The 112068-nt window shown below is 69.8% G+C and carries 113 protein-coding genes and 4 tRNA genes (1 of these 117 only partly in view); 45 read left to right on the top strand and 72 right to left on the bottom strand.

Translation table 11 applies throughout. The annotated features are described in order from the left end of the window. Positions 1 to 1713, top strand: partial view of an NHL domain-containing thioredoxin family protein gene (locus ACQP2F_RS00585; RefSeq protein ID WP_433299721.1) — the 3' portion only. It extends 75 nt beyond the left edge of the window; the window shows 1713 of its 1788 coding nt (coding positions 76-1788); the start codon falls outside the window, past its left edge; it ends in the stop codon at positions 1711 to 1713. Here the strand turns inward: ACQP2F_RS00585 and ACQP2F_RS00580 are convergent. Genes ACQP2F_RS00580 through ACQP2F_RS00570 form a run of 3 tightly spaced genes read right to left on the bottom strand, consistent with a single transcriptional unit; the run spans position 1655 to position 3889 of the window. Next, the gene (locus ACQP2F_RS00580) at positions 1655 to 2458 is read right to left on the bottom strand and encodes a LamB/YcsF family protein (protein WP_433307944.1); all 804 of its coding nucleotides are present in this window, start codon (positions 2456 to 2458) and stop codon (positions 1655 to 1657) included. The genes ACQP2F_RS00585 and ACQP2F_RS00580 overlap by 59 nt on opposite strands. Beyond that, positions 2454 to 3287, bottom strand: a complete 834-nt coding sequence (locus tag ACQP2F_RS00575) for a biotin-dependent carboxyltransferase family protein (protein ID WP_433299719.1) — start codon at positions 3285 to 3287, stop codon at positions 2454 to 2456. Before ACQP2F_RS00575 ends, ACQP2F_RS00580 begins: the two co-directional genes overlap by 5 nt. Further along, complete coding sequence (locus tag ACQP2F_RS00570) at positions 3284 to 3889, bottom strand: 5-oxoprolinase subunit B family protein (protein ID WP_433299717.1); 606 nt, start codon at positions 3887 to 3889, stop codon at positions 3284 to 3286. Before ACQP2F_RS00570 ends, ACQP2F_RS00575 begins: the two co-directional genes overlap by 4 nt. 79 nt (positions 3890 to 3968) lie before the next feature. Here ACQP2F_RS00570 and trhA point away from each other — a divergent pair, with 79 nt between their 5' ends. Then, positions 3969 to 4646, top strand: a complete 678-nt coding sequence (gene trhA, locus ACQP2F_RS00565) for a PAQR family membrane homeostasis protein TrhA (protein WP_433299715.1) — start codon at positions 3969 to 3971, stop codon at positions 4644 to 4646. Here trhA and ACQP2F_RS00560 read toward each other — a convergent pair. Next, positions 4637 to 5002 (bottom strand): winged helix-turn-helix transcriptional regulator, encoded by a 366-nt coding sequence (locus ACQP2F_RS00560; protein ID WP_433299713.1) that lies wholly within the window; start codon positions 5000 to 5002, stop codon positions 4637 to 4639. The genes trhA and ACQP2F_RS00560 overlap by 10 nt on opposite strands. A gap of 104 nt (positions 5003 to 5106) precedes the next feature. On the opposite strand from ACQP2F_RS00560, the gene ACQP2F_RS00555 reads away from it, so the two are divergent. Continuing rightward, complete coding sequence (locus tag ACQP2F_RS00555; protein ID WP_433299711.1) at positions 5107 to 5943, top strand: SDR family oxidoreductase; 837 nt, start codon at positions 5107 to 5109, stop codon at positions 5941 to 5943. Between the two features lie 168 nt (positions 5944 to 6111). Here the strand turns inward: ACQP2F_RS00555 and ACQP2F_RS00550 are convergent, their stop codons facing one another. Next, positions 6112 to 6390 carry a DUF6458 family protein gene (locus tag ACQP2F_RS00550; RefSeq protein WP_433299709.1) on the bottom strand — a complete coding sequence of 93 codons (279 nt, stop codon included), beginning with the start codon at positions 6388 to 6390 and terminating at the stop codon, positions 6112 to 6114. An 89-nt stretch (positions 6391 to 6479) separates the two neighbouring features. Between ACQP2F_RS00550 and ACQP2F_RS00545 the strand changes: the two genes are divergently transcribed. Beyond that, the gene (locus tag ACQP2F_RS00545) at positions 6480 to 6998 is read left to right on the top strand and encodes a SixA phosphatase family protein (RefSeq protein ID WP_433299707.1); all 519 of its coding nucleotides are present in this window, start codon (positions 6480 to 6482) and stop codon (positions 6996 to 6998) included. Between the two features lie 58 nt (positions 6999 to 7056). Here the strand turns inward: ACQP2F_RS00545 and ACQP2F_RS00540 are convergent, their stop codons facing one another. Next, positions 7057 to 8913 (bottom strand): acyl-CoA dehydrogenase, encoded by a 1857-nt coding sequence (locus ACQP2F_RS00540; protein ID WP_433299705.1) that lies wholly within the window; start codon positions 8911 to 8913, stop codon positions 7057 to 7059. A 475-nt stretch (positions 8914 to 9388) separates the two neighbouring features. Next, the gene (locus ACQP2F_RS00535) at positions 9389 to 10516 is read right to left on the bottom strand and encodes a PP2C family protein-serine/threonine phosphatase (protein ID WP_433299703.1); all 1128 of its coding nucleotides are present in this window, start codon (positions 10514 to 10516) and stop codon (positions 9389 to 9391) included. Between the two features lie 112 nt (positions 10517 to 10628). On the opposite strand from ACQP2F_RS00535, the gene ACQP2F_RS00530 reads away from it, so the two are divergent. Continuing rightward, positions 10629 to 11171 (top strand): phosphoribosyltransferase family protein, encoded by a 543-nt coding sequence (locus tag ACQP2F_RS00530; RefSeq protein WP_433299701.1) that lies wholly within the window; start codon positions 10629 to 10631, stop codon positions 11169 to 11171. Here the strand turns inward: ACQP2F_RS00530 and ACQP2F_RS00525 are convergent. Then, positions 11160 to 11435 carry a YciI family protein gene (locus ACQP2F_RS00525; protein WP_433307941.1) on the bottom strand — a complete coding sequence of 92 codons (276 nt, stop codon included), beginning with the start codon at positions 11433 to 11435 and terminating at the stop codon, positions 11160 to 11162. The genes ACQP2F_RS00530 and ACQP2F_RS00525 overlap by 12 nt on opposite strands. Before the next feature lie 33 nt (positions 11436 to 11468). Between ACQP2F_RS00525 and ACQP2F_RS00520 the strand changes: the two genes are divergently transcribed. Together ACQP2F_RS00520 and ACQP2F_RS00515 are read left to right on the top strand one after the other, a co-directional pair. Continuing rightward, positions 11469 to 12332, top strand: coding sequence for an LLM class F420-dependent oxidoreductase (locus ACQP2F_RS00520; protein ID WP_433299699.1), 864 nt, complete (start codon positions 11469 to 11471; stop codon positions 12330 to 12332). Between the two features lie 109 nt (positions 12333 to 12441). Beyond that, positions 12442 to 12927 (top strand): YcxB family protein, encoded by a 486-nt coding sequence (locus ACQP2F_RS00515; protein WP_433299697.1) that lies wholly within the window; start codon positions 12442 to 12444, stop codon positions 12925 to 12927. Positions 12928 to 12937: 10 nt separating this feature from the next. Here the strand turns inward: ACQP2F_RS00515 and ACQP2F_RS00510 are convergent, their stop codons facing one another. Then, positions 12938 to 13591, bottom strand: coding sequence for a class I SAM-dependent DNA methyltransferase (locus ACQP2F_RS00510; protein WP_433299696.1), 654 nt, complete (start codon positions 13589 to 13591; stop codon positions 12938 to 12940). A gap of 67 nt (positions 13592 to 13658) precedes the next feature. After that, positions 13659 to 14237 (bottom strand): dCTP deaminase, encoded by a 579-nt coding sequence (gene dcd, locus ACQP2F_RS00505; protein WP_433299694.1) that lies wholly within the window; start codon positions 14235 to 14237, stop codon positions 13659 to 13661. 75 nt (positions 14238 to 14312) lie between these two features. On the opposite strand from dcd, the gene ACQP2F_RS00500 reads away from it, so the two are divergent. Both ACQP2F_RS00500 and ACQP2F_RS00495 read left to right on the top strand, forming a co-directional pair. Continuing rightward, complete coding sequence (locus ACQP2F_RS00500) at positions 14313 to 14813, top strand: pyridoxamine 5'-phosphate oxidase family protein (RefSeq protein ID WP_433299692.1); 501 nt, start codon at positions 14313 to 14315, stop codon at positions 14811 to 14813. 51 nt (positions 14814 to 14864) lie between these two features. Continuing rightward, positions 14865 to 14938: transfer RNA gene (locus ACQP2F_RS00495), tRNA-Gly, on the top strand. A 90-nt stretch (positions 14939 to 15028) separates the two neighbouring features. Here the strand turns inward: ACQP2F_RS00495 and ACQP2F_RS00490 are convergent. The 13 genes from ACQP2F_RS00490 to ACQP2F_RS00430 form a co-directional block, all read right to left on the bottom strand. After that, positions 15029 to 16216: a tyrosine-type recombinase/integrase gene (locus ACQP2F_RS00490; RefSeq protein ID WP_433299690.1), complete on the bottom strand. Its 1188-nt coding sequence runs from the start codon at positions 16214 to 16216 to the stop codon at positions 15029 to 15031. A gap of 2 nt (positions 16217 to 16218) precedes the next feature. Further along, on the bottom strand, positions 16219 to 16476 hold the full coding sequence (locus ACQP2F_RS00485) for a helix-turn-helix domain-containing protein (RefSeq protein WP_433299688.1): 258 nt from the start codon (positions 16474 to 16476) through the stop codon (positions 16219 to 16221). Positions 16477 to 16720: 244 nt separating this feature from the next. Beyond that, positions 16721 to 17830, bottom strand: coding sequence for an AAA family ATPase (locus ACQP2F_RS00480; protein WP_433299686.1), 1110 nt, complete (start codon positions 17828 to 17830; stop codon positions 16721 to 16723). Then, complete coding sequence (locus ACQP2F_RS00475; protein WP_433307938.1) at positions 17830 to 18954, bottom strand: bifunctional DNA primase/polymerase; 1125 nt, start codon at positions 18952 to 18954, stop codon at positions 17830 to 17832. The genes ACQP2F_RS00480 and ACQP2F_RS00475 overlap by 1 nt, the downstream gene beginning before the upstream one ends. Beyond that, positions 18951 to 19313 carry an RRQRL motif-containing zinc-binding protein gene (locus ACQP2F_RS00470; RefSeq protein WP_433299684.1) on the bottom strand — a complete coding sequence of 121 codons (363 nt, stop codon included), beginning with the start codon at positions 19311 to 19313 and terminating at the stop codon, positions 18951 to 18953. Before ACQP2F_RS00470 ends, ACQP2F_RS00475 begins: the two co-directional genes overlap by 4 nt. After that, entirely contained in the window at positions 19313 to 19696 is a 384-nt protein-coding gene (locus tag ACQP2F_RS00465; RefSeq protein ID WP_433299682.1) for a hypothetical protein, read from the bottom strand. Before ACQP2F_RS00465 ends, ACQP2F_RS00470 begins: the two co-directional genes overlap by 1 nt. 8 nt (positions 19697 to 19704) lie before the next feature. After that, on the bottom strand, positions 19705 to 19953 hold the full coding sequence (locus ACQP2F_RS00460; protein ID WP_433299680.1) for a hypothetical protein: 249 nt from the start codon (positions 19951 to 19953) through the stop codon (positions 19705 to 19707). 143 nt (positions 19954 to 20096) lie between these two features. Next, complete coding sequence (locus ACQP2F_RS00455; RefSeq protein ID WP_433299678.1) at positions 20097 to 22313, bottom strand: cell division protein FtsK; 2217 nt, start codon at positions 22311 to 22313, stop codon at positions 20097 to 20099. Next, the gene (locus ACQP2F_RS00450; protein ID WP_433299676.1) at positions 22310 to 22462 is read right to left on the bottom strand and encodes a hypothetical protein; all 153 of its coding nucleotides are present in this window, start codon (positions 22460 to 22462) and stop codon (positions 22310 to 22312) included. Before ACQP2F_RS00450 ends, ACQP2F_RS00455 begins: the two co-directional genes overlap by 4 nt. Positions 22463 to 22845: 383 nt before the next feature. Then, positions 22846 to 23031 (bottom strand): hypothetical protein, encoded by a 186-nt coding sequence (locus tag ACQP2F_RS00445; RefSeq protein ID WP_433299674.1) that lies wholly within the window; start codon positions 23029 to 23031, stop codon positions 22846 to 22848. After that, entirely contained in the window at positions 23031 to 23501 is a 471-nt protein-coding gene (locus ACQP2F_RS00440; RefSeq protein ID WP_433299672.1) for a hypothetical protein, read from the bottom strand. Before ACQP2F_RS00440 ends, ACQP2F_RS00445 begins: the two co-directional genes overlap by 1 nt. A 13-nt stretch (positions 23502 to 23514) precedes the next feature. Further along, entirely contained in the window at positions 23515 to 24261 is a 747-nt protein-coding gene (locus tag ACQP2F_RS00435; protein ID WP_433299670.1) for a DUF2637 domain-containing protein, read from the bottom strand. Beyond that, complete coding sequence (locus ACQP2F_RS00430; RefSeq protein ID WP_433299668.1) at positions 24261 to 24506, bottom strand: DUF6284 family protein; 246 nt, start codon at positions 24504 to 24506, stop codon at positions 24261 to 24263. The genes ACQP2F_RS00435 and ACQP2F_RS00430 overlap by 1 nt, the downstream gene beginning before the upstream one ends. 141 nt (positions 24507 to 24647) lie before the next feature. Between ACQP2F_RS00430 and ACQP2F_RS00425 the strand changes: the two genes are divergently transcribed. Together ACQP2F_RS00425 and ACQP2F_RS00420 are read left to right on the top strand one after the other, a co-directional pair. Next, entirely contained in the window at positions 24648 to 25412 is a 765-nt protein-coding gene (locus ACQP2F_RS00425; protein WP_433299666.1) for a GntR family transcriptional regulator, read from the top strand. A gap of 140 nt (positions 25413 to 25552) precedes the next feature. After that, on the top strand, positions 25553 to 26353 hold the full coding sequence (locus tag ACQP2F_RS00420) for a GNAT family N-acetyltransferase (protein WP_433307935.1): 801 nt from the start codon (positions 25553 to 25555) through the stop codon (positions 26351 to 26353). Positions 26354 to 26481: 128 nt separating this feature from the next. Here ACQP2F_RS00420 and ACQP2F_RS00415 read toward each other — a convergent pair whose 3' ends face one another. After that, positions 26482 to 27606 carry a YaaC family protein gene (locus ACQP2F_RS00415; protein WP_433299664.1) on the bottom strand — a complete coding sequence of 375 codons (1125 nt, stop codon included), beginning with the start codon at positions 27604 to 27606 and terminating at the stop codon, positions 26482 to 26484. 346 nt (positions 27607 to 27952) lie between these two features. Here ACQP2F_RS00415 and ACQP2F_RS00410 point away from each other — a divergent pair, with 346 nt between their 5' ends. Further along, complete coding sequence (locus ACQP2F_RS00410; RefSeq protein ID WP_433299662.1) at positions 27953 to 28216, top strand: hypothetical protein; 264 nt, start codon at positions 27953 to 27955, stop codon at positions 28214 to 28216. Positions 28217 to 28437: 221 nt separating this feature from the next. Here the strand turns inward: ACQP2F_RS00410 and ACQP2F_RS00405 are convergent, their stop codons facing one another. From ACQP2F_RS00405 to ACQP2F_RS00395, 3 genes are all read right to left on the bottom strand, one after another. Beyond that, positions 28438 to 28656 (bottom strand): hypothetical protein, encoded by a 219-nt coding sequence (locus tag ACQP2F_RS00405; protein ID WP_433299660.1) that lies wholly within the window; start codon positions 28654 to 28656, stop codon positions 28438 to 28440. A 509-nt stretch (positions 28657 to 29165) separates the two neighbouring features. Then, positions 29166 to 30227 (bottom strand): MrcB family domain-containing protein, encoded by a 1062-nt coding sequence (locus tag ACQP2F_RS00400; protein ID WP_433299658.1) that lies wholly within the window; start codon positions 30225 to 30227, stop codon positions 29166 to 29168. Positions 30228 to 30801: 574 nt separating this feature from the next. Continuing rightward, positions 30802 to 30993, bottom strand: a complete 192-nt coding sequence (locus ACQP2F_RS00395) for a hypothetical protein (RefSeq protein WP_433299656.1) — start codon at positions 30991 to 30993, stop codon at positions 30802 to 30804. A 54-nt stretch (positions 30994 to 31047) separates the two neighbouring features. Here ACQP2F_RS00395 and ACQP2F_RS00390 point away from each other — a divergent pair, with 54 nt between their 5' ends. Next, positions 31048 to 31914, top strand: coding sequence for a hypothetical protein (locus ACQP2F_RS00390; RefSeq protein ID WP_433299654.1), 867 nt, complete (start codon positions 31048 to 31050; stop codon positions 31912 to 31914). A 34-nt stretch (positions 31915 to 31948) separates the two neighbouring features. Here the strand turns inward: ACQP2F_RS00390 and ACQP2F_RS00385 are convergent, their stop codons facing one another. The 3 genes from ACQP2F_RS00385 to ACQP2F_RS00375 all read right to left on the bottom strand — a co-directional run bounded on the left by ACQP2F_RS00385 (position 31949) and on the right by ACQP2F_RS00375 (position 33878). After that, complete coding sequence (locus tag ACQP2F_RS00385; protein ID WP_433299652.1) at positions 31949 to 32506, bottom strand: PIN domain-containing protein; 558 nt, start codon at positions 32504 to 32506, stop codon at positions 31949 to 31951. A gap of 4 nt (positions 32507 to 32510) precedes the next feature. Further along, the gene (locus tag ACQP2F_RS00380; RefSeq protein WP_433299650.1) at positions 32511 to 32969 is read right to left on the bottom strand and encodes an excisionase family DNA-binding protein; all 459 of its coding nucleotides are present in this window, start codon (positions 32967 to 32969) and stop codon (positions 32511 to 32513) included. A gap of 84 nt (positions 32970 to 33053) precedes the next feature. Continuing rightward, the gene (locus ACQP2F_RS00375) at positions 33054 to 33878 is read right to left on the bottom strand and encodes a LamG-like jellyroll fold domain-containing protein (RefSeq protein WP_433299648.1); all 825 of its coding nucleotides are present in this window, start codon (positions 33876 to 33878) and stop codon (positions 33054 to 33056) included. 211 nt (positions 33879 to 34089) lie between these two features. On the opposite strand from ACQP2F_RS00375, the gene ACQP2F_RS00370 reads away from it, so the two are divergent. From ACQP2F_RS00370 to ACQP2F_RS00325, 10 genes are all read left to right on the top strand, one after another. Further along, positions 34090 to 34791, top strand: a complete 702-nt coding sequence (locus ACQP2F_RS00370; RefSeq protein WP_433299646.1) for a 4-carboxy-4-hydroxy-2-oxoadipate aldolase/oxaloacetate decarboxylase — start codon at positions 34090 to 34092, stop codon at positions 34789 to 34791. Further along, positions 34784 to 35851 (top strand): 4-oxalomesaconate tautomerase, encoded by a 1068-nt coding sequence (locus ACQP2F_RS00365; RefSeq protein WP_433299644.1) that lies wholly within the window; start codon positions 34784 to 34786, stop codon positions 35849 to 35851. The genes ACQP2F_RS00370 and ACQP2F_RS00365 overlap by 8 nt, the downstream gene beginning before the upstream one ends. 9 nt (positions 35852 to 35860) lie before the next feature. Beyond that, the gene (locus ACQP2F_RS00360) at positions 35861 to 36823 is read left to right on the top strand and encodes a VOC family protein (protein ID WP_433299642.1); all 963 of its coding nucleotides are present in this window, start codon (positions 35861 to 35863) and stop codon (positions 36821 to 36823) included. After that, entirely contained in the window at positions 36820 to 37821 is a 1002-nt protein-coding gene (locus tag ACQP2F_RS00355) for an amidohydrolase family protein (RefSeq protein WP_433299640.1), read from the top strand. Before ACQP2F_RS00360 ends, ACQP2F_RS00355 begins: the two co-directional genes overlap by 4 nt. Beyond that, entirely contained in the window at positions 37808 to 38458 is a 651-nt protein-coding gene (locus ACQP2F_RS00350; protein WP_433299638.1) for a GntR family transcriptional regulator, read from the top strand. The genes ACQP2F_RS00355 and ACQP2F_RS00350 overlap by 14 nt, the downstream gene beginning before the upstream one ends. Beyond that, positions 38455 to 39225 carry a DUF1932 domain-containing protein gene (locus ACQP2F_RS00345; RefSeq protein WP_433299636.1) on the top strand — a complete coding sequence of 257 codons (771 nt, stop codon included), beginning with the start codon at positions 38455 to 38457 and terminating at the stop codon, positions 39223 to 39225. Before ACQP2F_RS00350 ends, ACQP2F_RS00345 begins: the two co-directional genes overlap by 4 nt. 214 nt (positions 39226 to 39439) lie before the next feature. Further along, positions 39440 to 40402: an ABC transporter substrate-binding protein gene (locus ACQP2F_RS00340; RefSeq protein WP_433299634.1), complete on the top strand. Its 963-nt coding sequence runs from the start codon at positions 39440 to 39442 to the stop codon at positions 40400 to 40402. Then, positions 40399 to 41205, top strand: coding sequence for an ABC transporter permease (locus ACQP2F_RS00335; protein WP_433299632.1), 807 nt, complete (start codon positions 40399 to 40401; stop codon positions 41203 to 41205). The genes ACQP2F_RS00340 and ACQP2F_RS00335 overlap by 4 nt, the downstream gene beginning before the upstream one ends. Then, entirely contained in the window at positions 41202 to 41981 is a 780-nt protein-coding gene (locus ACQP2F_RS00330; RefSeq protein ID WP_433299630.1) for an ABC transporter permease, read from the top strand. Before ACQP2F_RS00335 ends, ACQP2F_RS00330 begins: the two co-directional genes overlap by 4 nt. Positions 41982 to 41992: 11 nt before the next feature. Continuing rightward, complete coding sequence (locus ACQP2F_RS00325; protein WP_433299628.1) at positions 41993 to 42790, top strand: ABC transporter ATP-binding protein; 798 nt, start codon at positions 41993 to 41995, stop codon at positions 42788 to 42790. 408 nt (positions 42791 to 43198) lie between these two features. Here ACQP2F_RS00325 and ACQP2F_RS00320 read toward each other — a convergent pair whose 3' ends face one another. The 3 genes from ACQP2F_RS00320 to ACQP2F_RS00310 all read right to left on the bottom strand — a co-directional run bounded on the left by ACQP2F_RS00320 (position 43199) and on the right by ACQP2F_RS00310 (position 46972). Further along, positions 43199 to 44497, bottom strand: coding sequence for a hypothetical protein (locus ACQP2F_RS00320; protein WP_433299626.1), 1299 nt, complete (start codon positions 44495 to 44497; stop codon positions 43199 to 43201). Positions 44498 to 44604: 107 nt separating this feature from the next. Then, positions 44605 to 45642 (bottom strand): hemolysin family protein, encoded by a 1038-nt coding sequence (locus tag ACQP2F_RS00315; protein WP_433299624.1) that lies wholly within the window; start codon positions 45640 to 45642, stop codon positions 44605 to 44607. Continuing rightward, positions 45635 to 46972, bottom strand: coding sequence for a hemolysin family protein (locus ACQP2F_RS00310; protein ID WP_433307932.1), 1338 nt, complete (start codon positions 46970 to 46972; stop codon positions 45635 to 45637). Before ACQP2F_RS00310 ends, ACQP2F_RS00315 begins: the two co-directional genes overlap by 8 nt. 107 nt (positions 46973 to 47079) lie before the next feature. On the opposite strand from ACQP2F_RS00310, the gene ACQP2F_RS00305 reads away from it, so the two are divergent. After that, entirely contained in the window at positions 47080 to 47745 is a 666-nt protein-coding gene (locus tag ACQP2F_RS00305) for a GOLPH3/VPS74 family protein (protein ID WP_433299622.1), read from the top strand. Here the strand turns inward: ACQP2F_RS00305 and ACQP2F_RS00300 are convergent. After that, positions 47742 to 49871, bottom strand: a complete 2130-nt coding sequence (locus ACQP2F_RS00300) for a (Fe-S)-binding protein (protein WP_433299620.1) — start codon at positions 49869 to 49871, stop codon at positions 47742 to 47744. The genes ACQP2F_RS00305 and ACQP2F_RS00300 overlap by 4 nt on opposite strands. Positions 49872 to 50056: 185 nt before the next feature. Next, positions 50057 to 50320: a cell division protein CrgA gene (locus ACQP2F_RS00295; RefSeq protein WP_378975669.1), complete on the bottom strand. Its 264-nt coding sequence runs from the start codon at positions 50318 to 50320 to the stop codon at positions 50057 to 50059. Positions 50321 to 50502: 182 nt separating this feature from the next. On the opposite strand from ACQP2F_RS00295, the gene ACQP2F_RS00290 reads away from it, so the two are divergent. Further along, positions 50503 to 51312 (top strand): DUF881 domain-containing protein, encoded by an 810-nt coding sequence (locus tag ACQP2F_RS00290; RefSeq protein ID WP_433299618.1) that lies wholly within the window; start codon positions 50503 to 50505, stop codon positions 51310 to 51312. Between the two features lie 558 nt (positions 51313 to 51870). Here ACQP2F_RS00290 and ACQP2F_RS00285 read toward each other — a convergent pair. After that, positions 51871 to 52152: a hypothetical protein gene (locus ACQP2F_RS00285; RefSeq protein WP_433299616.1), complete on the bottom strand. Its 282-nt coding sequence runs from the start codon at positions 52150 to 52152 to the stop codon at positions 51871 to 51873. Positions 52153 to 52673: 521 nt separating this feature from the next. Between ACQP2F_RS00285 and ACQP2F_RS00280 the strand changes: the two genes are divergently transcribed. Genes ACQP2F_RS00280 through ACQP2F_RS00270 form a run of 3 tightly spaced genes read left to right on the top strand, consistent with a single transcriptional unit; the run spans position 52674 to position 55491 of the window. After that, the gene (locus tag ACQP2F_RS00280) at positions 52674 to 54503 is read left to right on the top strand and encodes a class E sortase (RefSeq protein ID WP_433299614.1); all 1830 of its coding nucleotides are present in this window, start codon (positions 52674 to 52676) and stop codon (positions 54501 to 54503) included. Between the two features lie 3 nt (positions 54504 to 54506). Continuing rightward, complete coding sequence (locus tag ACQP2F_RS00275; protein ID WP_433299612.1) at positions 54507 to 54839, top strand: hypothetical protein; 333 nt, start codon at positions 54507 to 54509, stop codon at positions 54837 to 54839. Position 54840: 1 nt separating this feature from the next. Continuing rightward, a complete protein-coding gene (locus tag ACQP2F_RS00270; RefSeq protein WP_433299610.1) occupies positions 54841 to 55491 on the top strand; it encodes an aminodeoxychorismate/anthranilate synthase component II in 651 nt (216 codons plus the stop codon). Here the strand turns inward: ACQP2F_RS00270 and pknB are convergent, their stop codons facing one another. Genes pknB through ACQP2F_RS00235 form a run of 7 tightly spaced genes read right to left on the bottom strand, consistent with a single transcriptional unit; the run spans position 55492 to position 64350 of the window. After that, on the bottom strand, positions 55492 to 57327 hold the full coding sequence (pknB, locus tag ACQP2F_RS00265) for a Stk1 family PASTA domain-containing Ser/Thr kinase (RefSeq protein WP_433299608.1): 1836 nt from the start codon (positions 57325 to 57327) through the stop codon (positions 55492 to 55494). Further along, a complete protein-coding gene (locus tag ACQP2F_RS00260) occupies positions 57324 to 58673 on the bottom strand; it encodes a serine/threonine-protein kinase (RefSeq protein WP_433299606.1) in 1350 nt (449 codons plus the stop codon). Before ACQP2F_RS00260 ends, pknB begins: the two co-directional genes overlap by 4 nt. Beyond that, the gene (locus ACQP2F_RS00255; RefSeq protein ID WP_433299604.1) at positions 58674 to 60167 is read right to left on the bottom strand and encodes a peptidoglycan D,D-transpeptidase FtsI family protein; all 1494 of its coding nucleotides are present in this window, start codon (positions 60165 to 60167) and stop codon (positions 58674 to 58676) included. After that, positions 60164 to 61672 (bottom strand): FtsW/RodA/SpoVE family cell cycle protein, encoded by a 1509-nt coding sequence (locus ACQP2F_RS00250; RefSeq protein WP_433299602.1) that lies wholly within the window; start codon positions 61670 to 61672, stop codon positions 60164 to 60166. The genes ACQP2F_RS00255 and ACQP2F_RS00250 overlap by 4 nt, the downstream gene beginning before the upstream one ends. 28 nt (positions 61673 to 61700) lie before the next feature. Beyond that, positions 61701 to 63080 (bottom strand): PP2C family protein-serine/threonine phosphatase, encoded by a 1380-nt coding sequence (locus tag ACQP2F_RS00245; RefSeq protein ID WP_433299600.1) that lies wholly within the window; start codon positions 63078 to 63080, stop codon positions 61701 to 61703. Next, positions 63077 to 63559 (bottom strand): FHA domain-containing protein FhaB/FipA, encoded by a 483-nt coding sequence (locus tag ACQP2F_RS00240; RefSeq protein WP_433299598.1) that lies wholly within the window; start codon positions 63557 to 63559, stop codon positions 63077 to 63079. Before ACQP2F_RS00240 ends, ACQP2F_RS00245 begins: the two co-directional genes overlap by 4 nt. A 5-nt stretch (positions 63560 to 63564) precedes the next feature. Next, positions 63565 to 64350: an FhaA domain-containing protein gene (locus ACQP2F_RS00235; RefSeq protein WP_433299596.1), complete on the bottom strand. Its 786-nt coding sequence runs from the start codon at positions 64348 to 64350 to the stop codon at positions 63565 to 63567. Positions 64351 to 64542: 192 nt separating this feature from the next. Between ACQP2F_RS00235 and ACQP2F_RS00230 the strand changes: the two genes are divergently transcribed. The 3 genes from ACQP2F_RS00230 (at position 64543) to ACQP2F_RS00220 (ending at position 66602) form a co-directional block, all read left to right on the top strand. After that, positions 64543 to 64625 (top strand) — tRNA-Leu (locus ACQP2F_RS00230). 545 nt (positions 64626 to 65170) lie between these two features. Then, positions 65171 to 65899, top strand: a complete 729-nt coding sequence (locus ACQP2F_RS00225) for a WecB/TagA/CpsF family glycosyltransferase (RefSeq protein ID WP_433299594.1) — start codon at positions 65171 to 65173, stop codon at positions 65897 to 65899. Positions 65900 to 66005: 106 nt separating this feature from the next. Continuing rightward, entirely contained in the window at positions 66006 to 66602 is a 597-nt protein-coding gene (locus ACQP2F_RS00220) for a hypothetical protein (protein ID WP_433299592.1), read from the top strand. 1 nt (position 66603) lies between these two features. Here ACQP2F_RS00220 and ACQP2F_RS00215 read toward each other — a convergent pair whose 3' ends face one another. From ACQP2F_RS00215 to ACQP2F_RS00205, 3 genes are all read right to left on the bottom strand, one after another. After that, the gene (locus ACQP2F_RS00215) at positions 66604 to 67053 is read right to left on the bottom strand and encodes a hypothetical protein (RefSeq protein ID WP_433299590.1); all 450 of its coding nucleotides are present in this window, start codon (positions 67051 to 67053) and stop codon (positions 66604 to 66606) included. 150 nt (positions 67054 to 67203) lie between these two features. Then, entirely contained in the window at positions 67204 to 67428 is a 225-nt protein-coding gene (locus ACQP2F_RS00210) for a DUF397 domain-containing protein (protein ID WP_433299588.1), read from the bottom strand. Next, the gene (locus tag ACQP2F_RS00205) at positions 67392 to 68273 is read right to left on the bottom strand and encodes a helix-turn-helix domain-containing protein (protein WP_433307929.1); all 882 of its coding nucleotides are present in this window, start codon (positions 68271 to 68273) and stop codon (positions 67392 to 67394) included. The genes ACQP2F_RS00210 and ACQP2F_RS00205 overlap by 37 nt, the downstream gene beginning before the upstream one ends. 400 nt (positions 68274 to 68673) lie before the next feature. Between ACQP2F_RS00205 and ACQP2F_RS00200 the strand changes: the two genes are divergently transcribed. Further along, positions 68674 to 68970: a hypothetical protein gene (locus ACQP2F_RS00200; protein ID WP_433299586.1), complete on the top strand. Its 297-nt coding sequence runs from the start codon at positions 68674 to 68676 to the stop codon at positions 68968 to 68970. A gap of 3 nt (positions 68971 to 68973) precedes the next feature. On the opposite strand, the gene ACQP2F_RS00195 is transcribed toward ACQP2F_RS00200, so the two are convergent. Further along, positions 68974 to 69852 carry a PASTA domain-containing protein gene (locus tag ACQP2F_RS00195; RefSeq protein ID WP_433299584.1) on the bottom strand — a complete coding sequence of 293 codons (879 nt, stop codon included), beginning with the start codon at positions 69850 to 69852 and terminating at the stop codon, positions 68974 to 68976. A gap of 145 nt (positions 69853 to 69997) precedes the next feature. Here ACQP2F_RS00195 and ACQP2F_RS00190 point away from each other — a divergent pair, with 145 nt between their 5' ends. Next, positions 69998 to 71512 (top strand): Hansenula MRAKII killer toxin-resistant protein 1, encoded by a 1515-nt coding sequence (locus tag ACQP2F_RS00190; RefSeq protein WP_433299582.1) that lies wholly within the window; start codon positions 69998 to 70000, stop codon positions 71510 to 71512. On the opposite strand, the gene ACQP2F_RS00185 is transcribed toward ACQP2F_RS00190, so the two are convergent. Together ACQP2F_RS00185 and ACQP2F_RS00180 are read right to left on the bottom strand one after the other, a co-directional pair. Then, positions 71513 to 72991 carry a glutamate--cysteine ligase gene (locus tag ACQP2F_RS00185; protein WP_433299580.1) on the bottom strand — a complete coding sequence of 493 codons (1479 nt, stop codon included), beginning with the start codon at positions 72989 to 72991 and terminating at the stop codon, positions 71513 to 71515. 168 nt (positions 72992 to 73159) lie between these two features. After that, positions 73160 to 73735 (bottom strand): YceI family protein, encoded by a 576-nt coding sequence (locus ACQP2F_RS00180; protein ID WP_433299578.1) that lies wholly within the window; start codon positions 73733 to 73735, stop codon positions 73160 to 73162. A gap of 104 nt (positions 73736 to 73839) precedes the next feature. On the opposite strand from ACQP2F_RS00180, the gene ACQP2F_RS00175 reads away from it, so the two are divergent. Beyond that, a complete protein-coding gene (locus ACQP2F_RS00175; RefSeq protein WP_433299576.1) occupies positions 73840 to 74331 on the top strand; it encodes a MarR family winged helix-turn-helix transcriptional regulator in 492 nt (163 codons plus the stop codon). A 241-nt stretch (positions 74332 to 74572) separates the two neighbouring features. On the opposite strand, the gene ACQP2F_RS00170 is transcribed toward ACQP2F_RS00175, so the two are convergent. From ACQP2F_RS00170 to ACQP2F_RS00125, 10 genes are all read right to left on the bottom strand, one after another. Then, complete coding sequence (locus tag ACQP2F_RS00170; protein ID WP_433299574.1) at positions 74573 to 77014, bottom strand: ATP-binding protein; 2442 nt, start codon at positions 77012 to 77014, stop codon at positions 74573 to 74575. Positions 77015 to 77104: 90 nt separating this feature from the next. Continuing rightward, a complete protein-coding gene (locus tag ACQP2F_RS00165; protein WP_433307926.1) occupies positions 77105 to 78259 on the bottom strand; it encodes an acyl-CoA dehydrogenase family protein in 1155 nt (384 codons plus the stop codon). A 17-nt stretch (positions 78260 to 78276) separates the two neighbouring features. Then, on the bottom strand, positions 78277 to 79806 hold the full coding sequence (locus ACQP2F_RS00160) for an acyl-CoA carboxylase subunit beta (RefSeq protein ID WP_433299572.1): 1530 nt from the start codon (positions 79804 to 79806) through the stop codon (positions 78277 to 78279). A 237-nt stretch (positions 79807 to 80043) separates the two neighbouring features. After that, positions 80044 to 81399 (bottom strand): chaplin family protein, encoded by a 1356-nt coding sequence (locus tag ACQP2F_RS00155; RefSeq protein ID WP_433299570.1) that lies wholly within the window; start codon positions 81397 to 81399, stop codon positions 80044 to 80046. A 286-nt stretch (positions 81400 to 81685) separates the two neighbouring features. After that, complete coding sequence (locus ACQP2F_RS00150; RefSeq protein ID WP_433299568.1) at positions 81686 to 82738, bottom strand: hypothetical protein; 1053 nt, start codon at positions 82736 to 82738, stop codon at positions 81686 to 81688. Between the two features lie 147 nt (positions 82739 to 82885). Continuing rightward, positions 82886 to 83764: a hydroxymethylglutaryl-CoA lyase gene (locus ACQP2F_RS00145; protein WP_433299566.1), complete on the bottom strand. Its 879-nt coding sequence runs from the start codon at positions 83762 to 83764 to the stop codon at positions 82886 to 82888. A 7-nt stretch (positions 83765 to 83771) separates the two neighbouring features. Then, positions 83772 to 85100 (bottom strand): acetyl-CoA carboxylase biotin carboxylase subunit, encoded by a 1329-nt coding sequence (locus ACQP2F_RS00140; RefSeq protein WP_433299564.1) that lies wholly within the window; start codon positions 85098 to 85100, stop codon positions 83772 to 83774. 41 nt (positions 85101 to 85141) lie between these two features. After that, positions 85142 to 85747 (bottom strand): TetR/AcrR family transcriptional regulator, encoded by a 606-nt coding sequence (locus tag ACQP2F_RS00135; RefSeq protein ID WP_433299562.1) that lies wholly within the window; start codon positions 85745 to 85747, stop codon positions 85142 to 85144. A 57-nt stretch (positions 85748 to 85804) separates the two neighbouring features. Next, on the bottom strand, positions 85805 to 86704 hold the full coding sequence (locus ACQP2F_RS00130; protein WP_433299560.1) for a sulfurtransferase: 900 nt from the start codon (positions 86702 to 86704) through the stop codon (positions 85805 to 85807). 25 nt (positions 86705 to 86729) lie between these two features. Beyond that, complete coding sequence (locus ACQP2F_RS00125) at positions 86730 to 87494, bottom strand: SGNH/GDSL hydrolase family protein (RefSeq protein WP_433299558.1); 765 nt, start codon at positions 87492 to 87494, stop codon at positions 86730 to 86732. Between the two features lie 137 nt (positions 87495 to 87631). Here ACQP2F_RS00125 and ACQP2F_RS00120 point away from each other — a divergent pair, with 137 nt between their 5' ends. From ACQP2F_RS00120 to ACQP2F_RS00105, 4 genes are read left to right on the top strand one after another with little or no spacing between them, the layout of a single operon-like run. Continuing rightward, complete coding sequence (locus ACQP2F_RS00120) at positions 87632 to 89365, top strand: proline--tRNA ligase (protein ID WP_433299556.1); 1734 nt, start codon at positions 87632 to 87634, stop codon at positions 89363 to 89365. 24 nt (positions 89366 to 89389) lie between these two features. Beyond that, positions 89390 to 89782: a CBS domain-containing protein gene (locus tag ACQP2F_RS00115; RefSeq protein WP_433299554.1), complete on the top strand. Its 393-nt coding sequence runs from the start codon at positions 89390 to 89392 to the stop codon at positions 89780 to 89782. Positions 89783 to 89829: 47 nt separating this feature from the next. Continuing rightward, positions 89830 to 90255, top strand: a complete 426-nt coding sequence (locus tag ACQP2F_RS00110) for a SufE family protein (protein ID WP_433307923.1) — start codon at positions 89830 to 89832, stop codon at positions 90253 to 90255. A gap of 11 nt (positions 90256 to 90266) precedes the next feature. Next, on the top strand, positions 90267 to 90911 hold the full coding sequence (locus tag ACQP2F_RS00105; protein ID WP_433299552.1) for a DsbA family oxidoreductase: 645 nt from the start codon (positions 90267 to 90269) through the stop codon (positions 90909 to 90911). Positions 90912 to 90938: 27 nt separating this feature from the next. Here ACQP2F_RS00105 and ACQP2F_RS00100 read toward each other — a convergent pair whose 3' ends face one another. After that, entirely contained in the window at positions 90939 to 91487 is a 549-nt protein-coding gene (locus tag ACQP2F_RS00100) for a YbaK/EbsC family protein (RefSeq protein ID WP_433299550.1), read from the bottom strand. A gap of 18 nt (positions 91488 to 91505) precedes the next feature. Continuing rightward, positions 91506 to 92270 (bottom strand): SDR family oxidoreductase, encoded by a 765-nt coding sequence (locus ACQP2F_RS00095; RefSeq protein ID WP_433299548.1) that lies wholly within the window; start codon positions 92268 to 92270, stop codon positions 91506 to 91508. Positions 92271 to 92363: 93 nt separating this feature from the next. On the opposite strand from ACQP2F_RS00095, the gene ACQP2F_RS00090 reads away from it, so the two are divergent. The 6 genes from ACQP2F_RS00090 (at position 92364) to ACQP2F_RS00065 (ending at position 97163) form a co-directional block, all read left to right on the top strand. Continuing rightward, positions 92364 to 92822: a hypothetical protein gene (locus tag ACQP2F_RS00090; protein ID WP_433299546.1), complete on the top strand. Its 459-nt coding sequence runs from the start codon at positions 92364 to 92366 to the stop codon at positions 92820 to 92822. 13 nt (positions 92823 to 92835) lie between these two features. Next, a complete protein-coding gene (locus ACQP2F_RS00085; protein WP_433299544.1) occupies positions 92836 to 93525 on the top strand; it encodes a DUF6461 domain-containing protein in 690 nt (229 codons plus the stop codon). A 79-nt stretch (positions 93526 to 93604) separates the two neighbouring features. After that, entirely contained in the window at positions 93605 to 94123 is a 519-nt protein-coding gene (locus tag ACQP2F_RS00080) for an excisionase family DNA-binding protein (RefSeq protein WP_433299542.1), read from the top strand. A gap of 130 nt (positions 94124 to 94253) precedes the next feature. Continuing rightward, positions 94254 to 95546: a class I SAM-dependent methyltransferase gene (locus ACQP2F_RS00075; RefSeq protein ID WP_433299540.1), complete on the top strand. Its 1293-nt coding sequence runs from the start codon at positions 94254 to 94256 to the stop codon at positions 95544 to 95546. A 119-nt stretch (positions 95547 to 95665) separates the two neighbouring features. Beyond that, complete coding sequence (locus ACQP2F_RS00070) at positions 95666 to 96061, top strand: NUDIX domain-containing protein (RefSeq protein WP_433299538.1); 396 nt, start codon at positions 95666 to 95668, stop codon at positions 96059 to 96061. Positions 96062 to 96107: 46 nt separating this feature from the next. After that, complete coding sequence (locus tag ACQP2F_RS00065) at positions 96108 to 97163, top strand: GNAT family N-acetyltransferase (RefSeq protein ID WP_433299536.1); 1056 nt, start codon at positions 96108 to 96110, stop codon at positions 97161 to 97163. Here the strand turns inward: ACQP2F_RS00065 and ACQP2F_RS00060 are convergent. The 6 genes from ACQP2F_RS00060 to gyrB all read right to left on the bottom strand — a co-directional run bounded on the left by ACQP2F_RS00060 (position 97145) and on the right by gyrB (position 103119). Then, positions 97145 to 97217, bottom strand: a tRNA-Ala gene (locus ACQP2F_RS00060). The genes ACQP2F_RS00065 and ACQP2F_RS00060 overlap by 19 nt on opposite strands. A gap of 15 nt (positions 97218 to 97232) precedes the next feature. Next, positions 97233 to 97361, bottom strand: a complete 129-nt coding sequence (locus ACQP2F_RS00055) for a DLW-39 family protein (RefSeq protein ID WP_433307920.1) — start codon at positions 97359 to 97361, stop codon at positions 97233 to 97235. A gap of 146 nt (positions 97362 to 97507) precedes the next feature. Then, positions 97508 to 97581 (bottom strand) — tRNA-Ile (locus tag ACQP2F_RS00050). A 78-nt stretch (positions 97582 to 97659) separates the two neighbouring features. Beyond that, positions 97660 to 98547 (bottom strand): DUF3566 domain-containing protein, encoded by an 888-nt coding sequence (locus tag ACQP2F_RS00045; RefSeq protein ID WP_433299534.1) that lies wholly within the window; start codon positions 98545 to 98547, stop codon positions 97660 to 97662. A gap of 3 nt (positions 98548 to 98550) precedes the next feature. Beyond that, complete coding sequence (gyrA, locus tag ACQP2F_RS00040; RefSeq protein WP_433299532.1) at positions 98551 to 101067, bottom strand: DNA gyrase subunit A; 2517 nt, start codon at positions 101065 to 101067, stop codon at positions 98551 to 98553. Positions 101068 to 101172: 105 nt separating this feature from the next. Next, complete coding sequence (gene gyrB / locus ACQP2F_RS00035) at positions 101173 to 103119, bottom strand: DNA topoisomerase (ATP-hydrolyzing) subunit B (protein WP_433299530.1); 1947 nt, start codon at positions 103117 to 103119, stop codon at positions 101173 to 101175. A 582-nt stretch (positions 103120 to 103701) separates the two neighbouring features. On the opposite strand from gyrB, the gene ACQP2F_RS00030 reads away from it, so the two are divergent. After that, the gene (locus tag ACQP2F_RS00030) at positions 103702 to 104268 is read left to right on the top strand and encodes a hypothetical protein (protein WP_433299528.1); all 567 of its coding nucleotides are present in this window, start codon (positions 103702 to 103704) and stop codon (positions 104266 to 104268) included. Positions 104269 to 104303: 35 nt separating this feature from the next. Here the strand turns inward: ACQP2F_RS00030 and ACQP2F_RS00025 are convergent, their stop codons facing one another. The 5 genes from ACQP2F_RS00025 to dnaA all read right to left on the bottom strand — a co-directional run bounded on the left by ACQP2F_RS00025 (position 104304) and on the right by dnaA (position 112068). Continuing rightward, positions 104304 to 104885 (bottom strand): DUF721 domain-containing protein, encoded by a 582-nt coding sequence (locus ACQP2F_RS00025; protein ID WP_433307919.1) that lies wholly within the window; start codon positions 104883 to 104885, stop codon positions 104304 to 104306. 178 nt (positions 104886 to 105063) lie between these two features. Beyond that, a complete protein-coding gene (gene recF, locus ACQP2F_RS00020) occupies positions 105064 to 106194 on the bottom strand; it encodes a DNA replication/repair protein RecF (protein ID WP_433299526.1) in 1131 nt (376 codons plus the stop codon). Positions 106195 to 106222: 28 nt separating this feature from the next. Then, entirely contained in the window at positions 106223 to 107095 is an 873-nt protein-coding gene (gene gnd / locus ACQP2F_RS00015) for a phosphogluconate dehydrogenase (NAD(+)-dependent, decarboxylating) (protein WP_433299524.1), read from the bottom strand. 39 nt (positions 107096 to 107134) lie between these two features. Then, positions 107135 to 108268 (bottom strand): DNA polymerase III subunit beta, encoded by a 1134-nt coding sequence (gene dnaN, locus ACQP2F_RS00010; protein ID WP_433299522.1) that lies wholly within the window; start codon positions 108266 to 108268, stop codon positions 107135 to 107137. A gap of 1949 nt (positions 108269 to 110217) precedes the next feature. Next, the gene (dnaA, locus tag ACQP2F_RS00005) at positions 110218 to 112068 is read right to left on the bottom strand and encodes a chromosomal replication initiator protein DnaA (RefSeq protein WP_433299520.1); all 1851 of its coding nucleotides are present in this window, start codon (positions 112066 to 112068) and stop codon (positions 110218 to 110220) included.

Genomic DNA, 112068 nt, shown 5'->3' with positions numbered 1-112068 from the left:
GCCGATGTGCGCGGCAAGATCGTACTGCTCGACTTCTGGACGTTCTGCTGCATCAACTGCCTGCATGTCATCGACGAGCTGCGCCCGCTCGAGGAGAAGTACGGCGACGCCCTCGTGGTGATCGGCGTGCACTCGCCCAAGTTCGAGCACGAGCGGGACCCGGTCGCGCTGGCCGCCGCCGTCGAGCGCTACGGCGTGCATCACCCGGTGGTCGACGACCGCGACATGCATCTTTGGCAGCAGTACGCGGCCAAGGCGTGGCCGACGCTGGCGGTGATCGATCCGACGGGCTATCTGGTCGCCTCGATGGCCGGCGAGGGTCACGCCGAGGGCCTTTCCCGTCTGATCGACGAGCTGATCGCCAAGCACACCGCCGACGGCACTCTCCACCGCGGCGACGGCCCGTACGTGCCACCGGCCGAGCCCCACACGCTGCTGCGCTTCCCGGGCAAGGCCGTCGAGCTGCCGAGCGGCAACCTGCTGGTCTCCGACTCCTCCCGGCACTCGATCGCCGAGCTGACCGCCGACGGCGAGACGCTGGTCCGCCGCTACGGCAGCGGTGAGCGCGGTGAGCCCTTCAACGAGCCGCAGGGCCTGCTGCTGCTCCCCGCCGCCGTCGCCGAGCGCGTCGGTTACGAGGTCTTGGTCGCCGACACCGTCAATCACCAGCTGCGCGGCCTCGATCTGACGACCGGCGATGTCACGCTCGTTGCCGGATCGGGACGCCCGTGGCGTACGGCAATCGAAGGTCCTCAGCCGGCGCTCGACGCCGACCTCTCCTCGCCGTGGGATCTCGCGTGGTTCGATGGCAAGGTCATCATCGCCATGGCCGGCATCCACGAGCTGTGGTGGTTCGACCCCACCGCCGGGACCGTCGGCGTCTATGCCGGCACCACTGTCGAGTCCCTGCGCGACGGCCCGATCCCCGACGTCTGGATGGCCCAGCCGTCCGGCCTCTCGGTCGGCGGCGACCGCCTGTGGATAGCCGACAGCGAGACCTCGGCGCTGCGCTACGTCGAGGCCGGCGTCATGCACACCGCGGTCGGCCAGGGCCTGTTCGATTTCGGTCACGTCGACGGGCCGGCCAAGGAGGCCCTCCTCCAGCACCCGCTCGGCGTGGCCGCCCTGCCCGACGGCTCGGTGCTGGTCGCCGACACCTACAACGGCGCCGTCCGTCGCTACGACCCGTCATCGGACGAGGTGTCCACAGTCGACTCGGGTCTCGCCGAGCCGAGCGACATCGTCGTCACCGGTACGGGCCACGTGATCGTGGTCGAGTCCGCCGCCCACCGGCTCACCCGCCTCGCCCCCGGGGTCGTCAAGACCGTCACCGGCGAACGCCACAAGACCGAGCGGCCACCGTCCCCGGTCGCCCCCGGTCCCCTGACGCTGGACGTGATCTTCACGCCCGCCCCCGGCCAGAAGCTGGACACCCAGTTCGGCCCGTCCACCCGCCTGGAGGTCTCCGCGTCCCCGCCCGAGCTCCTGCTCGAGGGTGCCGGCGTCACGACCGACCTGTCCCGGTCGCTGGTGGTCAACCCCGCGGTCCGTAAGGGCATCCTGCAGGTCGTGGCGCAGGCCGCGACGTGCGACGTGGACGTCGAGTTCGCCGCCTGCCACCTGACCCGTCAGGACTGGGGCGTGCCGGTCGTGGTCACGGACGACGGCCCGTCCCGCCTGCCGTTGATCCTCCGTGGGCTGGACGAGTCCTAGCGAAGGGCGCCACCACCCGGCCGGCCGCCACCAACCCCGCCCGCACGCGGGCGGCCAACTCCACGGCCCCCGGCGTATCCCCATGCACACAGATCGACCGCACCGGGCACGGCACATCCTCCCCGTCCGGCGTCGTGACCAGTCCTTCGACGGCCATCCGGACGGCCCTCTCCACGACGGCCCGCGGCTCATCGATCAACGCCCCGGGCGACGACCGCGGCACCAGCGTCCCGTCGGGCCGATAGCCGCGGTCGGCGAACCCCTCGCCGACCACGGTCAGCCCCACCGAGGCCGCCAGCCGCGCCAGCACCGAGCCCGGCTGGCACAGCACCGGCAGTTCACGGTCATAAGCAACCACCGCCTCCACCACCGCCGACGCCTGGCCTTCGTCCACCGCGGCGGTGTTGTAGAGCGCCCCGTGCGGCTTCACGTAGGCGACCCGGCCGCCGGCCACGCGGCAAAAGGCCTCCAGCGCTCCGATCTGGTACAGCACATCGTCGCGGAGCTCGGCGCGTTCGTAGTCGATCCGTCGCCGACCAAATCCGGCTAAATCGCGATAAGCGACTTGCGCGCCCACGGCCACACCGCGGGCGACGGCGGCGGCGCAGATCCGGTGCATGGTGGCGGGATCGCCGGCGTGGAAGCCGCACGCCACGTTCGCCGAGGTCACGATCTCGAGCAGGGCCTCGTCATCGCCCAGCGTCCAGCGTCCGAACCCTTCGCCGAGGTCCGCGTTCAGGTCAATCGACGACACGGAACCGCACCGTACTCCCCGGCCGGGCCTGCGCGAGCGGCGTCACGTCGTCGACCACGCCGATCACGGGATAGCCGCCGGTGGTCGGGTGGTCGGCCAGGAAGATCAGCGGCTGCCCGTCGGCCGGCACCTGCACGGCGCCGAGCACCACCCCCTCGGGCGGCAGTTCGCCGGGCTGGGTGCGGGTCAGGGCGGTGCCGGCCAGCCGGCATCCGACGCGATTGCTCAAGGGCGAGATCCCGTACGCGGTGGAAAGCAACCCGCCGATCTCGAACCAATCGTCTCGAGGCCCCAGCCGCAATCTCAGCTCCAGTTCCCCGCCGGGCGCGTGGCGCGTGTCGGTAAGCAGAGCAAAGGGTGCCGCGGAGACCTCGCCGACCGGCAGCGTCATGCCGTCGACCAGGCGCGGCGGCCCCAGCCCGGAGAGCGTGTCGGTCGAGCGACTCCCCAGCACCGGCTCGACGTCGATGCCGCCGGCCACCGCGATGTAGGAGCGCACCCCGCGCCGCGCCCGCCCGACGTCGAGCACGCCACCGGCCGGCACCTCGACGACGGCGCCGGCGACCGGCGACCGGTCGAGCCGCACCTCCGCCTCGGCCCCGGTCACCGCCACCACCGCGGGCGTCTCGAAGCGCAGCGCGCACCCCATCAGCGTCGTCTCCAGGCCGGCCGCCGCCGGATCGTTGCCCACCAGCTCATTGCCTCGGCGGAGAGAGCGAACGTCCAGCGCTCCCGACCGGGGCACGCCGAGGTGGGCGTAGCCGGGGCGGCCGAGGTCCTGGACGGTCGTCAACGGGCCGGCCCGCAGCACCGTGATCACGACGCCACCAGCCGCACGCGGGTTCCGGGGGTCAGCAACGCCGGCGGCTCTCGGCGTACGTCGAAAAGCTCTTGATCGGTGTGCCCGACCAGTCGCCACCCACCGGGCGAAGAAGTCGGATAAATCCCGGCATAGGGACCGGCGAGACCGATCGAACCGGCCGGAACCCGGGCCCGCGGCGAAGGCAGCCGGGGAACGGACCAGTCGGCGGACAGCCCCCGAAGATAGGCGAAACCCGGAGCAAAACCGCAGAACGCCACGACCAGCGACGCGGACGTGAGCCGGGCGACAACCTCGGAAACTTCGACATTCCACCGCGAAGCGACGTCGGCCAGATCGGGTCCGTCGAATGTGGCCGGGATCTCGACCAGCGGCCCCTCGATGCCACCACCCGGCGCCGGTTCCGGCAGGCGGGACAGGTACGAAGCCGCCGACGCGTCGACGCCATCGAGCAGCACCGTTCGCGCGCCGGGCACGATGTCGGCCACCCGCAGCTCACCCGCCTCGCGCCGCCGCCAGAGGTCGGCACGCCACGCCTCCACGTGTTCGGCATCGCGACATTCGATCAGCAGCGCGCTGCCACCGGCAGGCCTTAACCTCATGAACAACATCTTGCCGGACGCACCCGGGTGAGCGGCTTCACTACCGGTCAGTAACCTACGGTGCCGTAACCTGGGAGGCGTGACGACCACCGCACCGTTCCGGATGAAGCCGGCCGATCTCGGGAAACCACGCCTGCGCGGCCGCCTACACCAGTACGCATTCTTCGTCGCCCTCGTCGGCGGCGTCGTGCTCTGCTCGATCGCACTCAGCCGCCCGGGGATCGCCCCGTTCCTGAGCTGCCTGATCTACAGCACGACCGTCTGCGGCCTGTTCGGGATCAGCGCGCTCTACCACCGGCGGGTGTGGAGCGAGCGCGGCTACCAGATCATGCGCCGCATGGATCATTCAATGATCTTCATCTTCATCGCGGGCACCTACACGCCGTTCTGCGTGGAGCTGCTCTCGCCCGGCAAGGCGACGCTGATGCTGAGCCTGATCTGGGGCGGCGCGCTCGGTGGCGTGGCGCTGAAGGTGGTGTGGCCACACCTGCCGCGCTGGGCCGGCGCACCGCTGTACGTGGCACTGGGCTGGGCCGCCATCGCGATCCTGCCCGACGTGCTGCACGTCGGCGGCGTCGCCTGCCTGGTGCTGCTGGTGCTCGGCGGCGTGATCTACACGGTCGGCGCGGTCTTCTACGCGCTGCGCCGGCCGAACCCGTGGCCCAGCGTCTTCGGGCATCACGAGTTCTTCCACGCCTGCACACTGGTCGCGGCGATCTGTCACCACATCGCGGTGTATTTCGCGCTTTACGCCTGAGCGGCGTCGTACGCGGTGCGAGCGGCCTGGACGTCGTCGATGTGGGTCTCCGCCCACTTCTCCAGGCCCTCGACCAGCCCGTACAGGCTGCGGCCCAGCTCGGTCAGGGCGTAGTCGACCCGGGGCGGGACGACCGGGTACACCGTACGGGTGATGAGCCCGTCCCGCTCGAGCCCCCGCAACGTCTGCGTGAGCATCTTCGGGCTGACCCCCTGGATGCGGTTGGCGAGCTCGGTGTACCGATGCGGACCGTCGGCCAGCATCACGACGATCAGCACGCTCCACGTGTCGCCGATGCGGTCGAGAATCTGCCGGCTCGGGCAGTCCTTGGCGTATGCGCTGACTTCCACCTGCACACTATCCCTCAGGTGAGTACTGCACTTCAAGGTGCCCACTATCAATTGGGAAGTGATCGCTGACCTGCGAAGTTACGCTGTCTACAACCGTGAAGGAGACAGCAATGACCATCGTCGTCACCGGCGCGACCGGGCACCTCGGCCGCCTCGCCATCGAGTCCCTGCTGGCCAAGGGAGTGCCCGCGAGCGAGATCGTCGGCCTCGGCCGCAGCGTCGAGAAGATCGCCGATCTCGGTATCGCCACCAAGAAGGTCGACTACGACGACGTGGACGCGCTCACCGAGGCGTTCGCCGGCGCCGACAAGGTGCTGTTCATCTCCGGCAGCGAGGTCGGCAAGCGCATCCCGCAGCACACCAACGTGGTGACCGCGGCCAGCAAGGCGGGCGTCGGCCAGATCGTCTACACCAGCGCGCCCAGGGCCGACACCAGCGACATGCTGCTGGCCGGCGAGCACCTGGCCACCGAGCGCATGATCGCCGAGTCCGGCCTGCCCTACGTGTTCCTGCGCAACAGCTGGTACATCGAGAACTACAACGTCCAGCAGGCGCTCGAGCACGGCCTGTTCGGCGCCGCGGGCGACGGCAAGATCGCCGGTGCCACCCGGGCCGACTACGCCGAGGCCGCGGCGTCGGTGCTGGTCGGCGAGGGGCACGACGGCAAGGTGTACGAGCTGGGCGGCGAGCCGTTCACGCTGGCCGAGCTGGCGGCGGAGATCTCCCGGCAGTCCGGCAAGCCGGTCACCTACACCGACCTGACCCCGGAGAAGTACGTGGAGCTGCTGGTCGGCGTCGGGCTGCCGGCCCCGTTCGCGGAGGTGCTGGCCGACTCGGACCGGGCCGCGGCCGCGGGCGCGCTCGACGTGCCCCGCACCGACCTCGAGGCGCTGCTCGGCCGCCCGGTGACGCCGCTGGCGACCGCGATCAAGTCCGCGCTGGCCTGATTCCGCGCTGGCCTGATTCCGCCGCCGGTGGACAGCTCGAGGAAGTTGTCGTAGCCGGCCCGTAAGTTGGCCCCCACCCAGTGACGGGGTGGGGGCCAAGACAGCGCGACGCCGACCCGGCCGCCCAGGGGGTGGGGGCGGCGAGTCGGCGTCGCGAGCTTGTGAAACTCAGTAACCCGGCGGCGGGGGCGGCGGCGAGTCCTCGCGACGGGTCTCGCGGTATTCGGCCGCATAGCCGGGACCGGCGACCGGAGCCTGGGTCTGCCGGGTGACCACCGTGCGCCGGCGGCTGTTCCAGTACCAGAGCGTGATGATCAGGCCGACCAGGCCGGCGGCCATCAGGATCCAGCCGATGATGTTGATGTCGATGCCGCTGATGTTCGCGTTGACGGCGAACGCCAGGATCGCCCCCACCGCCAGCAGGAAGATGCTTCCGCCGATGCCCATCGCCGGGCCTCCTTGATCCTCACTGGAGTCATTGCGTCGTTCGGGCTTTTACCCACGCGGTCGATTCCTCAATCAGGCAAGCTGTTCCCATGACCGCACGGACGCTCGTACTGCTCCGGCACGCCAAGGCCGAGACACCCGGCGCCGGCCCCGATTTCGACCGCCGGCTGACCACGAGAGGCGAGACCGATGCGGATGCGGCCGGCGCCTGGCTGGCCGACGAGCGCATCCATCCCGACCTGGTGCTGTGCTCACCCGCGGCGCGCACGAGGCAGACGTGGCAGGGCGTGTCGATCGCGCTCGCCCAGGCACAGCCGGGTCAGGTGTCACCCGAGGTGCGCTACGAGAAGGGTTTGTACGCGGGGGGCCGCACCGAGGTGTTCGACCTGCTCCGGACGGTGCCCGACACGGTTCGGACGATCCTCGTGGTCGGTCACAACCCCACCATGTCCGAAGTGTCCATCATGCTCATCCCGGACGACCAGTGGGACGGTCAGGAGGTCGAGCTGCGCACCTCCGGGCTCGCCGTCCACCGTACGGACGACTCGTGGTCGCAGACCGAGCCCGGCTCGATGCGCCTGGTCGAGCGGCACACCGGCCGGGGCTGAATGGCCGAGGGCCGGCGGACACCATTGTCCGGCCGGCCCTCGTAGTCTCCGTCCAGCGTCAGAACGCGTCCTCGGCGAGATCCATCAGGTCCAGGGTCGTGTTCTCGATGATGCGGCGGTCGGCGCCCACCCGCGGAAGGACCTCGCGGGCGAAGAACCGGGCGGCCGCGACCTTGCCCTCGTAGAAGCTCTTGTCGGCACCGGAGACCTCGCCGCCGAGCGCCTTGAGCGCGACCTCGGCCTGCCGCAGCAGCAGCCAGGAGAGTACGACGTCGCCGAGGGCGAGCAGGATGCGGCGCGAGGTGAGGCCTACCTTGTAGACCTCGCGGGTGTCGCCGCCCTGGGCCGCGGTCAGCCAGCCCATCACCGTGCCGAGGATCTGCTGGAGCTCGCCGAGGGCCTTGCCCAGGGCCAGCCGCTCCTCCTTGAGGCGGCCGTTGCCGGCCTCGCTCTCGATGAAGCCCTGGATCTCGGTGGCCAGCGTGGCGAGCGACCGGCCCTGGTCCTTCACGATCTTGCGGAAGATCAGGTCGAGGCTCTGGATCGCGGTGGTGCCCTCGTACAGGGTGTCGATCTTGGCGTCCCGCACGTACTGCTCGAGCGGGTAGTCCTGCAGGAAGCCGGAGCCGCCGAACGTCTGCAGCGCCTCGGCGCCCAGCAGCTCGTACGCCCGCTCCGAGCCCACGCCCTTGACCAGCGGCAGCAGCAGGTCGTTGACCTTGCTCGCGGCCTTGGCCGCCTTCTCGTCGCCGGCCGCGGTCGCGATGGCGACCTTGTCCTGCCAGGTGGCGGTGTAGATCACCAGCGCGCGCAGGGCCTCGGCGTACGACTTCTGGAGCATCAGCGAGCGGCGTACGTCCGGGTGGTGCGTGATCGTGACGCGCGGCGCCGCCTTGTCGTTGTTCTGCACCAGGTCGGCGCCCTGCACCCGGTTCTTGGCGTACTCCAGCGCGTTGAGGTACCCCGTCGACAGGGTCGCGATCGCCTTCGTGCCGACCATCATCCGCGCGTACTCAATGATCATGAACATCTGCCGGATGCCCTCGTGCACCTCGCCCAGCAGCCAGCCCTTGGCCGGTACGCCGTGCTCGCCGAAGGTCATCTCGCAGGTGTTGGACGCCTTGATGCCCATCTTGTGCTCGACGTTGGTGGCGTAGACGCCGTTGCGCTCGCCCAGCTCGCCGGTTTCGGCGTCGAAGTGGAACTTCGGCACGATGAACAGCGACAGGCCCTTGGTGCCCGGGCCGCCCACGCCCTCGACGCCGACCGGGCGGGCCAGCACGTAGTGGATGATGTTGTCGGTCAGGTCGTGCTCGCCCGAGGTGATGAACCGCTTCACGCCCTCGATGTGCCACGTGCCGTCCGGCTGCGGGATGGCCCGCGTGCGGCCGGCGCCGACATCCGAGCCCGCATCCGGCTCGGTGAGCACCATGGTCGAGCCCCACTGCTTCTCGACGAAGAGCTTGGCCCACTTCTGCTGCTCGGGCGTGCCCTCCTGCTGCACCACGTGCGCGAAGGACGGGCCCGAGGAGTACATCCAGACCGGCGCGTTGGAGCCCAGCACCTGCTCGGCCAGCGCCCACCAGAGCGCGCGCGGCGCCAGCGTGCCGCCCAGCGACGAGGGCAGGTCGAGCCGCCAGAACTCGGACGCCATCCACGTCTCGAACGACTTCTTGAACGACTCCGGCAGCGGCGCGGTGTGCGTGGCCGGGTCGAAGACCGGCGGGTTCCGGTCGGCGTCCGTGTAGCTGGCCGCCAGATCCTCGGTGGCGAGGCGGTTGATCTCGGAGAGGACATCGCGCGCGGTGTCCGCGTCGATCTCGTCGTACGGCGCCTGGCCGAACGCACTGTCAGCCCCGAAGACCTCGAACAGGTTGAACTGGAGGTCCCGAAGGTTGCTCTTGTAGTGAGTCATGAGGTGCTGGCCCCGCTTCCGAACGACGCGAGTGAAACGCGAGTTACCCGTCAGTAACTCCCACTCTATTACCCATCGGTAGGAGGGGACAACCCGCGAGCGATTCTGTGACCAACCGGCGGATCGCACATCAAGGGCGGCCGATCAGGTGGGCGGCGGGGCAGCCGTTCGGCCAATAACTCTTCACGTACGGCCAAGCGACGTATCGAGCTGTCTGGCGGCTCGTTGGTTCGGATAGAGACTCGCCTAAACCGCAAGGGGTCGCCATGTTCGCCACGATCAAGAGCCTGATTCCCGAGCCTCGCCAGGCGGACCAGCCTCGTCACTACACCGGGCGGCACCGCCGGGCCGATCCCGTGCCGTCCGCTCCGGTCTCACCGGCACCGCCCGTCTCCGCTCCCGCGCCGTCGCCGGTACCCACTCCGGCACCCGTCCCGGCCCCGGCGCCCGCGCCGACCGCCGAGACCGCGGCCGCCTAGCTTCCGGCGGCACCGACCTCCCAGCTCGGCATCGGGACGGTCGGGCCGTCGCCGGGTCCCGTGTACTCCATCAGCACCAGGGCGATGTCGTCCTCGAGCCGGCCGTGCACCCAATCCACCAGCGCCGTCTCGAGCGACGCCAGCCCGTCGCCCACCGTGCCGTGCCCGAGCAGCCGCCACGCCCGGTCCGCGGTCGGGAAGAACTCCCCGTCCCGGCGCGCCTCGCCCAGCCCGTCGGTGAACAGCAGCAGCCGGTCACCGGGCTCGAGCCGCTCGACCCGCGCCTTGACCTCGGGCATGAAGCCCAGTGGCGGCGCCGGCGCCTGCGGCTCCAGCGGAATGACCTGGCCGCGGCGCAGCAGAAGTGGCGCCGGATGTCCACAGTTGACGATCGTCAGGGTGCCGCCGCGCTCCTCGACCAGGGCCGCGGTCACGAAGTCCTCGTCGCCGACGCTGCGGGCCACGGCCCGGTCGAGGTCGGCCGCCACCGCCTTGAGATCGGCCCGCTCGTACGCGACGTGCCGGTAGGAGCCGAGCACGATGCTGGCCAGCCGGACGGCGTCGAGCCCCTTGCCGCGGACGTCACCGATGATGATCCGGACCCCGTACGGCGTATCGAGCGCCTCGTAAAGATCTCCCCCGATGTCCGCCGCCGCCGTCGCCGAGATGTACCGCCCGGCCACCGCAAGCGCGCCCACCTGGGGGCCGATCGGCCGGAGCACGGCCTGCTGGGCCACGGCCGCGAGACGCTGCAGCTCGACGATCCGGTCGGCCTGGCGCTGCCGGATCGTAGCCACGGTCGCCGCGATGCCGGTGGCCAGGATAATGCCGACGATGTTGATGAGGCCGGACATGCCTTGGGTGGGGTCGAGGCTCACGAAGATCGAGCCGACCACCGCGGCCAGCACGCCGACCACCAGCACGGTCTGCCAGAAGGCGAAGACCGCGGCGAGGAAGGGCACGGCCGCGAGCAGCCCCACGAACCGGGCGTGCCGGCCGTCGGCGAGCTCCACCGCGGACACGACCGCGAGCAGCACGAGGGCCGCGCCGAGGCCGGCGCGGGATCCTGGGCTCAGCGGGCGACGGCCCGGCGGCAGAGTAGGCATGGTTACGCCGAACAGCATGCCCGATCAGGGCGAGTCACTGCATCAACTTGACCTGTAGTTCGACTCGGTTCTAACCACCTGTTTCACCGGCCTCGGTCGGTCGGACGGCCGACAGTGACAGGATGTCCGCGTGTCAGTCGATCTTCGTGATCTTCTCCGCGCCCGATTCCGCTGGACCGACCCCGGCGACGACACCGGCTACGTGGTCAGCAACCGCTCCGGCTGGTGGCGTGATCCGGTGATCGTTTCCGGTCTGGGCGACGCGCTGGCCGACCTTTTCCGGTCCGCCTCGCCCACCGTCGTCGTCTCCCCCGAGGTGACGGGCTTCCTGGTCGGGCCCCTGGTGGCGCGGTCGCTGGGCGCCGGCTTCGTGGAGGCCTACCGGGCCGGGGTCCGCCGCCCGATCGCCGAGCCGATGACCTGGGTGACCGTGCCCACCGATCATCGAGGCGAAGAGCAGCACCTGGGCGTACGCGATGGCCTGATCACCCCGGACGACCGGGTGCTCGTGGTCGACGACTGGGCCGCGACCGGCGCCCAGGCCGGCGCGCTGCGCACCCTCGCCGGCGACGCCTACGTGGGCACCGCCGTGATCGTCAACGAGTGCCCGCCGCCGGTCACCGCCGCGCTCACCATCCGCGGCCTGCTGACCGGCGACGACCTAGCCCTTTAGGTAGCTCTTCAGCACGCCGACGGTCGGCGACCAGCCGATTGCCTCGTATTCGGCGACGCCGTTCCGCACGTACGGGTCCTGCGCCATCACTTCGAAGGCGCGCGCCTCGTCCGCCACGTCGACCAGCACGAGCCCGCCGACCGGTGGGTCCTGCCGCCCGGCCGCCACCACGACGCCCTGCTCGACGAGACCCTCCAAAAAGGCCAGATGCTCGTCGCGGACCTTGGCCACCTCGTCGAGCGGAACCAGATACTTCGAGATCATCACGTACACAGCTCCCATCGTACGATCGAGGACATGGACGAATTCGGGCGCTACGGGATCTGGGTCTCCAGCCGGCACTGGCCGGACGACGCCAACGCGGTGGCCGCGGCCGCCGCCGAGCTGGAGTCACTCGGCTTCGGCTCGATCTGGCTGGGCGGCAGCCCACCGGACGACCTGATGCTGCCCGAGGCCGTGCTGGCGGCAACCTCGCGCCTGGTGGTCGGCACCAGCATCGTCGACATCTGGCGCAGCGACGGCCCCACGCTGGCGGCCAGCGCCGCCCGCATCCGAAGCCAGTTCCCCGGCCGTTTCTACCTGGGCGTCGGCTCCGGTCACGCCCCCACCGCCGAGGCCCTGGGCCAGCTCTACGTGAAGCCGCTCTCCCGCCTGCGCGAGTTCCTCACCGAGAAGCTGCACGACGTGCCCGCCGAGGAGCGCATGATCGCCGCCCTCGGCCCGAAGACCCTCGCCGCCGCCCGCGACCTGACCGCCGGCGCCCTGCCCTACCTGATGCCCCCTGCCCACACCGCCTCGGCCCGCGAGATCCTGGGCCCCGACCGCCTCCTCATCCCCGAACAGAAGATCTTCCTGGGCACCGACCCCGACGAGGCCCACCGCGTGGCCCGCCGCATGGCCCGCACCTACCTGGCACTGCCCAACTACACGAACGCCCTGCGCGGCTTCGGCTTCACCGACGACGACCTGTCCGGCGAAGGCAGCGATCGCTTCCTCGACCAGGCCGTGATCTGGGGCGACGACCAGGCCATCCGCTCCGGCGTCGACGCCCACCTGACCGCCGGCGCCGACCACGTGGCCGTCCAGGTCCTCTCCGCCGACCCGTCCGACCACTTGCCGCTCCCCGAGTGGCGGCGCCTGGCCGAGATCCTCTTCGCCTGACCCCCGAGCCGCCACCCCCGAGCGGGGCGGCAGGACGGCCATCACGCCTTCTCCGACTCCGCCGACCGGCCCATACCCGGGCAAGGCTGGGAAAAGTTACATTTCGGTTGTGCTCCTTCAGTTCACCGCCCCGGTTGATGGCCGACTGGTCGCTTCGGCCGTTCGCCGCGGACTGCGCCCCCTGCTGCTGACCGCGCGCGGACTCGGCTGGGCCGCCATCGCGCTCGCCCTGCTGCTGGAGACCGTCACCAACGGCGGCCCCTACCTAACGCTGCTACTCACCGGCGCGCTGATCGCCGTGGGCATCCCGATGTTCCTGGTGAACACCGGCACCCGCGAGGCACTCGGCGACCGCGGCCCCGGCCTGGCGACCTACGAGATCACCGACGGCGGCGTGGCCAGCTCCGGCGCCGTAACCCGCCACGCCTACGCCTGGAACGCCTTCCGCTCGGTCGAGGAAGCCCCCGGACAGCTGATCTTCAGCCGCGGCCGCACCCGCTTCTTCCCCGTGCCGACCGCCGCCCTGAGCCGCGCCGAGATCGATCAGGTCCTGGGCGCGGCCGCCGGCCACGGACTGCGCATCCGCCGCGCCTGAGCTCCGGCCGTCATCCTCGTTTCACCCCGAGGACGTACGCCTGCGCCTGTTTCTCGAACTCCTCGGGCGCCCGCACCAGCCGCATCCGCTCGGCGAACCCTGCCTCGTCGAGCAGGTCGATCACGAGCTCGGCCGGATGCTCGTACACGTCCAGATCGATGTCATGGCCGTAACCGCTGGTGAGCGTCCTCTTCCGGTCGCCGGCCTTGAACGCGAGCAGCACATGCCCACCCGGCCGCACCACCCGGCAGAACTCGGCGAACACCGCCGGCAGCAGCGACCGCGGCGTGTGCACCAGCGAATACCACGAGACGAGCCCGCCGAGCTCGCCGTCGGCCAGATCGAGCTCGAGCATCGAGCCCACGCTGAACCGCAACCCGGGGAACTCCCGCCGGGCGACCTCGACCATGGCCGGCGACAGGTCGACACCGCTGACCTGCACCCCGAGCCGGGCGAGCGGGCCGGTGATGCGCCCCGGCCCGCACCCGACGTCGACCACTGGCCCGCGCACCACCTCGGCGAAGGCGCTCAGCACCGCCCGATCCCAGGTCGCCTCGGCATGGAGGTCCCGGAGCAGGTCGGCGTAATCGGCCGCCACCTCGTCGTACGCAATGCGGGTTTTGTCGAGATAAGTTGCCGCTTCTGGATCAATGGTCCCCGTCATGCGGCACAGCCTTCCAGGGGCCGTTACGAGGGCGCCACCCGCTTCTTTCGGGCTGTGGATAACTCCGTCAGGTGGTCGGCCAGGTGCGGAAGTTCTGCGCCGAACGGCTCGGCGTCGGGCCGCGTTGTCCCTGGTAGCGGGACCCGTAGACGGCCGATCCGTACGGGTGCTCGGCCGGCGACGACAGCCGGAAGATGCACAGCTGCCCGATCTTCATGCCCGGCCAAAGCTTGATCGGCAGGTTGGCCACGTTGGACAGCTCCAGCGTCACGTGCCCCGAGAAGCCCGGGTCGATGAAGCCGGCCGTCGAGTGCGTCAGCAGCCCCAGCCGGCCGAGGCTGCTCTTACCCTCGAGCCGCCCCGCGAGCTGGTCGCCCAGCGTGATCACCTCGAGCGTCGAGGCCAGCACGAACTCGCCCGGGTGCAGCACGAACGGCTCGCCCTCGGCCACCTCGACCAGCGCGGTCAGATCGTCCTGCTGCTCGGCCGGGTCGATGTGCGTGTACAGATGGTTGTTGAAGACCCGGAAGAACCGGTCCAGCCGCACGTCGATGCTGGACGGTTGCATGAGCGCCGGCTCGAACGGCTCCAGGGCCAGATCGCCCGACTTGATCTCGCTGACGAGGTCGCGGTCCGAGAGCAGCATCGCAACACCATACCTAGCTGCACTTTTCGCGTGGCGAACTGGTCGTCTCGAACATTTGTTCGATAGAATGACGGCATGGCTTCCTGGTCCGATTTCGCCGCCGCCGACCCCACGCTGGCAGCAGCCGTCCGCGCCCTCCTCGAGCAGTACGGTCCCGGCCTGGCCTACCTGGCCACGGTCCGCCCCGACGGCGGCCCCCGGGTCCACCCGGTCTCACCGGTCATCACCGACGAGGGCCTCTACTGCTTCCTGGTGGCGTCACCCAAACGGCGAGACCTGGCCCGCGACGGCCGCTACGCGCTGCATTCCTACCCCCCGGAGGAGAGCGACGACGAGGCCTACCTGACCGGCCGAGCCACCCGAGTCCACGACCCGCTCGTGATCGCCACCCTCTCCGAGGCGCTCCGAGCCTCCCCCGACGTCGACTGGCACCTCTACGAGCTGGGCATCGACCGCGCGACCCTCCGCCGCCACGGCCCGAGCGGCGCCATCCCCCTGGCCGCGTCCCCTACCGTCACTCCGATGTCCCGCACCTGGCGGGCCGAGTTATCGCGCCCGCTCGCGATCGCGAGTTGAGCCGCCCGGTCCCGCCAAGACAGCCCGCAATCAGGTACAGTGATGCCCGCTGCGGGTGTAGTTCAATGGCAGAACATCAGCTTCCCAAGCTGACAGTGCGGGTTCGATTCCCGTCACCCGCTCCACACACGGAAGCCCTGGTCAGGACAAGCGTCCCGCCAGGGCTTCCATGGTTTCAAGATCCTAGAATTGGGCCTCGTGCCATTGGCGTGCCATTAGCCCGCCTCGGCGGCCGGTCCGTCGCCGTTGTGGGACCGCTTCGGCTTGCGCTTGCTCGGCTTGCGCCGGGCTGCCTGGACCGCCTTGTCCATCGCCTCGGCGATCCCGAGATCGGCCTCCCGGTTGGCGTGCTGGTAGATCAGCGCGGCCCGCGGGCTGTCGTGGCCCATCCGGGCCATGATGTCCCGCAGGCTCGCGCCCGGCGCGCGGGACGCCAGGTCGTTGCCGGTGTGCCGCAGGTCGTGGAAGTGCAGCCCGGCCGCGCCGACCGCGGCCACCGCCTCGGACCACTTGACCAGCTTGTTGAAGTTGCCGCGCCACAGGGTACGCCCGGTCTCACTGGTGAACACGAACGCCGTCGGTGCCGTCCCGACGTAGTTGCCCATGTGCTCTCGCAGCAGCGGCAGGGCAGCCCTCGGCAGCGCGATCGTCCTGACGCCGGCCCGCGACTTCGGCGGCCCGAGGATCAGGCCGGTGCCGCGATGCTCGACGAACGCCTGCCGCACCTGGACGGTCCCGGCGGAGGTGTCGATGTCGCTGCGCTGCAAGGCGACGGCCTCGCCCCACCGCAGCGATCCGAACGTCACCACCAGGACCAACGCCCGGAACCGGGCGGGCATTTGCTCGGCCAGCGCGAAGACCTGCGGGACGGACAGCACCGGCCGCTCCGCGGGCTTCTCTTGGTCGGCACCCTTGATCCGGCACGGGTTGACCCTGATCAACTCGTCTTCCTTGACCGCGGTCATGAGGACCGCCCGCAGCAGCCGGTACGCCTTGGCAGCCATGGTCAGCGACACGCCTTGAGCTAATAGCCGCGTCCGCCACTCGCGGATCATCGGCGTGTCGAGCCGATTGAGCGGCATGCCGCCCAGGTACGGCGTGACGTGCTTGCCCAGCGTCCAACGGTACAGGTGCACGGTCCGCGGCCGCAGGTTCGGCCGTTCGGTGATCCACCGTTCCGCGTAGTCCTGCAAGCGAATCTTCCCGCGATCGGGATCGATCCACTCCCGGCGCGCCATCTGCGCCTCGATCAGGATCAGGTACCGCTCGGCCTCGGCCTTGCGAGCGAAGGTCTGATCCCCGGATCGCGTCGTCCCGTCCGGTGCCGGGTACCGGGCCTGATAGCGGCCGGAGGGCAGCTTGCGCACGCTGCCGAAGCGGCGGTGTCCGTCTCTGTTCGGCATGATCAGGCAACACTCCTCAGTCCGCGCCACACGGTCTCGGCGGTCATCGGCTCGACTCGGTTATCTCGTACGAAGGCGGCCAGGTCGGCGGGGTCGATGCGGACCGACCGGCCGAAGTGGTGGGAGGCGATGTGGCGCTCGGCGATCGCGCGCCGGATGTAGCGCGGGCTCATGCCGATGCGGGCAGCGGCTTGCTCGATGGTCAGCATTTCGGCGGGTAGCTCCAGGTCCGGCGGGGTCTGGATGATCCGCTTAGCCATCGGATGTCCTTTCGGGCGATGCGAGGGATCCCTAGGCGGTGCGACGAGCCGGGTGAGTACGCCGGCAGAGGCCGTTTCCGGCCGCGCGGTCCACGAAGGAGGGTTGGCGGCCCGCGTCGGCAGATAGGCGGAGAGCAGCCCGCTGAGAGCCACGCTGAGCCAAGATCTCGGCCACCCTGGGATGTTCCTACACATTCGGGCGAGAACATCCCGTATTTTCCATGTTTTCGACGATCGCTCATGATCAGCCACCCGCTCCGCTGTCACTCGCGCTGTCACTGCCGTTTCCGCAGGTCAGCTCGGGTTGAGTGACAGCAGTGACGGGAGTGACAGCGGTGACACCCGGCACCCGGTACCGGCCGCCCGGCTCGGCGGCCAACTGGCCATCGGCGAGCATCCGCGAGCAGTTCTGCCGCACGGTGTCGGCCTTGAGCCCGATCCCCTCGGCGATGACCTTCGGCGTGCTGCCGGGCGCCCCACGCAGCCAGCGGAGGATCGACGCGCGGGTGTCGCTGAGCTGGTAGTCGCCGGCCGGGCCATCGAGCATCCGCCACGCGCCCGCGGACGGATCGAAGGTCAGGGGGTACTCGTTCTCGTCGACGTCGCGGCCGGTCACGTGCAGCACGCCATCACCCTGGTTACGAGCCCGTTTGAGAACGAGGGTCGCGTCGGCAGCCCCGGCGAGCCCATTGGTGCCGGAGACCTCGGACAGGAAGTCCTCCGAGCCCGCTTTGCGCACGTGGTGCACCGCGACGACGGCGACGCCGTAGTCATCGGCGACCTTCTTCGCCCGCCCGACCGCGGCGTAGTCGGCATCGTAGGCGGACGCGCCCGGCGCGCTGTTACCGCGCAGCTTGGCGAACACGTCGATGATGACCAGCCGCGCCCGCGGGTGCCGGTCGAGCCACGCGGCGATCGCCTGATCCCCGCCCTGCGGCAGCGGCGGGCACTGCGTAGCCAGGGTGAGCCCGGACGGCGCGGGTCGCTCGCCGAGCACCTTGCGCAGCCGGGTTTGCAGCCGCCGCGCGGTGTCCTCCAACGCGAGATAGAGCACCGGCCCGGCCTCCACGCCGATCGAGCCGAACGCGCGGTCGCCGCGGGCGACGTCCACGCCGAGCCCGAGCGACATCCACGACTTGCCGACCTTCGGCGGACCGCACAGCAGCGTGAAGCCCTCGGCGATCACGCCGGGCACGGCCCACCGCGGCGGAGCGAACTCCATCGCCATGATGTCCGCGGCGGTCCACGCCGTGCGGATGCGGGCGGGCTGCTCGGCCGCGGACAGCACCGCCGCGGCGTCGTCCGGCCCGGCCACCCGCAGCGCGGGCCGCTCAGCCGGGGTCGGGACGGTCATCACGCCACCTGCCGCGGCCGGCGGGCACCCGCGGCCAGCCCCGACCGGATGGTGGTCTCGATTTCCCGCGGGCCCAGGCCGAGCCGGGCCGCCGTGTCGGCGAGCACGGCAGTGACGGTGTCCTCGGCGACCGCGTGTCCGGCGACGAGTTGGCCGAGGGTTTGCGCGGCCATGTACAGCGCCCGGTTCCGGCCGCCCTCCCGGGCCTCGCCAAGTTTGTCGAGCGTGCCGGTGATGGCGGCCCGCACGTACGCGCCGTGCCGATCGGCGGGCAGCTCGACGACAACCGGAGGTCCCGCGGGCCGAAGCGGTGCCGGGTGAAGCCGCTCGGCCAGCCAGCCGGGCAGCGGCGCCGGCCGGGCGTCGGGCCGGGCCGCATACGGCGGCACGGCCTGGCGCGGCACGTGGTACTGCTGGCCTTTGACGATGGAGCCGGCGGCGACGACGTAGCCGCCGTGCCCGCGGGTGTCGATCAGCCGGCCGAGCGTGCCCGCGGTGTTGCGCAGCTCGATGCCGTCGGGCTGCCGGAAGTACAGGTGCAGCCCGCCGCGGGCGGTGGCCACCGCGTAGGTGTCGGCCGGGATCGGGTGGCCGAGATCGCGGCACAGGTCGATGAATCCGACCCAGCCGTGGAGGTAACCATCGCAGCCCGTGGCCGCGTTCTGGCCGGTTTTGCGGGCGTCGAAGTCGAGCACGATCAGCCCGGACGGTCCGCAGGCGATGCCGACGTTGAACGGGCCGGCCGCCCAGCATCGACGGATCCGGTCGGGATCGACGGTGGCGCGCTGCTCCCATTTCGCGATGGCGGGCCGCTTGTCGTCCGGGCGCAGCGGGAAGACGTGCCAGCCGCGGGCCGCGGCCGATAGCGCCGCGGTGAGCAATTGGTTGCTGTGCATGGGGATCCGCTCCCTCGTGTCGTTGGTGGACGGGTGCGTTTGCAGGTGCTTGTCGTGGGCGCATGCTGCGCAGAACCGCTCTCGTTCCCACGCGGCGAGCTGCAGCGGCTGCCCGGAAACGGTGTCCTCGGCCGCGACAGTCGCCGCGCAGATGTGCGGGTACGGGCCGTCGACTGGGACGAACCGGCCGAGGGCTTTGCTCGCGGCGATCCAGTGCCCGCGGGTCATCGGTCGTGGCAGGTCAGGCACTCGCCGAGCGAGCGCGGGATGTAGTAGCCGCGGATCTCCCGGCAGGTCGGGCAGGTGCGCCGGGCGCGCAGGGCGGCCCGGATCGCCCGGCGCTGCGCGGGCGTAGCGGGGCGCTTGGGCCGGGCGAGATCGAGCCGGTACAGGTACGCGGCCCGGGTGCCGCCGACGCCGGCCCACAGGATCTGCGCGGCGATCGGCTGCCGACCGGGGCACAGTCCGGCGGCGCGTAGTTGCCGGCGGGTGGCGTAGCCCGCGGGCGCGCCGCGCCACCAGTAGGTCGGCAGCCCGCCGTGCCGGGTGCCCGCGGGATCCCAGAACGTGGCTCGGATGCGCGACATCAGGCAGTCCCGCCGAAGAATCTGCGGCGGGAGGGGTCGAGCTCGCGCCGCTCAACAGGAAATCCTTCGGTTTGCGGCAGGGCCGGCCGGTCGACGCCGGCACTCAGCACGCCGCGGCGGACCGCGACCGCGGTCAGTAGCTCCCGCATCAGCCGCAGCGTCGCTGCGACCTGCCAGCGCGCACCAATTTCTGTGCTGTGCAAGCGGATCCGGGCGGTCACCTCGACGTAGTCGACGTCGCCGGCGCGGACGCGGGTGACGACCGCTCGGCCGCCGACGGCGTCGGCGATTAGGCCCGGCCCGCGGTGCTCGTCGAGCCCGCACCGATGGTCGCGGGCGCACCACTCGGTGTGCGGCGTGCGCTCGCGGCGAAGGTGCGCCATGGTGCGGATCATCGGTTGCCGGCCTTGTGCTCGGCGCGCAGGTACTCGTAGATCCGGCGGCCGATCCGGACGCGGCGGCCGGTGCCGTTGCAGCGTGGGCACTCGCGGAACGTCTTGCTGAAGATCCGCGAGTAGATGCGCCCGGAGCGGCAGCGGTAGCGCTTACAGACGCCCCACGGGTTGTAGGCACAGTTGAGGATGTAGAACGCTGTGTAACCGAGGATTCCAAGAACGACTAGGAGGGCGAGGGTCGTCACGGCAGTGCCTCCAGGGCCGGTTTGAGGGTGCACGGGGTCGGCGCTCCTAGGTACTAGGGCGCTGATCAGGGATCGGATGAGGTTCTAGGAGGGGTCCTAGGTCTAGGAGGGTTGAGGTCCTAGACCTAGGACCGCCTCGCGGGTCACTTGGTCTTGCCGCGCCCGCCGTTGCTGTCACGCTTCGTGATGGCTGCGGTGACGTCGGCGAGGGCGTAGCCCTGCCGGTTGCCGGTCTCGCCGGTGTCGGGATCGCTGCCCCATACCTGTCCCGGTGTGACATCGTGCGGGGCGAGCGCCGTGCGGAGCTGGTCGGTGTTCAGCTCGGCGTAGACCTCCGGGCGTAGCCCGGCCAGGAGCTTGACCAGCACGCTGGCCCACGCCTTCTTCTTGCCGGCCATCACCGCGGCGACGTCCTCGAGCACGGTGTCTCGCCGGACCTCGGCGACGTCGAGGACGACGCCGGCGGCGTGGCCGGTGATGGTGCCGGCCTTCTCCCGCAGCACCCGGGCTCGGCGCACGATGGCCTCGGCGGTGGGGCCGTCCACGTAGAACGTCCGGACGATGACGGGGTCGTCGCCTTCACCGGCGAGGTAGCCGATGCCGCGGTCGCGGCGGCCGAACATCGTGGCGCGGGTGCCGTTCTTGTAGGACGACGTGCCGAGGACCATGTCGTTCTCGATCTGGCCCATGACCTTCAGGCAGAACCGCAGCACCGCGTTCGCGGAGACGCCGGTCGGCAGGGACTTGCTGTCGACGCGCTGGGTGGCCAGCTCCAGCATGATCCCGGTGGCCGGCCCGCGCTTGACCAGGTCGGTGCAGATCTCCTCGAACTCGTCGCCGTACTTCGGGTGCTCGAACAGCACCTGGCACTCATCGACCGCGACCGCGATCGGGTACAGGCCGAGCTTCTTGGTGTTGGCCAGGTCGTCGGTGACCTTGTTCTCCGGGCACAGGTCCCGCGGCAGGCCGCGGATCACCTTCGTGCGGCGGCGCATCTCGGTGCGCACCTCGCGCAGCGAGGTCAGGATGTAGGCGATGTCCTCATCGTCATCGCCGGCCCGGTAGCGGTGCGCGACCGGCTCCAGCGCGGACAGGTCACCGGTGCCCTTCAGGTCGAACGCCAGCAGTTGCGCCCGCGGGTCAAGGGCAGCGATCAGCAGCGTCAACCGCAGCGCGAACGTCTTACCCATCCGCGGGATGGCACCGATAATCATTGACGCGTACATGAGCGTCAATGTGACCAGCGCGCCGCGGGGGTCGGTGCCGAACGGTGCCGGCTTGAACAGGTTCACCGTTCCGGACTTGAGCAGCGGGAACGCGGTCTGCTTCGCCCTCGACATGTCGTGGTCGGCGACGAACAGGACCAACCGGCCCGGGTGCACCTCGGCGTTGACTTCCGGCCACACGCACCCGAGCGGGCGGGTCAGCGCGGCGGCCAGTTCCTCGCGCTTGTCGACCACGGTGGAGGCGACCACGCCGCGGGGCAGCTCGACCGCGCAGCGCCAGCCGACGCCGTTCTCCCGGGAGATCGGCTCGGGGAACCACGACCGGCCGGTGTCGCCGCGCCGGACCGCGGCGTCGATGCCCGGGATCCGCAGCGCACACAGGGCGTTGAACACCTCGATCGAGGTCAGCGGCGCCACGTCGCGGCGGACAACAGCGGTATCGAGCAGCGGCTTGTCCGCGGGCGTGCCGAGCCAGCCGAGCAGCAACCCCAGGGCGGCGAGAACCGCGTAGCGGGCGACCGGGGAGGCGAAGAGTGCCAGCCACACCGCGGCCGCGGTCAGCGCGGTGACGGTGCCGACGGCGGTGATGCCCCGCCAGCGGACACGGCGGTCACGTTGCCGGGCGAGCTTGATGTAGGTCTCGGCATCCTCGGTCCGCACGGTGGCCTGCCGCACGGCCTCGCCTTCCAGGTCGAACAGCCAGCGGAAGTAGCCGCCGACCGCCCGGGTCAGGCCGGCCGGGATCCGCCACGCGATCCGCAGCGCGTACTTCGGCAGCCGGAACCCGTGATACGCCAGGGCGTGCGCGCCGAACCCGGCCGCCCACGCCAGGTTCCCGCCGAACTCGGCCGTTGACTTCATCCACGACGGCACGATCGGGACCCGGGTGGCGTCGCGGAACGCAGCGAGGGAGAACCGGCCCGGCCGGTGCTGCGCGGCGATCGAGTCCACCAGCACCGGGCCGTCCTCGCCGTCGAGCTCGTCGGCGGCCAGGTCGGCGGGCGTGTAGTTGGCGCGCCGCTCGCGGGCGGCGTCCAAGTCGACCACCTCGGCGTGGGTCGCCTCGGCGGCGACGTCGGCTTCGGCGGCGGTCCAGTCGAAGTTGTCCGGCTCGTGGTTGGGGTTGGTGCTCACGAACGGTCCTCCGATCGAGCGAGAGTGGCACCGGCCGCGGCGGCCAGGCCGACGGCGGTCAGCGTGCGAAGAGGTGAGGGATCGGCGAGAGCGGCGGCCAGGAAGAATGCCGCGCCCGCGGTGAAGCACCATCCGGTAAGGCGACCCATCAGTACTTCCTCCTGGTCATCGGCAGTTGCAGAACTTGACGCAGTCGCCGCAGTCGGGGCACACCGGCAGCGGGCAACCCGAGGCAGTGCAGGACAGGACGGTCAGGGCGTAGAACCAGGCGGTCATCAGCGGCGCACCTGGACGGTGCCAATGCCGCCGCACCCGCTGCACTGATGGGGGATCTTGCGGTTGCCGCCGCAGGCGTCGCAGGTGCAGGTCACCATCCGAGCGCCGCGACAGCGGGTGCACTTGTCCCGGCTGACGTGGAGGGTGCCGGTGCCCGCGCAAGTGCCGCAGGCGAGCCGGAGTTGACCCGCGCCCTTGCAGCGGGAGCAGGGGCGGTATTGCACGCGAGTGCCGTTGCACCCCACGCAGGTGGTCCTCATCGGCTTTTCCCTCCGAACAGGCCACGGACCAAGGCCCCAGCGGCCTCGCCAGCGCGGCGGGCGATCACGTTCTCGGTGTAGGTGCCGGCGTCGTACTCCGACCGGCCGCGCAGGTGCCGCGGGACCTCGACGACCTTCGGGCCGCCCTTGCCGGCGGTGTAGGTGAACTCGCGCTTGGCCATCACGACCGCCCGCGGTAGGCGGTGCGGGTGACGCCGATGGAGCGGGTGTCGCGGCCGGCGGCGTGCGCGGCGCGCTGCTGGCGTGAGTCGGCGGCCATGGCGGCGTCGCGGCGGGCGGCGCGCTCGGACTTGCCGATTTCGTTCTTGACCGCGTCGGCGACAGGGTTCGGGTTGCTTGCCATGATGGGGGTCTCTCCTTGTGGGTCTTGCGGGACCGATGGGGTGGAGACCGGCGGCACGGCGCTGCTTTGGTCGGTAGGAGCCGTGCCGTCGGGCGTAACTGTGAAGGGGTGTTCCGGCACGTCGTTGCCGGTGGCGAGGGCGTCGAGGGCGTCGGACAGGTGCTCGGCGATGTACTGCCGGTCGTGGTGGTCGTTCAGCGCGGCCTCGGCCCACTCGTGCAGCTCGGCCAGCTCGACGCGCAGGTTGTGCAGCTCGGCGAACGCTTCGAAGATCTCGGGCTCAGTCATGACCGGTCAGTCCTCACGCGGCCACGAGAACGGGTGTTTCCGCAGGAACCGGGGCAGACGCTGACGCGTCGGCGGTGCGAGCCGCGGGCAGGTGACGTCGGGCCGTCGAGACGGACACGCCGGCCTTCTTGGCGATCTGGGCGACGCTCGCGCCGGGCAGCTTCGCCGCGGCCTTGGCCACCTTGTCGGCCGACGCCGGCCGCGGCGTGACGCGCTTCGGCCGCGGCGTCACGGCTACCGGCTCGGCGACCGGCTCAGCGGCCGGCTCGATTTGCGCAGCCGTAGCGCTCGCCGGCGGGGTCGACGCGTCGAGCTCAACTGGACGCGACACGTCCGTCCGGGCCTCGATCGACGGCTCGGCGGCGGCGCGGAGCCGGCCGCCGATCTCCACGAGGCTGATCGAGGCGACCACGATCAGGCCGTCGACGCTGAACGGGAGTAGGTAGGGGCTCGCGCCGGTCTCGCCGTAGCGGGCGGCGACGCCGGCCATGTGCCAGTAGGACACCCACGCGGCGATGCCCGCGATGACCGCGGTAGCGCCGAGCCGGGCGACGGTCATCCAGCCGCGGCGGGTCGGGATACGGGAGATCAGTTCAACGGTCAGCAACAGCGCCAGCGGCGACCAAGCCGAGATCGCCTTACTGACCGGGTTGTCCGCAGCGTGCAGCACGTTGCCGGCCAGCGAGGCAGAGATGCCGAGGGCGAACACACCTCGGGTGCCCCAGCCGATGCGGCGCAGACGGGTGATGTCCTGGGTCATCACGCCACCTGCCGGCGGGCGACGGGACGCGCGGCCAGCTCGGCGGCCACGCGGACGACGCGGCCCTCGGCCCGACGCAGACGCCGCCAGTCCAGCGGCGACGGACCGCCATGCTCGGCGGCGTAGATGTTGGCGATTTCCGCGTCCAATACCGACAGCTCCGCCTCGATCAGCGGCCACTCGGCCTCAATTGCCGAGAGATCGCCATCAGTCGGTTCAGTCGAACGAGCTACCTTCCGATGCACAACGTCCTCCAGTTGACCATGTTGACCAGATTGACTAGACAATCCGTTCGTTGGCCGAGCGTGGCATGGTGAAGTGGCTCACGTCAAGGGGTCTGACCACATTGACTAGACATTCCCTGGTCAGACGCGTAGAACTAAGGCGTGGACACGTTCCGAGGCGTCACCCTGCCCGCGTACCAGCGCATCGCGGCCAACCTGCGCGACCGGATCACCTCAGGTGCTCTGGCACCCGGCCAGCAGCTACCAACAGAGCAAGAGCTAGCCGAGGAATTCGGAGTCGCGCGGCAGACAGTGAGGAACGGGGTAGGCCTGCTGGTTGCTGAAGGCTTGGTTGTATCGCGGCGACCACACGGTCACTTTGTGAGGCAACTTGAGCACATGATCTACCGGCCGCAGGCCGAATCGAGGCCGCAGCCTGTCACTCCTGAAATGGATCGTTACTGCCAACAGATAACTTCAGAAGGCCGGGAGCCGTCGCAGACCATCGAGGTTTCGCTAATAAAAGCACCCGCGGATATTGCAAAACGGCTAGAGGTTAGTGAGGGCGAGCTAGTTGTTGCGCGGCGGCGTGTGCGCTTCATTAATGGTGAGCCTGTAAATACCAATGATTCGCATTTCCCGCTGGATGTGGTGCGAGATTCCGAGATCATGTCACCAGCCGATATACCGCGAGGGACGAATCAAGCACTAGCGGATTTAGGATTCGCTCAGGCTAGAGCAATCGATGAATTCTTCGTGCGCATGCCGACGCCAGAGGAAGCGCAGAGGCTCCAACTGGGCGCCGGGACACCCGTGGCCCTGCACATCGTGACCGGATACACGCAAGATGGCCGGCCCGTGCGGTGCACGGCCAATATCCTGCCTGGCGACCGTCACGTCATCGTCTACGAGCGGGCTTGGGAGTGAGTAAACCAAGCGCCCTGATCATCCGTCAGGCGAACGCTGACCAATTCGACACGGTATTTGAGCTGCTCGGCGACGGAGTGAGTTGGTTACGCAGCAAAGGGCTGGATCAATGGTCCACCTGGCGGAACTGGCGGAGCAAGATGCGGCCGTCGCTAGAGCGGGGTGATGTGTGGTTACTGTACGATGACGCATCGCTAGTCGGCACCGTCACGGTCGAGACCGAGGGCGATGCGGATTTCTGGTCCGCGAACGAACTCGCCCAACGCGCGGGTTACGTTTCGAAGCTGGCCGTGCGCCGGGCTCGTGCCGGAGAAGAGTTAGGCAAGCTATTGCTCGGATGGGCAGGCGATCACGCATACCGTTTCGGGTGCGACTGGCTGCGACTCGACGCGTGGAAGAATAACGAGGCGTTGCACACTTATTACGCCGAGCGAGGATGGACCTTCCTGCGCACTGTTGATGTGCCAAATAGACACTCTGGCACACTCTTCCAACAGGCTACTATGCCTCTTGACCGAATATCCCGACAGCTATTAAGCGAGGTGCCCAACATTCCGACCATCGACTCTCTAGTCCGCGTCCCGCCTGAACCTGTCGATCCTGCGGGGAATTGGCGACCGGGCCATACGCATGAATGTCAGCAATTCCAAGTATCGTACGAGTGGCTTAGCGGCCCGAGGCCGCTCCTCATCGTGCCGGGCTACCGCTACGAAATTCGACACGACGGACGGGAGTGGAAGGTTTATAGCGGACAACCGGGAACGGCATGGCGAGAGGTTGGCGAGCTAGGTGAGACGTCAATGACACTCAATCCCAAGCTGCGATACGTGTTCACCCATGATGATGGGGAACCGTGCGCTGTCCGGCTAGCGGCCGTGGATCCGCACGGTCCACTTTCCCCGATTTCGCTGACCTCTCCGCCGTTCCCTGAGGTCAATTGAGTTAAGTACCATTCGGGCCAGCGGCACTCTCACGCCAGCCCCGCGTCGTCCTCTCCCTCGCTCACGATGGGTCGGAACGATAATCCCCGGCCGCGTTGCTGAGGAGGCGGCCGGGGTTCGATAATGCGTCATTGGCGTCCCCGATGGCCCTGGTCGCCAACGATTGCGGCGACCAGCCGTTCAGGAAGTTTCTCCATCGCGATATCCAATGCTCGCTGCAGCGAGTCTGCAATAATTGAAGAATCCGCGTTGATCGCCGCCGTCCACGAACCCGGGTGGTAGCGGACCAGGTTCGACAAGCCGTGCAGGAACGCCCACCACAACATGAGCGGATCAGGCGAAATCCCTCCGCCCAGCCGCGGGAGGGCATGCCCGATCCAGTGTGGGACGCCCCGCTCTGATTTGGCCTTGTCGTCGACCTCGACGAGCGAGAACATCGAGTCCTGGGCGGCCCAAAAGTCCGCCATGGTCATCTCCCGAGGCACGGGCTTCGCCACGGACACATACTTCAGGCCACCGTAGGTATACCGCCGTAGGACGGGGGTGTCGTCGTCCGTCCCTATGATGTGGCCGGCCGGGCCCTCAACCACCACGCCGGCGTCACCGAGAGTCGGGTACCGCTGCAGGATTTCGCGCACGTCCTTGACCGTTTCCCCCGGCATCTCGACGGGGATGTACACGAAACCCTCGGTTGTCGCCCACGCCGACTCGGGGTCCTGTTGCTTACCGTATTCGTCTCTTGCGGTTTCGCGCGCACCGACCCCGTAGGTGATGGGCGGCTGCCATTCGTTCACGGCGTCGGGGATCCACGCGCCGCGAAGATCTGGGTTCGCCATCCAGAGAGCCCCGAGAGCAACCGGGCCGGCGAGCGGCTTGGAACCGATAGCCTCACAGACGGCTTGAAAGCTGCCGTTCCCTCGTGGAGCGACGAGGCTACGCAGAATGTTGGGGTCTTTCTTGGTGAGGTCGTTAGGATGATCCGGGTCTCGCGCTAGCCCGAAGCTCAGCCCGTGACCTTTAAGTTTGTGGATCTGACCAGGCCACCTCGCCTCCAAGATGGCCCGGCCGCACTGCTCGACCGCATAGAACAGCGGCAGCGCGTTCGATGCGTACCCGGCGGCTCGGGCAGCCTCCGCGAGCTCCTCAGCCTGCGCGAGAGCACCCTGGTAGTTGGCGATCCGTGACTCCTCGGATGCCTGTTCGACGGGTTCGGCACGGAGGGCTCGGATCTTGCGCCAGGGGTCTTGGGGCATCCGTAGGTCTTACCTCAGTGGGCGGCCTGCGGATAGTCATTTCAGCCGGCTCAGCGTGGTGCTTTTGGCGGCGCCTTCGGCATAAGCGCCCAGTTCGCGAGCTCCGCTGCGATACGTGTTCACCCATGATGATGATGAGGAGCGGTGCGCTGTTCGGCTAGCAGCCGTGGATCCGCACGGTCCGCTGTCCCCGATTCCCCGAGAGGTCGCGTAGTCCGCTTCTTGTCACCCTGTCACTTGTGTCACTCCTGTCACTGAACCGCCGCTGACCAGCGAAAAGGGCTGTGAAACCCCTTGATCTAGGGTGTCACTGTATCTAGAACATACGTTCGACTAGCCTGATCACATGACGGTGCTTGGCAGGTGGTGGAACGGCGTGTGGGGTCGCCTCGCGCGGCGCGACATTTGGCTCACCGTCAGCTACCGAGTGACCGCCCGCCAGGGGGACACGGAGACTGGCAAGGTGCTGTGTTGGGATTTCGACTCGGAGGAAGACGCACGGGCCATGATCGAGCGGCTGACGCATTCGCCCGGGCCGGGCGAGTGGCGCGAGATGGATCCGGCGCGAGCTGCCGACGCGCCTCGCGTGGACTCCGAACAGGAGGGGTGAGCCGCCGCGGGTCCGGCAACCCACGACGGACTTGCAGGCCTATGCAGGCAGCTAGTCCCTTGTCACGTGTCTCTTGGTCTACTCTTCAACAGATTCGGTGAAGTCGCCGGTAGGTGCGACCCACCCGATGCTCCACCCGAGTAGCTCAGCCCCGCCCCCGCTCGCCGCCAAACGCACGAGGGCGGAACCGGCTACCACTGACGGCCCTGCTTAGCCTTCGGCTAGGCGGGGCCGTTCCCATACAACGCAGCGACAAGGCCGGCAACGGCGGTGATCAGCGAGGCGATCGCAGCGATCGCACTCGGGCTCTGCCACCACTTGTTGCCGTTGTTGTGCTGTTGGTCCCCGGACATCAGGACCATCTCCTCTCCGGCCTTGACCCTCAAGGCCTCCAGCTGGAAGGCCTTGATCTCGTGACGAGAGGACTTGATCTCGCTCACGAGGTCGCAACTCCGAATCGGACGTGGGACACCATACCTAGCTGTACGTTTCACGCGCTCGATTGGTGTCTCGAACGTTTGTTCGATAGATGCTTGGGCTCGGCGATCGATATACCCCGGTGTACGGCCGGATCCTGCGCCAAGACCCGGCAGAACGCCTCGAATGATCCCAAAGGGGACCGGCATCGCAACGGGAGCGCGTGACCGCCGCATCACCGTGCGCAGGCACGATGATTGATCTTCACCCGTTAGGGATGTCGTACGTACGGAGCACGGTGGCTGAATAGACGGTGCCGTCGGCGACACAACACTGCGGCATAACGGCACGCGCCTCGCGGAATGGATCCTTCGCGCCGCGGCTGACGCGCCTCGCGTTGACCGCGGACAGCGACGGCTGAAACATTGGGGGCACAGACACGGTGCGGCAACGGGACGCCAGTCCTCTGTGTTTCAGCAGGTCAAATCCTCGGTGCGCACGGTCTTGATAGCCGGCATGCGGGCCTGGGTGGTCAGCAGAGCCCAGCGGCGTGAGCGGTCGCCGTGCCAGCCCATCCGTCACCTGACCGCCAGACAACGGCGATGCCTGTCTTCTCGAAGAAGCCGAGATGGGCCACGCCCAACGGTTCGTTGAAGAGAGCGAGTCGGGCGACGGTGTCGGTGCGGTCGTACAGGAAGTGCTCGTAGAAGCAGAGCTGGGCGAAGGCTTCGCGTGCAGCGGTTTCGGCATCCCCGGCGCGGATAGCTTTGGCCTCGATGAGCCAGTGACGTCCGTCGCGCTCGGCGGTGAGATCCCGCGGGTGCGGGGAAGCGGTGACGAACCGGCGTCGGCGCAAGAAGGCCTCGTAGTCGTTGATCAGCGTTTCGTGTCGCCGCTGCTTGGTCACCTCCCGGGCTTCGATCAGTTGGCGGTACTCGCTGTCGTCCTTCGGTTTGAAGGCAACCGAGTGCTTCTTCCGCGGCGGGTTGCGGGGTGGCGTCACGATGCCTGGTTCGCCTCGCTGGCTGCCTTCCTCCCGGGCCTCAAGCGCAAGGTCATACAGCTGCACGAACCGCTGCAGATCGGCGACCATCGTCGCTTCTTCCGGCAGGCTGCTGATCGGATAGGCGCGGGACAGGATGTTGGCGTACTCGTAGTCTCGCGGAAGGCTGGCCTTGCTACGTAGGTCGATCGTGGCGTCCAAGTCGTCGATCGTGCCCTTGTCGAAGGCATCGCGAATCTGGGCGGCCTCGCCTTGAAGGGCTACTCGAGCAGCGCGCCGCCCGAGCCGTTCGCCGATTTCAGTTACGCCCTGATTGAGGGTCAGAAAGACTTGGCCCATGTCGGCGGCGAACAGGTACACGACGTACATGCCGCGGCGGGCGGTTGTTGTCTCGACCGGGTTGAAGATCCCGATCCACGGCGATTCGGCGGCGTTGCCGTTGCCGCCGCTCCCCTTGATCTGGTAGTCGCCGGAGACCCACTGCCGTAGCTCTTGCGACGCGCCGCGCAGAAGCCGCTGGGCCTCGCTGGACATCGGAAGGTTCCGGTCATACGTGCGGCCGATCGTTCCTACGAGCTCGCGCAGCTGCAACGTCCCACTCCTCACCTCAGGGGATAGATGGAGCGTAAAGCGGCCGTACGACATTCGGCCGCCGGCCTTCACGCCAGTTTCAAAAGCGTGTTGGTCCGCGGGACAAGGGTGGCGCTCGCGTGCCATTGGCGTGCCATTAGGCCATGCCGACCGAGGCCGCTCTAGGCCACTCCTCGCGCTACCTAGCTCGGCCTGACGTCCCAGGTCACCGCATCTTGTACGGTTCCCAAGCTGACAGTGCGGGTTCGATTCCCGTCACCCGCTCAGAGGCAGGGGTCTGTGTCCGCGGAGTGCTCGGACCGGGCCTCTTCGCATGTCTGCCTGGGGGCCGAGCCCCCAGACCCCCACGGTGTCTGTCGGTTGCGGTGGGTGAAGGGGCGAGCTCAAGGCCAAGCCGTCGAATGCCGCGATGCGTGTCGGTTGCGGTGGGCGAGGGCGGGCTTACTGCAACGGCGCTTGCGGGTACGGCGTGAGCTGTCTCGCCTGGGGAAACGCGGCTCTGGAAGGTCGCCCTCCCCTGCGCAGCTCGCGAGAGCGTCATGTCGGGGCTGTGGCTGACCCGCGCGACCTGGGGTCAGCGGCGGCGGAGCAGGCGGCGCCAGCGGGGGGTGGGTAGTGGTGTGGCGGGGGCGTGGTCGGCCTCGGCTGCGCGCAACGCGGTGGCGTCTCGCGCTCGGGCGTCGTTCAGGACCGTGGTCATGGCGAAGCCGCCGTGGTCGGCGTGGACCTGGCTGGCCAGCCATCCGATCGAGTCGTCTCGGCGCATATCCCACGGTAACCCGGCTCGGCCATTTTGGACGGTCCCGCTAGCCTTCCGCGGATGGGTTACTCGGGGACGATCGTGGTCGGGCGGTCGGAACGGCCGCTGGTGGAGCTCCGCGCGCTGCGGCGGTTCGGCTATCGGCATCATTGGCTGCGCCAACTCGGCGATGGGTGGCAGCTCGTGGAGACGGCCGGCTGGGACGATCCGCCGGATCTGGTCGGAGCCACCCGTGCGCTCAGCGCCGAGAGCGGGTCACCCTCCTTCGGCGCGTACGTCAATGACAGTGACTGCGCCGGCATGTGCGTCGACGATGGGCCACTCACGCACCTCCCCGACGTCGACGCGCCCTGTGCGGTCTACTCGCACGGGGCCGGCAAGGAGCCCGAGCCGCGCGCCGTGGACGAGGTCGTCGACGAGTTCGTCGCGTGGTCGGGACGGGCCGGACTGACGGCCGACGCCGCGCGGATCCGGCACGCGCTGACCGGCGACGAAGTGGCCGACGAGCTGCTGTTCAGGCTGGTGGAAGCGCTCGGCGTGCGGCGCATCGGGCGTACCGAAAAATGGGCTTTCGGCATTTCCAGCCGGCCGTACGCCCTGATCACCAGCTACTTCGGGTTGGCGACCCGGGCCCGCGCCCGGCTGGCCTGGGACGAGGCGCCGCCGGAGCCGTGGGAGACGGCGGCGATCCGGCTCGACGAGGACCTGTGGGCGGCGCTCTACCGGCCGGACGCCGACGTGGCCACGCTGACGACGCGGGTGGCGGAGGTGCTCGAGGCCTACAACGCCCACCAGGTGCAGGCCAACGAGCCGGACCGGCGGCACGAGGAGCTGTTCGCGATGCTGACCGCCGGCACCCTCAATCCCGACCACGAGGACGACGACCACGGCCGCCGATGGGCCGACCGGCGCGCGACCGCGGAGTGACGACCAACTCGAGTGCTCGAGACCTTGCGGTAGCTCAGGGCCGAGCGCGCAGCTCCGCCACGCTGATCGCCAGCCCCGAGCGCTCGAGCCGGTCCAGGACGTCGTCGACGCTGCCCGGCGGGCTTTTCCACGAGTCGGCGATCTGCTGGACCGACGCATAGATCGCGCTGCGGTCGAGGCTGATCTGATCTCGCACGAACTCGTCCGGCGACTTCGGATCGATATCCCATCTGCGGAGCTCATCCGCCGGAAAGTCGCGGAGGTTCGTGGTGACGATCACCTGAGCCCGCGCCTTGATCGCCGCGGCCAGCACGTGGCGATCGTCGGGGTCCGGCAGCTTGAGCGAATCCACCAGGGCCTCATGACCGCTGACCTTCCAGTCCCGAACGGCCGAGGCCATCAGTGCTCGCGTGCGCTCCAGACGGGCGGCGTCCAGATCGGGCCGCTGCCTTCGCAATGCGGCGAACATCTCGTCGAGGATGTCATCGGTCCACTTGGCCTGGACGAGTCCGGACTGGGCGATCCGGATGAGCAAGTCCCGCAGTGTGCTCGGGTAAAGCACGCTGGCGTCGTAGACGACGACGAAGGACATCCTGCTAGCTCAAATCCATGTCCTGCGCCAACTGCGCCAGCTCATCCGCCGCGGCGCGGCGCCTCATGTCGTCGCGGTGCTTGTAGGTGAGCACCGAGCCGGCGAGAACGCGCCGGTGGGTACCGACCTTCCGGAACTCGATGACGCCGGCCTCGAGCAGCCCGATCAGGTACGGCCGGGAGACGTTGAGCAGGGCGGCGGCCTGTTGGGTGGTGAGCTCGGCGTGCTCCGGCACCACCGAGACACCGTGCCCGTTGGCCATGTGCGCCAGGACCCGCGCGAGCAGTTCGACTGCCCCTCGGGGCACCACCAACTCGTCGCCTTCGCCGTCGTCGACCACGCGGACGACGGCCGGGCCCGAGGGATGCGTACGCAGGTACTCCTGGACACGTGGCAGCGCCTCGGCTGCCACCGCGATCGACTCCTCGTCCGGGCTTACCGGGCTCATCGCTACCGCCGCCATCTCCGCACCTCCTCCGACCGGACGGGCTGAGACGAGTCTAAACGAATTATCCGCAGCATTCGAAGCAAACGCAACGGTGACGCGTCAAGAACCGATCGTCAGGAAGACGTTGTCGATCTCGCCGGCGTATTGGTCGTTTCCCTGGGCCGCGCCCTTGCCGCCGACGCGCAGCGGCTCGGCGTTCGCGATCGACAAGCGTGGCGGCACGTGCACCCACGCTCGCGGCACACCGTCGACCGCGAGGGTCAGGCGGTTGCCGATGCGCGAGCAGGTCAGGTCGTGCCAGCGGCCGTCGGCCACGTCGATCCACGGCTCGGCCCGGTAGATGCGGCCGGTTCGGCCGGTGATCACGCAGCTCGGGTGGCCCAGCAGGTGGTCCACCTGCAGCTTGAACTGGCTGACGCCGCCGACCGAATAACCCTTCTGCACCACGTTGGCGCCGTCCGACAGGTCGCCGTGGGTCATCAGCACCGACGCGCCGTACTCGAGCCTCCGCGTGCCGGGGTTGAGGCTGTCGTCGCGGTAACCCTCGAGGATCGCCCGCGGGCATTCGCTCTCCTCGGCCAGCGTGCACCGGTCCGGATAGGCAACGGCAAGACCCATTCCCTGGGGTACGAGCCGGAGCGCGCCCCCGTTCGCGCCGAGCGGCCGCAGCTCGTGACCGCCGGCCTGATCCGTGATCGGCCGGTGCACCCCGGCGTCGAACGTGTACCGCAGGCTGACCGGCGCGGTCGCTAGCTCGACCGGCCCGGGCGGCACCGGCGCGACCGGCTCCGGCCGGCTCGGCAGCAAGCCGGCCGGCGGCGAGGTGATCTGGACGGCGGCCTGTTCGGGGGCCGGGTCGCGGTGAGCCAGCACCAGCCCGGCGACGAGGAGCAGGGCTCCCGTCAGAGCGAGACAGCGAGACATGGGGTAATTGTCCGTATTGCCCAGCTGGAAGCGAATCCTGCCCCCCGAAACCGCGAGAAGCACCCGAAAGAGGGCCACCCCGCGAGGCCGGCAAGCGCGAGGAACTATAGGGCGAACAATGTTGTCGACAATGCCGGGAAACGAGCGTTGGACGCGCTAGAGCTGTCGCCGTGATTGTTGACAATCCATCCGAGGGCCCTACGCTGGCGGGATGAGGACGGTAGTGGTGACCGATCCGCCGCGCGCGGACGTCGACGATGCCGAGACCCTGGGCGGATACGGCGTGGCCACCGTGCACGAGGCGCTCGGCCGGGTCGGCTACCTCGGCCCCGAGTTCCGCCCGGCCTGGGCCGGCGCCCGGATGGGTGGCACCGCGGTGACGGTCCTGTGCTGGCCGGGCGACAACCTGATGATCCACGTGGCGGTCGAGCAGTGCCGTCCCGGCGACGTGCTGGTGGTGGCGACCAACTCGCCGTCCACCGATGGGCTCTTCGGCGAGCTGTTCGCCGGCGCCCTGCAGCGCCGGGGCGTCCGGGGGGCGGTGCTGGCCAGCGGCGTACGCGATGTGGCCGACCTGCGCGAGATGCGGTTCCCGGTGTGGTCCCGCGCGATCAGCGCCCAGGGCTCGGTGAAGGCGACCGCCGGCGCGGTGAACGTGCCGATCGTGCTCGGCGGCCAGACGATCCATCCCGGCGACGTGATCCTCGGCGACGACGACGGCGTCACGGTCGTACCCCGAAACGACGTGTCCCGTGCGCTGACCGCCGGAAAGGCCCGCCTCGACAAGGAAGCGGCGACCCGGGCCGCGTTCGCCGCCGGCGAGCTCGGCCTCGACCGCTACGGCCTGCGTCCGAAGCTGCCCGAGCTGGGCATCGAGTACGTCTCCTACGAGGAGTACGTCAACGGTGACTGACTACGACAGCACCGGGGTGCGCTGCATGATGCTGCGCGGCGGCACGTCGCGGGGGCTGTACTTCGAGGCCGGCGACCTGCCGTCCGACCCGGCCGAGCGCGACGACCTGCTGCTGCGCCTGATGGGCACGCCCGATCCCCGGCAGATCGACGGTCTCGGCGGCGCCACGTCGCTGACCAGCAAGGTCGCCGTGATCAGTCGCTCCGGGCACCCGGCCGCCGACATCGACTACCTGTTCCTGCAGCTCGGCGTCGACGAGCCGACGGTCAGCGACGCGCAGAACTGCGGCAACATCCTCGCCGGCGTCGGGCCGTTCGCGGTCGAGCGTGGCCTGGTCGCGGCCGGTGACGAGGAGACCGGCGTCCGGATCCGGATGGTCAACTCGGACAGCATCGCGGTCGCCCACTTCGCCACCCCCGCCGGTCGCGTCGAGTACCGCGGCGACGTGCTGATCTCCGGCGTTCCGGGCAGCGCGTCCCCAGTGGTGCTGAGCTTCGGCGACTCCACCGGCCCCCTGCTGCCGACCGGCCGGGTCCGCGACACGATCGACGGCGTCGAGGCGACCTGCGTCGACAACGGCATGCCGGTGGTGCTCGCGACGGCCGGGTCGTTCGGCCTGACCGGGTACGAGTCGCACGCCCGGCTCGCCGCCGACCAGCCGCTGCTCGACCGGGTCGACGCGTTCCGGCGCAAGGCCGCCCGGCTGATGGGCCTGGGCGACGACCCCGGATCGGTGCCGAAGACCGTGCTGCTCGCCCCGCCCCGCGACGGCGGCCGGGTCAGCACCCGGTCGTTCATCCCCGTCCAGCCGCACACGTCGATCGGCGTGCTGGCCGCGATCAGCGTGGTCACCGGCATGCTGCTGCCCGGCGCGGTCGGACACGAGCTGACCGCGGGCTGGCCGGCCGACCGGTCCCAGGTCGACGTCGAGCACCCGACCGGTCACCTGTTGGTCGACGTGGTCGTCGACGGTGCTGCCACGCCACCGCGGGTCGTCCGGTCGGGCGTCGTGCGTACCGCGCGCAAGCTCTTCGACGGCATCGCGTTCCCCCGCGGGTAAGGAGAATCCGTGCACCAGGTCGCGCATCTCGCGCACATCGAGCTTCGCACCCCGGTCCTCGAGGAGAGCGTCGCGTTCTTCACGAACTACCTGGGCCTGACCGTGAACGGCGAGTCCGGCGACTCGGTCTTCCTGCGCGCGTGGGACGACTACGAGAACATCACGATCAAGATCACCGGGCACGCGACCTCGGGCGTCGGGCGCACCTTCCTGCGGGCCGCGAGCCCCGGCTCGTTGCGGGATCTCGTCCTTCGGATCGAGGCGACCGGGCGCGGCATCGGCTGGACGGACGGCGATCCGGGGTACGGCCCGACCTACCTCTTCCGCGACCCGGACGGCCATAAGCTGGGCCTCTACTACGAGAGCGCATGGTTCCGCCCGTCGGACGAGCTGCGGCCGGCGCTGAAGAACCAGGCCCAGGCCTATCCGGCGCGCGGGGTCAGCGTGCGGCGCCTCGACCACATCAACTACCTGGGTGTCGACGTCGAGGCCAACCGCGACTTCCTGCGCGACACGCTCGGCGCCCTGGTCACCGAGCAAATCGTGCTCGACGACGGCAGCGTCGCCGGCAGCTGGACCACCTTCACCAACAAGGGCTACGACGTCGTCTACACCCGCGACCGCACCGGCACCCGCGGGCGCCTGCATCACATCGCGTTCGCCACCGACACCCGTGAGGACATTCTCAAGGCCGCCGACATCGCGCTCGAGCAGGGCGTCTTCATCGAGACCGGCCCGCACAAACATGCCATTCAACAGACCTTCTTCCTGTACGTGTACGAGCCCGGCGGCAACCGCATCGAGCTGTGCAACGCCGGCGCCCGGCTCGTGCTCGCGCCCGACTGGCAGCCGGTGGACTGGACCGAGGCCGAACGGGCGAAGGGCCAGGCCTGGGGCCTGCAGACGATCGCGTCGTTCCACACGCACGGCACGCCCCCGGTCCCGGCCCACGTCGGAGAGGAAGCCAAGTGATCATCGACTGCCACGGGCACTACACGACCGTGCCCGCCGCGCACACCGCGTGGCGCAAAGCGCAGCTGACGGCGGAATCGACCCCGAACTATCCCACCATTTCGGACGATGAGATCCGGGAGTCGATCGAGGGCAGCCAGCTGCGGCTGATGGACGAGCGCGGCGTCGACCTGACGATCTTCTCCCCGCGGGCGTCGGCGATGGCCCACCACGAGGGTGACGAGACGGTCAGCCGCCGCTGGGCCGAGGTCTGCAACGACCTGATCCACCGGGTCACGCAGCTGTTTCCGGGGCGGTTCGCCGGCGTGTGCCAGCTGCCGCAGTCACCCGGGGTCCCGATCGCCAACTCGATCGGCGAGCTGCGACGCTGCGTACGGGAAATGGGATTTGTCGGTTGTAATCTCAACCCCGACCCGAGCGGTGGCCACTGGACCTCGGCGCCGCTGACCGACCGCAGCTGGTACCCGTTCTACGAGGCGATGGTCGAGCTCGACGTGCCGGCCATGGTGCACGTCTCGGCCGTGACCAACCCGAACTTCCACGCCACCGGGTCGGCCTACCTCAACGCGGATACCACCGCGTTCATGCAGTTCCTGCAGTCCGACCTGTTCAAGGACTTCCCCGGTCTCCGGATGATCATTCCGCACGGCGGCGGCGCGGTTCCGTACCACTGGGGTCGGTTCCGGGGTCTGGCCGACATGCTCGATCGTCCGCCGCTCGCCGAGGGCGTCATGGGCAACGTCTTCTTCGACACGTGCGTCTATCACCAGGCCGGCATCAACCTCCTGTTCGACGTCATCGAGATCGACAACCTGCTGTTCGGCTCGGAGATGGTCGGGGCCGTCCGCGGCATCGACCCGCAGACCGGTCACTACTTCGACGACACCCGTCGCTACGTCGAGGCGTTGGACCTTGCGCCCGGCGACCGCGCCAAGGTCTTCGAGCACAACGCCCGCCGTGTCTATCCCCGACTGGAAGCCCATCTTGCCGCCCGATGAGAAATCCCAGGCCGCCCGGTACGCGTTGCGCGACGCGATCCTGAGCGGCGAGTACCTGCCCGGCGAACGGCTGGTCGAGGCGCAGCTGTGTGAACGGCTCGGGGTGAGCCGCTTCAACGTCCGGGCCGCGCTGCAGGATCTGGCCGCCGACGGGCTGGTCAAGGTCGAGCGGAACAAGGGCGCCCACGTCCGGAAGGTGACGCTGGACGAGGCGGTCGAGATCACCGAGGTCCGCATGGTGCTGGAGGGCCTGGTCGCCGCCCGGGCCGCGAGCCGGGTGACCGATGAGCAGGCCAGCGAGCTCGACGAGATCGGGCTGCTGATGCGGCGGGCGGTGAGCGCCGGCGAGTTCCGGCGCTACGGCGATCTCAACCAGCGCCTGCACGGGCTGATCCGGGACATCGCCGGCCACCGCACCGCCGAGGGCATCATCGAGACGTTGCGCGGCCAGCTCGTCCGCCACCAGTTCATGCTCTCGCTCCACCCCGGACGACCGGCGATCTCGCTGCCGCAGCACGAGCGGATCATCGAGGCGATCCGGGAGCGGGATCCGAAGGCCGCGGAGTCGGCGATGCGCGAGCACATCGCGAGCGTGATCGAGGCGCTGCGGGACATCGACGCCATGGAGTTGCGATGAGGAATCCGCCGATCCCGGTGATCGCGGTGCTCGGCCTCGGCGAGGCCGGCGGGCTGATCGCGGCCGGTCTGGCCGAGGCCGGCGCGCTGGTCCGCGGCTACGACCCGCGCGTCGATGCGCCGGCCGGCGTGACGAACTGCGCGAGCGGCGCCGAAGCCTGCGCCGGCGCGGACCTGGTGCTCAGCGTCAACAGTGCCGCCGACGCACCGGACGCCCTGGCCGAGGGGATGCCGGGCTGCGCACCCGGCACACTCTGGGCCGATCTGAACACGGCGTCCCCCGGCGAGAAGACGTCGTTGGCGGAGACGGCACGTGATCGGGTTCGGGTGGTGGACGTCGCCCTGATGTCGCCGGTGCCGGGCCGCGGCCTGTTGACGCCGATGACCGTAAGCGGGCCGGCGGCGGCCGACTATGCCGCGGTCATGCGGCCGCTCGGCGCCCGGGTCGACGTGCTCGACGGCCCGGTCGGCTCGGCCGCCACCCATAAGCTGCTGCGCAGCGTGTTCTACAAGGGACTCGCCGCCGCCGTGCTCGAGGCGACGGCCGCCGCCCGGGCCGCCGGCCTCTCCGACTGGGTGCGCGGCAACATCACCGAGGAGCTGATCAAGGCGGATGCGGCCACATTGGACCGGCTGCTCACCGGCTCGAGGACCCATGCCGTCCGCCGGATCCACGAGATGGAGGCGGCTGCCCGGTTGCTCGATGACCTCGGCGTACCGGCGCGCGTCACCCGGGCCAGCCGAGATTGGCTCGCCGACCTCACGTAACCAGAATTGTTAACAATCATAGTTCGCTTGCGAACTGGTCTTTTATCTCAGCTCGGCAAAATCGTTGACAATCGTGTAGCCCACGCTCTAGCGTTTCGCAAGTGGTACGGGACACACTCGACCGCTCGGGACATTGGTCTACGAATGGTAGATCCTTCGTCCTCGCGCTCAGTACCAGTCAATTCCGACCAGTGGAAACGGTTGCTGAGAAACCATGCTGAGAAAACGGCTCATCGCATTGCTCACCGTCACCGCGCTCGTGGCCACCACGGCCGCCTGCGGTGGCTCGGACGACTCTTCGGACAACGGCGCGGCGAACTCACCGGACAAGGTCAAGGTCGGCGTCATCCCGATCGTCGACGTGGCGCCCATCTACCTCGGCAAGGCCAAGGGCTTCTTCTCGAAGCAGAACATCGACCTCACGCTCGAGCAGGCCCAGGGCGGCGCCGCGATCGTGCCGGCCGTGGTCAGTGGGCAGTACCAGTTCGGCTTCAGCAACGTGGTGTCGCTGATGCTGGCCGGGTCCAAGAACGTACCGATCAAGATGGTCGCGAACGGCAACAACGCGACCGCCGACCCCAAGAAGGACTTCGGCGGGCTGGTCGTGAAGGACCCGAGCATCACGCGGCCCAAGGACCTCGAGGGCAAGACCGTTGCCGCCAACACGTTGAAGAACATCGTGGCCACCACGGTGAACGAGCTGGTCCGCAAGGACGGCGGCGACCCGTCGAAGGTCAAGTACGTCGAGGTCGGCTTCCCCGACATGGCCGCGGCGCTCGACGCCGGCCGGGTGCAGGGAATCTTCGTGGTCGAGCCGTTCCTGGCCTCGGCGCTGGCGAAGGGGTGGAAGCAGATCGGCGCGTACGCCGACGTGAAGCCCAGCCTCATGATCGCGTCCTATTTCACCTCCGCCCAGCTGCTCGGTGAGAAGGCCGACCTGGCCAAGCGCTTCACCGCGGCCATGAAGGAGTCGCTGGCGTACGCCGACGCCCACCCCGACGAGGTGCGGCAGATCGTCACCACCTACACGACGATCAAGGCGGATCTGGCGGCGGCCATGACCCTGCCGAAGTACGCGCCGGAGATCGACACGGCGTCGTTGGAGCTGATGAGCGGCCTGATGGTCAAGGACGGCCTGGTCACGGCCCCGGTCGACACGGCGAAGCTGCTTCAGTGAGCACGTCGCCAGGCGTCCTGCGCAGGGCCGGAGACTCTCCGGCCCTGCTCGGGCTGGTCGGGCTTCTCGGCGTCGGCGCGCTGCTCGAGATCCTCCCGCGGATCGGCGTGCTCCCGGCCGAGTATTTCCCGCCGACCAGCCGGATCGTGCGCGCGCTCGTCGACGAGCTCGGTCGCGCCGGCTTCTGGCGCGCGGTCGGCGGCACGGTCACGACCTGGCTGATCGGTCTGGCCATCGCCGTGGTGGCGGGCATCGTGCTCGGCATCGTGATCGGCTCGGTGCCGGCGCTGCGGCTCGCCACCGCCTCGACCATCGAGTTCCTTCGCCCGATCCCCTCGGTGGCGCTGCTGCCGTTGGCGATCGTGCTGTTCAGCGCCCCGATCCGGTCGATCCTGCTGCTGGTCGTCTACGCGTCCTTCTGGCAGGTGCTGATCCAGGTGCTGCACGGCGTCACCGACGTCGACCCGGTCGCCCGCGAGACGGCGGCTTCGTACCGGCTCGGACGCTGGCGCCAGGCGCGCTATCTCGTCTGGCCGACCACCCTCCCGTACGCGATGACCGGCATTCGTCTTGCCGCCTCGGTGGCGCTGGTCCTCACCATCACCGGTGAGCTGCTGATCGGCGGCACCAAGGGCATCGGCGAGGAGATCGCCGTCGCGCAGAGCAGCATCGCGGTCCCGTCGATGTACGCGTTGATCGTCGTCTCCGGTCTGATCGGCCTGGCCGCCAACCTGGCCACCCGCCGGGCCGAACGCGTGGTGCTCGCCTGGCACCCGTCGGTGCGAAGGGAGCTCGCGCTGTGACCCTCTTCCTGCGGCGCGTCCTGCTGCTGATCGGCCTGCCCGTGATCCTGCTGGTGACCTGGTGGTTCGCGAGCGCCGGCAGCACCAGCTTCTACCAGCCGCCGCTGGAGACGATCGTCAAGGTCTTCCCCGGCACCTGGAACGCCGCCCGGTTCAAGAGCGATGTGCTGCCCAGCCTCATCCGGCTCTTCATCGGATACGGCCTGGCGCTGGTGATCGGCATCGGCCTCGGCGTGCTGATCGGCGCCAACCGCCGGCTGCGCGCGCTGGTCGAGCCGATCCTGGAGTTCCTCCGGGCGATCCCGCCCCCGGTGCTGGTGCCGATCCTCATTCTGATCGCCGGCATCGGCAACCCGACCAAGGTGCTGGTCATCGTGGTCGGCGGTGTCTGGCCGGTGCTGCTGAACACGGTGGAGGGTGTGCGCGGCGTCGACGAGGTCCTCTCCGACACCTGCCGCAGCTACGGCATCGGCGGTTGGCTACGGATGCGTACGTTCATCCTGCGGGGCGCGAGTCCGCAGATCGTGGTCGGCGCTCGTCAGGCGCTGTCCATCAGCATCATCATGATGGTTATCGGTGAGCTGCTGGGCGCGACCGACGGCCTGGGCTACACGGTCGTGGAGTTCCAGCGCGGCTTCCAGATCCCCGAGATGTGGAGCGGCGTGTTCGTGCTGGGCCTGCTCGGCGTCCTGCTGTCGCTGGCCTTCTCCCTCGTCGAGCGGCGAGTCCTGAACTGGTACCACGGCGCGCGCGCCGCCGAGCGCAGCGGCCGATAGGAGGTATTGCGGTGCTGGAGATCCGGTCGCTGCGCAAGACGTACGGTGGCCAGGGCCGCCAGGTCGAGGCGCTGGGCGACATCACGTTGACCGTCGACGACGGCCAGTTCGTCTGCGTCGTCGGCCCGTCCGGCTGCGGCAAGACCACCCTGTTGCGCTGCGTGGGCGGCCTGCTCACCCCCACCTCCGGCGAGGTCGAGGTCGGCGGCAAGCCGGTCACCGGTCCCCCGGACGGCCTGGCGATCGTCTTCCAGGAGTACGGCCGGAGCCTGTTCCCGTGGTTGCGGGTGGCCGAGAACATCGAGTTGCCGCTGAAGTCCAAGGGCATACCGCGCGCGTCCCGCCAGCAGATCGTGGCCGAGTCGCTGGCCGCCGTCGACCTGGCCGACGCCGGCCGGGCCTACCCGTGGCAGCTCTCCGGCGGCATGCAGCAGCGGGTGGCGATCGCCCGGGCGATCGCCTTCCAGCCCAAGGTCATGCTCATGGACGAGCCGTTCGCCGCCGTCGACGCCCAAACCCGAGCCGACTTGGAGGATTTGGTACGAACGGTATGGAAGCGCTTCGGCATGACCATGCTGTTCGTAACCCACGACATCGACGAGGCCGTCTACTTGGGCGAGCGCGTCGTGGTGCTCTCGTCGTCGCCGACGCGCGTGCTCGAAAGCCTCGACATCGACCTGCCCGCCGACCGAGACCAGCTGAAGACCCGCTCCGACGCCCGTTTCGTAGAGCTGCGAACCCACGTATACGCCCAGATCCAACAGGCAAAGGGCGCCGGCCCGCATTCCGCGATAACCACAGCCAGCTAACACGCCGGCGACCGTGGCCACTCGCGGACCGAGGCAGCAGCGCTAGGCTGGCGCGGCGGCCCAAGGAGGCGGGAATATGTCGTCGAATCACAGCACGGTTCGCTTCAGCGCCACGGTCCACACGGAGGATGTCGTCGTCCTTCACCTGCTGCGAAGCTTGTGCCAGCTCTGCGAGTCGGGACCCTATAAACAGATTGCCTGGGGTGGCACAGGGCAGCGTGACTGGAAAAAGAACGGTAAACAGGTGACTCCTAGCGAGTAGCGACACCGATCCCGCCGTTCCGCGCCGCTAACCCAACTCGCACAGCGGCGTTTCCCGGGATACTCCGCCGTCTGTTCCGTCGCTGACGTCACGGTTCGGATGACCCCGGGATCGGTGGGACGCCGCGGGCGAGCCGATCGCGGGCGTCAGGCCGCGACAGCGTCCTCGATCGGAGCGCTCAGGCCGCGGACGAGCCGGCCCGCCTTCGTGTCGGGCTTGCTGACCGCCTGCACCGCCTTCGTGATGTTCTCCTTGGCGCCGGACGCGGACAGCCGGGACTGACCTCCCTCGTTGCGGGTCACCTTCCCGGCGATGCCGTTCCAGGTCTCGTTGACGAGCCAGTTGATGTCTCGCAGAGCCTGGCGTGCCTCCCGAATGCCCTGCTCGTTCCCGAGGAGAAAGTGCTGGCCGAGGCCGGCCAGGGCGAGGCGGATCGGGATGCTTCGCACCACTCTCGACTCGTCGACCAGAATCTCGGGTCCGCCGAAATGCCGGAAGATCTCGCCGAACCACTCGACGCCGGCCCGGTGCACCCTCTCCCAGTCGAGATCGGCCACGTACTCCGCATCCCGCTTGGCGATCGTCTTGCCGCTCGCCTTGTAGGCGCCGAGGGCGACCGCCTTCACCATCTGTTCCGCGTGGGTGAGCATCAGCAGCTCTCCGTGAACCCGGTGCGTGTGGGTGATCTGCCGGCCATCGGTGGCGAGACGGACGCCAAGCTCCTCGAAGATCTTCTTAGCCGCCCACACCCACTTGTTCCGGGGATCGATGTTGGCCTTCGTGATCTTGTCCATGGGCGTGCCCTCGTAGTTGAGGTCCACGAACATCTGAGCTGCCTGTTCCACGGTGATGCCGTGGTAGATCTCGATGGTCACCAGCTTGTTGAGTAGCTTGTCCTTCAACGCCTGCGACACGCTCTGGTCGGCGTTGATGTAGAGGCCGCACAGATGCCGGCATTCGCCGTCGGCGAGCGTGCCTCGTCCGAGGTTGCTGAAGTCGTACTCGGTCCAGACCGCCGCGTAACCGGGGATGTCGGCTTTGACGGGAGCCGCCGGCATCTTCTCCGGCCACACGCCGACGAAGCCGGGCAGCACCCCGAAATGCTCCTCGGAACTGTCGGCGAACTGCCGAAGCAGGTAGTCCCGGAGCGGCCCCTTCGTATTCTTCAACTTGGGCGTCGGGTCCAGAACCGAGACCGAGACGGACTGGCCGTTGACGCTGCGCTTCTGCACGACGGTCCGCTGGAATGGCCGCTGCATTTTCGCCCGCATCGGCGCGAGCTGGGCTACCCGCTCGTCGACGGTGAATCCCTGATCAATATCCCGGAGGGCGTCCTCCAGGACGAGGCCCGATGCGAAGTTGTCGAGCAGCCATTTGAACGGCATGACCGTAGTGAAATGGTTATCGCTGCGACGGAGGCCGCTGACGGTTTGCTTGCCGAGCACGTGATCTCCTAGCGGGTGACGCTGACCGTGCTAGCAATAATTGGGGCTCGAGCCCTTTCCGGACAATTACTCGAGAGAGTGAAAAATGGGCTCGAGCCCTTCGGCGGTTAGGAAGTGCGCGCCACGGCCACCCCGTGCGCCGGCTCACCCACCACCGCGTGGATCACGTCGTCCAATGTGATTACGCCCAGCGGGCGACGACCGTCGCTCACCAGCACGATGTGCAGGCGATCTCGGCGCATCGCCAGCAGCAGCTCGGCCAGCGTGCGGTCCGGCGACACCACGGCCAGCGGCCGGATCACGTCCGGCGGGATCGGCAGGCGGCGCTGGGCCGCCGCGTACCCGAGGATGTCCTTGACGTGCACGAAGCCCAGCACCCGCCGGGTCTCGCGCTGGACCACCGGGAACCGGGAGCGGCCGGTGCGGGTGGCGACCGCCTCGATGGTCGCGGGGGACGCGTCGTCGGCCACCGTCGTCACGCCGGACCAGGGGCGCAGCGTGTCGGCGGCGGTGCGGTCGTTCAGGCCGAGCGCCGCGTGGATGCGGGCGTACTGCTCCGAGCCGAGCAGGCCCTCGCTGCGGGCCTGGGTGACCATGCCGGCCAGCTCGTCGGCGGTGAAGACGGTCTTGACCGCGTCGGTGGCCTCGATCTTCCACAGCCCCAGCACCGTGCGTGACGCCCAGCGCATCGCGTTCAGCAGCGGCTTGGTGGCGGTGCAGAAGCCGAGCATGAACGGGCCGAGGATCAGCGCCGCGCGTTCGGGGCCGGCCAGCGTGATGTTCTTGGGCACCATCTCGCCGATGACCGTGTGCAGGAAGACGACCACGACCAAGGCCAGCACGAACGCGACCGGGTGCAGCATGTCGTCGGGCAGGCCGAGGTGGCCGAACGGGCCTTCGAGCAGGTGGGCCAGGGCCGGCTCGGCGATCGCGCCGAGGCCGAGCGAGCAGATCGTGATGCCGAGCTGGGCGCCGGCGATCATCAGGGGGATCTGGCTCATCGCCGAAAGAGCCCATCGGGCGGGCTTGGAGGTGGCGGCGAGCGGTTCCAGCGCCGTACGCCGGGAGGCGATCAGTGCGAACTCGCCACCCACGAACACCCCGTTGCCGAGCAGCAGCAGGATCGTGACCAGCACCTTAGTCATCGGCGGGCTCCGGTGCCGGGGCGACGACGCGGACCTGCTCGATGCGGTGCCGGTCGACCTCCATCACGGTGAACTCCCAGCCGTGCTCCTCCAGCGACTCGCCGACGACCGGGATGTGGCCCAGCCGCGCGAGCAGGAATCCGGCCAAGGTCTCGTACGGGCCCTCGGGAAGTTTGAACCCGGTCTGCTCCATGAGCTCGTCCTCGCGGAGCATGCCGTCGACCACGAAGGTCTTGCCGCCGCCGGGGGCCGTCAGCTCCTGGGCCCCGGCCTCGTCGACGTCGGTGTCGTACTCGTCGGAGATCTCGCCGACCAGCTCCTCGATCAGGTCCTCGACGGTGACCACGCCGTCGGTGCCGCCGTACTCGTCGACCACGATCGCCAGGTCGGCGTCCGCCTCGCGCAGGGCGGCGAGCACCCTGTCGAGGCCGAGGCTCTCCGGGACGTACACGGGCTCCTTGGCGATCGTCGCGACCTTGGTCGCGGCACGCCGCTCGGGTGGCACCCCGAGCGCGTCCGGCACCCCGACCACCCCCGTGACCACGTCGATGGTGTTCTCGTAGACGGGGAAGCGGGTGTGCCCGGTCTCGCGCGCGACGGAGATGAGGTCGGCCAGGCTCGCGGTGGTCTTGAGGCCGACCACGTCGACGCGCGGGGTCATGGCCTTGGCCGCGCGCTTCTCGCCGAAGCGGATCGTGCGGCGCAGCAGGGTCGCGGTCTCGGTCGGCAGCGCGCCGGCCCGGGCGCTGATCGCGGCGAGCAGGCCGAGCTCCTCCGGTGAGCGGGCACTGGCCAGCTCCTCCTGCGGCTCGATGCCGATCCGCCGGACCAGCCAGTTCGCCGACCCGTTGAGCGCCGCGATCAACCATTTGAAAAGACGCGAGAACGTACGCAACGGGGCCGCCGTCAGCAGCGCTACCCGCATGGGCCGGGCCAGTGCGGCGTTCTTGGGCACGAGCTCGCCGAACAGCATCGACAGCAGGGTGGCCACGATCAGCGCCAACGCGTGGGTGATGCCCTCGGTGGCGTCGCCGGCGATCGGCTCGACGATCGGGTTGAACAGCTTGGAAAGCGCGGGCTCGGCCAGGTAGCCGGTGAGAACGGTGGCCAGCGTGATGCCGAGCTGGGTGCCGGAGAGCTGGAACGACAGGTTGTGCAGCACGCGCTGCACGGTGACGGCCCGCCGGTCGCCCTCGGCCGCCCGTGTGTCGATCTCCGCCCGGTCGACCGTGACCAGCCCGAACTCGGCCGCCACGAAGAACGCGTTGATCGCCGTGAGCAGCGCGAATGCCGCCAACGGGAGCACCGCGGTCACGAGCAGGCCGTCCATGATCGGTTTCACCTCGGTCCTCATTGTGCCGGACCGGCCATCCACGCGGGTGAGCACGGGGCCCATATCACCGCGGAAGGGATACCGTCACCCGCTACCGTCGGGGCATGAGCATTGCCGAGGAGTTCCTGCTTCTGGCGTACGACGAGGACGGCACCCCGCTGACCGACGGCACTCGCCTCGACAACGGCCTGGGCGGGGCGATCCTGCTCGAGCTGGCGCTCGCCCGGCGGGTCGACATCGAGGACAAGCGCGTGGTCGTCATCGACCGGGGTCCGATCGGGGACGCGCTCGCTGACGATGGCCTGGCCCGGATCGCGGCCGACAAGCCCCGCAAACCCGGTCACTGGGTGACGAAGCTGTCCAAGCAGGCACGGCCCCGCATCCTGGAGAAGCTGGTGGCCGACGGCGTGCTGACCGTGGAGAAGGACCGGGTGCTCTGGGTTTTCCCGCGCACCAAGTACCCACCGGCGAGCGGCGAAGTCCCGGCGGTGGAGGCCGAGGCGCGCGAGCGGATCCGGGCCGCCGTCCTCGGGACGGGGGCGGTCGAGCCGCGTACGGCCGCCTTGTGCGCTTTGATCGCCGCCACCGAGCTGGACCGGAAGATCCTCGCCGGAGTGGACCGGAAGCGGGTGAAGACCCGCCTCAAGGAGATCGGCGAGGGCGCGTGGGCGGCCGAGGCCGTGCGCAAGACGATCGAGGAGATCCAGGCCGCCGTGATGGTCGCGATCATCGCCTCGACCACCGCGGCGACCGCCGGATCTTCGGCCTAGACCTCCTGTTTGAGCGACCGCAGCAGGACCGTCGCGACGTCGACGACCTCGACGTTCTCCTGCTCGGCCTTGGCCGTGACGCCGTCGCCGATCATCGTGTAGCAGAACGGGCAGCCGACCGCGATGGTCTTGGCGCCGGTCGACAGCGCCTCCTCGGTGCGCTCGATGTTGATGCGCTTGCCGATCTTCTCCTCCATCCACATGCGGGCACCGCCGGCGCCGCAGCAGAAGGAGCGTTCCTGGTTGCGCGGCATCTCGATGACGTTGGCCGCCTCGCCGAGGACCTCGCGGGGAGCGTCGAAGACCCGGTTGTGCCGGCCCAGGTAGCAGGGGTCGTGGTAGGTGACGTCGCCGTCGATCTTCTGCACCGGGGTCAGCTTGCCGGTGGCGACCAGGTGGGCCAGCAGCTGGGTGTGGTGCACGACCTCGACCTTGAGACCGAGCTGCTCGTACTCGTTGCCGAGGGTGTTGAAGCAGTGCGGGCAGGTGGCGACAATCTTCTTGACCTTCGCCTCCTGCAGGGTCTCGACGTTCTGCTGGGCGAGCATCTGGAAGACGAACTCGTTGCCGATCCGGCGCGCGGGGTCACCCGTACACGTCTCGCCCTCGCCCAGGATCGCGTAGTCGACGCCGGCCTCGTGCAGCAGCTTGGCCACCGCGCGGGTGGTCTTCTTGGCCCGGTCCTCGAACGCGCCGGCGCAACCGACCCAGAACAGGTACTCGAAGTCGTCCTTCTCGCCGACCCGCGGCACCTCGAAGTCCAGACCCTTGGTCCAGTCCTCCCGGGTGTTCTGCGGCGCGCCCCACGGGTTGCCCTTGTTCTCCAGGTTGCGCAGCATGACGCCGGCCTCGGAGGGGAAGCTCGACTCGATCAGCACCTGGTAGCGGCGCATGTCGACGATGTGGTCGACGTGCTCGATGTCGACCGGGCACTGCTCGACGCAGGCACCGCAGGTGGTGCAGGACCAGAGCACGTCGGGGTCGATGACGCCCTGCTCCTGTTCACCGCCGATCAGCGGGCGGTTGCCCTCGGCCAGCGACAGCACGTCCAGGTGGGCGAGCTGGGCCTCGGTCGCCTTCTCCTCGCCGGTCAAATCCTTACCACCACCGGCGAGCAGGTACGGGGCCTTCGCGTACGCGTGGTCGCGCAGGCTGAGCACCAGGAGCTTCGGCGACAGCGGCTTGCCGGTGTTCCAGGCCGGGCACTGCGACTGGCAGCGGCCGCACTCGGTGCAGGTGGAGAAGTCGAGCAGGCCCTTCCAGGTGAACTGCTCGACCTGGGCCACGCCGAACTGGTCCTTCTCCGGGTCGGCCTCCTCGAAGTCGAGCGGCTTGCCCCCGCTCGTCATCGGCCGCAGCGCGCCGAGGCCGGAACCGGCCGGCTTCTCCGGGCTGCGCTTGAAGAAGATGTTGAAGAACGCCAGGAAGCGGTGCCAGGCCACGCCCATGGTCGGGTTGAGCCCGATGGTGATCAGCCAGCCCATCGAGATGAGCAGCTTGACCAGCGCGACCCAGGTCGGGCCGTCCTCGGCTTCGGGCAGGACCGAGCCCACCGCGTGCGACAGCGGCGTGGCCCAGGCGGGGAACTCGAAGGTGTCGTTGGCGACCTTGAAGCCCCGGATCAGGAATCCGCAGATCAGCACGCCGAGGATCACGGCCTCGACGAAGTACGCCTGCCACATCGTCGAGCCGAGGAACCTGCTCCGTTTGGATCGGATCGCCTTTTGCCGGACGAAGATCAGATACAGGATCCCGGCCAGGCCGAGGATGCCGATCCACTCCGTGACCAACCCGTACGGCAGCCAGCCGCCGATGATCGGCAACCCGCCCTCGGGGTCGACGACCTCGAAGTAGGCCTCCAGGACCAGCAGGAACAGGATCATGAAGGAGACCATCACGAACCAGTGCGCCGCACCGATCGCCGACCACTTGAGCATGCGGGTGTGACCGAGGGTCTCCCGCAGCATGGTCGTGGTGCGGGCACCCTTGTCGGTGAAGCGCTCGGGCGCCGGCTGGCCCCTCCGGATCACCGAGGTGATCGTCAGGACGGCCCGCACCGCCAGCACGACGGCCGTGATCGTGACGGCGCCCGCCAGGACGGTGGCGATGATCTGCGCGATCCCCACGCTGTGCCTCCTTTTCCCGCTGTCGGCGCTATGTTACCCACGAGTAATCGATGGCCGCACGCCGCGGTACGAGTGGCCTTCGCGAACCACGCACCTGTCAGCCGAAGAGCGCACCCCGCTACCGGCGCGGGATGCGCTCAATTCGGACGAAGATCACACTACCCGCGTCAAGCGGGCATCGCGGCTCAACGCCAGCGCGACAGGATGCCGAGCGAGGCGACCATGCAGCCGAAGCCGACCGCGAGATTCCAGTACGACCAGGACTCCACCGGCCACTTCTGCGAGGACAGGTAGTAGACGACGAGCCAGGCGATGCCGACGACGATCAGCGTCACCGCCGTGATCGGCAGCCACGTGGGACTCGGCTTCTTGGACGCGGCCGCGACCGCCGGACGGACATCCGTCGGCGGGGTGTAGACCTTCTTCTTGCGAACCTGAGACTTCGGCACGGTGCTCTCCTGAAGGGCAACAAGTGGTGAACAACCCACCGCTGAGCGGCTCGGGATGCCCCGATTGCTGCCCGTGGCGAATACTGTTCGACAGCTAGCGTAGTCAAGGCGACGCGCAGACAGGCACCCGCCAGGCGAGGAAAATGCCCGGCGGGTCAAATTCGCCTTCGGAGGGATCAAAGGTGGAGTACACGACCGGCGCGCCTTCGTGGCGGCTCGTGCTGCGACGCGCCCTCGGTGGCCTGCGGCCACGCCGGGGCGCACAGCGGACTCGCGGGTGGTCGGTCGGCGTTCCCCTGATCGCGCTGGCCGCGGGGTTGCTGTTCACCACTTCGGCGCGTACGGCCGATGGCACCCAGCTGCGGGACGACCGCCGGCCGCAGCTGGCCCAGCTGATCGCCGACAAGCGGGTGCGGCTGGACGCCCGGGAGAAGACGGCCGCCAAGCTGCGGGCCGAGGTCGATCAGGACACGGCCCGGCTCGCCGAGGTCGACTCGCCGGTCAAGCAGGCCCGGGAACGAGCCGACGCGCTGCGGGCCACGGCCGGCTTCACCGCACTGCACGGTCCGGGCATAACGGTCAGCCTCAACGATTCGCCGCGGCGCGGCACCGATCTCGGCCCGAACGCCCCCGACAACGACGATCTCGTCGTCCACCAGGGTGACGTTCAGGCGGTCGTGAACGCCCTCTGGGCAGGTGGGGCCGAGGCAATGTCGATCATGGATGTCCGCGTCATCTCCACCAGCGCGGTACGCTGTGTCGGCAACACGCTGCTACTTCACGGCCAGGTCTTCTCACCACCTTTCAAGATCACGGCGATTGGCGAACCCACAGCGATGCATCGCGCGTTGGAATCCGCGGAGGGAGTCCAGCAGTTCCGCGATGCCGTCGCCGACTTCGGCCTCGGCTATACGGAAACCGTCGAAGGGAACGTGACTGTGCGGGCGTACGACGGGTCGAGTGACCTCCGATCCGCTCGGGTTGCCGAGTAATGGCGTCGGAGTCGGAGAACCAGCCCGCGGGCCTCAATTCGGGCCGCCACCGCGCACCCGACGGTGACGCCCAGACGGCCTACATCCCGCGGATCACAGACGCCTCCCCCGACGGCGTCCCCGGCGGCCCACTCGCGCCTTCCGTCGGCCTCGGCAGCTCGCCCGTGACCCCGCCGCCCCAGCCCGCAGCGCCCGCCGCCATGCCTGCGCCTGCGCCACCGACCACCGCCACCGCGCCGCCTGCGCCTATGTCGGCGGCCGCGCCACCTGCGCCTATGTCGGCGGCCGCGCCACCTGCGCCTATGTCGGCGGCCGCACCGCCCGCGCCCTCGTCGGCTACCGCGCCGCCCGCCGCCGCACCGCCTCGGCCCATGTCCGCTGCCGGTCCCCTTCCGTCCGGCACGATGCCTGCTGCGCCGCCGGCTTTCGGTGCACGAGCGGCCACCCCGGTCCCGCCACCGCCGCCCGTCGGCCCGGCGGCTCCGGTCGCCCGCGCGGCTACTCCTGTCCCGCCGCCCGCGACGCCTGCCGGACCCGCAGCTCCCATCGCCCGCGCGGCTACTCCTGTCCCGCCGCCCGCGACGCCTGCCGGACCCGCAGCTCCCATCGCCCGCGCAGCCACCCCCGTTCCGCCGCCCGCGACACCTGCCGGACCCGCAGCTCCCATCGCCCGCGCAGCCACCCCCGTTCCGCCGCCCGCGACACCTGCCGGACCCGCAGCACCCGTCGCCCGCGCGGCCACGCCGGTTCCACCTCCGGCAGCACCTGCAGCGCCTTCCAGCCCGGCGTCCTGGGCAGCCACGCCAGGCGCCCCGGGCCCCGCCGCACCCTCGGCGCCATCCAGCCCGGCCACCTGGGCAGCCACGCCAGGCGCCCCCGGCCCCGCCGCACCCTCGGCGCCATCCAGCCCGGCCACCTGGGCAGCCACGCCAGGCGCCCCCGGCCCCGCCGCACCCTCGGCGCCATCCAGCCCGGCCACCTGGGCAGCCACGCCAGGCGCCCCCGGCCCCGCCGCACCCTCGGCGCCATCCAGCCCGGCCACCTGGGCAGCCACGCCAGGCGCCCCCGGCCCCGCCGCACCCTCGGCGCCATCCAGCCCGGCCACCTGGGCAGCCACGCCAGGCGCCCCGGGCGGCGCCGCGCCGGCCGCCTGGGGAACTGGGACGGGCGCGCCGATTCCGGGCTCGCCCGCGGCGCCGGGCGCTCGGCCCGCCACTACGCCCGCGCCGCCGCCAGCCGCGACGCCGCCGGCCGCGGCGTCGTCCTCGGCGCCGTCCTCGGCGCCGTCCTCGGCGCCGTCGTCGGCGTCTGAGACGGCGATCCTCGGCACCGACGCCGCCGCTGAGCAGCGGATGGCTGCCATGCGCGAGAAGCTCGGACGACCCGCGGCCGCCGGTCCGGCTACGGCCAACGGGTCGGTCGCCCCGACCGAATCCGCCTATCCCGCGACCTCCGATCCGGTTGCTGACGTGCATGCGGCGGCCGCGGCGGCTCGCCTACGGGATCCGGAGCCGGCCGCTCCCACGCCGACCGCGAACCAGTCGTTCGACTTCTTCGCGAAGGGCAAGGACGCGGCCGCGGCGCCGGCCTCGCAGCGGCAGCCGGTCTTTCCGCCCGAAATGTCGCGCCGGGAGAGCACCGCCACGCCCGTGAACGGCGGCGCCCCCACCAACGGCTATGCCGCCCGGCTCGGAACGCCGCAGGAGGCCAACGGGCGTCCTCAGGTCAACGGCTACGCGCCGGGGTATCCATCGCCGGCGACCACCGCCTCCATCCCCGCGGCCACCCAAAGCGGCGGCTCGGCGGCGGCCTTCCCGGCCACGCAGAACGGCTACGCGGCCCAAAACGGCCACGCGACCCAAAACGGCTATACAGCCCAAAACGGCCACGCAACCCAGATTGGCCACGCGACCGAGAACGGCTATGCGGCCCAGAACGGCTTCGCGACTCACAACGGCCACGCCGCCCAAAACGGCCACGCTGCCCAGAACGGCCACTCCATGGGGCAAGCCGCGCAGAACGGGTATCCCGCTAGCCCGGAGGTCCGCAGCGCATCACCCGCCGGGGACGCCTTCCCGGCCGGTCCGGCGGCTCGAACGACGTTCCCCACCAGCCCGGCGGCGCGCGACGCTCTCCCGACCAGCCCGTCGGATCCCAGCGAGACTGCTGTCATCCGTACGCCCGACGCTCCCACCGGAATCCTCCCCGCCGTGAGCCCTCGCGCCGCCGCGCCGCAGTCGCTCAAGGAGCACACCGCTCTGATGTCGGCCGTTCCCGGCAAGGCCGCCAAGGCCGCTGCCGCCAAGGCCGGCGCCGACCCCAACGTCGTGCTCGGCGCCGCCGCCGCGCCACCGGTCCGCCCGGGTGGGCCCGATCATGTCCCGGAGCCGGTCGACGCCGGCGACGACGCCCGGAAGCGTGGCGAGCGAGTGGTCAAGCTGCGTCCGGAGCAAACCGGCGAGGGCTACAAGAGCGTGTACTCCGAGCTCACCCGCCCGACGCTCGGCTCCCGGATCCGCTCCGGCGTCCGGATCTCGGGCGAGCTGATGATCACGTTCGGGCTGATCATCCTGCTGTTCGCGGGCTACGAGGTCTTCGGCAACTCGGCCAAGGTGCAGGACGAGCAGAACGCCCTGACCAACGAGCTCGACCAGGAGTGGAACGACCCGACCGTCGGCCCGACCACGGCGCCCACGGCGCAGGGGCCGGCCGCGCCCGGCAACAGCCTGGTCGGCCGGCTCTACATTCCGAAGCTCGACAAGGAGTGGGTCGTCGTCGACGGTGTCCGGCCGCAGGACATCAAGTACGCGCCCGGCCACTACCCGGACACCGCCAAACCCGGCGCCATCGGCAACTTCTCGGTGGCCGGCCACCGGATTCGCAAGATCTTCTGGCGGATCGACGAACTGCAGCCGGGCGATGTCATCGGCGTGGAGACCAAGGATTTCTGGTACGTCTACAAGGTCTACGGCCACGAGGTGGTCAAGCCGAGCGCCGTCGAGGTGGTCGCCCCGGTGCCCGACAAGCCCGGCGTCAAGCCGACGAAGGCGCTGCTCACGTTGACGACCTGCAACCCGAAGTTCAACAACTACGAGCGGCTCGTCGTGCACGCCGAGTTGGCCTCCAAGACGCCGCGCAACCAGGCCCTGCCCGACGCCGGCATGCCGGCCGAGATGAAGACGAAGGCGTAGGCGATGTACGCCTGGATCTGGCGCAAGCTCCCGTTCGGCCTCTGGGGCAAGCTGACCGGCTCGATCGGTCTCATCGCGGCCACCGTCGCGCTGCTCTGGTACGTGGTCTTCCCCTGGGCCACGCCGCTGCTCCCGTTCGACGACGTCCAGGTCGGCTCGGGCACCGAGCAGGGCCCGGCCCAGGAGGACCCGAACGTGATCTCCTCAGACAGCGACAACGGTCCGGACGAGGTCCCCTACAGCACCGAATCCAACGCCCCTCACCCGTCGGCCTCCTTCAAGCTGCCCAAGGCGACGAGGACGACCTCCGACGGCAACGTTCTCCCAGGTGACTGACGTGCGCATCCTTGTGATCGACAACTACGACTCGTTCGTCTTCAACCTCGTGCAATACCTCGGCCAGCTCGGCGCGGAGTGCGAGGTGCGGCGCAACGACGAGATCGGGGTGGCCGACGTCGGCACCTTCGGCGCCGCGGGGATTCTGCTTTCGCCGGGGCCGGGCACGCCGGAACGCGCCGGCATCATGCTGGACGTCATTCGCGCGTACGCCGGAGAAGTCCCGATGTTTGGGGTTTGTCTCGGGCATCAGGCCATCGGCGCGGCGTTCGGCGCCACGGTGACGCGCGCGCCCGAGCTGCTGCACGGCAAGACGTCCGAGGTCCGGCACACCGGTCAGGGCGTGCTGGCGGGTCTGCCCGATCCGTTCACGGCCACCCGGTACCACTCGCTGGCCGTCGTGCCCGAGACGCTGCCCGACGAGATCGAGGTGACCGGCCGCACCGAGTCCGGCGTCGTGATGGCCATGCGGCACCGCACGCTGCCGATCGAGGGCGTGCAGTTCCACCCGGAGTCGGTGCTCACCGAGGGCGGCCACACCATGCTGGCGAACTGGCTGGCCTCCTGCGGCCTGCCCACCGCGCTGGAGAAGGCGCCGCCGCTGGCCGCCGAGGTCGAGGCCCGGCGGCGAGCGGCGTTTGCGACGGCCTAGTCAGTCCCGGCGGATGATGCCGGTGGCCTGGTCGATGACCTGACCGCCACCGCCGCCGCCATTGCCGTTGCCCGGCGTCTCGGTGTCGGTCGGCGACGGGTCGCCACTGGGCTGACCTCCGTCGTCCACCACCGTGATCGTGACCGGGGCGCCCTTCTCGACGGTGGTTCCCGCCTTCGGGTTCTGGTCGATGACCGTGCCCGGCTGCTTGGTCGGATCGCTCACCCGGTTGGTGCTGACGTTGAACGAGCCGGCCTGGTCGAGCAGGGCCTGGGCGACGTCCTCGGTCTTGTTGACCACGTCCGGCATCTTGACCCGGTTCTCCTTGGAGATGCTCACCGTGATCGTGGTGCCCGGCGGCACCTTCTCGCCCGCGTTCGTCACGTTGACGACCGTGTCCAGCGGCTTGTCGCTCGACACCGACTTGAACTTCACGTCGAGCCCGGCCGCCTTCAGCTGCTGCTCGGCGTTGTCCTTGGTGCCGCCGACCAGGCCGGTCGGCACCGAGACCTTGTCCGGCGCGTTGCAGAGCTGGTACGAGACTTCCTGGTCCACCGGGATCGTGGAGTTGGGCGCCGGGTCCTGCTTGACGACCTTGCCGTCGCAGTCCTCGCCGGTGCGCGGGGCGTCGGGCTGCACGTTGGTGAACTTCTGCTGGTCGAGCAGCTTCCGGGCGTCGTCGTCGCTCTTGCCGACCAGGTTGGGCATGACCGCGGTGGCGGTGGTCGGCGTGTTCGTGTTGTCGTTGCCCTTGTCGCCGTTGCGCGACATGGCAAGCGCGACGCCGAGCACGACCACGACCAGCACGCCGAGGCCGGCCAGCACCGCCATCACCCACGACGACGAGCGTTTCTCCGGCGGGCGCGGCGGCATGCCGCCGACCGGGCGCTGCATGGTGGTGGCGGCCTGCGGCTGCCACTGCCGGGTGGCCTGCTGGTTCTGCAGCGCCATGGTCTCGGCCTGGCTCATCACCGGGGTGGCCATCACCGGGCGGCCGGAGACGGCACGCAGGGCGTCGGCCCGCATCTCCTGGGCGCTCTGGTAGCGGTTCATCGGGTTCTTGGCGAGCGCCTTGAGCACGATCGCGTCGACGTCCCGCGGCACGTCCGGGCTGATCTCGCTGGGCGCCCGCGGGTCCTCCCGGACGTGCTGGTACGCCACGCTGACCGGGCTGTCGCCGACGAACGGCGGGTGGCCGACCAGCAGCTCGAACAGGACACAGCCGGCCGCGTACACATCGGAGCGCGCGTCGACCGCCTCGCCCCGCGCCTGCTCGGGTGACAGGTACTGGGCGGTGCCGATCACGGCGCTGGTCTGCGTCATCGTGGTGGCGCCGCTGGCCAGGGCCCGGGCGATGCCGAAGTCCATGACCTTGACCTGGCCGTTCTGCGTGATCATCACGTTGCCGGGCTTGATGTCCCGGTGGATGATCCCGTGCCGGTGGCTGAACTCCAGAGCGGCGCAGATGTCGGCGATGATCTCGAGGGCCCGGCGCGGCTGGAGACGCTGCTCCTCGGCCAGGACCTCCTTGAGGGTCCGTCCGTTGACGAACTCCATGACGATGAACGGCAGCTTCTCACCGGTCGAGGAGATCTCCTCGCCGGTGTCGTAGACGGCGACGATCGCCGGGTGGTTGAGCGCCGCCGAGTTCTGCGCCTCGCGCCGGAACCGCTCCTGGAAGGTAGCGTCGCGGGCCAGGTCGGTACGCAGCATCTTGATGGCCACGTCGCGGCCGAGCCGGAGGTCGCGCCCCCGGTGCACCTCGGCCATGCCGCCGTAGCCCAAAAGCTCGCCGACCTGATACCTGCCACCGAGCAGGCGGGCCTGCGCCGTCATAGCGTCTGTCGTCCTTCGTTAGCTCGGGTCCAGCCGGGGTTGACGCCCGCCTGTCTGGTTAGACGGTACGACGCCGCCAACGGTTCACCGCTGGCGGCGCCCAAGTGGACGACCGCCCCGGAGGCGGGCCGGCCCAGTGCGCCATTACCGCTGTTCTGCTTGCCCTGCTTGTAGAGGAATGAGATGACCCCGGCACAGAGCAGAACGAGCAGTGCGAGGACCACGGCCAGCACGATCAGCACCTGCCGTCCGGCCGAGCTCTCCGGCTTGGCGGCCGGCGCCGGCTGGACCGGCGCGTACGGTGGCCGGTACGGCTGCTGGGGCTGAACCGGCGGTCCCGAGGGTACCGAGGCGGCACCGCGGGCACCCGAGACGGGTCGCGGCACCGGCGGGTACGGAGGTCGTGCGGTGCCCGTGACCGGCGAGCCGGAGACGCCGGCCATCGGCGGGCCGGACGGCGGCCGCGGCGCCGGGCTGACCGGGCCGGCGGCGCGGACGGGCTGGCCGGCCGGCTGCTGGCCGGTCGCGGCCAGTGCCTGCGCGGCCTGACGGGCCACCGCCGCCATCGCCGAGGCCGACGGCCAGCGGGCGGCCGGGTCCTTGGCCAGGGCACGTTCCACGATGACGCGCACCGACGGCGGGATGTCGGCGGGCAGCGGGCGCGGCGTCTCGCGTACGTGCTTCATCGCGATCTCGATCGGCGTGGCGCCGTCGAAGGGCCGGTGGCCGGAGAGGCACTGGTACGCGACGACGCCGAGCGCGTACACGTCGGAGGCCGGCGTGGCGACGTCGCCGGAGGCCTGCTCGGGCGAGATGTAGGAGGCCGTCCCCAGCACCGAGCCGGCGACCGTCAGCTGGCCCACCAGCGCCGAACGGGCGATGCCGAAGTCGGTGAGCACGAGGGTGCCGTTGGGGCGTACGAGAAGATTGCCGGGTTTGACGTCGCGGTGGATGATGCCGTTCGCGTGCGCCGCCTGCAGCGCGTCCGCCGCCTGGGCGATCAGCGCCATCGTGCGCGCCGGGGTCAGCCGGCCGACCCGGCTCAGCGTGCGGGAGAGCGCGTCGCCCTCCACGTACTCCATGACCAGGAACGCGAGCTGCTCGTCGCTGCTGTAGTCGTAGACGTCGACGACCCCGGGGTGGTTGATCGTGGCCATGGTGCGCGCCTCGCCCCGGAACCGCTCGGCGAAGCCCGGCTCGTCCAGCAGCGCCGGCAGCAGGATCTTGACGGCGACCGTCCGGCCCAGCACCTCGTCGGTGCCGCGCCACACGTCGCCCATCCCACCGCCGGCGATCCGCTCGTCGAGGCGATAGCGGCCGCCGAGGGTCACCCCAGGGCTGATCATTCAGTCCCCTTTTCCGGCCGCGGCCTTCATGATGAGCCCGGCGATCCGGGCGGCCTCGCCGCTGGCGTGGCTGCCAGGCACGTTCTCCAGCATGACGCAGACCGCGGAGACGGGTTCACCCTTGTCGTTGAAGGCGAAGCCGATGAACCACCCGTGCGGGTCCGCGCCGACCGCGTTCTGTGCCGTACCGGTCTTGCCGCCGACCTCGAACCCGCTGATCCGGGCCTTCTTGCCGGTGCCGTTCTCGACGACGCTGACCATCATGTCCTTGAGGTCGCTCGCGACGCTCGAGGTGATCGGCGTGCGCAGCGTCTTCGGAGTGGCGCTGTAGATCGTCCGCCGATCCGGGCTGAGCAGCTTCTGCACCAGGTACGGGCGCATCTGCTTGCCGCCGTTTGCGACCGTCGCGGCGATCAGCGCGCCCTGCATCGGGGTCATCCGCACGTCGCGCTGGCCGATCGAGGACTGCGCCAGCGCTCCCTTGTCGACGCTGCCGTCCGGGTTCGCGATCGCGCCGGTGCGGCTGGCCGCGACCGGCAGGCCGTCGCCCTCGAGGTTGCCGACGGTCAGCTTCTCGTCCTCGAAGCCGAACGCCTTGGCCATGTTGACGACCTTGTCGCGGCCGAGCTTGACGCCGAGCTTCGCGTAACCGGTGTTGCAGCTCTCGGTCAGCGCCTCCTTGAGGGTGACCTGGTCGGACGGGCAGACCTCGTCGGCGTCGTTGCGGATGACCGCGCCGCTCTCCCGGTAGATCGAGCCGGCCGGGATCTCGTCCGACGGCTTGAGACCGTCGGTGAGGGCCGCCGCCGAGATGATCGTCTTCATCGTCGAGCCGGGCGGCAGCGTCTCCTGGGTGGCCCGGTTCAGCAGCGGGTTGTCCTTGTCCTTCAGGAGCTTCTGGTACGCCGCGGCGGCCGCCTTCACGTCGTGGCTGGCCAGCGGGTTCGGGTCGTAGCTCGGCATCGAGACCATGGCCTGCACCGCGCCCGTGCGCGGGTCGATCGCGACCGCCGCCCCCTTGGTGACGCCGCGCTCGTTGTTGATGATCTCCTTGTAGGCCGTGTCCTGCGCCGCCGTGCTCAGCGAGAGGATGACGTTGCCGCCGCCGGTGTTGTTGCCGGTGAACATGTCCTTCACCCGGTCGGCGAAGAGCTTGTCGCTCTCCCCGGAGAGGAAGTCGTCCTCGCTGTTCTCGATCCCGGTGGCGCCCAGGTTGACCGGGCGGTAGCCGATGACCGGCGCGTACGCCTGCTTCTTGGGGTACGTCCGCAGGTAGGTCAGCTCGTCGTCGGTGGCCTTGCTCTCGGCCAGCGCCTTGCCGTCCGCCTCGATCACGCCGCGCGGGCGTTTGTACTGGGCGACGACCACGCGGCCGTTGTAGTCGCTGGTGCGGTAGTCGTCGGCCTTGTACGCCTGGACCCAGTTCAAGTTCGCGAAGAGCAGGCCGAACAGGACGAGGATGACCACGCCGGCCCGTCGCAGGGGTGCGTTCACGGCTTGATCACCTCCGTCATGGCGCCGTGCAGCTGGGTGGGTGCCTTCTTCGGTCCGGGGCCTGGGCGGTCGCCGCCGCCGCCACTGTTCGCCGGGCCGCGCGCCGCGTTGGAGATCCGCAGCAGCATCGCGACCAGCAGCCAGTTCGCCATCAACGAGGAACCACCCGCCGAGAGGAACGGTGTGGTCTGGCCCGTGAGCGGAATCAGTCCGGTGATGCCACCCAGGATGACGAAGACCTGCAAACCGAGGGTGAACGCGAGGCCGCCGGCGACGAGCTTGCCGAACGAGTCGCGTACGCCGAGGGCCGCCCGCAGGCCGCGCTCGACGATCAGCAGGTAGCAGACGAGCAGGGCGGCCAGGCCGAACAGGCCGATCTCCTCGCCCATGCCCGCGAAGATGAAGTCGGTGCGCACCTCGGGCACCAGACCGGGGGAGCCGGCGCCCGGCCCGGAGCCGAACAGCCCGCCGGTGCCGAGCGCGAGCAGGCCCTGCACGAGCTGATAGCTGCCGCCGACCCGGTCGTAGTTGGCCCGCGCGAACGGGTCGAGCCAGATCGACGCCCGGTCGTAGAAGTTGGCGAACGGGCCGCCGACCGCGTCACCCAGCAGGTACGCCGTGTAGACGCCGCCGAAGAACAGCAGCAGGCCGATGATCAGCCAGCTGGCCCGCTCGGTCGCCACGTAGAGGGTCACCACGAACAGGCCGAAGTACAGCAGCGCCGTGCCCAGGTCCTTCTCGAAGACCAGGACCAGGAGGCTGAGCAGCCAGACGGTGACGACCGGGCCGAGGTCGCGGCCGCGGGGGAAGTCGATGCCGAGGAACCGCTTGCTCGCCAGCGACAGCACCTCGCGCTTGCGCACCAGGTAGTAGGCGAAGAACGAGACCAGCGCCAGCTTCGCGAACTCACCGGGCTGGATCGAGAACGCGCCCAGCTTGATCCACAGCTTCGCGCCGTTGACCTCGGAGAGGCTGCTGGGCAGCACGGCCGGGATCATCACGAGCACGATGCCGACCAGACCCAGGGTGTACGCGTACCGGGAGACCACCTTGTGATCGCGCACCACCAGCAGCAGCACCGCGGCCAGGATCAGCGCGCCCAGCGTCCAGGCGAGCTGCCGGCCACCCGTACCGGCGAAGACACCGGGGATGTCCTGTTTCTGGGAGATCGCCCGGGCGATGTCGAGCCGGCGCAGGAAGGCGACGCCGAGGCCGTTGATCAGGGCGACCGCCGGGATCAGGACCGGGTCGGCGTACGGCGCCGTGAACCGCACCACGAAGTGCAGGCCCAGGAACAGCGCGCCGAGCAGCGCCGCCGGGATCCAGAACGTGGTGTGGATCGTGCCGAACTGGTTCGCCTCGACGGTCGCGGCGTAGATCGCCACCAGGATCATGGCGAACGCGAGCATTCCCAGCTCGGCGTTGCGGTGGGTCTTCATTCCCGGGATACGCGACATCTCGCCCGTGGAAGAGGGCGAGGGGGCCGGTACGGCGGGCGCGGTCAAGACATCCCCAGACGTTGTCGAGCGACGGTCAGTTGACGGTCCGGCACGCCGCCGGATCGTCGACCGGCGGTGCGCTCTCGGAGCCCTGAGCGGGCAGCGTGCTGGCCAGCGTGGCGGGCGTGGAGGCGCCGGCGGGCGGCGGTGTGGCCGTCGGCGTCGCCGAAGCGCTCGCGGACGGCGCCGAGCAGAGCGGCTTGAGGTTGGGGTTGGACGGGTCGTCGGCGGTCAGCTGCGCGAGCGTCTGCGCGGCGTCCGTCCGGTTCTCGGCGTGGATGCCCTGCTTGACCCGCTCCTGCGCGACGGCCGTCAGGTCGTCGAGCCGGGCCGGGCTGGTCTCGTTGACGCTGGACAGGTCGAGCCCGGCGATCTGGCCCGGAACCCCGCGGAATATCGCGATCTGGCCGGCGTCGGTCGCACCCACGTAGTACTGGTCCTGGGTGTAGTTGTAGCCGAGCCAGAGGCCGCCGCCCAGCACCGCGAGCAGCACGAGCACGAGCATCGTGGTGCGCACCGGGTGGCTCTTGGGAGCCGGCTCGCGGTCGTACTCGGCCTCCTGCTGCACCGGCTGCTGCGGCTGCGGTGACCGCAGGGCCGCGGCCCGGGCCGCCGAGGTCGAGCTGTCTGCCACCGTGGTGTTGCCCCGGTCGAGGGCGGCCGCGCCACCGACGATCGGCGTCTGCTCCATGATGTCGGTGTCGATCGCGTCCGCGATGACGACGGTGATGTTGTCCGGGCCGCCACCGCGCAGCGCGAGCTGCACCAGCCGCTCGACGCAGGCCTGCGGGTCGGCGATCTCCCGCATCGTCTGCCCGATCGTGTCCGCGCTGACCACGCCGGACAGACCGTCGCTGCAGATCAGGTAGCGGTCGCCGGCGAGCACCTGGCGCACCGAGTACTCGGGATCGATGTCGCGCCCGTCGAGCGCGCGGGTCAGCAGCGACCGCTGCGGGTGGCTGCTGGCCTCCTCGGGGCTGACCCGTCCCTCGTCCACCAGCATCTGGACGTACGTGTCGTCCTTGGTGATCTGGGCGAACTCGCCCTTGCGCAGCAGGTAGGCCCGGCTGTCGCCGATGTGCACCATGCCGAACTTGCTGCCCGAGAACAGCACCGCGGTGAGCGTGGTGCCCATGCCCTCGAGCTGCGGGTTGGCGTCGACGGTGTCCCGCAGGTGCTGGTTGGCCTGGCCGACGGCATGACGCAGCGCGTCGACCAGGGCGTCACCGGGGACGTCCTCGTCGAGCGGCGCCATCGCGGCGATGACGATGTTGGAGGCGACGTCTCCGGCCGCCATCCCGCCCATCCCGTCCGCGACAGCAAGCAGCCGCGGCCCGGCGTAGACGGAGTCCTGGTTGAGGTCTCGGATCAGACCGCGGTCGCTCTGAGCGGCATAGCGCAGGGTCAGGGTCATGGCCGTAACTCGAGAGATGTGCGACCGATCCGGATCGGTACGCCAAGGGGGACGGGAGTAGGTCCGGAGACCTTACCGCGGTCGAGATAGGTCCCGTTCGTCGAGCCGAGATCCTCGACGAACCACTGGCCGTCCCGCGGCACGATCCGGGCGTGCCGAGCCGAGGCGAAGTCATCCGTGATCACGAGCGTGGAGTCCTCCGCCCGACCGATAGTGATCGGAATATCACCCAACGTGATGCGTGTGCCGGCCAGCTGGCCGGCCGTCACCACGAGCTGCCGTGCGGCCTTACCGCGCTTCGCCTTGGCCGGCCGCCCCTGCATCACCGCGCCACCCACCCCCCGAGGGTTGGCGACGATGCTCTTGGACCGGACCCCCGCGAAGAGATCCCGCCGGATCACACCCACCACCGTGAACACGAAGATCCACAGAAGGATGAGGAAGCCGAACCGGGCGACGGTGAGGACGAATTCGGGCAAGGTGCCTAGCCGTCCACTCGGAACGTCAGCGTGGTGGTGCCCAGCTGGATCATGTCGCCCGGGTTGAGCGCCACGGCGGAGACCCGCTGGCCGTTCACCATCGTGCCGTTCGTGGAACCGAGGTCGGTCAGCACGACCTGGTTGCCGTCGTAGTCGAGACGGGCGTGCCGGCGCGAGATGCCGACGTCGGGCAGGCGGAGGTTCGCCTGGTCGCCGCGGCCGATCACGGTCGAGCCCATCTGCAGCGGGTAGGTCCGGCCGTCACCGGAGACCAGGCCGACGCCCCGGCCGTTCGGCCCGCCGTGCTGCTGGTAGCCACCCTGGTGCTGGTCGTACGGCGGGTACTGCGGGCCGGCGTCGTACGCGGGCTGCTGCACCGGCGCGACCTCACCGCCCGTGTAGACCTCGGCGGTCACCCGGAACATGCCCGTGTCGAGCCCCTCGCCCCGCTCGATCTCGACGATCACGTCGCCGTAGACCGTCCACGCCTGCTCGCCGATGAACTCCGCCTGCGACTGCGCGAGCTCCTGGGCGAGCGCGGCGGCGTAGGGCGCCAGCCGGCTGTGGTCATAAGGTGAGAGGTCGATCACGTAGCGGTTGGGCACGAGCGTGCGGCCACCGGCAAGGATCGCCTTGTGCGCCTCGGCCTCCCGCTGCATCGCATTCAGAATCTCCACAGGGTGGACGACACCCTTGAACACCTTGGCGAAGGCCCCTTCGACCAGGCCTTCCAATCGCTTCTCAAAGCGCTGCAGCACGCTCACCGGCTCCTCCTCGGCTTCCGAGGACATGATGGTATCCGGCCGCCGCTTGCGCATCTGTAGCCCAAGAGCGACCGGCACTTCTGACCCTCGTATGACGCCCGTCGACGCCGTGCTAGTCTTCCCTGGCGCCGCGGGTGATAACAACTCGTGTGGTGACGTGCGACAGCGTAGTCTGTCGCACGCAGTAACAAGAAGTTGGCCTCGCGGCCAGCTTGCCACGGGGATGTGGCGGAATGGCAGACGCGCACGGTTCAGGTCCGTGTGTCCGAAAGGACGTGGGGGTTCAACTCCCCCCATCCCCACCGAGTGCAGGGGGCCTCTGTCCGCGGAACGCGCGGACCGGGGCCCTCGGTCATGTCTGCTCCGGGGGCCGAGCCCCCGGAAGCCCCCACGACTGGCGATGGTCACGGTTGGCTAACTGGTCACGGTTGGCTAACTGGTCACGGTTGGCTAACTGGTCACGGTTGGCTAACTGGTCACGCTTGGCTAACAAGTTGCCCTCCTCGTGTGGCTGGGCCCACAGGAACCATCACATGGGAGAGATGTGGGCGCATCTTCAACTGACGGCGCCTCACTCCCTCGACGCCTCACTCCCTCGAACGGTGGGTTGCGTGGGGCGCTTGTTTGGGTGAGGCTTGCGCGACCTTCTTGGGCGGCTGGACGACGGGGTGTCGCCTAACGGGTGAAATGGACAGGGCGGGCTATGCTCGTCGCTGGCGTTGGGTCCTCTCAGTCCTGGAGTGTCGTTGTTGTGACCGTCGCGCATACCGGTGTCGGCCAGGGGAAACGTAACGTCCTTGGGGTCCTTGTCGACGTCACTGACTATCGGGACGCCACTGAGCGGATCATGCAGGCCGCTCGGGAGCGCCGGGGCTATGCGGTTACGGCGCTGGCTGTGCACGGCGTGATGACGGGCGTGCAGGACAAGGCCCACAACGCACGGCTCAATTCCTTTGATCTAGTTACGCCGGACGGGCAGCCGGTGCGGTGGGCGCTCAACCTGCTGCACAAGGCGGGCCTCACCGATCGGGTCTACGGGCCGACGCTGACGCTCAAGGTCGTCGACCAGGCGGCGGCCTCGGGGATGCCCATTTACCTGTACGGGTCGACCGAGGCGACGCTGGAGCGGCTGGTGCCCGCCCTGGAGGAGATGTTCCCGGCGCTGAAGATCGCCGGCGTGGAGGCGTCCAAGTTCCGCAGCTCGCAGGACGGCGAGCCGGTGGAGATCGCCGAGCGGATCAAGGCGTCGGGCGCGCGGATCGTGCTGGTCGGGCTCGGTTGCCCGCGACAGGAGATCTTCACGTACGCGATGCGGCCGCTGCTGGACATGCCGCTGCTCGCCGTCGGCGCCGCCTTCGACTATCACGCCGGCCTGCTGAAGAACCCGCCCGCCTGGATGCAGAGGAACGCGCTCGAGTGGCTCTGGCGTCTCGGCCTCGAGCCCAAACGGCTCTGGCGGCGGTACGTGCTGCTGAACCCGGCCTACCTGGCCCGGCTCGCGGCGCAGAAGCTCGGCGTGTGGAAGGCCACACCGCCGGCCCCGGCGACCGAGCCGCTCGACCGATTCGCCGTATAAGCCGGTACATAAGGCGCGGACAAGCGGTCCACATCGGCCCCTAGGGGTCCCGGCTCCGGTGATAACCCGGTTTCCCTATCCGGAGCGCCGGAGAAGGCTGTCGGATGTGGACACCGCAGTGAACGTCATCCTCGCCGGCGCGCTCGCCGTGGCCTGGCTCGCCGCCGGCCTGGTCGCCGACGCCCTCCCGGGCGCGAGCACGGCCCGCGAGCTGCGCCACCGCGCCGGCATCCTGACCGCGCTGGTCGCCGCCGGCGCCGCCGTCTTCGTCGCGGTGCCACTGGTCACCCTGCTCGGGCCGGGCGGCTCCGAGGCCGCCCCGGCCGCCCTGCTCCCGGCCGTTCCCGCGCTGTTCGCGCTGACCGTCGGCGTCCGCCGGCTCGGCCTGGTGCGGCGGGGAGCGGGCGCCTTCGCGGCGGCGCCGCACACGCCCGTCCCGCCCGCCCTGCGGGCCGCGGCCGCGCACCCGCTGGTCCTGGTGCCGCTGCAGGTCACCGGCCTGGCCGCCATCGTTGGCCTGCCGATCGCGGCCGGCCTCGTGCACGTGCCCGGCAGCGACGTGGCGGGCATCGCGGTCACCGTGATGGCCGCCGCCGTGGTGGCGATCGGCATCCGGGCCGCCGTCCGGCACAGCCGGCTCAGCCTTCAGGCCCTGGCGCCGATCGGCCGGGGCCGCCCGCGGGTGCCGGTCGACACCCGCTGACTCAGCCCTTCTTGGCTTCCTGCACGTAGAGCAGCTCGAGGATCGAGCGGGCCGCCTCGAACCAGCGGTCCAGCCAGTCCGAGGGCGGCAACGTGCCGCGAGCCGGCAGCTCCAGCAGCAGCCCGCGCAGCAGCGGGTGGTCGGCCATCGACTGCGAGCTCGAGTCCGGCCAGCCCGAGGACGGGAAGACCGGCTCGCCCAGTCCCGGCAGGTCCAGGGAGGGAAGCTTCGGTGCCCGGTCGAGCGCGCCGGTCGGCTCGATGCTGTGCGAACGTCCCGGCGATCGGGTCGGCAGTCCGTTGCTGCCGGCCCGCGACATCAACTCGGTCTCGCCGCTCTCGGCGGCCAGCGCGGCGTCACGGCGGTTCTGCCGGTACGCGCTGACGCCGCCGCTGAACCGGTCCTGCGCCGTGGCGGAGCCGTTGCTGAGGTTGTCGGATCCAATAGTCATGTGTCTGCCTTGCCTCGCTCGGAGATGTTCCGGCCGTCGGCGCGGACCGGTCCGCGCTTGTGCCGTTCAACGAGGCGAGCCGGAAAATGACTACGGCCGACCCGCCCGCAGACCACGGGCAAGCCGGCCGCTTGCGGGCATATCGCGAGGTCAGAGGTCGAACTCGCCGTCCTTGGCACCGCCCACGAACGCATCCCATTCGGCGGCCGTGAAGATCAGGGCCGGGCCGCCCGGGTTCTTGGAGTCGCGGACCGCAATGGCCTCGTCCACGAACGCCACCTCCACGCAGTTGTCGGAGTTGGGACCGCTACGCGTGCTCTTGAACCACTGTGCCCGGGTCAGATCGATCCGGAAACCCTTCGCTTCGACTTCCACAATGGCTCCTCTACCAGCATTTCAATCATCTCGATGGACTCCTCCGGCGGGAGGGCCGTCGCCCGGACGGCGTCGAAGATGGAGATGTACTTGCGGAGCTCATCGGCCTTCTCGAGAAACAGGCCGCCGGTCGCGTTGTCGATGAACACCACATCCGCGTCTCCTTCCTCCTCGAACTCGAGGATCACGAACGTTCCATCCATGCCGGCATGCGCGCCGGTCGCGAACGGCAAGATCTGCAACGTGACGTTCGGCAGGCGGGCGGCCTCGATCAATTTGCTTAACTGATCGCGCATCACCGCGTCGCCGCCGACCGGCCGACTCAGCACCGCCTCATCGAGCACCACCCGAAGATCGATCGGATCGTCCAGAATCAATAACGCCTGTCTTTGCATCCGGACACGGACACGTTGCTCTATTTCCCGGTCGGTGTCATCCAGTCGGGCGCCCCGAATTAGGGCAATTGCATACTCTTCCGTCTGCAGCAGCCCGGGTACGAGCTGCTGCTCGTACACGCGAATGGATCTTGCGGCCGTTTCCAGCCCGACATATGCGCCGGTCAGGACCGTGGAATAGGGATGCCACCAACCTTTTTGCCGGGCCTCGCGGGCTATTTGGACGAGTTCTGCCTTGATCGAGTCCTCTACGCCGTAAATGTCCAAAATGTTCGAAACATCAGTTGGTGAAGCACTGGTATGTCCCGTCTCGATTCTGGACACTTTGGACGTGGAGCAGCCGAGCCGCTCCGCCACGACGTCGATCGTCACGCCGGCCGCCTCCCGGTGCCGGCGCAGCTCGACACCCAGACGCCGCCGCCGAATAGTGGGACTCCGGTGCTGATTCACTTCATCAGTCTCTCTGTCGATCATTTAATGGTTCAAGGCGGCACGAGCCGAAGACCAACAATCACGGAAGGCTGACATGCAACTTGCATCGACACGACTCGTGGTGCAATCTTTCGGTATGGCTCGCGTCACTGCGCACCAACGGGTGATGTGGCCAGATCCGGCTCAGAGCACCAAAACTGCGCCGTTTACGGGGTGTCGGGCAACTGGTCGTCCAGGGTGGACTGATCCACTCTATGACGGTCAGTGAGATCGGCAACGGTAACGTTCCGCAACGCTTTGACGATTGGCCGCGGTAGGATTGGCATTGTCATGAGCTTGCAATGGTGTTTTGAACCGGCACACTAAGTGCTTCCGTGTCAAGGTTCATCCCGAGACAAGTTCCAGGGCAGGAGATGACGTGCTTCCTCGGTCCGGTGATGTCATACAAGTGACGAAGGCAGCGAGCGTGCAATTCGCGGCGCCGATGCTCTTCCGGGTGATCCGGGTCCACGACTGGCCGACGTACGAGGGCTGGATCTGGCTCGACGGCTACGAGCTCAACTCGGCGGGGGACGCGGTGGAGCGACGTTCGATCTTCGTGCAGGTCAGCGGCCTGCGCGCGGTGGGCAAGGCGCCCGACCCGCGGGCGCGCAACGGCCGTCAGCCGGGGATGGTCTCCGGCACGGTTCCGCGCTCCGTGCGTACCAACCGCTGACTTTCAGTTACCACCCGTAGCCGGTGTGGTAGCCGTCGCGGTAGCTGTCGGTGTTGTCGTGGCCCCCTGCGGCTGCGAAACCACAATGGTGACTCGCGTGTCCGGTGGGACCTCCTGCCCCTCCGCCGGATCGCTGTCGATCACCGTTCCCTCCGGCGCCGCCGTGCTGTTCCGGTAGAGCACGCGGTACCGCAGGCCGCTGCGGTCCAGCGCCGCCCGCGCCTCGGCCAGCGACAGGCCGCGCAGCGCCGGCACGACCACCTCGGTCGTGGTCGGCTCGGTCGTGGTCGGCGAGACCGAGGGCGTCGTGGTCGTCGGCTGGCTCGACGGCGCGGTGGTGGTCGGCGGCGCGCTGCTCGGCTCGGTCGTCATCGTCGTGGCGACCGTGCTCGGAGTCGTCGCCGGCCCCGGTTCGTCGCCGGAGTTCTGCATGATCACGTAGACGCCCCAGCCGAGCAGGGCGAGCAGCACCAGCACGACGATCCCGACGATGATCGGCATCCACCAGCGGTCACGCTGGCCCGGCGCGCTCACCGGCGCCGGGCCGTCCGACCAGTCGGTGTCGTAGCCGGCGAGTCCCGGCTGTGGCGCGCGCACCTCGGCCCGGCCCGACCACACCGGGTTGGCCCGGCTCGCCGCCCAGTCGTCCGTGGCCGGCGGCATCACCGAGGTCGAGTCCGGCCGCGGCGCCACCCGCGTCGCGTCGACGTCGGACGGCAGCGGCGCCACCCGCGTCGCATCGTCGTCGAGCGGAGGCTGGGGCGCGACCTGCGTCGCGTCATCGTCGAGCGGAGGCTGGGGCGCGACCTGCGTGGCGTCGTCTCCCGGAGACGGCGGCGACGCAGGCGGCGTCACCCGTGTCTCGTCGCTCTCGTCGGACATGCCCGCTCCTCCGCGTCATTCACCCGCATGGGTCAACGTACTCAATCTTGACGGACTTGGGTTCCCCGGACCGGACAACCCACTCCCGGTCCCACCACCGACGATGGGTTAGCAGGTATAGGCAGTGACCGCTACAGTGCCCCGCATGGCCGACAGGGGCTGGACATCACGGGCGGCCACCGCGGCCGGAGTCGCCGCGGGCACCGGCGCCGCGCAACTGGGTCTGGGCTACGGCCTGGGCGTCATCGTCTGGCCGGTGGCCGTCACGCAGGATCGCAGCGAGTGGCTGGGCAGCCTCGGCTGGGCCACGTGGATCACCGCGAGCGCCACCGTCTTCGGCGCCGTCGTCGCGAGCCGGCTGGGCGGGGAGTCCGGCAGCGTTCGGCGGGCACTTCTCGCGATCTCGGCGGGGGTCGGCGCCCTGGTGGCCGTCGCGCTGATCGCGCTTCCGGCCCGGTCGGCCGTACGGTTGGACGCGCACTCGCCGCAGGCCATCGCGGCCGGTTATGCCTTGATCGGCGTCGTGCTCGGCGTGCTGGTGGCCTACTGGGCCGTGTCGTCGCGCCCGGTCGCCGCCAACCTCGTCGCCACCGCCGCCTGGCTGTGGGCGCTGGCCATCACCGCGATCATCGTCGAGCTGTCCGGCAACCGCGACTCCGCCACCTACCTGACCAGCTGGCAGTTCGCCGGCGCCACCGACGGCGTCCGCTACGGGGTCATCTACTGGCCGAGCGCCGTGCTGACGCTGGCCGCCGCCTTCCTGGTCGGCGTGATCGCCGTGATCCCCGCCGTCCGCCGCGGCGACCTGGGCCTGGGCGCCGCCACATCGGGCGCGGTGGGCCCCCTGCTGGTGGCCGCGTCCTTCCTGGCCCTGTCCCCCCGCCTGACCGACAGCCTGGGCCCGATCGAGTCGGCGTACCTGATCGCCCCCTACGCCGTCCTGGCCGGCCTGGCCGGTTCCGCCCTGACCGTGACCGCCGGAAAGTCCCTGGCCATCCGCTCCCCCCAGGACAGCGAGTCCCCTGACCCCGATTCCGCGGACGCCGATTCCGCGGACGCCCGGCACCCGCAGAGCGAGCCCTCCGACACCCGCCACACCGACGAGGCGGCGGTCGCTTTCCCCGCGACACCCATGCAGGCCCCTCCGAGACAGCCCGGCCCGGCACCGACCGAGACCTCGCCCGCCCGACCGGCACCGACCGAGACCTCGTCTGCGCGGCCGGCCCCGATCGAGACCTCGTCTGCGCGCCCGGCACCGACGCCGCGCCCGGCGAACGGCCCGAAGCCACCGCCGACCGCGACATCCTCGACGACGCGCACGCCGAACGCGCTCACCGACCCACCCCGAGCGCCGAAGCCGATCACGTCGCCGCCCAAAGCCCCCGAACCGGCCACCGACCACCCCGGCGCCGCCTCGCCCTCCGCTCGCGCCGACGCCGAGCGCGCGGCCGGCGGCCACAACACCGACCCCGAGATCGCCTCGGCCGCACGCTCCGGCCGGCTGCGCGGTAGGAAGGCGACTCCGGCCCGGAAGGCGCCCCCCGAGGCCGCGGCGCCCCCGAGGCCGGGCGATACGCCATCGCCGAAGTCGACCGTCACCCCACCGCCGGCCACGCCGACCATCGCGCGAATCAACCCACAGCCGGCCGGCGACGACTGATCAGTCCGTGGGCCAGGTGTGCACCGGCTCGTTGCTCTGCTGCAGGGCCCAATACCGCAACACCATGTCGTGCAACGCGGCCGGCCGCGACAGGCCGCGCCGCAGCTCGGCCGCGCACACGGCCTCGGTCTGCCAGGTAGCGCCGTTCCGGGCCAGCCGGCAGCGCTCGTCGATGATGCCCAGCAGGCGGTCCCGGTGGGCGGGATCGACGCCGAAGCGGTCCAGCCCGCTCGCCGCCTTGGGCAGCAGCACCGAGCGGACCAGGTCGGTCACCGGCACCTCGCCGTGGCCGGGCCAGTGCACGACCGCGCCGATCCCGTCGCGGGCCCCGCGGTGGAAGTTGTCCTCGGCCGCCGCGAACGCCAGCTGCGACCAGATCGGGCGCTCCTCGTCGGCGAGCTGGCGGATCAGGCCGAAGTAGAACGCCGCGTTCGCCACCAGGTCGACGACCGTCGGGCCGGACGGCAGCACGCGGTTTTCCACGCGCAGGTGCGGGCGGCCGTTCATCACGTCGTAGACGGGCCGGTTCCAGCGGTAGACGGTGCCGTTGTGCAGCCGCAACTCGCCGAGACGGGGAACGCCGCCATCGTCGAGCACCCGTACCGGGTCCTCGTCGTCCATGATCGGAAGCAGCGGCGGAAAATACCGGGCGTTCTCCTCGAAGAGGTCGAATACCGAGGTGATCCAGCGCTCCCCGAACCAGACCCGCGGGCGTACCCCCTGCGCCTTGAGCTCCTCCGGCCGCGTGTCGGTGGCCTGCTCGAACAGTGCGATCCGGGTCTCCGCCCAGAGCCTGCGGCCGTGGAAGTACGGCGAGTTCGCACCCACCGCCACCTGCACCCCGGCGATCGCCTGCGACGCGTTCCAGTAGCGGGCGAACCGGTCCGGCGGCACCTGCAGGTGGAACTGCACGCTCGTGCACGCGGCCTCGGGCACGATCGAGTCGCTGGTGCTCTGCAACCGCTCGACGCCGCGGATGTCGACGTGGAACTGCTCGCCCCGGGCGCCGACCATCTCGTCGTTGAGCAGGCGATATCGGTGGTTCGCGGAGAGGTTGGCCAGCACCAGGTGGTCGGGCGAGAGCGTCGGCAGCATGCCGATCAGCACCAGCCCGCTCTCCGCCTTGGCGGCACGGTCGGCGGCGCGCCGCAAGGTCTCCAAGACCTCTTGCTCGTATGCCCACAGGCCGTCACCGGTGATCGTCCGGGGCGGCGCGTTGAGCTCGAGGTTGAACTTGCCGAGCTCGGTCTGGAACGTCGGGTCGGCCAGGTGGTCGAGCACCTCGGCGTTGCGCATCGCCGGTTGCGCGTCCTCGTCGACGAGGTTGAGCTCGATCTCCAGCCCGGTCATGCCGTCGACGGTCGCGAAGAGCGACTCGTCGAGCATCCGTGCCAGCGCGTCGAGACATCGGCGCACCTTATGCCGGTAGGTGACCCGGTCCTCGGGCGCAAAGGCGATGGTTGCGAGATCCTTGCCCACTTACCCTCCCGGCACCGCCAGGGACCAAACCGACCTTCGATCACCACCCTGTGAGCGAACGTGTGCGCTCGGTCCACCTTGCCATCCCCCGCGAGGGAGCGCCAGACGGCAATCGAGCCGCCGTCCGGATGCTGGACGGCGGCTCGAATGTAGACAGTGCTGCGGGAACTAGTCCTGGCGGACGGCCTCGCCCTCGATCTCGATCTTGATCTTCTTGCCGACCATGACGCCGCCGGACTCGAGGGCCATGTTCCAGGTCAGGCCCCACTCCTCGCGGTCGATCTCGGTGTGCGCGCTGAAGCCGAAGACCCCCTTGCCGTACGGGCTGGTGGTGGCGCCCTCGAACTCGACGACCAGCTCGACCGGCTTGGTCACGTCCTTGATGGTGAGCTCGCCGTCGAGGACGAACTCGGCGCCGGCGTGCGACTTGATGCCGGTGCTGCGGAACTCGAGCGTCGGGTACTTCTCGGCCTCGAAGAAGTCACCGCTGCGCAGGTGGTTGTCGCGGTCGACCTGGCCGGTCTCGATGCTGGCCGCGACGATCGACGCGGTGACCGAGGACTGCAGCGGGTCCTCGCCGATGATGATGGTCGCGGTCGCCTCGGCAAACTGCCCGCGGACCTTGCTGACCATAAGGTGTCGCGCCACGAAGCCCACGCGCTTGTGCGCCGCGTCGAGCTCGTAGGTGCCCGCGGCCGGGATCTGGAGACCCTCGAACGGACGGGTGTTGGCGACGTCGGTCATGACTGGTTCCTTCTTTCGAAGTGCTGGTGGCGGTGTTTGCGTGACACAGCAACTATAGCCTAAGCAATATTCCGCCTGTCAAGTGACTGAGGTAGGATGTACCCGTGAGTACCGACCTGGATGACCCCCGCTTCACCGCGGTCGGCCTGTTCGCCGAGGCGTACACGGGCCTGACCGCGCGTTTTGCCGCACAGTTCGAGGAGCACCGCCTCTCCGCCGTCGAGTTCGAGGTGCTCATGCGCCTCGCCCGCTCGCCCGGCAGTCGTCTCCGCATGACCGATCTGGCCGGCCAGACCTCCCTCTCCACCAGCGGCGTGACCCGCGTCGTCGACCGCATGGACCGCGACGGCCTGGTCTGCCGCGAGGCCTGCCCGAGCGACCGCCGCAGCTCGTTCGCCGTGATCACCCCCGCCGGCCGGCAGCGCCTGGAGGAGGTTCTGCCCGGGCATCTCGCCCTCGTGCAGCAGTGGTTCATCGGCCAGCTGAGCCCCGACCAGTTGTCCGGGATGCTGGAGTCGCTGCGCACGATCCGCGATGCGGTCAACCCGTGCGCTACGGCTGGTAGCCAGGAGACAACTCAGGTCGATGCCGCCTGAAGCTCGGCAAAGCCACAACCGGCAGAACTACCGGCAGAACCGGCGACTCGGGCGACTAAACGGACAAAATTCCCCGGCTGACGTGCGGCCGCGGCTACTGTGATCAGCGCAAGGGGGATGCGGCGCGACCGAGGCGACGTACGGGGCTGACGGGGGAGCCTTCGTTCTCGCCGCGTTACTGGTGGGGCGTTGCGACGGCCGGCGCGTGGGGGGCACGAACGCCGGCCGTCCGCGCCACACCTCACGAGAGCGCTTCGAGCTTCTCCCGCTCCCGGGGCAAGAGGGTGATTCCCCCCGATTCACACAGTTCGCGCAGCCGGAGCCGGGCCGCGGTCCGTTCCTCTCCGTCGGGTGTGCTGACGATCAAGCCGATCAGGGCCTCGACGATGTCCCGCCGATCATGTGCGCCGTCGTACGCCTCGGCCGCCCGCGCGAAGCACTCGGCGGCATGCTTCTGCTCGCCCTGCCGCAGCGCGATCGCGGCCTCGACCACGGCGGCCGGCCCGTCCGGCAGCATCTCCTCCGGCAGCCGCAGCCGGGCCAGCACCTCGAGCGCCTCGTCGATCCGCCCGGCCTCGGCCAGGGCCAGCCCGATCGTGGCCCGCAACCGCCGCCGGTGGTTGGGATCGCCGACCCGCTCGAGCTCGGGCATCGCGCTGCGGCCCAGCCGCTCGGCCTCCTCGGGCCGGCCCTCCAGCCGGGCCACCTCGGCCAGATTGGCCAGCGCCAGGGCCCGCAACCGCTCCTCGCCGCACTGGCTGGCCAGGTCGTCCACCGCCGCGAGCCGGCGCCGGGCCGCGGCCAGGTCGCCCTCGCGGATCTCGTGCCAGGTCAGGTTGTTCTCGGCGACGGCCATGTCCCGGATCTTGTTGTGCCGCCGGGCCAGGACCAGGGCCGCCTCGCCGTGCCGCCGGGCCTCGTCGTGGCCGCCGGTGGTCATGAAGAGCGCCGCGAGCTGGGTGTGCGCGGCGAGCTGCCCGCCGACCGAGCCCAGCCGCTCGAACTCGGCCACGGCCGCGGTCACCGTCGCGATCTCCTCGGCGCCGGCGCCGTGCTCGATCGCGAGCTGGGCCAGCCCGATCTTGGCCCAGGCCCGGGTGGCCGGGTCGGCGTCGGCCGTGCGCGGATCGTCGAGCAGGCGGCGCAGCCACTGCCGGCCGCTGACATCCCGCCCGCGGAAGCGCCACCAGCGCGGCAGGGCGGCGGCCAGCCGCAGGGCGGTGTGCGGGTCCTCGCCGGCGGCGAAGGCGAGCGCGGTGCCGAGGTCGCCGGAGACGTCGTCGAGCCGGGTCGCGGCCTCGGCCAGCTTGGTGCCGATCAGGTCGGGGGCGATCTGCTGGGCGAGGTCGGCCAGGACCACGGCGTGGCGCCGGCGCGCCTCGGTGAGCTCGCCCTCGGCGGCCGCGCGCTCGGCGGCGTAGTCGCGGACGAACTCGAGCAGCCGGAACCGGACCGTGCGACTGCCCCGCACACTGACCAGCCCCAGCTCCAGCAGCCGGTCGAGCAGGTGCACCACGTCGGCGCCGTCGGTCTGCGCGCCCGCCGTGATCTGCTCGGCGAGCGCCAGCGACCATCGGTAGCGGAACATCGCCAGCAGCCGGAGCGCGTGCTGCTCACCGGGGTTGAGCAGGCGATAGCTGGCGGCCACCGCGTCGCGCAGCGAGACCACCGCCTCCTGCGACGCGCCCGCCGGCCGGTCGAGGTCGAGCACGCGGTCGCCGTACCGGTTGAGGATCTCGGGGACGGTCAGCACGCGTCCCCGGGCGGCGGCCAGCTCGATCGCGAGCGGGAGCCCGCCGAGGCGGCGGGCCAGCGTGGCCAGCGGCGCGATCTCGTCGGGCTCGAGCGGGGTGCGGCGGACCCGGCCCAATCGTTCCAGGAAAAGACCGACCGCCGGGTACGCCGCGACGGCCGTCAGCACGTCCGGCGTCTCGGCCGGCGGCGCGACCAGCGGGGCGAGCGGCCACACGCGCTCGGCCGGCAGCCCGATCGGGTGGCGACCGGTCGCCAGGAAGCGCAGCGACGGGATGCGGTCGAGCAGCCGGGCCAGCATCTCGGCGGTCGACTCGGCCGAGCGCTCGACCGCGTCGACGAACAGCAGCGCGGCCCGGCCCGCGAACCGGCCGCCGAGGTCGTCGGGGTGCCCGACGCCGAAGGCGGCCGCGATGCTGCCGAGCATCTCGCCGACCGACGATCCGTCGGTGATGACGACCCCGGCGACGCCGCCCGGGTAGGACTCGGCCACCCGGTGCGAGACGGCGACGGCGAGGCTCGTCTTGCCGACCCCGGCCATGCCGACCAGGGTGACGCCGCGCGGCCCGTCGGGAGCGGTCAGCCGGGTGACCAGCTCGGCCACGTCGTCGTCGCGGCCGATCAGCTCGGTGCTCGGCGGTATCTGCAGGAACGACGTCGGCGGCAGCGGCTCGTCGGCGGCCTGACCGCGCGCGGCGGCCAGGAACGTCTCGCGGTCGGCGCCGGCCAGGCCGAGCGCGGCGGCGAGCAGCTCGACCGTCGTGCGCTGCGGCCGGGACGCGCGGCCGCGCTCGAGATCGCGGACGGTCCGCACGCCGATCGCCGCCCGGGCGGCCAGTTCCTCCTGGGTCAGCTTGGCGCGCAGACGGTGCCGGCGCAGCACGACGTCGAAGCTCGAGCCACTCTGGCCCGCCCCCTCGTCTGCCGCCATGGTCCGAACCTATGCACGTAAGTCCATACCGGCGAGCAGACATCCAACCGTGTCGGAAAGCAGACCGAAAGCTCGAGGCTATTGTCCGATTTAGAGGCCCAGCCCGCGCGCGATCAACATGCGCTGGACCTCGGAGGTTCCCTCGCCGACCTCCAAGATCTTGGCGTCCCGGTAGAACCGGCCGACCGCCGACTCGTTCATGAAGCCGTAGCCGCCGTGGACCTGCGTCGCGTACCGGCTGTTCTCCATGGCCGCGTTGCTCGCGTGCAGCTTGGCGATCGCCGCGTACCGCTTGAAGTCCTCGCCGGCCAGCATCCGGGCCGCGGCGTCGTAGTAGGCGAGGCGGGCCGTGTGCGCCCGCAGCTCCATGTCCGCGATCATGAACTGGACGGCCTGGTAGTCGCCGATCGGGCGGCCGAAGGCGCGGCGCTCGGCGGCGTACCTCAGGGACTCGTCGACGCAGCCCTGGGCGAGCCCGACGGACAGCGCCGCGATCGCGATCCGCCCCTCGTCGAGGATCCGCAGGAACTGGGCGAAGCCACGGCCGCGCGGGCCGAGCAGGTTGCCGGCGGGAACGCGTACGTCATCGAAGGAAAGCTCGTGGGTGTCGGAGGCGCACCAGCCGACCTTGGAGTAGCCCGGCGCCACGGTGAAGCCCGGCGTGCCGGCCGGCACGATGATCGTGGACAGCTCCTTCGAGCCGTCCGGGTTGGTGCCGGTCGCCGCCATGACGGTGACCAGCAGCGTGATGTCGGTGCCGGAGTTGGTGATGAACGCCTTGCTGCCGTTGATCACCCATTCGTTCGTCGACTCGTCGAGCACGGCCCGAGTCATGATCGCGGCGGCGTCGGTGCCCGAGCCCGGCTCGGTGAGCCCGAACGCGGCCAGGCCCTCGCCGCTGGTCAGCCGGGGCAGCCACTGCTCCTTCTGCTCGGGCGTGCCGAACCGGAAGATCGGCATGATGCCGAGCGAGACCCCGGCCTCGAGCGAGACCGCGACCGAGCTGTCCACTCTGGCCAGTTCTTCGAGGGCGAGGCAGAGCGTGAAGTAGTCGCCGCCCATGCCGCCGTGCTCCTCCGGGAACGGCAGGCCGAACAGCCCCATCTTGCCCATCTGCCGCACCAGGTCGTACGGGAACGTCTTGTTCTCGTAGTGCTCGGCGATGACCGGCGCCACCTGCTCGCGGGCGAAGTCCCGCACGGTGGCACGCAGCGCCTCCTGCTCCTCGTCGAGCCGGAAGTCCACCATTTTCCCCACTCCTGTCAGACGGGCGTGACGCCGTGCCGGCGCCGGGAGAAGCCGCGCTCCTTGCCGCGCGCGGCGGCGAGGCGGCGGACGATTTCGGTGCGCAGGTCGGCCGGCTCGACCACCGCGTCGACGACCAGCTCGCTGGCCAGCCGCATGATGTCGATGTCGCGCTCGTACTCGGCGCGGCGCTCGGCCACGAACGCGGCGCGGGCGTCCGGTTCCTCGATCGCCGCGATCTTGTTGGCGTAGACCGCGTTGACGGCGGCCTCCGCGCCCATCACCGCGATCTTGGCGGTGGGCAGGGCGATCGTGGCGTCCGGGTCGAAGCCGGGGCCGCTCATCGCGTACAGGCCGGCCCCGTACGCCTTGCGGACCACCACGCAGATCTTGGGAACCGTGGCCTCGGAGACCGCCGTGATCATCTTGGCGCCGTGCCGGATGATGCCCTGCTTCTCGACCGCCGAGCCGACCATGAAGCCGGGCACGTCGGACAGGAACAGCAGCGGCACGTTGAACGCGTCGCAGAGCTGGATGAAGCGGGTCGCCTTGTCGGCCGAGTCGACGAACAACACGCCGCCCTTGAACATCGAGTTGTTGCCGATGACGCCGATGACCTCGCCGTTCAGGCGCGCGAACCCGATCGTGAGCTCCCGTGCCCAGAGGGCCTGGATCTCGAAGAAGGAACCGGCATCGACCAGGCCCTTGACGTACCGCCGCATGTCGAAGGCCTGCCGCTCGCTGGCCGGGACCAGCGCGCCGAGATCGACCCCCGCCGGCTCCTCCGCCTCGATCGCGGGCGGCTGACCCTCCCAGTTGGACGGCAGGTAGGAGAGGTAGCGGCGGACGGTGTCGAGCGCCTCCGGCTCGGTCTTGCAGAGGAAGTGGCCGACCCCGGACTCGGCGCAGTGCACGCGGGCGCCGCCCATCGCCTCGAGCGTGGTCTTCTCCCCGGTGACCATCTCGACCATGCGGTCGGAGCCGAGGTACATGCTGGCGTTGCCCTCGACCATGATCACGACATCACAGAACGCCGGGATGTACGCCCCGCCGGCCGCCGACGGGCCGAACAACGCGCAGACCTGCGGGATCGACCCCGAGGCGCGGACCTGGGTGTGGAAGATCTTGCCGGCGCCGCGGCGACCGGGGAAGAGATCGACCTGGTCGGTGATCCGGGCGCCGGCCGAGTCGACCAGGTAGACCATCGGCACGCCGTACTGATAAGCCCGCTCGATAATCCTGATGATCTTCTCGACCGTGCGGGCGCCCCAGGAGCCGGCCTTGACCGTGGAGTCGTTGGCCATCAGGCAGACGTCGCGGCCGTCGATCCGGGCGGTTCCGGTGATCACCCCGTCCGCCGGGAGGCCGTCGGCGAGACTGTTGGCATAGAGCCCGTCCTCGACGAACGAGCCCTCGTCGACCAGCAGCGTGACCCGCTCCCGGGCGAACAGCTTGCCCTTGGCCGCGTTGGCCGCGTGATAGCGCTCCGCGCCGCCGGCCAGCACACGCTTGCGGACCTGCGCCAGCGCCTCGTCGTCGATGGTCAACTTCGGTCCTCCTCGAGGCCCTTAACGACCGTTAGGAACTTAACGATCGTTAGGGTAGCGCACTCGATCGAGGATCGACAACGACGGACGGGAGCCTCCGCCGGCTGCGGAGACTCCCGTCCGTTTTGGTGCTTCCGGCGCCGTGGAGGGACGCCGGTATTACCCGGCGCCTCGCGGCACCGGTACGGGTCGCGCCCGGGACGGCGCTACCCGGTTCTCTCTCGCTGCTGCCCTACTTCAGCGCAGCGTGTTGAGCAGACCCAGGCCGGCGAAGCCCGAGCTGTCGGAGACGTTGCTGACGGTGCCGGTCAGGCCCTCGACCGGGGACTTGGCCGACTCGCGGCCGCCCTTGCTGTCGCTGTCCGAGCCGTTCGAGGCCGGCTTCTGGCCGCCGTAGCCGTTGTCGTCCGCGGCGTTGTCGTTGCCGTTGCCGTAGCCGTTGTCGTCGGCGGCGTTGTCGTTCCCGTTGCCGTAGCCACCGTCGGCGGCGCCGTTGTCACCCAGGTACGAGTCGTCGTCACCGTTGTCGCCGGCGTTGTCGTTCCCGTTGCCGTTGCCGTGGTGGCCGTGGTGGCCGTGGTGACCGTGGCCGGTGTTGCCGTTGTCGCCGCCCCAGCCGCCGAAGTCGTCGCCGCCGAAGTCGAGCCCGTTCACGCAGGCCGCGTGCGAGCTGGCGGCGCCGAGGATGCCGAGCGAGTTGCCGCAGACGTTGATCGGCACGTTGATCGGCACGCCGATCTGGGTGCCGTTCAGGATCCCGTTGTCGTCGCCGTGGCCCTGGACGAAGCCGTCGCCGTGGCCCGACTCGTTGACCGAGACGGCGTGCGAGTCGGCGACGCCGAGCAGCGCGGCCGAGTTGCCCGACAGGTTGACCGGCAGGCTGATCGGCGCGTACAGCTGGGTGCCGTTCGCGATGCCGTTGTTGTCGCCGGCGATCTGCCAGCCACCCTCGGTGACGTGCGCGCTCTCCTTGCCGTGGTGGCGGCGGTGGCCGCGCACCGAGACGTTGTTCGCGCAGAACGCCTGGGTGTAGCTGCCGCCCAGGATGGCGAGCGAGTTGCCGCACACGTTGATCGGAACGTCGATCGGCGCGTAGATCTGGGTGCCGTTCAGGATCCCGTTGTTGTCACCGGAGATCTGGCCGCCACCGGAGAACCAGCCGCCCTCGGTGGTGTGCGCGCTCTCGGCCTTGCGGCCACGGACGTTGTTGACACCGACCGCGTGGGTGTCGGCGGCGCCGAGCACGGCGGCCGAGTTGCCGACCGCGTTCACCGGGACGCTGACCGGCAGGTACACCTGGGTGCCGTTCAGGATCCCGTTGTTGTCACCGGTGCGCTGCACGTCACCCAGGCGACCGCTCTCGGTCTGGTTGACGCCGACCGCGTGCGTGTCCGCGACGCCGAGGATCCCCAGGGCGTTACCGACGATGTTGACCGGGACCTGCACCGGCACGGCGATCTGCGTGCCGTTGAGGATGCCGTTGTTGTCGCCGGTCACCTGGTGGGTGTCGGCGTGCGCGGCGCCGGGGGCGAACAGCAGGGCGCCAGCGGCCAGGACACCGACGCTCAGAGTCTTGCGAACCCAAGTCTTCATGCGGAAGGAATGCCTTTCAGAAATGTTTCGGCAAATGGTGTGACGTATTCAGTTGTGGACGTTCCGGAACTGCATTTCGGGCGCAGCGGTGCCCTGGCTCTTTTTCTTCTGCCCTGACTCCGCTTGTCGACGCGCGCCCACGTGGCGCTTCGGTGCGGTTGCGTGTGATTCAGGCGTGTGCGATTCGCCGCTTGTTCGCAAGCGGTTGGGGAATCGAGCCGGAACGCGGCACCGAAGCGGTGCCGGCCGGTTGCCGGCGGTCGGGCGGACCGCCGGACGCCATCACTCAGTCAGGTGAGACGGTCGGTGCCTCGGCGTCATGGCGCCGGACCTCGACGTCGGACACGATCGGCAGCCGGTGGCAGGCCATCGCGCTGTTCACGATCGCGGCCGGCAGGAAGGCCGCGGAGCCACCTTCCGTCGGTGTCCCCGACCCGCTGGTCGAGGTGCCGCTGACGTCCCCGAGGTGCAGCTGCCAGCTGGCAGATCCGTCACCGCCGGGTGCGTCCCCGCCCGCGCTCGCCTGCTCGGTGGCCGCCGCGGAGGCGGTCGTCCGGTGCCGGCGGGCGATGTGGTGCGGGGCGGCCTTGACGTGCCGGGCCACCGCGCCGGCGCGTACCGCACCGGCGATCGGGGCCCGCAAGGCCGTGCTGAGCGTGGTGCGGTTCGCCGTCGCGACCGGTGCGGGCGCGACCTCGGCCGCGTCCGTGCCTGCCGGTGCGACCGGGGCGTCCGGCGCGAGCTGGAGCTGCGGCGCAACCGCCGGCTCCGGCCGCTCGACGCCCGGGATGACGGCCTTGTCCGTCACCGCGGCGATGATCCGCTGCGGGGTGTCCGTGGGTCCGCCGGTAAGGCGGAGTGGGCCGGCGACCTCCCGCAGGACCGCGTCGACCCCGCCGGTGGCGGCGTCCACTGTGGTCCCGGTGCTGCCGTGTGCGACCTTGCCGACGGTTTCCACCGGGCGCGTGAGCACCCGCTTCGGAACGTCGAGAAGGTCGGCCACGACATCGTGCTTGTGGTGGGCCGGCACGGCCTCGAGCGGCTGGGCGGCCGCTGTCAGGAGTCCGGAGACCGGCGCGGTGGCGTCGCTGCCGACGACTGCGCCGAGCAACGAGCCGGTGGGCTCGTCGGACCGGTCCGCGGCGTGCGCGGCGGCGCCGGTGAGCAGCCAGGCCGCACCGGCCAGACCGCCGACCACGAGCAGGCGCAGACCCCACCGGCTCCTCCGCCGCTCCGCCTTCTGGATGAGAGGCGGCAAGGACGGGGAGACGTCGGTGGGGCGCACGGACGGCGGCGGGCATGCCGCGCGCGCAACGCGCTCGACTCCCAGCCCCGTCATCGTTTCCGCCCCTCGTCGTCGGCATTTCGGCCGGTGGCGAATCCGCCGGAATCCGGCGACATCGGCCACTCGTATTGGTAACGAAGCGACCGAGCGAGGGTCACGCGGGCAAATCGGAAAAATGATCGCGGCGGACCGCGCGGGAAATCACACCAATCTCGTACGCGGGCCGGCCCGCAGGACACCGGACGGAAGAGTGCGGCCGAGCAGTTTCTCGGCCATCTCCGCCGTCTCGATCAGGCGGTCGAGGTCGATCCCGGTGTCGATGCCCATGTCGTGCAGCATGTGCACGACCTCCTCGGTCGCCACGTTGCCGGAGGCGCCGGGCGCGTAGGGACAGCCGCCGATTCCGCCCACGCTCGCGTCGAACTCGGTCACGCCGAGGTCGAGGGCGGTGATGATGTTGGCGAGGCCGGTTCCCCTGGTGTTGTGGAAATGCAGAAGATCCGGGCGTACGGCCGAGAGCAGATCACGCACGCGGCGGGGAGTCGCCATGCCCGTGGTGTCGCCGAAGGCGATCCGGTCGGCGCCGTCGGCCCGCACCCGGGCCACGATCGCGGCCACCCGATCGGGGTCGACGTCACCCTCGAACGGGCAGCCGAAGCTGGTCGCCACGATCACCTCGAGGGTGGCCCCGGCGTCGTGGACCAGCGGGATCAGCGCGGCGATGTCCTCGACGGACTCCTCTGTGGAGCGGTTGAGGTTGCGGCGGTTGTGCGTGTCGCTGGCCGAGACGACGACCTCGATCTCCCGGAAACCGGCGGCGATCGCCCGCTGGGCGCCCCTGGTGTTGGGAATGAGCGCCGAATACCGTACGTCCGGATTTTTCGTGATTCTTGCCCAGACGTCGTCCGCGTCGGCCATCTGCGGGATCGCTTTGGGGTGCACGAACGAGACCGCTTCGATGCGCCGCACCCCGGTCCGGCTCAGCGCGTCGATCAGGCGGACCTTGGACTCGGTCGGGATGGGCTCCTCGTTCTGCAGCCCGTCCCGCGGTGCCACCTCTCTGATGCTCACCGACGTCATGGCCTCTTCACCTCATCCGGGAGACGATGCCGGTGTCGTAGTCGCCGGCGAGGAACTCGTCGTTCTCCAGCAGCTCGGCGAAGAAGGGCAGGTTGTTCTTCGGTCCGGCGATCGCGAACCCGGCCACCGCGGCCCGGGCCCGGGCGATGGCCTCGTCACGGTCGGCGCCGAAGACGATCAGCTTGGCCATCAGCGAGTCGTAGAACGGCGTGACGACGTTGCCCTCGGTGTAGCCGGCGTCGACGCGTACCCCCTCGCCGGACGGCTCGACCCAGGTCGTGATGGTGCCCGGGCCGGGGAGGAACCGCTTCGGGTCCTCGGCGTTCACCCGCAGCTCGATCGCGTGCCCGCTGGTCCGCTCGGGGATGGTGACCGGCTCGCCGGACGCGACACGCAGCTGCTGCTCGACCAGGTCGATGCCGTGGATCAGCTCGGTGATCGGGTGCTCGACCTGCAGACGCGTGTTCATCTCGAGGAAGAAGAAGTCGCCGGTCGCCGGGTCGAACAGGCACTCGACGGTGCCGGCGTTGCGGTAGCCGACCGCCTCGCCGGCCTTGACCGCGGCTTTCTTGATGCGGTCGCGCAGGGCGGGGTCGACGGCCGGGGACGGCGCCTCCTCGACCAGCTTCTGGTTGCGGCGCTGCACCGAGCACTCGCGCTCGCTCAGGGCGATCACCCGGCCGTCGGCGAGGCCGAGGATCTGCACCTCGATGTGCCGGACGCGGGGGAAATAGCGCTCGATCAGCACCGAGCCGTCGCCGAACATGCGCTCGGCGAAGGCGCGGACCTTGTCGTACTCGGTGCGCAGGCCGTTCTCGTCGTCCGCCACGGCCATGCCCATGCCGCCGCCACCGGCCGCCGCCTTGACCATCACCGGGTAGCCGATCGCCGCGGCCGCCTCGATCGCGGCCTCGACCGTGGCCGCCGGGTCGTGGGTGCCGGGCGCGACCGGCACGCCCGCCTCGGCCATCAGGTTCCGCGCGTTGATCTTGTCGCCCATCGCGGCGATCGCGTCGGCCGGCGGACCGACCCAGATGAGGCCGTTCGCCTCGACCGCGCGGGCGAAGTCGGCGTTCTCGCTGAGGAAGCCGTAGCCGGGGTGGATGGCCTGGGCGCCGGTCGACTTCGCGGCGGCCAGGATCGCCTCGGCGTTCCGGTAGCTCTGTGCCGGGTTGGCCGGCCCGATGTTGACGGCCTCGTCGGCCTCGAGGACGAAGGGCAGGCCGGTGTCGGCCTCCGAGTGAACCGCGATCGTGCGGATTCCGAGCCGGTTCGCGGTTCGGATGACACGGCGGGCGATCTCACCGCGGTTGGCGATGAGCAGCGACTCGATCATTCTCTCTACTTTCCCGGCGCCGTTGCCGAGGGTTTCGTCACTTACTTTCCGAGAAGGGCGTGCACGGTGGCGTCGCGCAGCAGGGCGGCCCGGCGGCGGCGGTCGACCTCGCCGCCCAGGAACGGCGTCGAGTTCATCAGGCCGAACGCCGAGTGGGCGAGGACCCGGGCCTCGGCCGCCTCGAGCTCGGGGCGCAGCTTGCCCAGCACGCCGACCCACTCCTCGACGTAGAGGCGCTGCAGGCGGCGGATCTGCCGGCGCGGCTCGTCCGGCAGGCGGTCGAGCTCGTGCAGGTGCAGGGCGATGACCGCCGGGTTGGCCAGGGCGAACTCGACGTGGAAGTCGATCAGGTCGGCCAGGGCGGCACCGGCGTCGTCGGGGTGCTCGGCGACGCGGGCCTTGCCGCCGTGCAGCAGGCCCTCGCTCACCGGGATCAGGGCCGCCACCAGCATCGCCTCTTTGCCGGCGAAGTGGTGGTAGAGCGCCGGGCCGGTCACGCCCGCGGCCGAGCCGATGTCGTCCATCGACACGCCGTGATAGCCGCGCGCCGCGAACAGGCCGACCGCGATCTCGAGGATCTCGTCGCGGCGTGAACGCCGCCGGGGCGCGGGCGGTCCCGGCCGCTGCTGCTGATCAACCGTCGTCACGTGGCAACTCTAACCCGCTGTCAAGCGTTTGCCTTAACGGGCGTTCAGGAAGCGGAATCAGCTCATGCCGCCCGGCTCGGCGCCGCGCGCGATCGGCGCCCGCACCAGGTTGCCCCATTCGGTCCAGGAGCCGTCGTAGTTGCGCACCTGCGGGTAGCCGAGCAGGTGGTGCAGCACGAACCAGGTGTGGCTCGACCGCTCGCCGATCCGGCAGTAGGCGATGATGTCGTCCGCCGACTCCAGGCCCAGCTCGTCCCGGTAGATCTTGGTGAGCTCGTCGGCCGGCTTGAACGTGCCGTCCTCGTTCGCCGCCGACTTCCACGGCTTGCTCACCGCGCCCGGGATGTGGCCGCCACGCAGCGCGCCCTCCTGCGGGTACGCCTCCATGTGCGTCAGCTCGCCGGTGTACTCCTGCGGCGAGCGCACGTCGACCAGCGGCCGCCCGCTGGCGATGTGACCCATGACCTGGTCGCGGAAAGCCCGGATCTCGGCGTCGTTGCGCACCGGGACCGGGTAGTCGGCCGGCGGCCGGCTCGTCTTGTCGCGGGTCAGCGGCCGTCCCTCGGCCACCCACTTCTGCCGGCCGCCGTCGAGCAGGCGCACGTCACGGTGGCCGAAGAGGCTGAAGACCCAGAGGGCGTACGCCGCCCACCAGTTGAAGTTGTCGCCGTAGAAGACGATCGTGTCGTCCCGGCCGATGCCCTTGGCCTCGCACAGCGCCGCGAAGGCGGCCGGGTCGAGGTAGTCGCGGGTGATCTGGTCGTTGAGCTCGAGGTGCCAGTCGACTTTGACCGCGCCCGCGATGTGGCCGGTGTCGTAGAGCAGCACGTCCTCGTCCGACTCGACCACCACCAGGCCGGGCGTGTCGAGGTTGGCGGCCAGCCACTCGGTGGTGACCAGCTTGTCAGGGTGCGCGTACGCCTGCAGAGAAGGCGCCGGATCGTTCGCAACGGACATGGTCTTCACGCTAGCCCTTCGGCGCTCATTCGATGGGGGCCAACGCCGGGCGCTTGGCCTTGATCACGTCACCGCTCGACCGGCCGCGCAGGTGCCGGCCCATCCACGGCACCAGGTGCTCGCGGGCCCAGCGCAGGTCGGCGCCGCGGGCCATCAGCCACGGCGTCGGCTCGGGCGTCGGCGGCACCAGCATCCACTCGTCCTGGATGCCGACGCCAAGCGCGTTGAGCACGTGCGCGGCGACCCGGCGGTGGCCGGCCGCGGACAGGTGCAGGCGGTCCGGCGCCCACATGTGCGGGTGGTGGAAATGGCTGTCGCCGAAGAGGTCGATCACGTACGCGCCGTACTTCTCGCCGAGCATGGTGGCGCCGTCGTTGAGCACCGCCGCCCGCGGGCTCATGATGCGCTGCCCCGGCAGGTGGGCGGTGACGTCGGCGAACCGGAACAGCACGACGTCGGCGCCGGCCTCCCGCAGCCGGGCGACCATCGGCTCCATCCGGGCGACCAGCGCGTGCGGGTCGACCCGGGGCCGCAGCACGTCGTTGCCGCCGCCGGCGAAGCTGACCAGGCTCGGCCGCATCGCCAGGGTCGGGCCCAGCTGGTCGTCGATGATCTGGTCGAGCAGCTTGCCCCGGACCGCGAGGTTCGCGTAGCCGAAGTCGGGACCGGCGTCGACCGCCAGCCGCGCCGCCACCAGGTCGGCCCAGCCGCGATAGCTGCCGTCCGGATAGGCGTCGCTGAGTCCCTCGGTGAAGCTGTCCCCCATCGCCACGAAGTTGCGCCAGGCCATCCCCCGCCCCCTTAACGTCCCTTCACCTGTAGCGTGCAGTCAGTTTTGCACCGCGGGGGAAGCACGCACAGCGTGACGCTGGCGACACACGGGTAATCCGGTGGTTTCCGTCGTACCCCCTCAATACCCTGCTCGGCATGCTGTTGCGAATGTCCACCTTGCTGCTCAAGACCCTGCGTGAGGAGCCGGCGGACGCGGAGGTGCCGAGTCATCGGCTGCTGCTGCGCGCCGGTTTCATCCGCCGCGCCGCCCCGGGTGGCTACACCTGGCTCCCGCTCGGCAAGCTCGTCCTCGACCGGGTGACCGCCGTCGTCCGGGAGGAGATGACCGCGGTCGGCGGTCAGGAGGTCTCCTTCCCGGCGCTGCTGCCGCGCGAGCCCTACGACGTCAGCAACCGCTGGACGGAGTACGGCGACGACATCTTCACGCTCAAGGACCGGCGCGGCGGCGACTTCCTGCTGGCGCCGACCCACGAGGAGATGTTCACCCTGCTCGTGCAGGACATGACCAGCTCCTATCGCGACTTCCCGCTGCTGCTCTTCCAGGTGCAGACCAAGTTCCGCGACGAGGCCCGCCCGCGTGCCGGCCTGCTGCGCGGCCGCGAGTTCCTGATGAAGGACGCGTATTCCTTCACCCTCGACGACCAGGGCCTTTCCCAGACGTACGCGTCGGTCCGCGCCGCCTACCAGCGCATCTTCGACCGGCTCGGGCTGTCCCACACGATCGTCGCCGCGATGTCCGGGGCGATGGGCGGGTCCGCCTCGGAGGAGTTCCTGGCCATGGCCGAGGTCGGGGAGGACACGTTCGTCGGCTGCACCTCGTGTTCGTACGCGGCCAACACCGAGGCCGTCATCACCCCGGTGCCGGCCGCCGGCCCGGTCGAGGCGGGCCCGATCACCGTGCACGACACCCCGTCCACGCCGACCATCGCCTCGCTGGTCGAGCTCGCCAACGAGCGCGCCCTCGACGGCCGCACCGACTGGACCGCCGCCGACACCCTGAAGAACGTGGTGGTCACCGTCCACCACCCCGGCCTTGACGACGAGCTGCTCGTCATCGGCGTGCCCGGCGACCGCGAGGTCGACCTCAAACGGCTGGACGCCGCCCTCGCCCCGGCCACCGCCACGCTCTTCGACGACTTCGCGGCCCGGCCCGACCTGGTCAAGGGCTACATCGGCCCGCAGGGCATCAAGGTGCGCTACCTGGCCGACCCGCGGGTCGCCACCGGCACCGCCTGGCTGACCGGGGCCAACGAGGCGGGCAAGCACGCCACGAACGTGGTGGCCGGCCGCGACTTCACGCCGGACGGCACGATCGAGGCGGCCGACGTGCGGGCCGGTGACCCGTGCCCGGCCTGCGGCGACGGCACGCTCACCATCCGGCGCGGCATCGAGATCGCGCACATCTTCCAGCTCGGCCGCCGCTACACCGACGCGTTCAAGGTCGACGTGCTCGGCGTCGACGGCAAGCCGGTGCGCCCGACCATGGGCTGTTACGGCATCGGCGTCTCCCGGGCGGTGGCGGCGATCGCCGAGCAGCACCACGACGACCGCGGCCTGCTCTGGCCGGACGAGGTCGCGCCGGCCGACGTGCACGTGATCGCCGCCGGCAAGGACGGTCAGGTCGAGGCCGCGCTGGCCCTCGCCGGCGAGCTGTCCGCGAGCGGCCTGCGGGTGCTGGTCGACGACCGCCCGCAGCTGTCCGCGGGCGTCAAGTTCACCGACGCCGAGCTGCTGGGCGTCGCCCGGTCGGTGGTAGTCGGCCGCCGGCTGGGCGAGGGTGTCGTCGAGTTCCGCGATCGGCGCTCCGGCGAGCGAGCCGATGTGCCGCTTTCGGAGGTACCACGTGTAGTCAGGGATTCACTCGGGTAACCCATTCCGTACGGGAGGTATGACATGGCCAAGGTCCTGGTCGCGGAGGTGATGACCCGGCGGGTCGTGTACCTGCCGGAGGCCACGACGCTGGACGAGGCCGCCCAGGCGATGCGCGACCAGGGCATCGGCGACGTGGTGGTGACCAGCGGCCCCACCATGATCGGTCTGGTCACCGATCGGGACATCGTGATTCGCGCGGTGGCCACCGACCTCCCGATGAAGCAGACGACACTGGGGGCCATCGTCAGCCGTGAGCTGATCATGGTGGAGCAGTCGGCCACGGTGGAGGAGGCGGTGCAGGCCATGCGCGAGCGTGGCGTGCGCCGCCTGCTCGTCTGCGACGCCGATCGCAAGGTCGTGGGCATCCTGAGCCTGAGTGACGTGGCCCTCCTTCCGACATCGGCGCCGGCCTGACATTCGCGCGTAGATTCGTTTCCGTGACCGCTGCGCCGTCCCCTGCAATGCCGCCGAAGCTCGCCGAGATCGTCGAGGAGTTCGCCTCGGCACCGCGCGAGGTCGTGCTCGAGATGCTTCTCGAGTTCTCCGACGAGGTGCCGCCGCTGCCGGCCGAGCTGGCCGGGCACGAGGGCATGGAGCAGGTGCCCGAGTGCCAGACCCAGTTCTTCCTCAAGGCGGTCGTGCAGCCGGACGACACGGTGACGACCTGGTTCGACTGCCCGCCCGAGGCGCCGACGACCCGGGCCTTCGCCGGCATCCTGGCCGAGGGCCTGGCCGGGGCGCCGACCGCCGAGATCCTCGCCGTGCCCGACGACCTCTACGCCCGCATGGGCCTGGCCCACGCGATCAGCCCGCTGCGCATCCGTGGCGGCTCGGCCATCCTCGCCCGGCTCAAGCGGCAGGTCGCCGCCCAGGTCACTTCCCACTGACGGAGTCACACGTGGATATTCAGGTCTGGTCCGACGTCGTCTGCCCGTGGTGCTACCTCGGCAAGAAGCGTCTCGAGAAGGCGCTCGCCGAGTTCCCGGGCGAGGTCACGGTCACCTATCGGGCCTACCAGCTCGACCCCTCGCCGGTGCCGCATCCAGTGCGCACCAAGGACGCGCTGGCCGCCAAGTTCGGCGGCCGCGAGCGCGCCGAGCAGATGTTCGCCCACGTCACGTCGGTCGCGGCCGGTGACGGTCTGCGGCTGGACTTCGACGCGGCGGTCGCGGCCAACACCTTCGACGCCCACCGGTTGATCGCCTGGGCGGCCGGTCAGGACCGCCAGGCCGACATGCTCGACGCCCTCCAGCGCGCGCACTTCAGCCGGGGGGTCGACCTCGGCTCCCGGCCGGCGCTCGCCGAGGTGGCCGAGCTGATCGGCCTGGACGGCGCGGCCGCGCTGGCCTATCTGGAGAGCGACGCCGGCACCGGCGCCGTGCGCGCGGACCTCACCCAGGCCCACGAGCTCGGCATCACCAGCGTCCCGACCTTCGTCGTGGACGGGAAGTACGCGATTCAGGGCGCCCAGGAACCGGCCACGATCCTGGCCGCCCTCGAGGAGATCACCCGCCGGGAGACATCCGTCGACGTCGGTCTATGACGTTCCACGTGAAACCCCGGCCGCCCGTCAGACCGGCCGGGCCAGCCCCTCGATGACCTCGGCGTTGGGCAACGCGCCGAGGGCCGGCCCGGCGATCGCAATCTTGCTGTGCCGCACGCCGGAGCCGATGATCACGTGGGGCGTGGCCGCCACCCGGGCATCGACCAATATCGGCCAGTCGGCGGGCAGCCCGATCGGGGTGATCCCGCCGTACTCCATCCCGGTCAGCGTGACCGCCTCGTCCATCGGCGCGAAGCTGCATTTACGCACGTCGAGGTGCCGGCGGACGACGCCGTTCACGTCGGCCCGGGTCGTGGCCAGGACGATGCAGGCGGCGTACTTGGTGACGCCGTCGCGCTTGCCCGCCACCACGACACAGTTCGCCGAGACGTCGAGCCCCACGTCATATGCCTCGCAGAACGCCGCGGTGTCGGCGAGCTCGGCGTCGATCGGCGCGACCATCACCTGGTCGGCGTCGATCGGCGCCTCGGCCGGCCACACCGACAGCGCCTTGGCCACCGGATCGGCCAGCAGATCGAGGCGGGACTGAGCGGGTTCGAGTTTCAGGCTTCCCATCACGCCCGCCATCCTCGCTCAATACTTCGCGGCCAGGTAGTCCCGCCACCCGTGGGTGCCGGCCGGGGTCGCCGTGGTGGTCTGGGCGCCGGAGCGGATCGCCCGGGCCATGCGGCCGGGGAAGCGCAGCCGCCAGATCGGCCGCTTCGAGCCGCGGGCCGCCAGCCAGCCGCGCGCCAGCTCGTCGAAGGTCAGCACCTCCGGACCGGCGTACTCGGTGGTCTCGCCGGTCGCCGGCGACGCGATCAGCTCGGCGATCCGGTCGGCCACGTCCTCGATCGCGACCGGCTGGAGCCGCCACGCCGGATCGATGATCACCGGTCCGAGCTTGCTCATGGTCGCGAGCAACATCTCGACGAACGGGTGGAACTGCGCGGCCCGCAGGATCGTGTACGGGATGCCGGCCCGCTTGACGACCTCCTCGGTGTCGAGCTTCGCCCGGTAGTAGCGGTAGGGCACCCGGTCGATGCCGTTGATCGACACGTAGAGGACGTGCCGCACGCCGGCCGCCCTGGCCACCGTGAGCAGGCGCTCGGTGCCCTCGACGTCGGTGCGCTGCGGCCGGCCGGGCGCCGAGGCCAGGTGCACGATCACCGTCACGCCGTCGACCGCCTCGTTCAGACCTTCCCCGGTACGCAGGTCGGCCGCCACCCACCCGGACCGGGCGCGCCGGCTCATCGGCCGCACCCGGTACCCCTCCTTCTCCAGCCGGGGCAGCACCGCCGTGCCCAGCGTCCCGCTCGCGCCCGTGACCAGCACCGTCGTGTTCGTGTTGTCCGTCATGCTGTCCGGACGATCGACGCACCGGGTTCGTGACGAGTCGCCGGTCACCCCGTTTCCTCAGTCCTGGGCAGATCTTGCCGACTGTCAGGGGTTGTGAGGGATCGTCGCGGCGCACGGATCGGGACCGTCAGCGGCCTCGCTCTGCTTGCCGGCGGAACGGCGGTCGCGGCCGTCGCCGGGGGCGCGCATTCGATCTTCGCGACGATCCTGCTCGGCCTGCTCGCCCTGGGCATGGGTCACGCACTGCTCGTCGAGCTCAAGCGGCAGGCGCAGCGGCGCAGCCCGGGCGGCTGGGAGCGGGCCGACACGGTGAACACGGTGCTGCTGGCCTGCTGGGCCGAGGCCGCGATGATCCTGACGATCATCGAGGCCGGTCCGGTTCCGGTGCGGGTGGTGGGTGGCGCTCTCTTCGGCGCGTACGCCGGGAGCTGCGCCTACTTCGTGGTCGAGCGACGGCGTACGATCGCGGACCGCCCTCCGTCCGCCCCGGCGCCGCGACGCGCCGACGAGGAGGTCGCACCCGTCGGGTCACCGGTCGTGCCCGGTCTTTGATCTACTGTTCGCCGTGCGTCGCCGATCACTCGCTCTCCTGCTCGCCGCGGGCGCCCTCGCCGCCTGCAGTCCCCGCCGCACCGCGTCCCCGGCCGCGGCGGCCACCCCGCGTGCCGCCATCGCCGACGACTACTGGTGGCTCGCTCTCGAGCACGACCTCAGCCAGGGCTTCTGCTTCACCTGGGTGAAGGGGATGATCCCGCAGCAGGTGCTCAAGCGGCTCGGCGGCAAGGAGCTCGAGCGGGTCGGGTGGCAGCAGCTGGTCGGCTCCGGTGACGGCCAGCAGCCCGCCGCCGCGAACCGGTACTTCATCGGCGTCACCCGGCTCGAGGGCTGGTCGCTGATCGTCGAGGACAACGGCGATCTCGGGGTGACCGACGCGATCGTGCGGCCGCTCTCGAAGGGCACCACCGTCGCCGCGCTGCACCGGGGCGCCGACGGGCATGGGCGGTTCCTGCTTCTCCAGGACACCGCGGTCCAGCTCGACTTCGATCCGATGACGTACGCGAAGAGGTCCGGCAGCCGGGCGGCCGAGCTCGCGCCGATGCTCGCCGAGGTCGGCTTCGGCGTGGGCGACGACCCCGCCCGCGCGACCGACGCCGGGTTCGCGCTCGCCGAGCGGCTGACCGGCGTGCAGATCACCCAGGACCTGCTCCGGAAGCAGACGTACGTGCTCACGACCGTGCCACGTACGGTCGACTGAAAGAATCAATAGCCGTTCGGTTGTTGCATCGGAGATCTGTCCGGGCCAACATTCACCCGTGACGATGCGCTCGGAGTTCTTGAGCATCGGCGAGGCGGCGATCCTGTTGCGGTCCTCGCGGCAGCAGGTTGTCGATCTCTGCGCGCGCGGCCTCATGCCGTACGTCACGGATGGCCGGCAGCGACGCCTGCGCCGCGCCGACGTCGAGGCTCTCGCCCGGCCCAAGCTCTCCCAGCATCAGCTCGAGCAGCTCTGGTTGCACCGCGCTATCGCCGGCAAGTTCGTCGCCAACCCCGCCGCTTTGCTCGCCGCAGCCGCGATAACCATCCGACGACTGCGTCGCCTGCATCCCGAGGGAGCGTCCTGGGAGTGGCTGGACCGCTGGCAGGTGGTGATCGACAACGGCGCCGAGGCCGTCCTCGACGCGCTCACCTCCTCCGCCGAGTACGCGGTGCAGTTGCGCGGCACATCGCCCTTCACCGGCATCCTGTCCGAAGTGGAGCGGGCAACGGTGCTGGCCGCGCTGGCCGACAGCCGACGGGACCGGGCGCGTCCGGTGCCGGCCGAGAAGGTCGAGCGGGTGCTTCGCGCAGTGTGAGTCATCGATCACAAAGTTAGAAAAGGACCTTATGTAAAAAGCCGCGGCGGGCGGATAGTGGATCAGTTCATCCCCGGCCGCGCCGACGGCGTTTCCCGCCGCGCGACTGGCTGCGCCCCCGGGAGGCATCATGTCGATCATTACCCCCCGTTCGACGACCGCGACCAGGCTGGCCGGCCTTCTCTCGGCCCTACTGCAGACGTCGATGCCGGTACGGATCCGGGCGTGGGACGGTTCCACCGCCGGTCCGGCCGACGCACCGACCCTCATCATCCGCAACCGACGCGCTTTACGCCGCCTCATGTGGCAGCCCAACGAGCTCGGCCTGGCCCGCGCGTACGTGGCCGGCGAGATCGAGCTCGACGGCGATCTCTACGAGGCGCTCACCCGCCTGTCCGACCTCATTTGGCGCGCGCCCGAGGTCAGGGACATCCCGATCCACACGGTCGCCGGTGACCTGCTGCGACTGGGCGTGCTCGGCACCCAGCCCAAGCCGCCGCCGGAGGAGATGCACGTCAGCGGCGCCCGGCACAGCAAGCGCCGGGACAAGCTGGCAGTGAGCCAGCACTACGACGTCGGGAACGACTTCTACCGCATCGTGCTCGGCGAGAGCATGGTCTACTCCTGCGCGTACTGGACGTCGGATGCGCCCGGCTACGGCCTGGCCGACGCCCAGCGCGACAAGCTCGACCTGATCTGCCGCAAGCTCGGACTGAAGGCCGGCATGCGGCTGCTCGACGTCGGCTGCGGCTGGGGCAGCCTGGCCATGCATGCGGCCCGGGAGTACGGCGTGACCGTGCTCGGCATCACGCTCTCCGCCGAACAGGCCGACTACGCCCGCAAGCAGGTCGCCGAGGCCGGCCTCGCCGACCAGGTCGAGATCCGCATCCAGGACTACCGCGAGCTCGACGACGGCCCGTTCGACGCGATCTCCAGCGTCGGCATGGCCGAGCACGTGGGCACCGGGCCGTACCGGCAGTATGCCGACATCTTGTACGCCCAGCTCAAGCCCGGTGGCCGCCTGCTCAATCACCAGATCGCCCGCCTGCATCTGCCGCCGAAGCAGCCGCACCAGCAGCGGTCCTTCATCGACGCCTACGTCTTCCCGGACGGCGAGCTGGCCCCCGTCGGCACGACGACCACGATCCTCGAGGAGGCGGGTTTCGAGGTGCGCGACGTGCACGCCCTGCGCGAGCACTACGCCCGTACCCTGCGCACCTGGGTCGCCAACCTGGAATCCGAATGGCCCACCGCGGTACGCCTGACCAGCCCCGGCCGCGCCCGGGTCTGGCGCCTCTACATGGCCGCGTCGGCCCTGGCGTTCGAGCGGGCCCAGATCGGCGTGAACCAGGTCCTGGCGGTCAAGACGCACCGCTCCGGCGCCTCCGACCTGCCGGCCACCCGCGAGGCGTACCTGGGGTAACTCCCTCGCCGTCCTTATCCGTCCATTTCGGTCGGTTGCCTGTCGGGTACCGCCCGATAGATCCCTAACTTATCCACAGTCGTGAGCGCGATCTCCGCGAGCCGGTTAGCCTCCATCTCGTGGATGAGCGAAAACGCGCCGCCGCCGTAATAGTCCGCGACGGCCGTGTGCTGATGGTGCACGAGCGGAGCCGACGATCCGGCGGCGGCGAGTGGTGGACCCTTCCCGGCGGAGGCGTCGAGCCCGGCGAGACCCTCGAGCAGGCTCTGGCCCGGGAGGTCTTCGAGGAGACGGGCCTGGTGGTGAGCCAGGCGAAACACGTTCTGGAGATGCCCTATCCCTCCGGCATGACCTCGGTCTTCGCCGTCGAGGTGGCAGACGGCGAGCCGCGCCCCGGCCCCGACGACGGGGTCGGCCCCGAGCCGCTGGGCCTGGATTGGCTTCCCGCTCCGGAGCTGCCGATCGAGTCGCACGGAGTCCCGATCCCACCCATGATTGTCGTCCTGCCCGCCTGAGCATTTTGGTTTGCGGCCGGGTCATGCCCGCCGGACGATGGCGGGCATGACCATCGCGCCTCTCGATCCGGCCGACGCCGCCGCGATCGACGAGTGGTACGACCTGGTGGTCGCGGTGACCCGCCATGACCTGCCCGACTTCCCCACGCCCAGCCGGCGGGCCCACGTCGCCCGTTTCACCCACCCTTGGCCGCACTCGACCGAAGAGGCCATCCTGGCCCGGGACGGCGCCCACATCATCGGCGCCGCGTCGTACCAGATCCCCCAGAACGAGGACCTGAGCACGCTCTACCTGGATCTGATCGTCCACCCGGCCCATCGCCGCCGCGGCGTAGGCACCAACTTGCTGCAGGCCGTCGAGGCCGCCGCCCGCCGGCACCATCGCACCCTGATCGAGGTCGAGACGGTCCGCGCGCTGGCCGGCGGCCCCGCCCGCGACGAGTCCGGCTACCGCTATCTGACCGCTCGCGGCCACCGCCCCGGCATGACCAGCATCAGGTCGCGCTGTGAGCTGCCCGTTCGCGGCCCTTTGCTCTGCTCACCCATAGGCGCAGCCGCCGACCACCCATCGCTCTGCTCACCCGTACGCGCAGCCGCCGCCGGCTATTCGCTGATCCAATGGCGCGACGCAGCCCCCGCGGAGCTCATCGACGATTTGGCGGCCCTGCAAACCCGCCTGATGCTCGACGCACCCACCGGCACCTTGTCGGCCGACCAGCGTTCCTACGACGCCGCCCGTCTGCGCGCGCAGGAGGCCACCGAGCAGGCTCGAGGCCACCGCTCCTACTCGACCGCGGCCCGCCACGATTCCACCGGCCGCATAGTCGCAAGAACCAAGCTGGCCTTCGAGTCGGCCGCGAACACCCACGCCCGCCAGCGCATAACCCTGGTGGAGCCCGCACACCGAGGCCATCGCCTGGGCATGCAGATCAAGTCAGCCAACCACGCCTACGCCCAAGCGCACGAGCCACCGTTGCGCTTCATAGACGCCTGGAACGCCGACGACAACACCCACATGCGCGCCGTGAACACACAGCTCGGCTTCCGGCCGGTAGACGCCTGGCCGGCCTTCCAACTCTCCTGTGGAGCCCAGGGGACTTGAACCCCTAACCCCCGCCTTGCAAAGGCGGTGCTCTGCCAGTTGAGCTAGGGCCCCTCTTACCGCACCAGCCTATCGAAGGTCCGGCGCCGTAGTCGCCTCGTGCCACAGCGCCCGCTCATCACTGGACGCCTTGACCTTCTTCACCACAAGAGCCGCCACCGTAACGACACCGGCCACAATCAAAAGCTTCTTCAGCACGTTTGGCCCCAAACCTCGCGCAACGTTGTCACCCACCGCGCCCACCGTCAGGCCCGTGGGGTTTCCGGGGGCTCGGCCCCCGGAGCCAACATAACGAGCGGCCCCGGCTCACGGTGTGTGTGAGCAGGGGCCATCTAGTCCGCTCGTGGGGCTAGCTGGAATCGAACCAGCGACCTCAGAGTTATCAGCTCTGCGCTCTAACCGACTGAGCTATAGCCCCGCGCGATTGCGACACCGAAGATTACCGCACCGGGCCGCGGGCCACCAAAACGGGGGTGGCCCGCAGCGGCGATGCAGGTCAGTCGCGCTCGGCCAGGGTCAGCTCGACGCCGCCGACCAGGTCGGCGCAGACGTTGTAGATGAACGCGCCGAGGGTCGCGAGCGCCGTGAACAGGACGACGTTCACCGCCCCGATCAGCATCGATGTGCCGATCACGCCCCACGCGGTGATCTGGAAGCCACCGCTGGACGACCCATCGGTGCCGCCGGAGGCGCTCACCAGCTCCTTCAGGCTGTTGTTCACCTCACCCCAGACGCCCATCGCGTCGAGGGCCAGGTAGAGCACCGACGTGGCGACGACCACGACGATGAACAGCACCACGGAGACGGCGAACGAGAACTTCATGACGGACCAGGGGTCGATCCGCTTGAGGTTGAGCCGGGCACGGCGAGGCCCGCGGGCGGCGGCCGACGTCACCGTGGAGCGCGCCGAGCGGACGGCCTCGGTGACCCGGGCCGCACCGACCGCGGCCGAGCCGGTCGTGTTGCCGGGCTGCCGCTGCTGTTGCTGCTTGGCACCGGTCACGTTCCCGGACTGCTGGCCGGGGCCGGGGCCGGCCGGACCACCGGCCGGACGCTGCGGCGCCCCCGGGCCTGCGGGCCGGGCCGGCGCGGCGCCGGGAATGGCGCCCTTGCCCTTGGTGACGATCGGCACGGTCGCCGAGCCCTTGGCCACCGCGGGCCCGGGCCGCTTCGCGTCCGACGAACCGTCCTTGTCGGCGGGCTCACCCGGCGGCGGGGCCATGCCCGGCGCCCGGGTGAACTTCGGCGGGGACGGGGCATCGGCGGGGGTCGCGGTCCGAGCCGCGGCTTCGCGCCCGTTCGCGGCGGCGCCCTCTTTCTTGGCCGCCTCGTCCGGAGTCGCTGAGGCCCCCGCGGCCCCCGACTTCGCCTGTGTCTCCGGCATCAACTAGTCCTGTTCGTCAGGCTCGTCGGCATTGCGAGCAAGCGCCACGATGGTTACACCTTCTGGGAGGTCCATCAGCTTGACCCCCATTGTGTTCCGATCCCGCGTGCGCCGTACAGGCTTCACGGGAGTCCGGATGACACCACCATTGCTGGTGATGGCAAATAGTTCATCCTCGGGGCTGATCACGAGAGCGCCCACCAGACCGCCACGGCGCTCCGTGATTTTCGCGGTGAGAACTCCCTTCCCGCCACGGCCCTGTACCGGATACTCCTCGATCGGCGTCCGCTTCGCATACCCACCGTCGGTGGCGACCAACACATCCATGCCCTCGCGAACCACTTCCATGGCGAGGAGCTCGTCGTTGTCACCGAAGCGCATGCCGATCACGCCGGAGGTCGCGCGACCCATCGGCCGCAGGGCCTCGTCGGTCGCGTTGAAGCGGATGGCCTGCGCCTTCTTGGAGACCAGGAGCAGGTCGTTCTCCGGTGCCGCCAGGGTCGCGCCCACCAACTCGTCATCCTCCCGCAGGTTGATGGCGATGATGCCACCGCTGCGGTTGGAGTCAAACTCCTCGAGTCGGGTCTTCTTCACGAGACCATTCTTGGTGGCGAGCACAAGGTAGGGCTCGACCTGGTAGTTCGGGATCTGGATGATCTGCGCGATGTGCTCGTCGGGCTGGAAGGCGAGCAGGTTGGCGACGTGCTGGCCCTTCGCGACCCGGGCGGCCTCGGGCAGCTCGTACGCCTTCGCGCGGTAGACCCGGCCCTTGTTGGTGAAGAACAAGATCCAGTCGTGGGTCGAGATCACGAAGAAGTGCGAGACGATGTCGTCCTGCCGCAGCGTGGCGCCGCTGACGCCCTTGCCGCCGCGCTTCTGCGACCGGTACAGATCGACCTTGGTGCGCTTCGCGTAACCCGTACGTGTGATGGTCACCACAACGTCCTCGCGCGCGATGAGGTCCTCCATGGAGACCTCGCCGTCGAACGGGATGATCTGCGTCAGCCGGTCGTCGCCGTACTTCTGCACGATCTCGCCGAGCTCCTCGGAGACGATCGCCCGCTGCCGCTCCGGCTTGGCCAGGATGTCCTTGAGGTCGGCGATCTCGATTTCGATCTTCGCGAGCTCGTCGATGATCCGCTGGCGCTCGAGGGCGGCCAGCCGGCGCAGCTGCATGTCGAGGATCGCGGTGGCCTGGATCTCGTCGACGTCGAGCAGCTGCATCAGGCCCTGGCGCGAGTCCTCGACCGTCGGCGACCGCCGGATCAGGGCGATGACCTCGTCGAGCATGTCCAGCGCCTTGACCAGACCGCGCAGGATGTGGGCGCGTTCCTCGGCCTTGCGCAGCCGGAAGGCCGTACGCCTGCGGATGACCTCGATCTGGTGGTCGACGTAGTAGCGGATGAACTGCGCCAGGTTCAGCGTGCGCGGCACACCGTCGACCAGGGCCAGCATGTTGGCGCCGAAGGTCTCCTGCAGCTGGGTGTGCTTGTACAGGTTGTTCAGCACGACCTTCGCGACCGCGTCGCGCTTCAGGACGATGATCAGCCGCATGCCCGTACGGCCGGAGGACTCGTCCTTGATGTCGGCGATGCCGGTGAGCTTGCCCTCCTTGACCAGCTCGGCCACCCGCTCGGCGAGGTTGTCCGGGTTGACCTGGTAGGGCAGCTCGGTCACGACCAGCTGCGGCCGGCCGCGCGGGTCTTCCTCCATCTCGACGACCGCGCGCATGCGGATGGAACCACGACCGGTCCGGTACGCGTCCTGGATCGCCTGCTGCCCGACGATGAGCCCCTTGGTCGGGAAGTCGGGACCCTTGACCAGCTCGAGCACCGCCTCGAGGGTGGCCGCCTCGTCCGCCTCGGGGTTGTCCAGCGCCCACTGCACGGCCGCCGCGATCTCCCGCAGGTTGTGCGGCGGGATCTTGGTGGCCATGCCGACCGCGATGCCCTCGGAGCCGTTGACCAGCAGGTTCGGGAAACGGGCGGGCAGGATTGTCGGCTCCTGCGTACGCCCGTCGTAGTTGTCCTGCATGTCGACGGTGTCCTCGTCGATGTCCCGCAGCATCTCCATGGCCAGCGGGGACAGCTTCGACTCGGTGTACCGCATGGCGGCCGGCGGGTCGTTGCCCGGCGAGCCGAAGTTGCCGTTGCCGTCGATCAGCGGGTACCGCAGTGACCAGGGCTGGCCCATCCGGACGAGCGCGTCGTAGATCGACGAGTCGCCGTGCGGGTGGTAGTTGCCCATCACGTCGCCGACGACGCGTGCGCACTTCACGTAGCCACGGTCGGGGCGGAACCCGGAGTCGTACATCGCGTAAAGGATCTTGCGGTGCACCGGCTTGAGACCGTCCCGGACGTCGGGCAGCGCCCGGCCCACGATCACGCTCATCGCGTAGTCGAGGTACGAGCGCTGCATCTCGACCTCGAGGCCGACGGGCTCGACTCGCTGGGTCACACCGCCGCCGCCGGTCTCCTCGGGGGATTCGTCGCCGGCGGGTGGTTCGGGAGTGTCAGTCACTGTTAACCCTTACTCAAGGTGAAACCAGGCAAGTACGGCTAAAGCACGCATACTGCTGTGGATAACGTTGTGGAAAGTCGGTCGGCGCTGTGGATATCGGGACCCTCAGATGTCGAGGAACCGCACGTCCTTGGCGTTGCGCTGGATGAACGAGCGCCGCGCCTCGACGTCCTCACCCATAAGGACGCTGAAGAGCTCGTCCGCTGTTGCAGCGTCGTCGAGAGTCACCTGACGCAGCGTCCGGGTCGCCGGGTCCATGGTCGTGTCCCACAGCTCGTGGAAGTTCATCTCGCCGAGACCCTTGAACCGCTGGATGTCATCCGGCTTGGCGTTCGGCTTCTTCTGCTGGCGCAGCGCGATCAGGCCGTCCCGCTCCCGGTCGGAGTACGCGTACTGCGCGTCGTCGCCCCGCTTGTTCCACTTGATCTTGTAAAGCGGCGGCGCCGCCAGGTAGACGTGACCCTGCTCGACCAGCGGCCGCATGAAGCGGAACAGCAGGGTGAGCAGCAGCGTCTGGATGTGCTGGCCGTCGACGTCGGCGTCGGCCATCAGCACGATCTTGTGGTACCGCAGCTTGGCGATGTCGAAGTCGTCGTGGATGCCGGTGCCCAGGGCGGTGATCAGCGACTGGACCTCGTTGTTCTTCAGCACCCGGTCGATCCGGGCCTTCTCCACGTTCAGGATCTTGCCGCGGATCGGCAGGATCGCCTGGATCGCGCTGTTGCGGCCCTGCTTGGCCGAGCCGCCGGCGGAGTCGCCCTCGACGATGAACAGCTCGCACACCCGCGGGTCGGTGGACTGGCAGTCGGCCAGCTTGCCCGGCATCGAGCCGGACTCCAGCAGCGACTTGCGGCGGGCCAGCTTGCGGGCCTGCTGGGCGGCGATGCGGGCCCGGGCGGCCTGCGACGCCTTGGTGATGATGGTCTTCGCGTCGGCCGGGTTGCGGTCGAACCAGTCGGCCAGCTGCTCGTTTGCCACCCGCTGGACGAAGCTCTTCATGTCGGTGTTGCCGAGCTTGGTCTTGGTCTGGCCCTCGAACTGCGGGTTCTGCAGCTTCACCGAGATGATCGCGGCGAGACCCTCGCGGATGTCCTCGCCGGAGAGCTTCTCGTCGCTCTTGAGGAACTTCTTCTCCGCGCCGTAGCGGTTGACCAGGCTGGTCAGCGCCGCGCGGAAGCCCTCCTCGTGGGTGCCGCCCTCGTGCGTGTTGATCGAGTTGGCGAAGGTGTAGACCGACTCGCCGTACGACTCGTTCCACTGCATCGCGACCTCGACGGCCATGCCCTCCTCGGGCGACTCGCTGCCGAAGTCGATGACCGTCTTGTGGATCGGGTTCTTGGTCTGGTTCAGGTGGCGGACGAAGTCGGAGATGCCGTCCTTGTACATGAACGTGACCTTGCGGTGGTTGCCCTCTTCGTCGACCGAGCGCTCGTCGGTGAAGTTGATCGTCAGGGCACGGTTGAGGAACGCGTACTCCTGGAGGCGCCGGTAGATCGTCTGGAAGTCGAAGTCGGTGGTCTCGAAGATCGTCGGGTCCGGCCAGAACTGCACCGTCGAACCGGTCGTCGTCGTCTCCTCGCCCTTGACCAGCGGGCTCGGCTTGGACGCCGTGTAATCCTGCCGCCAGACGTAGCCGGACTTGTGGATCTCGACGTGCATCTTGGTGGACAGCGCGTTGACCACCGAGACGCCGACGCCGTGCAGGCCGCCGGAGACCTTGTAGGCTGTGCCCTCGAACTTGCCGCCGGCGTGCAGGATCGTCAGCGCGACCTCGACGCCCGGCTTCTTCAGCTTCGGGTGCAGGTCGACCGGGAACCCGCGGCCGTTGTCGGTGACCGAGACGCCGCCGTCGGCCAGCAGAACCACGTCGACCGTGTCGCAGTAGCCGGCCATCGCCTCGTCGACGGCGTTGTCCACTACCTCCCAGACCAGGTGGTGGAGGCCCCGCTCGCCGGTGGAGCCGATGTACATGCCGGGACGCTTGCGGACTGCCTCGAGGCCCTCGAGCACGGTGATCGACTCCGCACCGTACTCCTGCTTCTTCTCTGCCACCCTCGGCCACTTTCTCGCGCGTCACCCCCGGTGAGGGGCCCCGCAGCGGGGTTGGCGGACATACGGCGGACGGCCGGCGGGCATGACGGGCCACACACGAGGAACCCGCGGGGAGGAGCGGACCACCGGTGGAACCGTGCGCGCCGGTCGCCGCGGCAGGCCCGCGGATCGTGATCGGCTGGAAAAACCGCGTAGCGTAACGATCGGCAACCCGCCGTCACGACCGCGCGATGCTTTTCCGGTCTCCGTCGATTCTACCTCGCGGAAGCGAGTTCATGAGGGTGCGGCACCCCGTCCGGGTGCCTCAGATCGCCGTAGCGCCGTCGGAGCCGCCACCCACGTCTCCCCCTACACGGAAGAGCCGCCTCGCGCAACGGCAACTGATCCGGCTGTCGATCGTCACCGCGCGCCTGCCGGACCGAGCGGCCACGCGCTGCGACACTGCCTCACAACACCGGGGCATGGTGTCGTAACCTTCGCCCGGCGCGAACCGGTGCGTGGCCGGACGCCACACCGCGAGGTTGCATCGGCGCTCCGCCGCGGCGAAGCTCTGCGAGGCATGTCGAGGAGGGATGGCCCCAGATGGCGCATGACAAGGGGCTGGACAACGTCGCGGTGCACTGGCCCCGGACGAACCAGTACTACGACCCGGTGGCACCCGCGGAGTTCGTCGACTTCGGCGCGATCGCCGACGCGCCCGAGATCGCCGCGCCGACCGGAGCGCTGGCGCTGCACATCGCCAAGACCGGCACGGTGCGGGCCACGGCGTACACGGAGCTGGTCGATCTGCTTCTGGGTCTCGACGGCGTGCTCTACGCGACCGACGCGGCGGCCGAGGACGAGGACCCGGTCATCGACCCGGACGGCTGCGCCTGGATCGCGGGCGGCCTCGAGCGCTTCGTCGAGGGTCACGAGAAGTTCGGCGACCTGGTCACCTTCGACACCGTGGCCGAGGTGATGCGGGCCGCGATCACCCAGGGCCGCCTCGCCGAGCAGCAGCTGCGCTGGCTGGAGAACCGGATGTCGGCCCTGCGCGACGACGCCGGCAACGCCCCGCACTGGAGTTTCGCCCGCTCCGAGCTGGCGATTCTCGCCGGTTTCTACCGCCGCTGCGCCGATCGCGGTTTCGCCGTTTTCGCCGACTACTGAGCAAAGGCGCAAACCCGCCAATTGATTACTGCGCGTCATCCGTACGTGTCGCGCGGTCCTCGCCCCTGCACCCGCCGCGGCCCCTTGCTCCACGACGGCGCGGCCGGCCCGTGGATGTTCAGCTTGGTCACCACGTTGTGGCCGACCTCGGCCGCGATGTTCTTCAGCAGGGTCGCCGCCAGCATCCGCAGCTGGGTGGCCCACGCCGTCGACTCGGCTTCGACGGTCAGCACCCCGGCGTCGAGCTTGACCGGCCGGCTGTGCTTGGCGATGTCCGGGCCGACCACGCGCTCCCAGGCCCCGAAGACGGTGGCCTCGGCCTTGGGCTTCTCCCAGCCGCGCGCCTTCATGAGCCGGCCGAGGACGTCGCCGAACAGCTGCGGGTCGCGCGGGTCGGGCCCGGGGCCGGAGTAGCCGCGTGGCCGCTTGCCCGTTCCGGCGCCCTCTCCGCTGCGGCGGCGCGGGTTGGCGGCTGCCGCCTTGCGCTTCGCGAGCGCGGCGTCGAGCACGGCCCGGGCCAGCTCCGGCCCGGCTTTGGCGGGGTCGCCGGACCCGTCACTGGCTCCTGCGGCCCCCTCAGCGGCCTTCTCCGCCCTCGAACCGCCCCCGGACGGGATCTCCCCACCCTCGGCGGCAGCGGCGCGCTCAGCGGACCGCTCAGATCGACTCGACGTCGGTCGGCCGGACTCGGACGGGCCGGGCTCCGTCTCGTACCACTCGTCGCGTCGGCGGTCCTCGCGGAAGTCTCCCTTGGGGAAGAACCGTTCCGCCGTCGGGTCGTAGCCGGGTCGCTCGTCAGGCGTCACGGGTCACCGATCCCAGCGTCACGTCGAAGCGGGCGCCGCGCAGGGTGGGCGGCACGTCCTCCGGGACCGCGCAGGTCACCAGCAGCTGGCCGGCGTCGGCGACCAGGGCGGCCAGGCGGTCGCGGCGGCCGGCGTCGAGCTCGGCGAAGACGTCGTCGAGGACCAGGACCGGCTCGATGCCGTCCGAGCGCAGCAGGTCATAGGCGGCCAGCCGCAGCGCCAGCGCGAACGACCAGGACTCGCCGTGGCTCGCGTAGCCCTTGGCCGGCAGGTCGCCGAGCGCCAGCGTGAGGTCGTCGCGGTGCGGGCCGACCAGGGTCACGCCGCGCTCGATCTCCGCGGAGCGACGCTCCTGCAGGGCGGTGAGCAGGGCTTCCTCCAGCGCCGGGCGGTCCGGCGTGAGGTTTTCGCCGAGATTCGACGCGTACGCGATGGCGGCCGCGGCCCGGCCGGCGGCAACCGCGTCGTAGGCCTTCGTCAGGTGCGGGCCGAGGGCGGCGACCAGTTCCAGCCGTCCGGCCAGCAGCTCGGCGCCGTGGTCGGCGAGGTGGTGATCCCAGACCGCGAGCGTGGAAAGGTCCTGCCCACGGGTGCCGCCGACCTTGCGGGTCAGGTACGCCGTACGCAGCAGCGCATTGCGTTGCTTGATCACCCGGTCGTAGTCGGCCCGGACGCCGGCGTAGCGCGGCTGGCGCGCCACGAGCAGGTCGTCGAGGTAGCGCCGGCGTGCGGCCGGGTCGCCGCGGACCAGCTCGAGGTCTTCCGGCGCGAACAGCACCATGCGCAGGGCGCCGAGCACCTCGCGCGGCCGGCGCACCGGCGACCGGTTGAGCCGGGCCCGGTTCGCCTTGCCCGGCACGATCTCGAGCTCGACCAGCAACTCGCGTCCATCGTGGACGATTGCGCACCGGATGACGCCCGATGCGGCGCCGGCCCGGACGAGCGGGGCGTCGGTGGCCACCCGGTGACTGTCCAGTGTGGCCACGTAGCCGAGCGCTTCGATCAGGTTGGTCTTGCCCATCCCGTTCTGGCCGACCAGGACGGACACGCCCGGGTCGAGGTCGACCGCCACCCGCTCGTAGGAGCGGAAGTCGGCCAGCTCGACCCGGCGTACGTACATCCCCGTGATTTTAGTGCGGTGGAGCCGGTCAGCCGACGACGGCGTGGCCGCCGAACTGCTGGCGGAGGGCGGCGACGGCCTTCATGGCCGGCGAGTCGACCTGACGCGACTCGAACCGGGTGAACAGCGAGGCGGCGATGACATGGGCGGGCACCGCCAGGCGCACCGCCTCGTCGACCGTCCAGCGGCCCTCGCCGGTGTCCTCGGCGTAGCCCTTGAGCTTGGCCAGCTCGGGGTCGCCGTCGAGGGCGCGGTCGAGCAGGTCGAGCAGCCACGACTTGACGACGCTGCCCTCACGCCAGCTCTTGATCGCACCGGGGACGTCGTCGACGTACTCGGACGCCTCCAGGAGCTCCCAGCCCTCGGCCAGGGCCTGCATCATCCCGTACTCGATGCCGTTGTGAACCATCTTGGTGTAATGGCCGGCGCCGACCGGGCCGGCGTGGACGAAGCCGTACGGGCCGGCCGGCTTGAGCGCCTCGAAGATCGGCATCGCCTTGGCGACGTCCGCCTGGCTGCCACCGACCATCAGCGCGTAGCCGTTCTGGCTGCCCCAGATGCCGCCGGACACGCCACAGTCCATGTACCCGATGCCCTTGGCGGCGAGCCGCTCGGCCCGGGGCTTGTCGTCGGTGAACTTGGAGTTGCCGCCGTCGATGATCAGGTCACCCTCGGACAGCAGCTCGCTCAGCTGGTCGATCGTGCTCTCGGTGATCTCGCCGGCGGGCACCATGGTCCACACCACTCGTGGAGCGGACAGCTTCTCGACCAGTTCGGCGAGCGAGCTGACGTCCCGCTTATCCGGATGGTGATCGAAACCGACCACCTCGTGCCCTGCCGCGCGGATTCGGTCGGCCATGTTGCCGCCCATCCGCCCGAGACCGATAAGGCCAAGCTGCATGGTGTTCCCCCTAGATGTGCGGTTCTCTCGCCTTCAGTATCAGCGCGTTACCCGGATCGGCATGATCAGATAGCGGTAACCGGGCACGATTTCGCCGTTTTCGCCCGCGGGGGAGATCACAGCCGGCTTGAACGCGTCGACGAAGGACAGCATCGCGTTGGGGGCGCCGAGGTTCTGCAGGCCGTCGATCAGATACTGCGGGTTGAAGCCGATCGTCAGGGGCTCTCCGGTGAAAGTCGCCTCCATCGCCTCGCTGGCCCGCGCCTCCTCCGTCCCACCGGCCTCGACCACCAGACCGTCCTCGCTGAAGCTCAGCAGCACCGGGGTGGTGCGCTCGGCGACCAGGGCCACGCGGCGAACCACCTCGACCAGGGCGGCGACGCCGACCCGCGCCTCGGCGTTGTGGCTCGCGGGGAACAGCGAGCGCACCGGCGGGTAGTTGGCGCCGTCGAGCAACCGGCTGGTGGTGCGCCGGGTGCCGCCGGCGAAGCCGATCATGCCCTCGCCCGCGTTGCCCTGGGAGAGCGCCAGCGTCACCGAGCCGCCCAGCGGGCCGAGCGTCTTGGCCGTGTCGTTCAGCGTCTTCGCCGGGACGAGGGCGTTGAGGCTGATCTCGGAGTCGTCCGGGTTCCACTCCATCTCGCGCATCGCGAGCCGGTAGCGGTCGGTGGCCAGCATGGCCATCGTCGAGCCGTTCAGCTCGATGCGGACGCCGGTCATCATCGGCAGCGTCTCGTCCCGGCCGGCGGCGACGGCCACCTGGGCGACCGCGGCGGCGAAGGCGGCGGCGTCCACGGTGCCGGCGCTGGACGGCATCTCCGGCAGGGTCGGGTAGTCCTCGACCGGCATGGTCGGCAGCGTGAACCGCGCGCTGCCGCAGACCAGCTCCAGATGCGCGCCGACGGCGGCGATGTCGACCGGCTTGTTCGGCAGCGCCTTGGTGATCTCGGCGAGCAGGCGGCCGGAGACCAGGGCGGCCCCGTCGGCGTCGGCCTGCACCTCGACGCTCACCTGGCTGGAGACCTCGTAGTCGAAGCCGGAGACGTGCAGCCGGCCGTCGGTGACTCGCAGCATGACGCCGGCGAGCACCGGCACCGACGGCCGGCTGGGCAGGCTCTTGGCCGTCCATGCCACGGCGTCGGCGAGTGCGTCTCGCTCCACCCGGAACTTCATGCTGTCCTCCGCGTCGCTTCCTCATGTCAGGGGCGTGGATCCCCACGAACTTTATTGCGGGCGGCAAGCCGGTGCGTGCCCGGGCCTACCGGTGCGGGGTGGTGGCGAGGCTGTGACGAGCCGCCGGCGGCCCGATCCACAACATCCCCAACGCCGTTGATTGCTTTTTGTTGTCTTAGAAAAATCTCTAGTCGTCTTCATAGGGCCTGTGCATAGTGTGGAGAACTCGAGTTAGTGCAGGTCAACGGGTTATCCACCGGTGATTCACATGTGGGCAACCGGGGTACAAACCCGGGTCTGCGTCCACAGTCGTCGACCTGACTTCGGTTGTCCACCGTTGTCCACCGGCTATCCACCGGATTTCCACTGGGTTTGTCCCCCGCCCTGTGTACAACGTCGAGACGCTATCGGCTCGTCGTCCCCAGACTCTTCAACAGGCAATCCACACCCTTCCACAGGACGTGGACAACCTCGTGACTGTGCGTGTCTGTCCACATCGATTTCCCCAGGAGTTCTCCACATCTGTGGGAAGCCGCGCCGAGGGTTATCCACCGCTGGGGATGAAGGGCTGTGAACGCCTGTGAATTGGTGTGGATAACGTTGGCACGAGACGGTTGCGTTCTGTCGTTGACATCGGGAGCCGGAGGTGGATCGGCGTCGGCGGGGGTCGCGTCGGTTATCCCCGACGGTTATGCACAGGCTGGGGATAAAGGTATGGAAAACGGGCGAACGCCACTCTTTGGGGTGAGCGGGCCTGTGGGTAAGCCGGCGATCTGTGGATGAAGGCGGTCTTGGTGTCCGCCGATCCGGTGACCTGTGTGTTTGGGGCGAGGCCCGGACGCGGTGGCTGCAACGTCTTGGGGGCCGCTGAGGTGGTGTGGATAACCGGCCGAAGTTGTCGTACCCGTGGCTTATCGTCGGCCCACCCAATCACGGGTGGGGGAGGTGGCGGGCCCTGCGTTGCTTCGCCGCCGTGTTGGATAGCCGGCCAGGTCGTCGTCCCGGATTTGGTGCCTCTGCTTGCGGCTCAGCCACTTGGTTGGCTGCCGGGCACGCTTGCTCCGCCGTCGCGCTTGCCCCACCGCCGCTCATGCTTGCCCCGCTGCCGGGCACGCTTACTCCGCCGCCGCTCGCGCGCTTGCTCGGCTGCCGCTCACTAGCTCGGCCGCCGTTCGGACATTCAACTGCTTGCTCGGCCGCTTTGCTCCGCCGCCGGTCCCCAGCCCCTTCGGCCGCTTGCGCTGGACGTCCGTTCGACCTGCCGGGTCGGCCGCCAGTTGGACTGGTCGGTCGGCCACCGGTTGGACCGGTCGGTCGGCCACCGGTTGGACCGGTCGGTCACCGGTTGGACCGGTCGGTCACCGGTTGGACCGGTCGGTCGGCCACCCATCGGACCGGCCGGTCGGCCACCAGATGACGCAGCCGCGAGCCGTATCGCGCCCGGCGGTTCGTGATGTTGATGAGTTCGGGCGCGCTAGGAGCGGTAAGTCTTCACCGCTGGCGTGTCTCCGGATCGGCCGCTTGCCCGGCCCGTTGTCGTTACGGGCCCTATGCGCTGCATTCTCGGCTCCGTTGGCGATGTTGGCGAGTTCGGGCGCGCCACGAGCGGTAACTCTTCATCGCTGGACTGGCGGCCGTTGAGCCGGTCGCTTTGGCCCACCAAGCAGGGCGGCGAAACGGACTGCGACCGCCGGCGGCGGAGCAAGCGGCCGAGCAGAGCGACTGCTGCGCGAGCGGGTCGAGCGGCTACCGGTGCCAGGCAAGCGACGGCCTGACCAGGCAAACCACAGCGGGACTCGGCGCGCGAGCCCGGAACGGACGGCACCGCAAGCAGGCAGCCCAGCCCGCCGGTCGCGGCACCGGGCCGGCAAACGACGGCCTCGCGGTGCTCGGCGGGGCGGGCCGAGGTGCGGTTGGGGATGGAACAGATCCCGTACCCGCCAAATGCTCTAGGTGTTTTGTTTGATGCGGTTGGTCAGCTCGGCGATCTGGTTGTAGAGCGACCGCCGCTCGGCCATGTGTTGGCGGATTTTGCGGTCGGCGTGCATGACCGTGGTGTGGTCGCGGCCGCCGAAGGCCTGGCCGATTCGGGGCAGCGAGAGGTCGGTGAGCTCGCGGCAGAGGTACATGGCCACCTGGCGCGCGTTGACCAGCACCCGCGAGCGGGAGTGTCCGCGGAGGTCCTCGAGCGAGACGCCGAAGTAGTCGGCGGTGGAGACCATGATCTGGTCGGCGGTGATCTCGGGGCCGGCGCCGTCGGGCATGAAGTCGCGCAGGACCTCCTCGGCCAGCGAGAGCTGGACGGGAGAGCGGGTGAGGCTGGCGAAGGCGGTCACCCGGATGAGGGCGCCTTCGAGCTCGCGGATGGAGTTGGAGACGCGCGAGGCGATGAACTCCAGGACGTCGTCGGGGGCGTACATCCGCTCCTGGGCGGCCTTCTTCTGGAGGATCGCGATGCGCGTCTCGAGGTCGGGCGGCTGGATGTCGGCGAGCAGGCCCCACTCGAAGCGGGTGCGCATACGGTCTTCGAGGGTCGCCAGCTGGCGCGGGGAGCGGTCGGAGCTGATGACGATCTGCTTGTTGGCGTTGTGCAGCGTGTTGAAGGTGTGGAAGAACTCCTCCTGGGTGCGCTCGCGGTTCTCCAGGAACTGGATGTCGTCGATCAGCAGGATGTCGACGTCGCGGTAGCGCCGCTGGAACGCCTGGGTCTTGTCGTCGCGCAGGCTGTTGATGAAGTCGTTGGTGAACTCTTCGGTGGAGACGTAGCGGACCGAGCGCGCGTGGCCGAGGGTGGTCGCGTAGTGGCCGATCGCGTGCAGCAGGTGGGTCTTGCCGAGCCCGGAGCTGCCGTAGATGAACAGCGGGTTGTACGCCTTGGCCGGTGACTCGGCGACGGCGACGGCGGCCGCGTGGGCGAAGCGGTTGGACGAGCCGATGACGAACGTCTCGAACATGTACTTCGGGTTGAGCCGGTTGCCGTCGTTCGTGCCGCGCGGGTTGGAGGACGGGCGGATGTCCATCGGCGCGCGGCCGGGACCGTTGTCGCCGCGGGTGGGCAGCGCGTCCTCGACCAGAGTGGGACGGTCGTCCGGGCGGCGCTGGTTGTCGCGCAGCTGGGCCGGGTTCGCCGCCATCCGGTGCGGTGCCGCCTCGTTCGACTCGGGGACCTGGTCGGTGGCCGGGGGCGCGGGCGGGGCGATGTGGCCGAGCGGCGCCTGATGCTGCATGGGCATCGGCTGCATCGGGGCGGGCGGCGACGGCTGCATCGGCGGGTGCATCGCCGGCGGGGGGCCGGCCGGAGTGGCGGTGGGCGCGGGCGCCGGCTCGGCGAACAGGGCCTCCTGCCCACCACGCGCGGCGGGCACGTTGCGGTAGGAGGGGCGCTGCGCGCTTTCCCCGTACGGGTCATGGGCGTACGCCGGAACGTCGGGCCGGCGCGGCTCGGGCTCGGCGTAGTGCCGCGGCTGGGGCTCGGCCGGCTCATCGGCGACCGGCTCGACCGGCGTGCCGTAGACGGTGCCGGGCAGGCCGGTGCCGTCCTCGGGCGGCTTCACCGTGACGGCGACCTGGATCGGGCGACTGAGCTTGCGACTCAGCGCCTCGGTGATTGCCGGGCGCAGGCGCGACTCGATGACGTCGCGGGTGAAGGCGTCCGGCACGGCCAGGAGCGCGGTGTCCTCGACGATGGCGCGCAGCTTGGTCAGCTGCAGGTAGGCGCGCTGCTGAGGAGACGAGATCTCGTCGGCAAGCTCCTCCAGCGTCGCCTTCCACACATCGCTCAGGTCGACCTGATCGGCCAC

This window comes from Actinoplanes sp. CA-030573 (assembly GCF_050951115.1).
Classification (GTDB): Bacteria; Actinomycetota; Actinomycetes; order Mycobacteriales; family Micromonosporaceae; genus Actinoplanes.
The sequence above is the reverse complement of the archived record's forward strand: the minus strand, read 5'-3'. Positions and strand labels throughout refer to the sequence as shown.

Bases quoted from the DNA above. Each gene is read 5' to 3' on its own strand.
- ACQP2F_RS00570 (WP_433299717.1), bottom strand. From the start codon at position 3,889: ATGAGGTTAAGGCCTGCCGGTGGCAGCGCGCTGCTGATCGAATGTCGC.
- ACQP2F_RS00555 (WP_433299711.1), top strand. From the start codon at position 5,107: ATGACCATCGTCGTCACCGGCGCGACCGGGCACCTCGGCCGCCTCGCC.
- ACQP2F_RS00550 (WP_433299709.1), bottom strand. From the start codon at position 6,390: ATGGGCATCGGCGGAAGCATCTTCCTGCTGGCGGTGGGGGCGATCCTG.
- ACQP2F_RS00545 (WP_433299707.1), top strand. From the start codon at position 6,480: ATGACCGCACGGACGCTCGTACTGCTCCGGCACGCCAAGGCCGAGACA.
- ACQP2F_RS00540 (WP_433299705.1), bottom strand. From the start codon at position 8,913: ATGACTCACTACAAGAGCAACCTTCGGGACCTCCAGTTCAACCTGTTC.
- ACQP2F_RS00535 (WP_433299703.1), bottom strand. From the start codon at position 10,516: ATGCTGTTCGGCGTAACCATGCCTACTCTGCCGCCGGGCCGTCGCCCG.
- ACQP2F_RS00525 (WP_433307941.1), bottom strand. From the start codon at position 11,435: ATGATCTCGAAGTATCTGGTTCCGCTCGACGAGGTGGCCAAGGTCCGC.
- ACQP2F_RS00520 (WP_433299699.1), top strand. From the start codon at position 11,469: ATGGACGAATTCGGGCGCTACGGGATCTGGGTCTCCAGCCGGCACTGG.
- ACQP2F_RS00510 (WP_433299696.1), bottom strand. From the start codon at position 13,591: ATGACGGGGACCATTGATCCAGAAGCGGCAACTTATCTCGACAAAACC.
- dcd (WP_433299694.1), bottom strand. From the start codon at position 14,237: ATGCTGCTCTCGGACCGCGACCTCGTCAGCGAGATCAAGTCGGGCGAT.
- ACQP2F_RS00500 (WP_433299692.1), top strand. From the start codon at position 14,313: ATGGCTTCCTGGTCCGATTTCGCCGCCGCCGACCCCACGCTGGCAGCA.
- ACQP2F_RS00490 (WP_433299690.1), bottom strand. From the start codon at position 16,216: ATGCCGAACAGAGACGGACACCGCCGCTTCGGCAGCGTGCGCAAGCTG.
- ACQP2F_RS00485 (WP_433299688.1), bottom strand. From the start codon at position 16,476: ATGGCTAAGCGGATCATCCAGACCCCGCCGGACCTGGAGCTACCCGCC.
- ACQP2F_RS00480 (WP_433299686.1), bottom strand. From the start codon at position 17,830: ATGACCGTCCCGACCCCGGCTGAGCGGCCCGCGCTGCGGGTGGCCGGG.
- ACQP2F_RS00475 (WP_433307938.1), bottom strand. From the start codon at position 18,954: ATGACCCGCGGGCACTGGATCGCCGCGAGCAAAGCCCTCGGCCGGTTC.
- ACQP2F_RS00470 (WP_433299684.1), bottom strand. From the start codon at position 19,313: ATGTCGCGCATCCGAGCCACGTTCTGGGATCCCGCGGGCACCCGGCAC.
- ACQP2F_RS00465 (WP_433299682.1), bottom strand. From the start codon at position 19,696: ATGGCGCACCTTCGCCGCGAGCGCACGCCGCACACCGAGTGGTGCGCC.
- ACQP2F_RS00450 (WP_433299676.1), bottom strand. From the start codon at position 22,462: ATGGGTCGCCTTACCGGATGGTGCTTCACCGCGGGCGCGGCATTCTTC.
- ACQP2F_RS00445 (WP_433299674.1), bottom strand. From the start codon at position 23,031: ATGGCCAAGCGCGAGTTCACCTACACCGCCGGCAAGGGCGGCCCGAAG.
- ACQP2F_RS00440 (WP_433299672.1), bottom strand. From the start codon at position 23,501: ATGACTGAGCCCGAGATCTTCGAAGCGTTCGCCGAGCTGCACAACCTG.
- ACQP2F_RS00435 (WP_433299670.1), bottom strand. From the start codon at position 24,261: ATGACCCAGGACATCACCCGTCTGCGCCGCATCGGCTGGGGCACCCGA.
- ACQP2F_RS00420 (WP_433307935.1), top strand. From the start codon at position 25,553: ATGCGGCCGTCGCTAGAGCGGGGTGATGTGTGGTTACTGTACGATGAC.
- ACQP2F_RS00415 (WP_433299664.1), bottom strand. From the start codon at position 27,606: ATGCCCCAAGACCCCTGGCGCAAGATCCGAGCCCTCCGTGCCGAACCC.
- ACQP2F_RS00410 (WP_433299662.1), top strand. From the start codon at position 27,953: ATGACGGTGCTTGGCAGGTGGTGGAACGGCGTGTGGGGTCGCCTCGCG.
- ACQP2F_RS00395 (WP_433299656.1), bottom strand. From the start codon at position 30,993: ATGCGCCGAGACGACTCGATCGGATGGCTGGCCAGCCAGGTCCACGCC.
- ACQP2F_RS00390 (WP_433299654.1), top strand. From the start codon at position 31,048: ATGGGTTACTCGGGGACGATCGTGGTCGGGCGGTCGGAACGGCCGCTG.
- ACQP2F_RS00385 (WP_433299652.1), bottom strand. From the start codon at position 32,506: ATGTCCTTCGTCGTCGTCTACGACGCCAGCGTGCTTTACCCGAGCACA.
- ACQP2F_RS00380 (WP_433299650.1), bottom strand. From the start codon at position 32,969: ATGGCGGCGGTAGCGATGAGCCCGGTAAGCCCGGACGAGGAGTCGATC.
- ACQP2F_RS00375 (WP_433299648.1), bottom strand. From the start codon at position 33,878: ATGTCTCGCTGTCTCGCTCTGACGGGAGCCCTGCTCCTCGTCGCCGGG.
- ACQP2F_RS00370 (WP_433299646.1), top strand. From the start codon at position 34,090: ATGAGGACGGTAGTGGTGACCGATCCGCCGCGCGCGGACGTCGACGAT.
- ACQP2F_RS00345 (WP_433299636.1), top strand. From the start codon at position 38,455: ATGAGGAATCCGCCGATCCCGGTGATCGCGGTGCTCGGCCTCGGCGAG.
- ACQP2F_RS00340 (WP_433299634.1), top strand. From the start codon at position 39,440: ATGCTGAGAAAACGGCTCATCGCATTGCTCACCGTCACCGCGCTCGTG.
- ACQP2F_RS00315 (WP_433299624.1), bottom strand. From the start codon at position 45,642: ATGACTAAGGTGCTGGTCACGATCCTGCTGCTGCTCGGCAACGGGGTG.
- ACQP2F_RS00310 (WP_433307932.1), bottom strand. From the start codon at position 46,972: ATGGACGGCCTGCTCGTGACCGCGGTGCTCCCGTTGGCGGCATTCGCG.
- ACQP2F_RS00305 (WP_433299622.1), top strand. From the start codon at position 47,080: ATGAGCATTGCCGAGGAGTTCCTGCTTCTGGCGTACGACGAGGACGGC.
- ACQP2F_RS00285 (WP_433299616.1), bottom strand. From the start codon at position 52,152: ATGGCGCCGAGGGTGCGGCGGGGCCCGGGGCGCCTGGCGTGGCTGCCC.
- ACQP2F_RS00280 (WP_433299614.1), top strand. From the start codon at position 52,674: ATGCGCGAGAAGCTCGGACGACCCGCGGCCGCCGGTCCGGCTACGGCC.
- ACQP2F_RS00275 (WP_433299612.1), top strand. From the start codon at position 54,507: ATGTACGCCTGGATCTGGCGCAAGCTCCCGTTCGGCCTCTGGGGCAAG.
- pknB (WP_433299608.1), bottom strand. From the start codon at position 57,327: ATGACGGCGCAGGCCCGCCTGCTCGGTGGCAGGTATCAGGTCGGCGAG.
- ACQP2F_RS00260 (WP_433299606.1), bottom strand. From the start codon at position 58,673: ATGATCAGCCCTGGGGTGACCCTCGGCGGCCGCTATCGCCTCGACGAG.
- ACQP2F_RS00245 (WP_433299600.1), bottom strand. From the start codon at position 63,080: ATGACCCTGACCCTGCGCTATGCCGCTCAGAGCGACCGCGGTCTGATC.
- ACQP2F_RS00235 (WP_433299596.1), bottom strand. From the start codon at position 64,350: ATGTCCTCGGAAGCCGAGGAGGAGCCGGTGAGCGTGCTGCAGCGCTTT.
- ACQP2F_RS00225 (WP_433299594.1), top strand. From the start codon at position 65,171: ATGCAGGCCGCTCGGGAGCGCCGGGGCTATGCGGTTACGGCGCTGGCT.
- ACQP2F_RS00215 (WP_433299590.1), bottom strand. From the start codon at position 67,053: ATGACTATTGGATCCGACAACCTCAGCAACGGCTCCGCCACGGCGCAG.
- ACQP2F_RS00195 (WP_433299584.1), bottom strand. From the start codon at position 69,852: ATGTCCGACGAGAGCGACGAGACACGGGTGACGCCGCCTGCGTCGCCG.
- ACQP2F_RS00190 (WP_433299582.1), top strand. From the start codon at position 69,998: ATGGCCGACAGGGGCTGGACATCACGGGCGGCCACCGCGGCCGGAGTC.
- ACQP2F_RS00180 (WP_433299578.1), bottom strand. From the start codon at position 73,735: ATGACCGACGTCGCCAACACCCGTCCGTTCGAGGGTCTCCAGATCCCG.
- ACQP2F_RS00170 (WP_433299574.1), bottom strand. From the start codon at position 77,014: ATGGCGGCAGACGAGGGGGCGGGCCAGAGTGGCTCGAGCTTCGACGTC.
- ACQP2F_RS00155 (WP_433299570.1), bottom strand. From the start codon at position 81,399: ATGAAGACTTGGGTTCGCAAGACTCTGAGCGTCGGTGTCCTGGCCGCT.
- ACQP2F_RS00150 (WP_433299568.1), bottom strand. From the start codon at position 82,738: ATGACGGGGCTGGGAGTCGAGCGCGTTGCGCGCGCGGCATGCCCGCCG.
- ACQP2F_RS00145 (WP_433299566.1), bottom strand. From the start codon at position 83,764: ATGACGTCGGTGAGCATCAGAGAGGTGGCACCGCGGGACGGGCTGCAG.
- ACQP2F_RS00140 (WP_433299564.1), bottom strand. From the start codon at position 85,100: ATGATCGAGTCGCTGCTCATCGCCAACCGCGGTGAGATCGCCCGCCGT.
- ACQP2F_RS00130 (WP_433299560.1), bottom strand. From the start codon at position 86,704: ATGTCCGTTGCGAACGATCCGGCGCCTTCTCTGCAGGCGTACGCGCAC.
- ACQP2F_RS00125 (WP_433299558.1), bottom strand. From the start codon at position 87,494: ATGGCCTGGCGCAACTTCGTGGCGATGGGGGACAGCTTCACCGAGGGA.
- ACQP2F_RS00120 (WP_433299556.1), top strand. From the start codon at position 87,632: ATGCTGTTGCGAATGTCCACCTTGCTGCTCAAGACCCTGCGTGAGGAG.
- ACQP2F_RS00115 (WP_433299554.1), top strand. From the start codon at position 89,390: ATGGCCAAGGTCCTGGTCGCGGAGGTGATGACCCGGCGGGTCGTGTAC.
- ACQP2F_RS00110 (WP_433307923.1), top strand. From the start codon at position 89,830: ATGCCGCCGAAGCTCGCCGAGATCGTCGAGGAGTTCGCCTCGGCACCG.
- ACQP2F_RS00100 (WP_433299550.1), bottom strand. From the start codon at position 91,487: ATGGGAAGCCTGAAACTCGAACCCGCTCAGTCCCGCCTCGATCTGCTG.
- ACQP2F_RS00095 (WP_433299548.1), bottom strand. From the start codon at position 92,270: ATGACGGACAACACGAACACGACGGTGCTGGTCACGGGCGCGAGCGGG.
- ACQP2F_RS00075 (WP_433299540.1), top strand. From the start codon at position 94,254: ATGTCGATCATTACCCCCCGTTCGACGACCGCGACCAGGCTGGCCGGC.
- ACQP2F_RS00065 (WP_433299536.1), top strand. From the start codon at position 96,108: ATGACCATCGCGCCTCTCGATCCGGCCGACGCCGCCGCGATCGACGAG.
- ACQP2F_RS00045 (WP_433299534.1), bottom strand. From the start codon at position 98,547: ATGCCGGAGACACAGGCGAAGTCGGGGGCCGCGGGGGCCTCAGCGACT.
- ACQP2F_RS00030 (WP_433299528.1), top strand. From the start codon at position 103,702: ATGGCGCATGACAAGGGGCTGGACAACGTCGCGGTGCACTGGCCCCGG.
- recF (WP_433299526.1), bottom strand. From the start codon at position 106,194: ATGTACGTACGCCGGGTCGAGCTGGCCGACTTCCGCTCCTACGAGCGG.
- gnd (WP_433299524.1), bottom strand. From the start codon at position 107,095: ATGCAGCTTGGCCTTATCGGTCTCGGGCGGATGGGCGGCAACATGGCC.
- dnaN (WP_433299522.1), bottom strand. From the start codon at position 108,268: ATGAAGTTCCGGGTGGAGCGAGACGCACTCGCCGACGCCGTGGCATGG.